Annotated in this window: 107 protein-coding genes, 1 tRNA gene and 1 pseudogene (2 of these 109 running past the window's edge); 48 read left to right on the top strand and 61 right to left on the bottom strand. The window is 56.5% G+C overall.

Going from position 1 to position 114767, the window contains the following annotated elements:
• The 3 genes from der to ACQZ51_RS07365 all read right to left on the bottom strand — a co-directional run.
• Positions 1-1331, bottom strand: the 5' portion of a protein-coding gene (gene der, locus ACQZ51_RS07375; protein WP_448776225.1) for a ribosome biogenesis GTPase Der. 109 nt of this gene lie to the left of the window's left edge; only the first 1331 of its 1440 coding nucleotides appear in the window; it begins with the start codon at positions 1329-1331; the stop codon falls past the left edge of the window.
• Between the two features lie 33 nt (positions 1332-1364).
• Positions 1365-2036, bottom strand: a complete 672-nt coding sequence (locus ACQZ51_RS07370) for a tetratricopeptide repeat protein (protein ID WP_448776224.1) — start codon at positions 2034-2036, stop codon at positions 1365-1367.
• 156 nt (positions 2037-2192) lie between these two features.
• Positions 2193-2777: an NnrU family protein gene (locus tag ACQZ51_RS07365; RefSeq protein WP_448776223.1), complete on the bottom strand. Its 585-nt coding sequence runs from the start codon at positions 2775-2777 to the stop codon at positions 2193-2195.
• Positions 2778-2973: 196 nt separating this feature from the next.
• Here ACQZ51_RS07365 and ACQZ51_RS07360 point away from each other — a divergent pair, with 196 nt between their 5' ends.
• A complete protein-coding gene (locus ACQZ51_RS07360) occupies positions 2974-3957 on the top strand; it encodes a polysaccharide deacetylase family protein (protein ID WP_448776222.1) in 984 nt (327 codons plus the stop codon).
• A 55-nt stretch (positions 3958-4012) separates the two neighbouring features.
• Here ACQZ51_RS07360 and bacA read toward each other — a convergent pair whose 3' ends face one another.
• The 4 genes from bacA to glpK all read right to left on the bottom strand — a co-directional run bounded on the left by bacA (position 4013) and on the right by glpK (position 8918).
• Entirely contained in the window at positions 4013-5290 is a 1278-nt protein-coding gene (gene bacA / locus ACQZ51_RS07355) for a bacteroid development protein BacA (protein ID WP_448776221.1), read from the bottom strand.
• A gap of 186 nt (positions 5291-5476) precedes the next feature.
• Positions 5477-6229: a type I methionyl aminopeptidase gene (gene map / locus ACQZ51_RS07350; protein WP_042617372.1), complete on the bottom strand. Its 753-nt coding sequence runs from the start codon at positions 6227-6229 to the stop codon at positions 5477-5479.
• Between the two features lie 17 nt (positions 6230-6246).
• Positions 6247-7308 (bottom strand): LLM class flavin-dependent oxidoreductase, encoded by a 1062-nt coding sequence (locus ACQZ51_RS07345; RefSeq protein ID WP_448776220.1) that lies wholly within the window; start codon positions 7306-7308, stop codon positions 6247-6249.
• A gap of 116 nt (positions 7309-7424) precedes the next feature.
• Entirely contained in the window at positions 7425-8918 is a 1494-nt protein-coding gene (gene glpK / locus ACQZ51_RS07340) for a glycerol kinase GlpK (RefSeq protein WP_448776219.1), read from the bottom strand.
• 157 nt (positions 8919-9075) lie between these two features.
• Between glpK and ACQZ51_RS07335 the strand changes: the two genes are divergently transcribed.
• The 10 genes from ACQZ51_RS07335 to ACQZ51_RS07290 all read left to right on the top strand — a co-directional run bounded on the left by ACQZ51_RS07335 (position 9076) and on the right by ACQZ51_RS07290 (position 23598).
• A complete protein-coding gene (locus ACQZ51_RS07335) occupies positions 9076-9852 on the top strand; it encodes a 3-hydroxybutyrate dehydrogenase (RefSeq protein ID WP_448776218.1) in 777 nt (258 codons plus the stop codon).
• Positions 9853-9875: 23 nt separating this feature from the next.
• Positions 9876-11345 (top strand): xanthine dehydrogenase small subunit, encoded by a 1470-nt coding sequence (gene xdhA, locus ACQZ51_RS07330; protein ID WP_448776217.1) that lies wholly within the window; start codon positions 9876-9878, stop codon positions 11343-11345.
• A 5-nt stretch (positions 11346-11350) separates the two neighbouring features.
• The gene (gene xdhB, locus ACQZ51_RS07325; RefSeq protein WP_448776216.1) at positions 11351-13690 is read left to right on the top strand and encodes a xanthine dehydrogenase molybdopterin binding subunit; all 2340 of its coding nucleotides are present in this window, start codon (positions 11351-11353) and stop codon (positions 13688-13690) included.
• Between the two features lie 15 nt (positions 13691-13705).
• The gene (gene xdhC / locus ACQZ51_RS07320) at positions 13706-14563 is read left to right on the top strand and encodes a xanthine dehydrogenase accessory protein XdhC (protein WP_448776215.1); all 858 of its coding nucleotides are present in this window, start codon (positions 13706-13708) and stop codon (positions 14561-14563) included.
• Between the two features lie 224 nt (positions 14564-14787).
• A complete protein-coding gene (locus ACQZ51_RS07315) occupies positions 14788-15678 on the top strand; it encodes a LysR substrate-binding domain-containing protein (protein WP_448776622.1) in 891 nt (296 codons plus the stop codon).
• A gap of 115 nt (positions 15679-15793) precedes the next feature.
• The gene (gene puuD, locus ACQZ51_RS07310) at positions 15794-17041 is read left to right on the top strand and encodes a urate hydroxylase PuuD (RefSeq protein WP_448776214.1); all 1248 of its coding nucleotides are present in this window, start codon (positions 15794-15796) and stop codon (positions 17039-17041) included.
• Entirely contained in the window at positions 17038-18345 is a 1308-nt protein-coding gene (gene guaD, locus ACQZ51_RS07305) for a guanine deaminase (RefSeq protein WP_448776213.1), read from the top strand. Before puuD ends, guaD begins: the two co-directional genes overlap by 4 nt.
• Positions 18346-18584: 239 nt before the next feature.
• The gene (locus ACQZ51_RS07300) at positions 18585-20540 is read left to right on the top strand and encodes a methyl-accepting chemotaxis protein (RefSeq protein ID WP_448776212.1); all 1956 of its coding nucleotides are present in this window, start codon (positions 18585-18587) and stop codon (positions 20538-20540) included.
• A gap of 185 nt (positions 20541-20725) precedes the next feature.
• Positions 20726-21862, top strand: coding sequence for an alpha-hydroxy acid oxidase (locus ACQZ51_RS07295; RefSeq protein WP_042617383.1), 1137 nt, complete (start codon positions 20726-20728; stop codon positions 21860-21862).
• 491 nt (positions 21863-22353) lie between these two features.
• Positions 22354-23598, top strand: a complete 1245-nt coding sequence (locus ACQZ51_RS07290; protein WP_448776620.1) for a D-alanyl-D-alanine carboxypeptidase — start codon at positions 22354-22356, stop codon at positions 23596-23598.
• Here the strand turns inward: ACQZ51_RS07290 and ACQZ51_RS07285 are convergent, their stop codons facing one another.
• The 7 genes from ACQZ51_RS07285 to ACQZ51_RS07255 all read right to left on the bottom strand — a co-directional run bounded on the left by ACQZ51_RS07285 (position 23599) and on the right by ACQZ51_RS07255 (position 28743).
• Positions 23599-24339 carry a metallophosphoesterase family protein gene (locus ACQZ51_RS07285; RefSeq protein WP_448776211.1) on the bottom strand — a complete coding sequence of 247 codons (741 nt, stop codon included), beginning with the start codon at positions 24337-24339 and terminating at the stop codon, positions 23599-23601.
• 5 nt (positions 24340-24344) lie between these two features.
• Positions 24345-24701: a hydroxyisourate hydrolase gene (uraH, locus tag ACQZ51_RS07280; RefSeq protein WP_448776210.1), complete on the bottom strand. Its 357-nt coding sequence runs from the start codon at positions 24699-24701 to the stop codon at positions 24345-24347.
• Positions 24698-25198: an ureidoglycolate lyase gene (locus ACQZ51_RS07275; protein ID WP_448776209.1), complete on the bottom strand. Its 501-nt coding sequence runs from the start codon at positions 25196-25198 to the stop codon at positions 24698-24700. The genes uraH and ACQZ51_RS07275 overlap by 4 nt, the downstream gene beginning before the upstream one ends.
• Positions 25199-25205: 7 nt before the next feature.
• Complete coding sequence (uraD, locus tag ACQZ51_RS07270; RefSeq protein ID WP_448776208.1) at positions 25206-25739, bottom strand: 2-oxo-4-hydroxy-4-carboxy-5-ureidoimidazoline decarboxylase; 534 nt, start codon at positions 25737-25739, stop codon at positions 25206-25208.
• Positions 25739-26662: an allantoinase PuuE gene (puuE, locus tag ACQZ51_RS07265; protein ID WP_448776207.1), complete on the bottom strand. Its 924-nt coding sequence runs from the start codon at positions 26660-26662 to the stop codon at positions 25739-25741. Before puuE ends, uraD begins: the two co-directional genes overlap by 1 nt.
• Before the next feature lie 75 nt (positions 26663-26737).
• Positions 26738-27445 carry a DUF1045 domain-containing protein gene (locus ACQZ51_RS07260; RefSeq protein ID WP_448776206.1) on the bottom strand — a complete coding sequence of 236 codons (708 nt, stop codon included), beginning with the start codon at positions 27443-27445 and terminating at the stop codon, positions 26738-26740.
• Between the two features lie 104 nt (positions 27446-27549).
• Entirely contained in the window at positions 27550-28743 is a 1194-nt protein-coding gene (locus ACQZ51_RS07255) for an NAD(P)/FAD-dependent oxidoreductase (protein ID WP_448776205.1), read from the bottom strand.
• On the opposite strand from ACQZ51_RS07255, the gene mnmD reads away from it, so the two are divergent.
• Positions 28742-29470: a tRNA (5-methylaminomethyl-2-thiouridine)(34)-methyltransferase MnmD gene (gene mnmD, locus ACQZ51_RS07250; protein ID WP_448776204.1), complete on the top strand. Its 729-nt coding sequence runs from the start codon at positions 28742-28744 to the stop codon at positions 29468-29470. The genes ACQZ51_RS07255 and mnmD overlap by 2 nt on opposite strands.
• A 49-nt stretch (positions 29471-29519) precedes the next feature.
• Here mnmD and ACQZ51_RS07245 read toward each other — a convergent pair whose 3' ends face one another.
• Positions 29520-31061, bottom strand: a complete 1542-nt coding sequence (locus ACQZ51_RS07245) for a DEAD/DEAH box helicase (protein ID WP_448776203.1) — start codon at positions 31059-31061, stop codon at positions 29520-29522.
• 466 nt (positions 31062-31527) lie between these two features.
• Here ACQZ51_RS07245 and ACQZ51_RS07240 point away from each other — a divergent pair, with 466 nt between their 5' ends.
• Complete coding sequence (locus ACQZ51_RS07240) at positions 31528-33321, top strand: response regulator (RefSeq protein WP_448776202.1); 1794 nt, start codon at positions 31528-31530, stop codon at positions 33319-33321.
• Between the two features lie 58 nt (positions 33322-33379).
• Here ACQZ51_RS07240 and ACQZ51_RS07235 read toward each other — a convergent pair whose 3' ends face one another.
• The 4 genes from ACQZ51_RS07235 to ACQZ51_RS07220 all read right to left on the bottom strand — a co-directional run bounded on the left by ACQZ51_RS07235 (position 33380) and on the right by ACQZ51_RS07220 (position 36660).
• Complete coding sequence (locus tag ACQZ51_RS07235; RefSeq protein WP_448776618.1) at positions 33380-33769, bottom strand: DoxX family protein; 390 nt, start codon at positions 33767-33769, stop codon at positions 33380-33382.
• A 168-nt stretch (positions 33770-33937) separates the two neighbouring features.
• Positions 33938-35146: an MFS transporter gene (locus ACQZ51_RS07230; RefSeq protein WP_448776201.1), complete on the bottom strand. Its 1209-nt coding sequence runs from the start codon at positions 35144-35146 to the stop codon at positions 33938-33940.
• 27 nt (positions 35147-35173) lie between these two features.
• Positions 35174-35971 carry a class II glutamine amidotransferase gene (locus tag ACQZ51_RS07225; protein WP_448776200.1) on the bottom strand — a complete coding sequence of 266 codons (798 nt, stop codon included), beginning with the start codon at positions 35969-35971 and terminating at the stop codon, positions 35174-35176.
• Between the two features lie 68 nt (positions 35972-36039).
• A complete protein-coding gene (locus tag ACQZ51_RS07220; protein ID WP_192064268.1) occupies positions 36040-36660 on the bottom strand; it encodes a L,D-transpeptidase in 621 nt (206 codons plus the stop codon).
• 371 nt (positions 36661-37031) lie between these two features.
• On the opposite strand from ACQZ51_RS07220, the gene ACQZ51_RS07215 reads away from it, so the two are divergent.
• From ACQZ51_RS07215 to ACQZ51_RS07200, 4 genes are all read left to right on the top strand, one after another.
• Positions 37032-38441, top strand: coding sequence for a circularly permuted type 2 ATP-grasp protein (locus ACQZ51_RS07215; protein WP_042617764.1), 1410 nt, complete (start codon positions 37032-37034; stop codon positions 38439-38441).
• Positions 38442-38444: 3 nt separating this feature from the next.
• Complete coding sequence (locus ACQZ51_RS07210) at positions 38445-39386, top strand: alpha-E domain-containing protein (RefSeq protein WP_448776199.1); 942 nt, start codon at positions 38445-38447, stop codon at positions 39384-39386.
• A gap of 24 nt (positions 39387-39410) precedes the next feature.
• Complete coding sequence (locus ACQZ51_RS07205; protein WP_448776198.1) at positions 39411-40226, top strand: transglutaminase family protein; 816 nt, start codon at positions 39411-39413, stop codon at positions 40224-40226.
• Between the two features lie 797 nt (positions 40227-41023).
• On the top strand, positions 41024-44863 hold the full coding sequence (locus ACQZ51_RS07200) for a beta strand repeat-containing protein (protein ID WP_448776197.1): 3840 nt from the start codon (positions 41024-41026) through the stop codon (positions 44861-44863).
• Positions 44864-45402: 539 nt separating this feature from the next.
• Here ACQZ51_RS07200 and araD1 read toward each other — a convergent pair.
• The 4 genes from araD1 to chvE form a co-directional block, all read right to left on the bottom strand.
• Positions 45403-46395, bottom strand: coding sequence for an AraD1 family protein (gene araD1 / locus ACQZ51_RS07195; protein ID WP_448776196.1), 993 nt, complete (start codon positions 46393-46395; stop codon positions 45403-45405).
• Between the two features lie 96 nt (positions 46396-46491).
• A complete protein-coding gene (gene mmsB, locus ACQZ51_RS07190; protein ID WP_448776195.1) occupies positions 46492-47688 on the bottom strand; it encodes a multiple monosaccharide ABC transporter permease in 1197 nt (398 codons plus the stop codon).
• A complete protein-coding gene (gene gguA / locus ACQZ51_RS07185) occupies positions 47688-49223 on the bottom strand; it encodes a sugar ABC transporter ATP-binding protein GguA (RefSeq protein WP_448776194.1) in 1536 nt (511 codons plus the stop codon). Before gguA ends, mmsB begins: the two co-directional genes overlap by 1 nt.
• An 85-nt stretch (positions 49224-49308) precedes the next feature.
• Positions 49309-50373, bottom strand: a complete 1065-nt coding sequence (gene chvE / locus ACQZ51_RS07180) for a multiple monosaccharide ABC transporter substrate-binding protein (protein WP_448776193.1) — start codon at positions 50371-50373, stop codon at positions 49309-49311.
• Between the two features lie 282 nt (positions 50374-50655).
• Between chvE and ACQZ51_RS07175 the strand changes: the two genes are divergently transcribed.
• Positions 50656-51633 carry a LysR family transcriptional regulator gene (locus ACQZ51_RS07175; RefSeq protein WP_448776192.1) on the top strand — a complete coding sequence of 326 codons (978 nt, stop codon included), beginning with the start codon at positions 50656-50658 and terminating at the stop codon, positions 51631-51633.
• 106 nt (positions 51634-51739) lie between these two features.
• Positions 51740-52192 carry a hypothetical protein gene (locus tag ACQZ51_RS07170; protein WP_448776191.1) on the top strand — a complete coding sequence of 151 codons (453 nt, stop codon included), beginning with the start codon at positions 51740-51742 and terminating at the stop codon, positions 52190-52192.
• 11 nt (positions 52193-52203) lie between these two features.
• Here the strand turns inward: ACQZ51_RS07170 and ACQZ51_RS07165 are convergent, their stop codons facing one another.
• The gene (locus ACQZ51_RS07165; protein WP_042617405.1) at positions 52204-52434 is read right to left on the bottom strand and encodes a hypothetical protein; all 231 of its coding nucleotides are present in this window, start codon (positions 52432-52434) and stop codon (positions 52204-52206) included.
• A gap of 32 nt (positions 52435-52466) precedes the next feature.
• Entirely contained in the window at positions 52467-53684 is a 1218-nt protein-coding gene (locus ACQZ51_RS07160; RefSeq protein WP_448776190.1) for an ROK family protein, read from the bottom strand.
• A gap of 227 nt (positions 53685-53911) precedes the next feature.
• Between ACQZ51_RS07160 and xylF the strand changes: the two genes are divergently transcribed.
• The 3 genes from xylF (at position 53912) to ACQZ51_RS07145 (ending at position 57205) form a co-directional block, all read left to right on the top strand.
• Positions 53912-54952 carry a D-xylose ABC transporter substrate-binding protein gene (gene xylF / locus ACQZ51_RS07155; protein ID WP_042617407.1) on the top strand — a complete coding sequence of 347 codons (1041 nt, stop codon included), beginning with the start codon at positions 53912-53914 and terminating at the stop codon, positions 54950-54952.
• 136 nt (positions 54953-55088) lie between these two features.
• Positions 55089-56402: a sugar ABC transporter permease gene (locus tag ACQZ51_RS07150; RefSeq protein WP_448776189.1), complete on the top strand. Its 1314-nt coding sequence runs from the start codon at positions 55089-55091 to the stop codon at positions 56400-56402.
• A gap of 20 nt (positions 56403-56422) precedes the next feature.
• Positions 56423-57205: an ATP-binding cassette domain-containing protein gene (locus ACQZ51_RS07145; protein WP_448776188.1), complete on the top strand. Its 783-nt coding sequence runs from the start codon at positions 56423-56425 to the stop codon at positions 57203-57205.
• Between the two features lie 71 nt (positions 57206-57276).
• On the opposite strand, the gene ACQZ51_RS07140 is transcribed toward ACQZ51_RS07145, so the two are convergent.
• On the bottom strand, positions 57277-57786 hold the full coding sequence (locus ACQZ51_RS07140) for a MarR family winged helix-turn-helix transcriptional regulator (RefSeq protein WP_448776187.1): 510 nt from the start codon (positions 57784-57786) through the stop codon (positions 57277-57279).
• Between the two features lie 413 nt (positions 57787-58199).
• Here ACQZ51_RS07140 and ACQZ51_RS07135 point away from each other — a divergent pair.
• Positions 58200-58276: transfer RNA gene (locus tag ACQZ51_RS07135), tRNA-Arg, on the top strand.
• A gap of 20 nt (positions 58277-58296) precedes the next feature.
• Here the strand turns inward: ACQZ51_RS07135 and ACQZ51_RS07130 are convergent.
• Together ACQZ51_RS07130 and ACQZ51_RS07125 are read right to left on the bottom strand one after the other, a co-directional pair.
• On the bottom strand, positions 58297-59010 hold the full coding sequence (locus tag ACQZ51_RS07130) for an anti-sigma factor (RefSeq protein WP_448776186.1): 714 nt from the start codon (positions 59008-59010) through the stop codon (positions 58297-58299).
• On the bottom strand, positions 59007-59549 hold the full coding sequence (locus ACQZ51_RS07125; RefSeq protein ID WP_448776185.1) for a sigma-70 family RNA polymerase sigma factor: 543 nt from the start codon (positions 59547-59549) through the stop codon (positions 59007-59009). The genes ACQZ51_RS07130 and ACQZ51_RS07125 overlap by 4 nt, the downstream gene beginning before the upstream one ends.
• 201 nt (positions 59550-59750) lie before the next feature.
• Here ACQZ51_RS07125 and ACQZ51_RS07120 point away from each other — a divergent pair, with 201 nt between their 5' ends.
• Positions 59751-60539 carry a DUF4394 domain-containing protein gene (locus ACQZ51_RS07120; RefSeq protein WP_448776184.1) on the top strand — a complete coding sequence of 263 codons (789 nt, stop codon included), beginning with the start codon at positions 59751-59753 and terminating at the stop codon, positions 60537-60539.
• A gap of 46 nt (positions 60540-60585) precedes the next feature.
• Here the strand turns inward: ACQZ51_RS07120 and ACQZ51_RS07115 are convergent, their stop codons facing one another.
• Genes ACQZ51_RS07115 through ACQZ51_RS07105 form a run of 3 tightly spaced genes read right to left on the bottom strand, consistent with a single transcriptional unit; the run spans position 60586 to position 62419 of the window.
• Complete coding sequence (locus ACQZ51_RS07115; RefSeq protein WP_448776183.1) at positions 60586-61602, bottom strand: alpha/beta fold hydrolase; 1017 nt, start codon at positions 61600-61602, stop codon at positions 60586-60588.
• 32 nt (positions 61603-61634) lie between these two features.
• Positions 61635-62051, bottom strand: a complete 417-nt coding sequence (locus ACQZ51_RS07110; RefSeq protein WP_448776182.1) for a DUF2177 family protein — start codon at positions 62049-62051, stop codon at positions 61635-61637.
• Positions 62052-62074: 23 nt separating this feature from the next.
• On the bottom strand, positions 62075-62419 hold the full coding sequence (locus tag ACQZ51_RS07105; RefSeq protein WP_448776616.1) for a DUF2147 domain-containing protein: 345 nt from the start codon (positions 62417-62419) through the stop codon (positions 62075-62077).
• Between the two features lie 207 nt (positions 62420-62626).
• On the opposite strand from ACQZ51_RS07105, the gene ACQZ51_RS07100 reads away from it, so the two are divergent.
• From ACQZ51_RS07100 to ACQZ51_RS07090, 3 genes are read left to right on the top strand one after another with little or no spacing between them, the layout of a single operon-like run.
• A complete protein-coding gene (locus ACQZ51_RS07100; protein WP_448776181.1) occupies positions 62627-63415 on the top strand; it encodes a DUF1295 domain-containing protein in 789 nt (262 codons plus the stop codon).
• 1 nt (position 63416) lies between these two features.
• Positions 63417-64448, top strand: a complete 1032-nt coding sequence (locus ACQZ51_RS07095) for an SAM-dependent methyltransferase (protein ID WP_448776180.1) — start codon at positions 63417-63419, stop codon at positions 64446-64448.
• Positions 64449-64451: 3 nt separating this feature from the next.
• The gene (locus ACQZ51_RS07090) at positions 64452-65000 is read left to right on the top strand and encodes a hypothetical protein (RefSeq protein ID WP_448776179.1); all 549 of its coding nucleotides are present in this window, start codon (positions 64452-64454) and stop codon (positions 64998-65000) included.
• Here the strand turns inward: ACQZ51_RS07090 and ACQZ51_RS07085 are convergent.
• The gene (locus ACQZ51_RS07085) at positions 64973-65182 is read right to left on the bottom strand and encodes a hypothetical protein (protein WP_042617770.1); all 210 of its coding nucleotides are present in this window, start codon (positions 65180-65182) and stop codon (positions 64973-64975) included. The two genes, ACQZ51_RS07090 and ACQZ51_RS07085, sit on opposite strands and share 28 nt — an antisense overlap.
• A gap of 210 nt (positions 65183-65392) precedes the next feature.
• Here ACQZ51_RS07085 and ACQZ51_RS07080 point away from each other — a divergent pair, with 210 nt between their 5' ends.
• The 3 genes from ACQZ51_RS07080 (at position 65393) to ACQZ51_RS07070 (ending at position 67676) form a co-directional block, all read left to right on the top strand.
• Complete coding sequence (locus tag ACQZ51_RS07080; protein ID WP_448776178.1) at positions 65393-66808, top strand: phosphomannomutase; 1416 nt, start codon at positions 65393-65395, stop codon at positions 66806-66808.
• 101 nt (positions 66809-66909) lie between these two features.
• A complete protein-coding gene (locus ACQZ51_RS07075) occupies positions 66910-67311 on the top strand; it encodes a group II truncated hemoglobin (RefSeq protein WP_448776177.1) in 402 nt (133 codons plus the stop codon).
• Positions 67308-67676, top strand: coding sequence for a DUF423 domain-containing protein (locus ACQZ51_RS07070; RefSeq protein WP_448776176.1), 369 nt, complete (start codon positions 67308-67310; stop codon positions 67674-67676). The genes ACQZ51_RS07075 and ACQZ51_RS07070 overlap by 4 nt, the downstream gene beginning before the upstream one ends.
• Before the next feature lie 3 nt (positions 67677-67679).
• Here the strand turns inward: ACQZ51_RS07070 and ACQZ51_RS07065 are convergent.
• A pseudogene (locus ACQZ51_RS07065) lies at positions 67680-67988 on the bottom strand (DUF2325 domain-containing protein); the annotation flags it as partial.
• Between the two features lie 182 nt (positions 67989-68170).
• Positions 68171-68848, bottom strand: coding sequence for a TetR family transcriptional regulator C-terminal domain-containing protein (locus ACQZ51_RS07060; RefSeq protein WP_448776175.1), 678 nt, complete (start codon positions 68846-68848; stop codon positions 68171-68173).
• A 263-nt stretch (positions 68849-69111) separates the two neighbouring features.
• Here ACQZ51_RS07060 and ACQZ51_RS07055 point away from each other — a divergent pair, with 263 nt between their 5' ends.
• From ACQZ51_RS07055 to ACQZ51_RS07015, 9 genes are all read left to right on the top strand, one after another.
• A complete protein-coding gene (locus tag ACQZ51_RS07055) occupies positions 69112-70365 on the top strand; it encodes a Zn-dependent hydrolase (RefSeq protein ID WP_448776615.1) in 1254 nt (417 codons plus the stop codon).
• Positions 70362-71816: a dihydropyrimidinase gene (gene hydA, locus ACQZ51_RS07050; RefSeq protein WP_448776174.1), complete on the top strand. Its 1455-nt coding sequence runs from the start codon at positions 70362-70364 to the stop codon at positions 71814-71816. Before ACQZ51_RS07055 ends, hydA begins: the two co-directional genes overlap by 4 nt.
• A gap of 1 nt (position 71817) precedes the next feature.
• Positions 71818-72612 carry an ABC transporter ATP-binding protein gene (locus ACQZ51_RS07045; protein ID WP_448776173.1) on the top strand — a complete coding sequence of 265 codons (795 nt, stop codon included), beginning with the start codon at positions 71818-71820 and terminating at the stop codon, positions 72610-72612.
• Positions 72602-73483, top strand: a complete 882-nt coding sequence (locus ACQZ51_RS07040) for an ABC transporter permease (RefSeq protein WP_448776172.1) — start codon at positions 72602-72604, stop codon at positions 73481-73483. Before ACQZ51_RS07045 ends, ACQZ51_RS07040 begins: the two co-directional genes overlap by 11 nt.
• Positions 73480-74352: an ABC transporter permease gene (locus ACQZ51_RS07035; RefSeq protein ID WP_448776171.1), complete on the top strand. Its 873-nt coding sequence runs from the start codon at positions 73480-73482 to the stop codon at positions 74350-74352. Before ACQZ51_RS07040 ends, ACQZ51_RS07035 begins: the two co-directional genes overlap by 4 nt.
• Before the next feature lie 24 nt (positions 74353-74376).
• A complete protein-coding gene (locus ACQZ51_RS07030; RefSeq protein WP_448776170.1) occupies positions 74377-75369 on the top strand; it encodes an ABC transporter substrate-binding protein in 993 nt (330 codons plus the stop codon).
• A gap of 393 nt (positions 75370-75762) precedes the next feature.
• Positions 75763-76878: an efflux RND transporter periplasmic adaptor subunit gene (locus ACQZ51_RS07025; RefSeq protein ID WP_448776613.1), complete on the top strand. Its 1116-nt coding sequence runs from the start codon at positions 75763-75765 to the stop codon at positions 76876-76878.
• Positions 76879-76891: 13 nt separating this feature from the next.
• Entirely contained in the window at positions 76892-80218 is a 3327-nt protein-coding gene (locus ACQZ51_RS07020; RefSeq protein WP_448776169.1) for an efflux RND transporter permease subunit, read from the top strand.
• 189 nt (positions 80219-80407) lie between these two features.
• The gene (locus tag ACQZ51_RS07015) at positions 80408-81145 is read left to right on the top strand and encodes a Crp/Fnr family transcriptional regulator (RefSeq protein ID WP_448776168.1); all 738 of its coding nucleotides are present in this window, start codon (positions 80408-80410) and stop codon (positions 81143-81145) included.
• A 24-nt stretch (positions 81146-81169) separates the two neighbouring features.
• Here ACQZ51_RS07015 and ureG read toward each other — a convergent pair whose 3' ends face one another.
• The 18 genes from ureG to ACQZ51_RS06925 all read right to left on the bottom strand — a co-directional run bounded on the left by ureG (position 81170) and on the right by ACQZ51_RS06925 (position 96488).
• Positions 81170-81781, bottom strand: a complete 612-nt coding sequence (gene ureG / locus ACQZ51_RS07010; RefSeq protein ID WP_243255204.1) for an urease accessory protein UreG — start codon at positions 81779-81781, stop codon at positions 81170-81172.
• A gap of 64 nt (positions 81782-81845) precedes the next feature.
• Positions 81846-82517 carry an urease accessory protein UreF gene (locus ACQZ51_RS07005; RefSeq protein ID WP_448776167.1) on the bottom strand — a complete coding sequence of 224 codons (672 nt, stop codon included), beginning with the start codon at positions 82515-82517 and terminating at the stop codon, positions 81846-81848.
• Positions 82517-82996, bottom strand: coding sequence for an urease accessory protein UreE (gene ureE, locus ACQZ51_RS07000; RefSeq protein WP_042617432.1), 480 nt, complete (start codon positions 82994-82996; stop codon positions 82517-82519). The genes ACQZ51_RS07005 and ureE overlap by 1 nt, the downstream gene beginning before the upstream one ends.
• Before the next feature lie 122 nt (positions 82997-83118).
• Positions 83119-83952 carry a GGDEF domain-containing protein gene (locus ACQZ51_RS06995; protein ID WP_448776166.1) on the bottom strand — a complete coding sequence of 278 codons (834 nt, stop codon included), beginning with the start codon at positions 83950-83952 and terminating at the stop codon, positions 83119-83121.
• Positions 83953-84390: 438 nt separating this feature from the next.
• The gene (ureC, locus tag ACQZ51_RS06990; protein WP_448776165.1) at positions 84391-86100 is read right to left on the bottom strand and encodes an urease subunit alpha; all 1710 of its coding nucleotides are present in this window, start codon (positions 86098-86100) and stop codon (positions 84391-84393) included.
• A 48-nt stretch (positions 86101-86148) separates the two neighbouring features.
• A complete protein-coding gene (locus ACQZ51_RS06985) occupies positions 86149-86571 on the bottom strand; it encodes a lysozyme inhibitor LprI family protein (RefSeq protein ID WP_448776164.1) in 423 nt (140 codons plus the stop codon).
• 17 nt (positions 86572-86588) lie between these two features.
• Complete coding sequence (locus tag ACQZ51_RS06980) at positions 86589-86894, bottom strand: urease subunit beta (RefSeq protein ID WP_448776163.1); 306 nt, start codon at positions 86892-86894, stop codon at positions 86589-86591.
• A 17-nt stretch (positions 86895-86911) separates the two neighbouring features.
• Positions 86912-87169: a DUF1272 domain-containing protein gene (locus ACQZ51_RS06975; protein ID WP_448776162.1), complete on the bottom strand. Its 258-nt coding sequence runs from the start codon at positions 87167-87169 to the stop codon at positions 86912-86914.
• Positions 87170-87181: 12 nt separating this feature from the next.
• A complete protein-coding gene (locus ACQZ51_RS06970) occupies positions 87182-87484 on the bottom strand; it encodes an urease subunit gamma (RefSeq protein ID WP_042617436.1) in 303 nt (100 codons plus the stop codon).
• Positions 87485-87560: 76 nt separating this feature from the next.
• Positions 87561-88388 carry an urease accessory protein UreD gene (locus ACQZ51_RS06965; RefSeq protein ID WP_448776161.1) on the bottom strand — a complete coding sequence of 276 codons (828 nt, stop codon included), beginning with the start codon at positions 88386-88388 and terminating at the stop codon, positions 87561-87563.
• A complete protein-coding gene (locus ACQZ51_RS06960) occupies positions 88319-89530 on the bottom strand; it encodes an alpha/beta hydrolase family esterase (protein WP_448776160.1) in 1212 nt (403 codons plus the stop codon). Before ACQZ51_RS06960 ends, ACQZ51_RS06965 begins: the two co-directional genes overlap by 70 nt.
• 241 nt (positions 89531-89771) lie before the next feature.
• Positions 89772-90467 (bottom strand): urea ABC transporter ATP-binding subunit UrtE, encoded by a 696-nt coding sequence (gene urtE, locus ACQZ51_RS06955; protein WP_448776159.1) that lies wholly within the window; start codon positions 90465-90467, stop codon positions 89772-89774.
• A 14-nt stretch (positions 90468-90481) separates the two neighbouring features.
• Positions 90482-91000, bottom strand: a complete 519-nt coding sequence (locus tag ACQZ51_RS06950; protein ID WP_448776158.1) for a hypothetical protein — start codon at positions 90998-91000, stop codon at positions 90482-90484.
• A 74-nt stretch (positions 91001-91074) separates the two neighbouring features.
• Positions 91075-91836, bottom strand: coding sequence for an urea ABC transporter ATP-binding protein UrtD (gene urtD / locus ACQZ51_RS06945; RefSeq protein WP_448776157.1), 762 nt, complete (start codon positions 91834-91836; stop codon positions 91075-91077).
• 5 nt (positions 91837-91841) lie between these two features.
• Positions 91842-93002: an urea ABC transporter permease subunit UrtC gene (gene urtC / locus ACQZ51_RS06940; RefSeq protein WP_448776156.1), complete on the bottom strand. Its 1161-nt coding sequence runs from the start codon at positions 93000-93002 to the stop codon at positions 91842-91844.
• On the bottom strand, positions 92999-94615 hold the full coding sequence (gene urtB, locus ACQZ51_RS06935) for an urea ABC transporter permease subunit UrtB (protein WP_448776155.1): 1617 nt from the start codon (positions 94613-94615) through the stop codon (positions 92999-93001). Before urtB ends, urtC begins: the two co-directional genes overlap by 4 nt.
• 197 nt (positions 94616-94812) lie before the next feature.
• Positions 94813-96102 (bottom strand): urea ABC transporter substrate-binding protein, encoded by a 1290-nt coding sequence (gene urtA / locus ACQZ51_RS06930; protein ID WP_192064310.1) that lies wholly within the window; start codon positions 96100-96102, stop codon positions 94813-94815.
• A gap of 188 nt (positions 96103-96290) precedes the next feature.
• Positions 96291-96488, bottom strand: a complete 198-nt coding sequence (locus ACQZ51_RS06925; protein WP_448776154.1) for a DUF2735 domain-containing protein — start codon at positions 96486-96488, stop codon at positions 96291-96293.
• A gap of 486 nt (positions 96489-96974) precedes the next feature.
• Here ACQZ51_RS06925 and ACQZ51_RS06920 point away from each other — a divergent pair, with 486 nt between their 5' ends.
• From ACQZ51_RS06920 to ACQZ51_RS06910, 3 genes are all read left to right on the top strand, one after another.
• Positions 96975-98009, top strand: coding sequence for a glutamine synthetase beta-grasp domain-containing protein (locus ACQZ51_RS06920; RefSeq protein WP_042617444.1), 1035 nt, complete (start codon positions 96975-96977; stop codon positions 98007-98009).
• 129 nt (positions 98010-98138) lie between these two features.
• The gene (locus ACQZ51_RS06915) at positions 98139-101531 is read left to right on the top strand and encodes a hybrid sensor histidine kinase/response regulator (protein ID WP_448776153.1); all 3393 of its coding nucleotides are present in this window, start codon (positions 98139-98141) and stop codon (positions 101529-101531) included.
• Positions 101528-102454: a response regulator gene (locus ACQZ51_RS06910; RefSeq protein ID WP_448776152.1), complete on the top strand. Its 927-nt coding sequence runs from the start codon at positions 101528-101530 to the stop codon at positions 102452-102454. The genes ACQZ51_RS06915 and ACQZ51_RS06910 overlap by 4 nt, the downstream gene beginning before the upstream one ends.
• Before the next feature lie 51 nt (positions 102455-102505).
• Here ACQZ51_RS06910 and ACQZ51_RS06905 read toward each other — a convergent pair whose 3' ends face one another.
• Complete coding sequence (locus tag ACQZ51_RS06905; protein ID WP_448776151.1) at positions 102506-102742, bottom strand: hypothetical protein; 237 nt, start codon at positions 102740-102742, stop codon at positions 102506-102508.
• A gap of 128 nt (positions 102743-102870) precedes the next feature.
• Here ACQZ51_RS06905 and ACQZ51_RS06900 point away from each other — a divergent pair, with 128 nt between their 5' ends.
• The gene (locus tag ACQZ51_RS06900; RefSeq protein ID WP_448776150.1) at positions 102871-103407 is read left to right on the top strand and encodes an AAA family ATPase; all 537 of its coding nucleotides are present in this window, start codon (positions 102871-102873) and stop codon (positions 103405-103407) included.
• 367 nt (positions 103408-103774) lie between these two features.
• On the opposite strand, the gene ACQZ51_RS06895 is transcribed toward ACQZ51_RS06900, so the two are convergent.
• The 6 genes from ACQZ51_RS06895 to ACQZ51_RS06870 form a co-directional block, all read right to left on the bottom strand.
• A complete protein-coding gene (locus ACQZ51_RS06895; protein WP_448776149.1) occupies positions 103775-104893 on the bottom strand; it encodes a branched-chain amino acid ABC transporter substrate-binding protein in 1119 nt (372 codons plus the stop codon).
• 115 nt (positions 104894-105008) lie between these two features.
• Positions 105009-105362, bottom strand: a complete 354-nt coding sequence (locus ACQZ51_RS06890) for a DUF6867 family protein (RefSeq protein WP_448776148.1) — start codon at positions 105360-105362, stop codon at positions 105009-105011.
• 136 nt (positions 105363-105498) lie between these two features.
• Positions 105499-106227, bottom strand: coding sequence for an ABC transporter ATP-binding protein (locus tag ACQZ51_RS06885; protein ID WP_042617451.1), 729 nt, complete (start codon positions 106225-106227; stop codon positions 105499-105501).
• Positions 106227-107093, bottom strand: coding sequence for an ABC transporter ATP-binding protein (locus tag ACQZ51_RS06880; protein WP_448776147.1), 867 nt, complete (start codon positions 107091-107093; stop codon positions 106227-106229). Before ACQZ51_RS06880 ends, ACQZ51_RS06885 begins: the two co-directional genes overlap by 1 nt.
• On the bottom strand, positions 107093-108490 hold the full coding sequence (livM, locus tag ACQZ51_RS06875; RefSeq protein ID WP_448776146.1) for a high-affinity branched-chain amino acid ABC transporter permease LivM: 1398 nt from the start codon (positions 108488-108490) through the stop codon (positions 107093-107095). The genes ACQZ51_RS06880 and livM overlap by 1 nt, the downstream gene beginning before the upstream one ends.
• 4 nt (positions 108491-108494) lie before the next feature.
• Complete coding sequence (locus ACQZ51_RS06870; protein ID WP_448776145.1) at positions 108495-109397, bottom strand: branched-chain amino acid ABC transporter permease; 903 nt, start codon at positions 109395-109397, stop codon at positions 108495-108497.
• A 353-nt stretch (positions 109398-109750) separates the two neighbouring features.
• On the opposite strand from ACQZ51_RS06870, the gene cysQ reads away from it, so the two are divergent.
• The 3 genes from cysQ (at position 109751) to sciP (ending at position 112269) form a co-directional block, all read left to right on the top strand.
• Positions 109751-110524 carry a 3'(2'),5'-bisphosphate nucleotidase CysQ gene (gene cysQ / locus ACQZ51_RS06865; protein WP_448776144.1) on the top strand — a complete coding sequence of 258 codons (774 nt, stop codon included), beginning with the start codon at positions 109751-109753 and terminating at the stop codon, positions 110522-110524.
• 99 nt (positions 110525-110623) lie between these two features.
• Positions 110624-111664 carry a DUF2793 domain-containing protein gene (locus ACQZ51_RS06860; RefSeq protein WP_448776143.1) on the top strand — a complete coding sequence of 347 codons (1041 nt, stop codon included), beginning with the start codon at positions 110624-110626 and terminating at the stop codon, positions 111662-111664.
• Positions 111665-111993: 329 nt separating this feature from the next.
• The gene (gene sciP / locus ACQZ51_RS06855; protein WP_027675777.1) at positions 111994-112269 is read left to right on the top strand and encodes a CtrA inhibitor SciP; all 276 of its coding nucleotides are present in this window, start codon (positions 111994-111996) and stop codon (positions 112267-112269) included.
• Positions 112270-112422: 153 nt separating this feature from the next.
• Here sciP and ACQZ51_RS06850 read toward each other — a convergent pair whose 3' ends face one another.
• Positions 112423-112842, bottom strand: coding sequence for a GFA family protein (locus tag ACQZ51_RS06850; protein ID WP_448776142.1), 420 nt, complete (start codon positions 112840-112842; stop codon positions 112423-112425).
• Positions 112843-113083: 241 nt separating this feature from the next.
• Positions 113084-113434 (bottom strand): hypothetical protein, encoded by a 351-nt coding sequence (locus ACQZ51_RS06845; RefSeq protein WP_042617458.1) that lies wholly within the window; start codon positions 113432-113434, stop codon positions 113084-113086.
• A gap of 444 nt (positions 113435-113878) precedes the next feature.
• Here ACQZ51_RS06845 and ctrA point away from each other — a divergent pair, with 444 nt between their 5' ends.
• A complete protein-coding gene (ctrA, locus tag ACQZ51_RS06840; protein ID WP_042617459.1) occupies positions 113879-114583 on the top strand; it encodes a response regulator transcription factor CtrA in 705 nt (234 codons plus the stop codon).
• A 99-nt stretch (positions 114584-114682) separates the two neighbouring features.
• Positions 114683-114767 carry the 5' portion of an N-acetyltransferase family protein gene (locus ACQZ51_RS06835; protein ID WP_448776141.1) on the top strand. It continues 431 nt past the right edge of the window, so the window shows 85 of its 516 coding nt (coding positions 1-85); the start codon lies at positions 114683-114685; the stop codon falls past the right edge of the window.

Genomic DNA, 114767 nt, shown 5'->3' with positions numbered 1-114767 from the left:
CGGGTATAGGACTCCGGAATGGCTTCCGGGCGCGTGCAGGAAATCATGAAGGCCGGTGGGCGGGCCTTGACCTGCGTCATGTATTTGAGGCGCAGACGACGGCCTGAAACTGCCGGTGGCGGATGCTGGGTCACCTGCGCATCAAGCCATTTGTTCAGCTTGGCGGTGGAAACGCGACGGTTCCAGATCTTGTCAGTATCGATGATGTTCTGCATCAAGCGGTCAAGGCCATAGCCCGACTGGCCAGACATGGGCACAGCGCGAATGCCGCGTGCCTGCGGCAGCAGGCGTTCAGTTTTTTCGCGCAGGTCTGCCAGAAACGCCTGGGGGTCTTCGACCAGATCCCACTTGTTGAAAGCCAACACAGCGGCGCGGCCTTCGCGGATGACCAGATCGACGAGTTGCAAGTCCTGCTTCTCGAAGGGAATGGTGGAATCAAACACGATGACCACGGTTTCCGCAAAGCGGATAGAGCGCAGCGAATCCGCTACCGAAAGCTTTTCCAGCTTCTCGGTAACACGTGCCTTGCGGCGCATGCCCGCGGTATCGAACATCTTGATGGTGCGGCCGCGCCAATCCCACTCAACCGAAATACTGTCACGGGTAATTCCCGCTTCAGGTCCTGTCAGAAGACGGTCTTCGCCGAGATAACGGTTGATGAGGGTGGATTTGCCAGCATTTGGACGACCGATGATCGCTACGCGCAGCGGCTTGGTCTCGTCATAAACGGGCTCTTCTTCCTCGTCGTCGTCGTCCTCGTCCTCGCCAGGTTCGCCACGGGGCAGGACGACATCCGTCTCAGCCTCGTCAAAATCGTCCTTCGGAAACGCCACGTCTTCGCCAATGGCAGCGACGATGGCATCGCGCAGGTCGATCATGCCCTGCCCGTGCTCGGCAGAAATCGGGCATGGCTCACCGAGACCCAAAGTGTAGGCATCGTAAAAGCCGCCATCGGAGCCGCGTGCTTCAGACTTGTTGGCAACCAGAACCACAGGCTTACCGCCACGACGCAGCATTTCAGCCAGCGTCTTGTCGGCCGGTGTCAGGCCGAACTTGGCGTCTACGACAAACAGCGTCAGGTCGGCCTCATCGATGGCCTCCTCAGTCTGCGCCCACATGCGGCCCTGAAGTGTTTCAGGACCGGACTGCTCCAGACCGGCGGTATCGATGATGGTGAAGCGCAAGTCGATGAGCTTCGCATCGCCGGGGCGGCGGTCGCGGGTCACGCCCGGCGTATCATCCACAAGCGCGAGTTTTTTGCCAACCAGACGGTTGAACAGTGTGGACTTGCCGACGTTGGGACGCCCTACGATGGCGACGGTGAAACTCATGGGGAAACCCTAACTTGAAACTATGGCGCGAACTTACGCTGCCTTGCCGGATGCGGCAATATTATCGAGCATGATACGTGCGCGGCTCGTGACGTTGCGCGGGGCCTGGGCATCAGACATAATCTGCTCAAACCACTGCTTGGCCTTCACGAAATCGCCAGCCTTGTATGCCGCAAGACCAAGCGCCTCGCGTGCGGAATTGCGCATGGCCTGACCTTCGCTGGCCAGCACTTCCGCCTGCGCGGAAACCTGTTCGTAACTGCCGGTATCCACCAGCAGCCACGCGGCGCGAACCTTGGCCGTATCACGGAAAACCTGTGGCGCGGATGTATCGTTGCCAATAGCGGTAAAGGCCGTGATTGCGCCTGCTGTATCGCCTTTCTGGGCCAGAAGCGTTGCAGAGCGGAACTTTGCCAGCACTGGATAAGAGCCGTGACCGGCTGTTTCCAGATCGGCCAGAGCCTTCAGCGCCTCGTCATTCTTGCCTTCAGATGCAAGTTTCAGCGCGCTTGCAAACTGATCGCCGGAGGCCGATGCGCGGTTGCTGTTCCAGTATTCATAAATGCCGGTTCCGGCGGCTCCGGCAACGACAAGCACGGCAGCAGCCACGACAACAATGCCATAGCGTCCCCAGAAATTGCTCATCTGCTCAGCGCGGATCTGCTCGTTTACTTCGCGGACGAATGTATCATTCTCGTTTGCCATCGAATTCTCCATTACCCGCACCGGATCCGTCACCGTTCATCTGGTCTGCGGACATGCCAAAGCCCTTGGCCGAGGCCAGCGCAAAAAGCCAACCACGGTCATTGCTCGGCCTTCTAGCCTATTTTCCCTTATATGTAAGGGGAAAACTCGTTTTTCTTACATCGCGAGCGGTTGAACGCCGATCAACCATTCGTGCAGCTTCCAGATGAAAGCAGCCCACAGCACAATGCCCAGCACAACGGCAAGGATGTCATAGCGTGCAGAGACGAACGGGCGGGTAACCACCTCGCCTGCCCTTGCGCGACGTTTCAGCGAAATGCGCATCACCACGCCCCAGGCCAGAACAGCAACGAAGAGCAGCACGGAAGACGTCTCTCCATTGGCAAGAAGATGCGCCAGCGCCCAGATCTTGACCGCAAGAACCAGCGGATGCTTCATCTTCGTTGCGATATGGCCAGCCGGAATAAGGCCGGCCACAAGACAGATCATCGAAAACAGCATCAGGGTCAGCGCGATATGGCTGGTCCAGATGGGTGGGGAATAGAGAATGCCGGTGACCTGCCGCGCCTGCCCAAAGGCATTGGCGACGAAGGCGACGGCCAGAATGGAAACGACGGAATAGGCGCCTTTCCATGGCCCCTCACCCATCTGCGCGATCATTTTATTGCGAAAGCCCGGCGCGAATATCCGAACCGAATGCGTGCCCAGAAGAACGATGAGAGATATAACAAGCAATAGCATGGAGAGCCCTTTGAATATGTCGCGCAAAGCGTATGGGGCCTATGCTTAAAACAATGCTGCGAAAGCGCCAGCCTTAATCTGCTACCGCTATCCGCTCGCCCCGCAAACGGCCGCAATTTAACGAAATTTGCAAACAAATCAAAGCTTCGCCTTATTGCATGGTCATGAAGCACCACCTTTTGCAGATGTGGTCATAATGTTACGTTCTATTGCTCTTCTTTCCCTATCCGTCGCCTTTGCCGCGCCCGTCAGCGCACAGACGATGGAAAAGCCAAAACAATTGCTCATGGTTTCCTTCGATGGCGCTGGCGATAATTCGCTGTGGGAGCGAAGCCGCGCAACGGCCAAGGAAGTGGGCGCGCATTTCACTTATTTCCTTGCCTGCACATTGGTGATGGACCGCAAGACCAGCGCCAAGAGCTATCAGGGACCGGGCATGAAAGCTGGCCGCTCCAATGTCGGCTTCGGCCAGTCGGTTGAAGAGGTCGAGACACGCCTTCAAAATATCTGGTCAGCCAGGCAGGAAGGCCACGAGATTGCCAACCACACCTGCGGCCATTTTGACGGTGGCAACTGGAGTGAAGAGCAATGGGATGCGGAATTCACCAACTTTACCAGCACCATGGAAAATGCCTGGCAGATGATTGGCAAGAAGGATGAAGAGCCGCAGGGCTGGCGGGATTTCGTTCACGGCATCAACGGCTTCCGTGCGCCCTATCTATCGCAAAGCGATGCACTCACCGCCGCCCAGAAGAAACACGGCTTCGTCTATGACGCCACCAGCATTACAAAAGGCCCGGCCTGGCCGACCATGAAAAACGGCATCCAGCATTTCGGTCTGCCGCTCATTGCCGAAGGCCCCAGCAACCGGCCCATCATCGCCATGGACTACAATCTGTTCGTGCGCCATTCCATGGCCATCGAAAACAGAGAAAAGTCAGCCGAATTCGAGGAACGCGCCTATCAGGCCTTCCGTGCCGCCTTCGACAGGCAATATGACGGGGAGCGCGTGCCGCTCCAGCTCGGATTTCACTTCGTCAGAATGAATGGCGGCGCCTATTGGAATGCGTTGGAGCGCCTGCTGCGGGAGGTCTGCAACAGGCAGGATGTCGCCTGCGTGACTTACGCGCAGGCCATGCCGATGATCGAGGCACGGCGAACGCAGAAATCGCAGGGCTGAAAACCGCAGCGGTTTGAAAATGAAAAAGGGTGGCACATGGCCACCCTTTCCTGTGTCAGGTCGGCCTGTTCGCAGCCAACTCGCCATCCTCAGCTTCACGCTTGAGGTAACGCTGATCGATCTCCGGCAGCGGCTTATCGTCGATTGCCGCTTCGAAGGCTTTCAGGCGCTTGTAGATGGACAGAAGCTCAACAATCGTCGTCCAGGAATCGATGAGATACTGGAACGAGCCACGCACCTGATCGAACACGTTACCGATCTGCGTAAACACACCCAGCGTGATCTTCCCAGCCGCAATCGATGGAATGAGCACGATAAGGCTGTAGAGATTATCGGCCTGAAGATAGAAAATACGAGCGACGTTGAAGTACAGATAGTGGAAATAAAGACGGAAATAGTTTTTCCGGACGTTCGAAAAGAGCTCCGCCACGGTAGCAGGGCGGGCGCGGTCTTCGTGGTCCTCGCCATAAACAAGTTCTTTTCTGTAAGCCGCCTCAACGCGCTGATTTCGGAACTCCAGACCCGGAAGCTTGATCCCGACGAGAGCGAGGAAACCAGTGCCGAACAGTGACCAAACAATTGCGGCCCATACTAGAGCGTGGGGAATTTCACCGATGATCGGCAGTTCCGTGATTGTCTCGGAGAAGGTGAAGAGAACAGGCAGAAATGCGATCAGCGTCATGATGGCCCGCACCAGACCGACGCCCAAACCTTCGACGGTGCTGGAGAAGCGCATCGTGTCTTCCTGAACACGCTGCGAAGCGCCTTCAATGTGGCGCAGACGATCCCAGTTGGCCATATAAAATTCGTTCATCGCGGTGCGCCAACGGAAGATATAATGGCTGACGAAAAACAGATTGAGCACGCCAACTGTGATGGCGAAGAACAGAATACCGGTAACGCCGACAAGCCCCATATAGAGCTGCTCTGCCGTAACAGGCGCCGTCTTGGCCAGAGCCTGCTGGACGAGGTCGTAATAGGGACCGTACCACGCGTTCATTGCTACGCTGACCTGTACCGAGAAATAGGTCGCGAAAATGATCAGCGCCGAGCCCAGAATTGACCAGTTCTGCCAGCGGTGCGGGCTATATACGAACCAGAAAGCCGCAAACACCGCGACGGCCGCTGTGTAATAGAGATAGAACCACAGAAATGGGGTCGACCAGAAAACGGAAACGCCGGTAGCAGGCGGCTGGCCCGCAGGCAGGTCAGGCAGCCCAATTGCATTGCCCCACCCTCGTGCACCAGCGTACCAAAGCCCAATCAAAAGAAGCGACCAGACGACGGCAGAGGTGAAAAACAGTTTGGGTTTTGGGAAGAAGGAATGAAACACGTTTTGAACTCTCGCGAGCTTTGAGGTCAGCCATTATTGGCGAAGCAGTTTTGCGGGAAACTAGGGCAGAAATCCGTGTGCAGCAATCCAACAAACGCTAACTTACGAAGATGTAAGGTAGATGCGCGCTGCCAAAACCGCACATGACGAAGCCCTTAAACAAGGCATGCGTTCAGCTATCAGGCTTTACTCTGCAAGCGTCAGGATCAACGGACCATTCTTGGTTGCAACAACCGTATGCTCAAACTGCACCGTTGGTGCGCTGGGGTCGCTGAACAGCGTCCATGGGTCATCGTCGCCATCTTCGGCCCAATAGGCGCCCATGGAGAGGAAAGGTTCGACGGTAAACACCATGCCTTCGGTCATGATGCGGGTCTCATCCTTGTCCGGCCATGTGGCAAGCTCGGTCGGCTCTTCGTGCAGAGAGCGGCCAATGCCGTGGCTGGCGAGATTGGTGATCAGCGTGTAGCGGTTTTTCTTCGCGAAGGCGCCGATGGCATTGCCGATATCCGCCAGCGGGCGGCCTGACTTGATCTGCTGCAAGCCGGTCCACATGGCGCGCTTGCCATCCCGGCACAGCCGCTCGATCTCTTTTTTTACAGGCGGAACGGCAAAGGACGCGCCGGTATCCCCGAAGAAGCCATCCTTCACCGCTGACACGTCAATATTGACGAGATCGCCCGCCTTGATGATGCGGGGGCCGGGAATTCCGTGGGCCACTTCTTCATTGACGCTGATGCAGGTCGCACCCGGAAACTGATAGCAGAATTCCGGGGCAGATTGCGCGCCATTGTCTTCCAGCACCTTGCGACCGATGGCATCCATTTCCAGCGTCGTCATGCCCGGCTCCATCGCATCGGCCATGGTCTGCATCGCAAACCCGCAAATGCGGCCGATCTCTTTCAGCTTCGCCAGTTCTTCTTCGGAGGAAATAACCATTGTCGTCCCGTTGTTTTTCAGGCCGTGGCTTTCGCGCTATCGCTCCTGCCAGTCAATTCTTTTCTCACAATCGGGGCGACTTTGGTGCCGTAAAGCTCGATACCGCGCATGATCTGGTCATGCGGCATGAGGCCGATGGCCATCTGCAGCAGAAAACGATCGTTCTTGAAGACGCCATGGGCCTTGATGATTTTTTCCGCGACCAGCTCGGGGTCACCGAGGAACAGATTGCCCTCCGGTCCGCGTGCGACGTCATATTGCGCACGGTTGGTCGGACCCCAGCCACGTTCACGGCCAATGCGGTTCATGACCTCTGCCTGTGGCCCGTAGAACTGGTCGGCAGCCTTTTCGGTCGTATCGGCAATGAAGCCATGCACATTGATGCTGGTTTTCTGCTTGGCTGCATCTTGCCCGGCGCGACGTGCGGCCTCACGGTAAAGATCAAACAGCGGCGCGTAACGGCGGTATTCGCCGCCAATAATCGCCAGCGCCACAGGCAAGCCCATGGCCCCTGCCCGTGCCACGGACTGCGGAGTGCCGCCAACGGCAATCCATATCGGCAGATGGTCCTGGAAGGGGCGCGGGTAAACACCGCGTCCGTTGATGGGCGGATGCTTCGACCCGGACCACGTCACGATTTCCTTCTCGCGAAGCGTCAGAAGCAAATCCAGCTTTTCGCTGAACAGTTCGTCGTAGTCTTCAAGATTATATCCAAACAGCGGATAAGACTCGATGAAAGAGCCGCGGCCCGCCATGATTTCGGCGCGGCCATTGGACAGGAGATCGACCGTTGCAAATTGCTGGAACACCCGGATCGGATCATCCGAGCTCAGCACGGAAACAGCACTCGTCAACCGGATGTTCTTGGTTTTGACGGCGGCTGCGGCCAACACTGTGGATGGCGAGGAAACCGCATAATCCGGGCGGTGATGTTCGCCCAGACCAAACACATCCAGCCCCACCTGATCGGCAAGCTCGATTTCTTCCAGAAGGTCTTTCAACCTGCGCGCACCCTCGGCACCTTTGCCGCCAGGCGCGTTCGGATCGACATCCGCAAATGTGTAGAGACCCAATTCCATGTCTAACCCTCAATGATGTTTGTTGAGAGATAGGGATAGAACGAGGGCGAGGCAAACCCAAAAAGCCGAAAGGACCTATCGAGAGATTCGATAGGCCAGACGATGGCGCTTCGGTTCTAGATTGAACTCAGGGTGCGCCGCACGGCGTTTCGCCACCCCTTGATCTTGCGCTCGCGGGTCTCGTCATCCATTTGCGGCTCAAACCTGTTGTCGCGCGACCAGGCTTCAGAAAACGCCCTCATATCCGGCCACACGCCCGCCTTGCTGCCTGCAAGCCAGGCGGCCCCAAGCGCGGTCGTTTCAAGGATGACAGGGCGATCAACCGGTGCATCGATGAGGTCGGACAGGCGCTGCATCGTCCAGTCAGAGGCCACCATGCCACCATCGACACGCAGCACCGTATCGCCATTGGCGTTTTTCCAGTCCTTATGCATGGCATCCAGCAAATCGCCGGTCTGGTAGCAGACGGCTTCCAATGCAGCCCGCGCAAACTCTGCCGGGCCTGTGCCGCGCGTCAGCCCGAACATTGCGCCACGCGCATCCGCATCCCACCAGGGTGCGCCGAGACCAACGAAAGCAGGCACCAGATAAACGTCCTGCGATGGGTCCGCCTTTTCGGCAAGAGCGCCGGTTTCGGATGCGGAACCAATAACCTTCATCCCATCGCGCAGCCATTGAACGGCAGCACCGGCAACGAAGATGGAGCCTTCCAGCGCATAGGTCGTCTTGCCATCCAGACGGTAGGCAATGGTCGTTAGCAGCCGGTTCTTGGAGCGAACCATGTCTTTGCCAGTATTCAGAAGAGCAAAGCAGCCGGTGCCATAGGTGGATTTCAGCATGCCCGGCTCAAAGCAGGCCTGCCCGATGACAGCCGCATGCTGGTCACCAGCCACACCAAGAATAGGGATCGGCGCGCCGAACAGCTCGGCATCCGCCACGCCAAATTCGGCAGCGCAATCCAGAACCTCAGGCAGAACGGATGCTGGCACATCCAAAATTTCCAGAAGCTGCTTGTCCCAGGCATTCTTTTCGATGTTGAACATCAGCGTGCGTGACGCATTGGTCGCATCCGTCACGAAGGACTTGCCGCCGGTCAGCCGCCAGATGAGAAATGTGTCGACCGTGCCGAAGCAAAGCTCACCCTTCTCGGCGCGTTTGCGTGCACCCTTAACCTTCGATAGCAGCCAGGACAGCTTTGTGCCGGAAAAATACGGGTCCAGCAGCAGACCGGTCTTCTTGGCGAACACCTTTTCGTGCCCGTCCTTCTTCAGCTTTTCGCACAGCTTGGCGGTGCGCCGGTCCTGCCAGACAATGGCATTGTGCAGCGGCTTGCCGGTGTCGCGTTCCCATAAAAGCGTGGTTTCGCGCTGATTGGTAATGCCGATGGCGGCGATGTCAGACGCCTTCAGACTGGCCTTTTCCAAAGCCTGTTTGATGGACCAGACGACGCTTTCCCAGATCTCTTCCGGATCATGTTCCACCCAGCCGGAATCAGGGAAAATCTGGCGGAACTCTTTTTGCCCCGTCCCTGCCACCCGCATCGAACCATCAAAAACGATGGCGCGTGTCGATGTCGTGCCTTGGTCGATGGCGAGAATATAACCGCCCATGCATGCCTCCCGGAATAAAGTTTGGCGCAAGACAATATGCGCGGCTCACAATGTCAAGCCACGGCATGCGCATCACATGTCAAATATGATTGCCAGTTCCCCTGCTTTAAGCATAACCTGCCAGCGAGCGTTGCAACGTTGGGCAAAGGGAAACGCCATGCACCGAACCGTAATCGTGACAGGCTCAACCAGCGGCATTGGTCTGGCCATAGCGCAGGCCTTTGCCAATGATGGCTGCAACGTGATGCTGAATGGCCTCGGCAATGAGAGCGAGATTGAAGATACCCGCCTGCTGATGGAAGCAGAAAGTGGCACCCGCGTTCTCTACCATCCGGCAGATATGACCAAGCCCGACGAGATTGCCGATCTGGTCAAAACCGCCCATGACAAGCTTGGCTCGGTCGATATTCTGGTCAACAATGCGGGCGTGCAGCACGTGGCGCCGGTGGAAGACTTCCCGCCGGAAAAATGGGACCAGATCATAGCCATCAACCTGACCAGCGCGTTTCACACCATGCGCGCCGCTATTCCACTTATGAAAGCCGCAGGTAAAGGTCGCATCATCAACATTGCCTCAGCCCATGGCCTCGTTGCCTCGCCCTATAAATCTGCCTATGTGGCGGCAAAACATGGTATCATCGGGCTTACGAAATCCGCAGCGCTGGAACTTGCCGAGACAGGCATTACCGTCAACGCCATATGCCCGGGCTATGTGCTGACATCGCTGGTGGAAAAGCAGATACCCGATACGGCCAAGGCACGCGGCATCAGCGAGGATGAGGTGAAGAACGACGTTCTCTTGCGACTGCAGGCGACGAAAGAATTCGTGAAGGTCGAGGATGTGGCAGCAACTGCCATTTTCCTGGCCAGCGATGCCGCAAAACAGATCACAGGCACGCATATTTCCATCGATGGCGGCTGGACCGCCCAATAATCATACGCAGACGAAGGCACGGCATGAAAGACGCAATCAGCTTCATCCTCAACAACGAGACCGTTTCTCTCAAGGACTTCGGCCCCACGGAAACGCTGCTCGATTATCTGAGGCTGCAGAAAAGACTGACCGGGACGAAAGAGGGTTGCGCTGAAGGCGATTGCGGAGCTTGCACCGTGCTGGTCGGTCGTCTTCTGGATGGGTCGCTACGCTATGAGACCGTCAATGCCTGCATCCGGTTCATCGGTTCGCTGCACGGTGCGCATATCGTCACCATAGAGCATCTGGCGGGCAAGAATGGCGTGCTACACCCAGTGCAACAGGCCATGGTAGACTTTCATGGCTCACAATGCGGTTTTTGCACGCCCGGCTTCGTCATGTCGCTTTACGGTCTTTGGCTGACCAGCACCAAGCCATCGCGTGCCGATATTGAAAAGGCGTTGCAGGGCAATCTCTGTCGCTGCACCGGCTATGAGCCGATCATTCGCGCCGCCGAAAGCGTGACGGCTGCCAAACCCAGCACCCTGTTCGACCCCATCGAGCGGGACCGCGCCAGCATCATGTCACGCCTCTGGGCAATCCAGCAGAACGAAACGATCGTCGTTACCAAGGATGACTGTCGCACGATCATACCCTCAAACATTTCCGAATTCGCCTCCGCCTATGCGGCGGAGCCCAAGGCTACAATCGTCGCTGGCTCCACCGATGTCGGCCTATGGGTGACAAAGCAGATGCGGACGCTGACCTCCGTCATCTTCATCAATCACTTGAGCGAGCTTCAGTCCATCTCGATAAAAGATGGCGGCATTTCGATAGGCGCTGGCGTGACTTACGCCCATGCTTTCACACTCTTGGCAAAGCATATTCCCTCCCTTGGCCGCCTCATTGACCGCATCGGCGGCCAGCAGGTTCGCAACATGGGAACGATTGGCGGCAACATCGCCAATGGCTCGCCCATCGGCGACACACCCCCGGCATTGATCGCGCTTGGGGCGACGCTGACGCTCCGCTCATCGACCGGCAGCCGGACAATGCCGCTCGAAAACTATTTCATCGACTACGGCAAGCAGGACCGCCTCCCCGGCGAGTTCGTGGAGAAGCTTTTCGTGCCAATCCCCTCCACGGACACCCATTGCGCGATCTACAAGATTTCCAAGCGCCGCGATGAGGATATTTCGGCGCTGTGTGCCGCCTATCATCTTAAGCTGGATGGCGCAGGCGTGGTGGAAGACATACGCGTTGCCTTTGGCGGAATGGCGGCAACGCCCAAGCGCGCCGTGGCACTGGAAGCGGCACTCAAGGGCAAAGCATGGACCATTGAAACCATTCAAGCGGTTCGTGATGTGATCGAGGCAGATTTTCAGCCGCTGACCGACTGGCGCGCCACAGCAGAATACCGACTGCTGACCGCGAAAAACCTGCTGACCCGCTTTTTCCTGGAAACCACAGGTGAGGCCCAAGAGTTGCAGCGCTTTGCGCTGGCGGAGGCGTGAAAGCCATGGATACCAACACATTCGAGCGCAAGAGGACGGCGGTAAACGGCGAGCTTCATGGTTCTATTCGCCATGATTCAGCGCACAAGCATGTCACCGGAAGTGCTGAATATATCGACGATATTCCTGAACCCGCTGGTCTGATCCACGGCGCGCTGGGCATGTCGGATCGAGCGCACGCGGAAATCGTCTCGATGGATTTGTCGCAGGTGGAAGCAACCCCGGGCGTTCTCTGGGTGATGACCGGAAAGGATGTTCCGGGAGAAAACGACGTCTCCTCCGGCGGGCGTCACGATGAGCCCTTGCTGGCGGAAAAGATCGTGCAGTTTCACGGCCAGCCGATCTTCGCCGTCTTCGCAGAGACGCGCGACATTGCCCGCAAGGCAGCGCGCAAAGCAAAGATCACCTACAATGACCTTCCACACTGGAGCGATATCGACAGCGCTATCGAAAACGGTGAGCCGCTGGTGACCCCCGGTATGGTGCTGCAACGCGGCGATGCCGAGGTCGAGATGGATGTCGCGCCGCGCCGACTGACCGGCACCATGCGCATCGGTGGGCAGGAGCATTTCTATCTGGAAGGCCATATTGCCATGGCTGTTCCCGGTGAGGATGATGAGGTCACGGTGTGGAGTTCCACGCAGCACCCAAGCGAAATCCAGCACATCGTCAGCCATATCCTGCAAGTACCATCCAACGCCGTCACGGTGCAGGTGCGGCGCATGGGCGGCGGTTTTGGCGGCAAGGAAACGCAGGGCAACCAGTTCGCTGCACTCTGCGCCATTGCAGCCAAGAAACTGAACCGCGCCGTGAAATTTCGCCCAGACCGCGACGAAGACATGATGGCGACGGGCAAGCGCCATGATTTCCGTGTCGATTATGAGCTGGGCTTTGATGATGAAGGCCGCATCCATGCGGTTGACGCGACCTATGCGGCACGCTGCGGATTTTCCTCAGACCTATCAGGCCCGGTCACAGACCGTGCGCTTTTCCATGCGGATTCAAGCTATTTCTATCCGCATGTAAAACTTGCATCCAAGCCACTGAAAACGCACACGGTTTCCAATACCGCGTTTCGAGGTTTTGGCGGGCCACAGGGCATGCTGGGCGCAGAACGCTTCATCGAGGAAATCGCCTATGCTGTCGGCAAGGACCCGCTGGAAGTCCGCAAACTGAATTTCTACGGCCAGACCGGCTCAGGCCGCACGACCACGCCCTACCATCAGGAGGTCGAAGACAACGTTATTGCCCGCATCGTGGAAGAGCTGGAAACGTCAAGCGATTATCAGGCACGGCGCAAGGCCATCATCGACTTCAACCGGACGAGCCCTGTCATCCGAAAAGGGATTGCCCTGACACCGGTCAAGTTCGGCATATCCTTCACCATGACCGCCTTCAATCAGGCAGGCGCACTGATCCACGTCTATAATGACGGCTCCATTCACCTGAACCATGGCGGCACGGAAATGGGCCAGGGCCTCTATACCAAGGTGGCTCAGGTGGTTGCCGATGCGTTTCAGGTGGATATTGACCGGGTCAAGATCACCGCCACCACCACCGGCAAAGTGCCGAACACATCCGCCACCGCCGCCTCATCCGGCACTGACCTTAACGGCATGGCGGCCTATGATGCGGCACGACAGATCAAGGAACGCCTTGTTCAGTTTGCAATGGAAAAATGGAATGTGCGCGCAGATGAGGTCGCGTTTCTGCCCAACCGTATTCGCGTAGGAACGGAAGAAATCGCCTTTAACGACTTCATCAAGCAGGCATATTTCGCCCGCGTGCAACTGTCTGCCGCAGGCTTTTACAAGACGCCCAAAATCCACTGGGATAGGGCTGCCGGCAAAGGCACACCGTTCTATTACTTTGCCTATGGTGCTGCCTGCTCCGAAGTCTCCATCGATACGCTGACCGGTGAATATATAATGGAGCGCACCGATATTCTTCACGACGTCGGAAAATCCCTGAACCCAGCCATCGATATCGGTCAGGTAGAAGGCGCATTCGTGCAGGGCATGGGCTGGCTGACGACCGAGGAATTGTGGTGGGATGACAAGGGGCGGCTGCGCACGCACGCACCCTCGACCTACAAGATTCCCCTCGCCTCCGACCGCCCGAAGATTTTCGACGTCAAGCTGGCTGAATGGTCACAGAATGCGGAGCCGACCATTGGCCGCTCCAAAGCCGTGGGTGAGCCACCCTTCATGCTGGCCATCTCGGTTCTGGAAGCCCTGTCCATGGCGGTCGCAAGCGTTGCGGATTACAAGGTCTGCCCGCGGCTGGATGCACCCGCAACACCTGAAAGGGTGCTGATGGCGGTGGAACGGCTGAGGAAGGTTTGACCGGAGCCCGCGCCCATGGCTGATACCCCTATCTCCTTCTTTCTGGACGGCGAAAATCCCAGCATTCTCATAGAGATCGAGACTGTCAAAGGCTCGGCCCCTCGCGAGGCTGGTACCTTCATGCTGGTTTCAAAAGATCTGATCTGGCAGACGATTGGTGGTGGGCAGTTCGAATATATGGCGATTGACCACGCCCGGGCGATGCTGGCCGGGAAGACTGATGTCGATAGCATGGACATTCCGTTGGGCCCGGAAATCGGCCAGTGCTGCGGTGGGCGGACCCTGCTTCGGTTTACGCCGGTTTCCGCGCAGATCGCGGACGCTGTAAAAGCCCGGCTGATGCGAGAGGATCAGTCTCAACCGGCTGTATTCATCTTCGGCGCGGGCCATGTGGGCAAGGCACTGGCGCAAGCGCTGTCGCTGCTGCCGGTGTCCGTAACCGTCATCGAAACACGCGCTGACGAGTTGGAAGGCCTGCCCGGCACCGTTTCATCGAAGCTGACAGCAATGCCAGAAGGCTTCGTGAAGGATATTCCGGCAGGCGGCGCGGTCATCATCGTCACCCATGACCATGCCCTCGATTTCCTCATTGCAAAGGAAGCGCTTGCCCGCAACGACCTTACCTATGTCGGCATGATTGGCTCCAAGACCAAGCGGGCAACCTTCGCGCACTGGCTGGAGCGCGAGGGTGCGCCCAGGTCCGCACTGGAGCGGCTTGTTCTGCCCATTGGAGGACAGGCAGTCAAAGACAAACGCCCCGCCGTCATAGCGGCCTTGGTAGCAGCGCAAGTGCTTCACGCATTGCATCGCTCTGCAGTCCCCGCCCCGGACCAACCCCTTCCCTTCCATCCAGAAGCCCAAGATCACGCTTGAGGCAATCAGGCAATTCTTCTTCTGGGCAATCCCGACGCACTGGCACGTGACGCGGAAATTTCATCCCAGTCCATAGGCGCGCCAATAGCCGTGGCCAGACGCTAAGTGCGGCTGTACGCATTGTATTTCTCCTGAGCTCTTTTGATGCTATGGGAGATGAATGCTACTGTTTTCATGGAATAACCAATGAAACTTCTGACCTTATGGATAAAGAGAACTTATCCATGAAACTGTCCCGCAATTTTCCGTTGAACGCACTGCGTGTTTTCGACAGCGCCGCCCGGCATCTGAGCTTCACCAAAGCTGGCGAGGAGTTGGGCATGACGCAGACGGCGGTTAGCTACCAGATCAAGCTGCTGGAGGATTTCGTCGGCTCCTCACTTTTTGAGCGTAAGCCCCGGCAGCTTCAATTGACGGAGAACGGAAAGCGGCTGGCACCCCGCGTGAAAGATGGCTTGGAAACGCTCGTGGAAGCGGTCGCTGACCTGAAGCAAAGCACGGGGGGAACGCTGTTCATCCATACGACGCCGACATTTGCGGCGCGCTGGCTCTCTCGCTACCTTGTATCGTTCCAGATCGAAAATCCCGATCTTGCCGTCAGGCTGGAAACCTCTCAGGACTTCGTGGACTTTAGCGGACTAAATGTTGATCTCGCAATCCGATCGGGCCCAGGGAATTGGCCAGGATTGAAGTCGCATTTGTTGATGCGTGGCGGCTTTACTCCCATGCTCAGCCCCTCGCTGGCAGACAGCATCGGAGGCGTGAAGACTCCTGAAGACCTGTTAAAGCTTCGAATCATCGATCCAACCGACCCATGGTGGACGCTCTGGTTTAAGGCCGCAGGCATAGACGATCCGTCGTTACAGCGAACGGGCAGCCGCATGGGCGCACAGACCTTCGAAGCGGCAGCGGCCATTGCCGGACAGGGCGTCGCCATTCTCACACCAGAATTCTATACCGACGAGATCGCCCTGGGGCGATTGATCCAGCCTTTCGATATCTTAAGCTATGAGGCCGCGAACTATTGGCTGGTTTATCCGGAAAACCGCAGCCGATCGCGCAAGATCGCCCTGTTCTGCGATTGGATTTTTAGCCTTGTCCCACAGGCCGAGTAAGCATCGATCCATTCAGCATCAAAAAACAGACGGACAACGGGCGGCGAGACAACGGTTCCCTCTTTTCTAACGTGGGATTTTCTCGCACAGTGCGGTGCAACGTCAGGGGAACATAATGTACGAATATGCCATTGCGTGGGAATGGATGGCTTTTGCCGTCCGCTGGCTGCACGTGATCACCGCTATTGCCTGGATTGGCTCATCCTTTTATTTCATCGCGCTCGATCTGGGACTGGTCAAGCGCGCCCATCTGCCTGTCGGCGCTTATGGCGAAGAGTGGCAGGTCCATGGTGGCGGCTTCTATCATATCCAGAAATATCTGGTGGCGCCCGCGCAGATGCCGGAACATCTCACCTGGTTCAAATGGGAGAGCTATGCCACATGGCTTTCCGGCTTTGCGATGCTGTGCATCGTCTATTACGGCGGCGCAGATCTGTTTCTCATCGATCATTCCGTGCTGGAACTCACGCAGTTTCAGGCCATCTGTCTGTCGCTCGCATCGCTGGCCGTAGGCTGGCTGTTTTATGATTTCCTCTGCAAATCTCCGCTGGGCAACAACACCTGGGGCCTGATGGTCGTGCTCTATGTTGCACTGGTGGGCATGGCATGGGGCTATACGCAGGTCTTTACCGGCCGAGCCGCCTTCCTGCATCTGGGCGCGTTTACCGCCACCATCATGTCGGCCAACGTCTTCATGATTATCATTCCAAACCAGAAGATCGTGGTCGCAGACCTCATCGCAGGGCGCACGCCGGACCCGAAATATGGCCGCATTGCCAAGCAGCGCTCGCTGCACAACAACTACCTGACGCTGCCCGTCATTTTCTTCATGTTGTCGAACCACTATCCGCTGGCATTTGCGACGCAGTTCAACTGGATCATCGCCGCGCTGGTGTTCCTGATGGGCGTGACCATCCGCCACTGGTTCAACACCACCCATGCCCGCAAGGGTCGCCCGACATGGACATGGCTGGTCACTCTGCTGATCTTTATCCTCATCATGTGGCTATCCACCGTGCCGAAGATACTGACAGGCGAGCAGGAAGAAAAAGCAGCCACGCTTTCCCCCACCCAGCAGCGTTTTGCCAGTGATATGCATTTTGCATCCGCGCGGGATGTGGTGCAGGGCCGCTGTTCCATGTGCCATGCGGCAGAACCCGTCTGGGAAGGCGTTCCCTTCACACCGAAGGGAGTAAAACTGGAAACCGATGCACAGATTGCAGCCCATGCGCGGGAAATCTATTTACAGGCAGGCCGCAGCCATGCCATGCCCCCCGGCAATATAACGGCGATAACGCCGCAAGAACGCAAGGTGCTGACCGCCTGGTATGAAAGCGCCGTGTCTCAAGGAAAAACACAATGAGCCTGCTCCTGCTGCGCGGACGTCTTTTCAGCTTCAATCGCGCACCGCTTTCCATCGATGATACGGCCAGCTATCTCTATATCGAAGATGGCGGGTTGTTGATTGAAAACGGCAAGATCAGCGCTATCGGAGACTATGCCGACATCCGCGCGCAGGCACCTGACGACGTCCTCGAAAAGGATCACCGCCCTCACCTCATCGTGCCGGGCCTCATCGACATGCATGTGCACTTTCCGCAAATGCAGGTCATTGGTTCCTATGCGGCCAATCTGCTGGAATGGCTGAACACATACACCTTCCCGGAAGAATGCCGTTTTGTGGAAAGCGCGCACGCGCAACGCATCGCCACGCATTTTTACGATGAGCTGATCCGCCACGGCACCACCACGGCGGTTGCCTATTGCTCTGTCCACAGAACCTCCGCCGATGCATTCTTTGCCGAGGCCATGAAGCGCAACATGCTGATGGTGGGCGGCAAGGTCATGATGGACCGCAATGCCCCGCAGGGTCTGCTCGATACGCCTGAACAGGGCTATGATGAGACACGCCAGGTGATTGCGGACTGGCACGGCAAAGGCCGCAACCACGTCGCCATCACACCACGCTTTGCCATAACCTCAACACCAAAGCAGATGGAAGCAGCGCAAGCACTGGCGCAGGAGTTTCCAAATCTCTTCATCCAGACGCATTTGTCGGAAAACCTGGACGAGATCAAATACACCTGCGAACTTTATCCAGAGGCTATCGACTACACGGATATCTATGTTCGTTACGGATTGATGGGCAACAAGACCCTGCTCGGCCACGCCATTCACCTGTCAGATCGGGAAGCGGATGTCTTGTCAGAGACAGGCGCGGTCGCCGTGCACTGCCCAACCTCAAACCTGTTCATCGGCTCCGGCCTGTTCCCGATGAGAAAGTTGCAGCGGCGCGAAAAGCCCGTGCGCATCGCGGTTGCCACCGATATTGGCGGCGGCTCCAGCTATTCCATGTTGCGCACCATGGACGAAGCCTACAAGATACAGCAGCTTCTGGGTGAGCGCCTCAACCCGCTCGAAAGCTGGCACATGATGACGCGGGGTAATGCCGAGGCTTTGTCGATGGTTGATCGCATCGGTACGCTGGACGTGGGCACGGATGCAGATATCACCGTTCTCAACGCATCGTCCACACCGGCAATGGCACTGAAAATGGAAGTGGTCCAGAACCTGACGGAAGAGCTTTTCCTGATGCTGACCATGGGCGATGATAGAACGGTCACAGAGACCTACATTGCCGGTATTGCGTCAAAGCATTTTCCTTAAATGGATAGGTTACTGCCAGAAGTTGCAGTGCTAATAACCACAATTCATATTTAATTATATTTAAACTATAACTTTCTAGTGGTGAATTTGACAGACATTTCACCCCGGTCGCCATGACGGCATACCTCACTGTCATGCAGCAAAAAGCCCCGAACTACGGCTGCTTTGAACGGAACGGCTCCCACGTTTCGGTTCGCAGATCCGCAGTGTTCGCACTCTATCGTCAATCGTGAGGGAAGATGTCATTTCTTAAAAATGCGAGCATTCGCACCAAAATCCTGTCCTTGATCATTCCACTCTGCATTGTAGGAATGGGTGGCGCGGCTTACGTATCGATGCAATTGAAGGCAACTGACAACGCTTACAGCGACTTCATTAACAACGACACTGAGGCAACTCTCTCATTGTCGCGGGCCAATCGCAATCTGACCGCGACCGCTTACGCCGCCTACCAGACGCTGGTGTACGACAAGAACAGTCCGAGCCTTCAGGCGGCCGTTACTCTTTACAATAACAGCAAAACGAAGCTTTTCGAACGACTTGATGCCGCTAAAGCAATGGCGCCTCATAAAAGTCCAGTGCTGGATTCGATTGCATCAAAAGCGAAAGAAATCATCGTTATCACGGACCAGGCCGTCAAGCTGGGTCAGGCAGACCAGAACACGGAAGCCGCAGCGGCTTTGGCCAAGGCAGACCCCCTGATTCTGGCGTTGACGGTAGACACTGCCGCAGCTATGGACGATTTTACGAAAACGGTCGCCACCAAAAGTGCCAACTTGAGCGACCAAACCACCTCGACGATCCTGACGAGCCTCACACTGGTCGGCAGCGCGTTCGCTCTGGGCATTCTGGCTGCGCTCGTCGTTGCCGCCAAGGGCATCACCACCCCGATAGTAGCACTGCGTGAACGCATGAAGACGCTTGCTCAAGGTATAACGGATGCCCCTGTCGATGGACAGGATCGCAAGGATGAAGTCGGGGAGATGGCAAAGGCAGTTTCCGTTTTCCGCGAAAATGCACTGGAGCGCGCACGCCTGGAGACAGAAGCAGCCGCAAGCCGCACCCTTTCAGAAAAGGAGCGTCTTGAGCGAGAAGCGCAGAAAGCGCAGGAAGCAGCCGATACGCAGCTTGCCGTCGATGAATTGGCCAAGGGTCTTGGCCGTCTTTCTGACGGCGACGTTGGTTACCGCATCGACACACCATTCGCTGCACATCTCGACACGCTTCGTTCCAATTTCAACAATTCCGTGGGCAACCTGAACGAGGCTCTGCGTGCAGTTGGCCAGAACGCTCGCGGCATTGATGCTGGTGCAAACGAAATCCGCTCCGCCGCTGATGATCTTTCCAAGCGCACCGAGCAGCAGGCGGCCTCCGTCGAAGAAACGGCAGCGGCACTGGAAGAGATCACCACGACGGTGAAAGATAGCAGCAATCGTGCCGAAGAAGTTGGGCAACTCGTTGCCAAGGCCCGCCAAGGTGCGGAAAAGTCCGGCGACGTCGTACGTCAGGCCGTGACAGCCATGAACGAGATCGAACGGTCCTCGGGCGAAATCACCAACATCATCAGCGTTATCGATGAGATCGCGTTCCAGACCAACCTCCTTGCCCTGAATGCTGGCGTCGAAGCCGCGCGTGCCGGTGAAGCGGGCAAGGGCTTTGCGGTTGTTGCACAGGAAGTGCGCGAACTGGCGCAGCGTTCTGCCAAGGCAGCGAAAGAAATCAAGGCGCTGATCACCACATCCGGCGAGCATGTCCGTTCTGGCGTCAACCTTGTTGGCGAAACTGGACGTGCTCTTGAGGTGATTGTCACAGAAGTTCAGGAAATCAACCGCCACATCACCGCGATTGTCGAATCCTCGCGTGAACAGTCTGTTGGCCTTCAGGAAATCAACACTGCCGTCAACACGATGGATCAGGGTACGCAGCAGAACGCGGCCATGGTCGAGCAGTCGACAGCGGCGAGCCATAGCCTTGCCAAGGAAGCCGCATCTCTCAACCAGTTGCTGTCACGCTTCAATCTCGGCGCGTCCGATGGCGCAAGCCGTTCAATGCCGACACAGGCACCGGTCAGAGCCGCGTCGAATGTATCCAGACCAGCCCCGTCTCCAGCACGTGCGCTTGGCCGCAAGATCGCAGGCGCATTCGGCGGTGGTTCCGCAGCGGCCGCTGCTCAGAGCAATTGGGAAGAGTTCTGAGATTGATCAGAAACTCACAGAATGGGCGGCTTTTGCCGCCCATTTTTTTGCTCTGCTGAAAGCACTCTGCTTTTACGACAGGTCGATTTTGCATCGTTTCAGATCGGGCTGGCCAACATTTTCAATGTTACAAATCCCGCGCCCGTGGTAGGTGAAGAAGACATTCAAATTTGAAGGCTTCATCCATGAGCAAAGCACTGACGATTTCTGACTTGAAGAAACAGGCTCAACGCCGCGTGCCGAAGATGTTCTTTGATTATGCGGACAGTGGCGCATGGACCGAAAGCACCTACCGCGCAAATGAAGATGATTTCGCCAAAATCAAGCTTCGCCAGCGCGTACTCGTAGACATGACCAACCGGTCGCTGGCGACCGAAATGATCGGCGAAAAAGTGTCGATGCCAGTGGCGCTTTCCCCCACAGGCTTGACCGGCATGCAGCACGCTGACGGAGAAATGCTGGCCGCCAAGGCAGCCGAGGAGTTCGGCGTTCCTTTCACATTGTCGACCATGAGCATCTGCTCCATCGAAGACGTGGCCTCCGTCACCTCCCGCCCCTTCTGGTTCCAGCTTTACGTGATGCGGGACCGCGATTTCGTCAACAACCTCATCGACCGCGCCAAGGCCGCCAAGTGCTCGGCGCTGGTCCTGACGCTCGACCTGCAAATCCTCGGCCAACGCCACAAGGATCTGCGCAACGGACTGTCTGCTCCGCCGAAATTCACGCCCAAGCACATCTGGCAAATGGCAACGCGCCCGCAATGGTGCCTTGATATGGCCCGCACGAAACGCCGCACCTTCGGCAACATCGTCGGCCATGCCAAAAATGTTGCCGACCTGTCATCACTGTCTTCCTGGACTGCGGAACAGTTCGACCCACGCCTGTCCTGGAAGGATGTCGAATGGATCAAGGAGCGCTGGGGCGGCAAGCTGATCCTCAAGGGTATTCTGGATGAGGAAGACGCCCGCGCCGCAGCCGATACGGGAGCCGATGCCATCATCGTTTCCAATCATGGCGGGCGGCAACTGGATGGCGCGCTGTCGTCCATCGAGATATTACCGAGGATTGTCGATGCCGTTGGCGACAGGATCGAGGTCCATATGGATGGCGGTATTCGTTCTGGTCAGGACGTGCTGAAGGCCATCGCAATCGGCGCCAAGGGCACCTATATCGGCCGTCCTTTTCTTTATGGCCTTGGCGCTGCTGGCAAGCAGGGCGTAACCACCGCTCTGGAAATCATCCGCAAGGAAATGGACGTGACCATGGCTCTGTGCGGCAAGCGCCTGCTGACCGATGTGGATCGCAGCATTCTCGTTCGTTAAAGGGCAGCCTGCGCTCTCAAAAGAGAGCGCAGGCAGTTTCGAGGCGACCGCGGTCGTCACGATCCCGTGAGGCAATTTCTTCAATTTACCCAGAAAAATGGCCGGGACGATTAACATCCACGGCTGCCTTCCAGACTGGAACAGCCCACGCTCCGTCTCGTGAGTGGCACGACCGCCCGCATGCGTAGAGCCCCGCAAAATCCCTAATATACAGCGCGTTTAGGCGCCCCGTTGGCCAGATGACTGCGCGAACCCAACGGCTTTTCCTCATCTCGCTCCGAGCCAGATTTTGAGCGGAAACGTCTCTGGCGGCGGTCATCCTCCAAGAAAATAACCCGCCACCAATAGGGGTCGATTTTCATACTTAATTAGGGATGAAAGCGATCTTTAAAGTTTGAGCGGTTTCGTTGCCTCAATCTATCGGTAGGCTCGGGACCAGAAGACATGGACGAACAAGGGGTGAATTGATGCTGGGAACGATCAAACAAGGAATGGCTGGAGCATGGATCTTTGCATTGGCGTTCCTCAGTATGGTCTTCGCGTTACAGGCATCTGAGGCACATGCGGGCTACGCGCATTTCGTTATGGATGCCAAGACGGGCAAAGTGCTGGCGTCCCAAAATGGCGATACGGTCAATTACCCGGCCTCCCTCACCAAGATGATGACGCTCTACATGGTGTTCGAAGCCTTGAACGAGGGACGGCTGCGGTGGGATCAGAAAATCACCATGTCCAGACACGCAGCCTCCGTGATCCCCTCGAAACTCTGGGTCAAGGCAGGCACGACATTCACGGTGCGAGAAGCGGTCTATGGCATGATCGTCAAGTCTGCCAATGATATGGCGGAAGGTATGGGCGATCACATCGGTGGCTCCGAAGCGAAATTTGCGCAGATGATGACGCGCAAGGCGCGCCAGCTTGGCATGACGAAAACCACCTTCCGCAACGCATCCGGCCTGCCCAACAAGTCGCAAGTCACCACGGCACGTGACATGGCCAAGCTCGGCCTTGCGCTTCAGCGCGATTTTCCGAGAGAATACAAGCTCTTCGCCACGCAGTCCTTCAAATTTCGTGGCAAGACCATACGCGGCCACAACCGCCTGATGGCGCGCTATACCGGCGTCGATGGCATCAAGACCGGCTATACCAATGCCTCCGGTTTCAATCTGGTCAGCGCGGTCAACCACAATGGTCGCAGTGTCGTGGGCGTCGTTCTGGGCGGCAAGACCGCCCGGGGCCGCGATGCCCGGATGGCGTCTCTTCTGGACCAGACCGTGCCGAAGGCATCCAGATCCGGTGTCAATCAGCAGCTGGTTGCCAGTGCCAGCACAAGCCGCACCTTCGATGTTGCGATGGCCACCGTGCCATTGCCGATGTTCCGGGAACGACGGACAGACCCTGTTGCCATGCAGATCGCTACAGCCAGCAATGCCATGGCCATGGTCGATACGTCATCGGCCCATCCCCTGGCAGATCCTCAGCGCAGCGACTGGGAAGTTCAGATCGCGGCAGCGGATACTCAAGCTGCGGCCATGTCGCTGCTGCGCAGTGCCCGCCCAACCATCGTCTCTGGATACACAGGAATTGCGCCCTACACCGAAGCAGTACGCAGTGGGGCAACGACGCTCTATCGCGCGCGGTTTACCGGCTTCGATAGCCAAGCGGCAGCCCTGTCCGCCTGCAAGGATTTGAAGGCGCAGTCATATTCCTGTGTCGTGATGGCTAATGAGGGATAATCAGCCGAGCCAGCCGGTGGCGATGGCAGCACCCAGAGCGGGCATGCCATTGGCGCGTGCAAGCTCTGCCGCTGTCGCACTGTCATAACGCACCTGCCGGAAATAGACCTGCCAGCCCTGCGCCGTTTCTTCCAGCACCGCGTAGCTGGCAAGCGGATGCCCAGCCTCAACCTGATGGTAAAAAGGCTCGGTATCCTTCCAGCCGGGGCAGCCGACACTGCCTGGGTTGACGATCAGCCGACTATGCGAAAGCTGGACCGTGCGGGCGATGTGGGTGTGGCCGCACAGCATGATCGGTTGCTTGATGCCATCGGCCAGAGCCTCAATCTCAGCCAGCGCGCGCTGATGGAGAAACCCTTCCGGCGCCAGTTGCTCCAGCCAATAGCCCAAATCATCCACCGGTGAGCCGTGACAGCAATAGGCCACATCCTTGAAAACGAGGTCGAAAGGCAACGCCTCCAGCCAGGCGATATGGGCTGGCGAAAGCTGCTGATATGCAGGCTTTTCCCAATCGCCCATCTCTTCAAACGGGCGGTCGATCAAGGCACGATCATGGTTGCCACGCACCGTGGGTATCGCTTGCCCCACCAGAATATCAGCCGTGCGGCCAGCATCGAGCGGGCCGCTGAAGCAATCACCCAGATTGACGATATCGGTGATGCCAAGCCTCTCGATATCGCGGAGAACGGCCTCCAGAGCAGCGCAATTTCCATGGATATCAGCGATGGCGGCAAAGATCATGGTGCTTAACTTCCCCGGTAGGTCGAGTAGCTGTAGGGCGAAAGCAGCAGTGGCACGTGATAGTGCCCGCTTTCATCCGCGATGCCGAAACGAATGGGAATGATGTCGAGAAAGGCGGGCTCCGGCAGAACAAGACCTTTTGTTCGCAGGTAATCGCCTGCATGAAACACAAGCTCATATTGCCCGGCGCGGAATGTTTCCCCGATCAACAAGGGGCCGCCATCCACACGCCCATCGCTATTGGTTTCAACGGTTTTCAGCTTCTCGCGGCTTTCGCCATTCAGACGGTAAAGGTCAATCTTCAATCCCTGTGCTGGCGTGCCGTGGGCTGCGTCAAGAACATGTGTCGTAAGGCCGGTCATGGCTGAGGCTCCGCAATGAAATAGGGTCGATCGAAAAAGGATTCTTCCAGATTGTTGCCCGGCCCATCGCGATCGACAACCAGAAAATCGCTGGTCGAACCCAGCGTCATCAAAGGATGGTGCCAGACGTTGCGATGATAGTTCACGCCCTGGCTTGCCCGCGCCAGAAACACGTGAGGTTTACCGGGTCTGCCCTCATCATCCTGCGCCACAACCACCAAAAACGGATTGCCGCTCATGGGCGTAAAGCTCTGGCTCCCCAGCGGATGCCGCTCCATCATGTCGATGGTATAGGGAAACTGGCGTGGCTTTCCGCGAAAAATATTCAAGACGATCCGCGCACCCTCACCCGTTACATCTGCTGCTGCCAGCGCATGGTGCCGTTCGGTGTTGCCACCATTGATGAGCCTGATAGTGGCGGAGTCTGCCTCGATTACATCGCCAAAGGGCGCGAATGCCGCCTTGGTCAGAGGCGTGATATCCAAAAAGTCAGTCAAGGTACATTCACCTCTGGTCCGCGCGCGCCTGATCGGAACCCTGCGCGTTCTCCGGCAGCAGGGCAGACAATCGCAGCAGTGCGATCTTCTCGACCTGTTCCGTGGCGGTCGCAAACTCGTTTTGCGCATTGTTATTGATGCGCGTTTCGAAAGCGCGCAGAATGTCGTCCTTCGTCAAGCCTTTGACGGCAATGATGAACGGGAAGCCATTTTTCTCGACATAGGCTGCATTGAGTTGCGTGAAGCGTGCATGTTCACTTGGCGAAAGACGGTCGAGACCTGCCCCGGCCTGCTCGTTGCGACTGTCTTCGGTCAAGCCACCCGCTATCGCCAGCTTTCCGGCAAGATCAGGGTGGGCGCGCAACACGCCAAGGCGTTCCTCGTCACTCGCCGCCCGAAACTGCTTGGCTAACGCCGCATGGACAGTCCCTGCCGTCAGCGGTTCGTGAATGTCCCCGGCATCAAAAGCGCGTTCTGCGATGAAGGGCGAATGCTCGAACACGCCACCGAAACGGCTGATAAACGCAACACGGTCCACCATTACAGAGCCTCCGGTCTATGATGCTCATGCCAGTGCCGAGCGATTTCGACCCGCTGCGGTATCCACACCTTTTCATGGCCAAGCACATATTCGATGAAGCGGCGCAGCGCAGCAGCGCGGCCGGGGCGGCCAACCAGACGGCAGTGAAGGCCGATGCTCATCATCTTGGCGGCACCGTCTGCCCCTTCCTGATAAAGCACATCGAACGTGTCCTTCAGATAGGCGAAGAACTGATCGCCGGAATTGAAGCCCTGCGGCGTTGCAAAGCGCATGTCATTGGCGTCGAGCGTGTAGGGAATGATGAGGAACGGATCGTCTTTCAGACCCTTGACCCAAAACGGCAGATCATCCGCATAGCTATCGGACGAATAGAGGAAGCCCCCTTCTTCCATGACAAGCCGCAGCGTGTTGTCGGATGGCTTGCCCTGATACATGCCGTAGGGGCGTTCGCCCGTCAGCTCCTTGTGCAGGCGCACCGCTTCGAGAATATGCTTACGCTCGTCTTCCTCGGAAAAGTCCTTATATTCCAGCCAGCGATAACCGTGGCTGGCAATTTCCCATCCGGCTTCCTTCATCGCGGCAACCGCTTGGCGGTTGCGCGCCATGGCAGAGGTAACGCCATAGACCGTTGCCGTGACACCCAGATCGGTAAACATGCGCCACAGCCGCCAGAAACCAGCGCGTGATCCATATTCATAGATCGATTCCATGTTGAGGTTGCGCTGCCCCGGCCAGGGTTGTGCTCCGACAATTTCCGACAGAAGCGATTCAGAAGCCTTATCGCTATCGAGAATGCAGCTTTCGCCACCTTCTTCGTAATTGATCACGAATTGCACCGCAATTCTTGCATCACCAGGCCATTTCGGATCAGGGGTGTGGCGGCCGTAACCAATGAGATTACGGGGATAGTCAGCGGAAATCATCAAATCACCTTCACGCAAATTTCGTGAACGGTAACATTGCGGGCCGGAAAGTCGAGAGCATTTTCGAAAGCGGCGTCATGCACTCTTGCGGGCAGACACACGCCCCATGGGATGCAGCGAATGAACCCTGAAAGGTGCACCGGGCTCATCCTCGACAAACAGTGCGAGATTGGAAAACTCGATCTGCCGTTCAAGCGCTGGCGCAAAGACGCTGCGCACTGCCCGCTCCACGCGGGCGCAATCTGCGGGCGCCACGCCACCGGTCAACGTCATCTGGAAGCGAAACTCATCCATGACATAGGGGTGGCCCCAGCGATGCAGGTTGGTGAGCTGCGTTGCCGAAAGACGATCCGGGTCAGCGCGATCAATATCGGCATCGGACAAGGGTGCGCGGTAGTGATCAAACTCCTGAACGACGCTGGCGGCGAGGAAAGTCAGCATTTCACATGGATAGGATGGCACCAGCCCATAGACATTGCCCAGTTTTGCAACTTCCAGCGGTGGCAGTGAAAAGGGTTGATGGGTACCGGCAAAATGCATCAGTCCCCGCAAAAGGGAGGCCTCGCTGACATCATTCATCAGCCGAAACGGCGCCTTGATCGTGCCGTGAAAGCCATAACGACGCGGCAGGGCAGTGTGATAGGAGATTTCCTGCATGCCAAGGCTCGAAACCGCAGGCGGCTCCACTGCCTGGCCGGAATAGACGTCGCGCCCGAGCCAGGCGGCTGCAACATGGGTCAGCGGATCATTTGGGGATGGCGTAAAATGAATTGCGTATCGCATGCGTGGTCACCTCGCCGTCCGAAACGGTTTTCATCAGCTATATTGCATGAACCAAGCTGTTAGGTGATTTGCGTGACAGATTGACGACGTGGACCGCCCAAAATTCACATCTTTGCGTTGAAAACGTTGATATGCTCATCAAGCGTAAAACTGACCGGCACATCCAGAGGCTTTTCCATCAAAGCGTTCAGCGCGGCGTCTGCAAGACGATGCGCCAGCCCGAAACTAACCTTGAAACCGCCTGTCAGCGCGATAATTTTCGGATGATCCGGAAGGCATCCCACCATCGGCTCCCGCCCGATAGCCTTGGGGCGCAAACCCGCCCAACGCTCGATGATTTTGGCGCCTGAAAGTTGTGGAACAATCTGCTGCGCCTGCAAAATCAACGCATCCAGTTTTCCATCCGTGGCATTGGCATCGTCGAACTCTTCCTCGCTGGTGCTGCCAATGGCAACCGTGCCATCTTCATGCGGCACGACATAGAGACCATTGAGAAACACCACGGGCATTGCGGGATCAACACCGACGTCCAACAAGGCCGCCTGCCCCTTGACGGGCTGACCGAGCCTTGGCGTTGCGGGCAGGCCCAGCACATGAGTGAGCATCGGGAATGAATGGTGTCCCGCCGATACGATGGCATGACCAAAATGGATTTGATGACCGTTCGAAAGGGTCGCGGTGCCGCTAGGGTCGAGGTCTGAAACACCGCATTGCTCCAGCACACGCACATGTCTGGCCTGGCGCAGAGAGTGTTCCAGCACAGCCATCAACGCTCGCGGCGAAACCTTGGCGGCAAACGTGTCGTGAACAAAACCGGCATCACCCGCTTCGGCCCCCACCCAGCCATCGACAGGCGGTGCATCCAGAAGATGCCAGTGAAACTGCCGCCCGTCCTTGTTCCAGTTGGTCAGTGCATCCTGCTGGTGTCGCTCAGCGATGTCGACCAGATGCGGCTTGGGAAGCGGAATGATGCGCCCGCACCGGCGATAACCTGCCGAAAGGCCCGTTTCGGCTTCAACCTGCGCAATCTCGGCCTCAAGGCTCAGCAAGGCATCGAACTGAAACTGCTTCTTGTCCGACCACCGGTCCGGCATATGCGGCATCAGCGCACCCAGGAGACCACCGCTTGCCCCACTGCCAATCCTGTCTGCATCGACCAGCAATGTGTCGATCCCTAGCCGCTCCGCCTTGACCGCCGCCCACAGCCCCATAATGCCACCGCCGATGATGAGCAACGGGATGCTGGAGGGCAAAGGTGATTGACCTGTTTGCCGGGGAAGACTATCGGCTTGAACCATGACACATCCCGACGAAAACATGCCGGCACGAGCCGGCTCAAATATGCTGGATTGGCGAGAGGGCGATATGCCCTATTCCCTGGCCTTTGGCGACCATTTTTATTGCCAGACCGATGGTCGGCAGGAATGCAGCCACGTATCGCTGGCTGGAAACGGCCTGCCGGAACGCTGGGAAACAGCGGAAGGAACCTTCCGAATCGGCGAACTCGGCTTCGGCACGGCGCTTAATCTGTGCGAAACATGGCGGCAGTGGAAACTCCACCGCCCCGCCAACGCGACGCTGCATTTCGTGTCCTTCGAGCTTTATCCAATGAGCCCAAGCGAGTTGAACCGCGCCCTTTCCCACTGGCCGCAGCTGGACGCCGAGCGCAAGGCCTTTGTTGCGCAGTGGCCCCAAAACCCGGAAGGGTGGATCGATATCACGCTGGACGAGCAGACACGTCTCACCGTTTTCTGTGGAGATGCCATGCAGGGCATCATCGAGAGCACTGATATGTTCGATGCCTGGTATCTCGATGGCTTCGCGCCTTCAAAAAACCCGGACATGTGGTCCCTGGAGATCATGTCGGCGCTGTTTGCAAAGACAGCACCCGGCGGAACATTCGCCACCTTTGCCGCCGCCGGTTTCGTGCGGCGCAATCTAGGTGCAGCTGGCTTTACCGTCGAGCGTCGGCCCGGATTTGCAGGCAAACGGGAAATGCTCTGTGGCGTAAAGCCCGCGCAATAAAAACGCCCGGACAGAGATCCGGGCGTTTCCATATTCAGATCAGATCTGATCAGCCGCGCTTGCGGCCGCGACCCGCGTTACCGGCAGGACGACCCTGACCGGCTGGCGCAAACGAGCCAGCCTTGCGGGCTGGACGGCCCTGGCCACCACGGTGGTTGCGGCTTGCAGCTGGCTTTCCAGCACCACCTTCAACGGCTGGACGCTTGAAATCCGATGTGCTTTCAAGATCGTTGTCACGGTCAACAGGTGCGAATTCACCAGCGCGCTGGCCACGGAATTCACCGTTGCGACGACCGGCATCACGCGGAGCACCATCACGGGGGCCGCGCTGCGGGCGGTCACCATGGGCGCGTTCGCCACGTTCTCCGCCCTGACGGCGAGGACCGTTGGCGTTTGCGTTGCCACGGTTGCCAGCACCACGGTTGTTGTTGCCCCCACGCGACGGGCTGACCAGACCAGCTGGACGCTCGCCCGACAGCACAGGAATTTCGATCTTCATCAGCTTTTCGATATCATGCAGCAGACGGGTTTCGTCCGGTGCACAAAACGCGATTGCGATGCCATCGAGACCGGCGCGTGCTGTACGACCGATACGGTGCACGTAAGCGTCAGCCACTTCAGGCAGATCGTAGTTGAAGACGTGCGTCACGGCTGGAATATCGATACCGCGGGCAGCAACGTCTGTAGCAACCAGAACCTTGAATTCGCCGTCCTTGAAGCCCTTGAGAGCGCGTTCGCGCTGACCCTGGCTCTTGTTGCCGTGGATGGAGGCAACCTTGAAGCCGATGTGCTCCAGATACTTGGACAGCTTTTCAGCGCCATGCTTGGTGCGAAGGAACACGATGGCGCGGCCATCGGGGTTCTCTGTCAGAGACTTCTTGAGAAGCTCGGTCTTGTCGTTCTTGCCTGCAACGAAGTGAACATACTGCTCAACCTTGTCGGCGGCCTTGCCCGGAGGCGTAACCTGAACGGTAACCGGGTTTTTCAGATAGCTGCCGGCCAGATCTGCAATCGAAGCAGGCATAGTGGCCGAAAACAGCAAAGTCTGACGCTCGGCAGGAACCATGCGGGAAATCTTGCGCAGATCATGGATAAAGCCAAGGTCCAGCATCTGGTCGGCTTCGTCAAGCACAAGGAAAGTCACCTTGGACAGGGAAATCGCGTTGCGCGAAATCAGATCGAGCAGGCGACCGGGCGTGGCAACCAGAATATCTGTGCCTTTTTCCAGCTGCATCTGCTGCTTATTGATGGACGCGCCACCAACGACCTGATTGATCTTCAGATGCGTCTTGCGCACGAAGCCGCGAAGGCTCTCGCCAATCTGGTTCACCAGCTCGCGTGTCGGAGCGAGAATAAGCGTGCGGGTCGTTCTGTTTGCAGGACGATCAGGCTGCTTCAAGAGCATTTCGATGAGCGGCAGGCCGAAAGCAGCCGTCTTGCCTGTGCCGGTCTGTGCAAGACCGATAACGTCACGACCCTGAAGAAGAAGCGGGATCGCTTTTTCCTGGATCGGCGTAGGTGTGGTGTAACCGAGCTGGGTGACGCCGGCCACGATTTTTTCGGAGAGGCCGAGTTCGCTAAAACTGGTCAATAGTATACCTTTCGGGGCGCCAAAACGCTTGAACCCGGATCAGCCCTGCTGGTCCGGTTGTCTTGGCGTCAAGAACCCCGCGTGAATTGGGAACTTGTGGGTTGGAATGACTTTCTGCGCTTCAGTGCGGCGGTTTCGCCGGCTCCTGCATTAATGCGCTTTTCCTTCATGCATCATATCGTTTGTTCGACGCTGCGGCTCACGCGGCCGCCTAAAGGGGAAAGCTTGAGGGGGATTTGGTCTTTTTAGCTCGGAAAGTCAAGTGAATGTTTTGATTGTTGCGCAAGCCACAGGTGCTGTAGCCAGAGTAGAGAGTGAATAATTGGTTAAAAATGACGGTTAAAAAGACCTCAATGCGACTGAGGCCGGATGGCCAATGTCACTATTCTACAATAGTTTATACAGTGAACGACATTGCACGTTAAAGCTGATTCCATTGCAAGCCGCAGAATAGACGGAGACTGACTTGATAGCTGCTGGTGGATTGCTTGAGAAAGCGCGGGACGGCGTCATGACGCTGGATCTGCCCGCCTGCATCAAGGATAGCCAGCTTCGATATGTCTGCGTTAACGATGCCTATGCGCGATTTGCCGCGCGATCCCGCCAGGATTTTATCGGCAAGACATCCAGCCAATTGCACGGTATGGCCGATGAGTGGGACCGGGACGATAAGGAACGGCGATGCCTCGTCTTTGCAACCGACGAAACGCTGAAATGCGCAGGCTTTAGTCCGGGCCAAGCCCCGGCCATAAAATGCGAACGGTTTGAAACCGAAGATGGCAGCCTGTTTCTATTTGAGGTTTTCGAGGCGATGCCTCCGGCCCGGCACAATGAAGAGACTTCCACATCTCCGAAGCCCGATGTTCTGCCCATCCCCCTCGCCCAAGCCAGTGCCACCGAAAACCCGCAACCGGACGCTCAATCCATTCTGGACTCTCTGCCCGTCGGCATCATGCTTGTGGGGCCGGACCTGACAATCGAATATGCCAACGGGTGTTTTCACACGCTGTGGGATATCAGTGAAAAGATCGACCTATCAGGCCAGCCTTACCGTGCTTATCTGGAGAATACCTTTGAAAGCTCCGACTTCGGCAATCTGCGCATTGAAGAGGGCGTCGAGCATCTCAAGCTGATAGACGGCACCGCATCGAGACAGATCGAGAGCAAGTCCGGGCGGTCGATCATCCTGTTCGAGCAACGAATTGGCGGTGACAAAATCCTCATCACCGCCTTCGACTGCACCGACATTATCGCGCGTGAACGCGAGAACAACGCGGCTTCGCAGGAGCACGAGCCTGTTGGCGAAGACAAGCAGGCCGAAACGCACGTCATGAAGGAAGAACCGGCGCTTGCCCAATACGTCACGTTGAGTGTGCTGGTCGTTGAAGACGCCGCTGCTCAAAGCAACCTCAACGAGCAATTGAAAGGCTGGGGCGTTGACACCTGCGCCGCGGACAGCACCGCGACTGCGCTTGCAATTTTAAAGGAAGCAGCCAGTATCGGCTTTGCCATCGATGCCATCATTCTGAACCAGTCTGTGCCGGTTCTGGATGGCATGGAGTTGGCCCGCACGATGAGACAAGACCCGCGCCTCAGCGACACGGCGATCATCGCACTGACCTCAATGGACATGGCCAGTGCAGACCATGATGCACTCGATGGTCAATTCATAAAATCGGTAGGGGCAGACCGGCTGAGAAAAACACTGACGGAACTCGTTGATAGAAGCCGTGCGAGACGTTCAGCAACCCAGGGAACGCCCAAAAGCACTGTCACTGAGACCCATCCCCCGCTCAACATGACGCAAGCGCCAACAGATCGCGGCCATGCTACGCCCCCGGCACCGAATAGGACCACCAGTTCGCTGGATGTGCTGATTGCCGAAGACAATGACGTCAACCAGATCGTTTTCAACCAGATCCTTCAGCAGACCGGCCTCAAATACCGGATTGTCGACGATGGCGAACAGGCCGTCCAGATATGGCGAGCGGCTCGTCCATCGATCATCCTGATGGATATCTCCATGCCCATCATGAACGGATATCGTGCGACACAGACCATTCGCGCGGAAGAAGACCGCATGTTGAATGCGAGCCGGGTTCCGATCATCGGTGTCATGGCACATGCGCATGAAAGCGACCGCGATCTCTGTCTCGCCGCCGGTATGGATGATTATCTGTCAAAACCAATCAGCCCGGAACTGCTCAATGCCAAGATCCAGACATGGCTGATGAAGTCGCTGGCAAGGCTGGCGAACTGAAAACAAAAACGCCGCTTGATGCGGGCTCAAGCGGCGTTGATGTCAGATCGGCAATGGATTAGCGGCGGTTTGCATCAACCGACAGCGCGCCGGCGCCTGCAAACACCAGGTAGAGAAAGACAAAGCAGAACAGGATGGCGGCATCGCCACTATTCAATGCCGGGAAAATGCTTTTCGGTGCGTGGGCGATGAAATAGGCAAATGCCATCAAGCCGGACAGCACAAATGCAGTCGGGCGCGTGAAAAGCCCCACGAGAATGAGCAATCCGCCAACAAGCTCCAGAAGGGCCGCAACCAGCAACATGGGCGGCAGCGCGCCTTCCATCTGCGATGCGGGGAAGCCGAACAGCTTTTGTGTGCCATGCTCAATGAACAAAAGCGCTGTGATGATTCGCAGCGCAGCCAGAGCGTAGGGCTGATAGCGCGACAGTTTTTCAAAAAATACCATAGATGTGTCCTCAAGGCGGAAATGCGAACTGTTGAAAGTAAACATGACTAATACAGGCAGCATTTGAAATACACGTTTCAAGCCCAATAACAACATGGCTTCCGACCTCTTCTCCGCCTGGGCAATCACATATTGGAGAGCACCGCAAGCAGGGCGCGACGACCCTCCTTACCGCCTACGCGCATGGCGTGTTACAGGTAGTAAAACTGCGCAGATGAGGATGCAGTAGGCGCCCATGACAATGATTTGAGATGTGAAGGAAACGCCGGAATCGATCAGAATACCGCCAAGACCGGGGCCAAGCGATGAGGCAAAAACCATGATGGCGACAATGACGGCGCGAATGGCGCCAAGAAATTTGACGCCGTAGACTTCCGGCCAGAGGCTTCCGAAAAGCGTTAGCGAGAAGCCGTCGGATATTCCGTAAAGAACCATGAAGGCGAAGACGACCCAGGGTGCATCGACGGTGCCAAGCAGCACGCAACCGCAACCGAATGGTAAAAGGTAGAATGGCAGCAAGCGAAGCGCTGAAAACCGGTCGACGAGATAACCTGAAAGCAACGAGTTCAAAACAGCCATGACAGCATAGAGCAGAAAGGCTGAGGCAAAGGTTTCGACCGCCCATCCCTTGGATTGCGACAGGTGAACCTGGTGAAAGAAAATGGTATTGCTGATGAAGGCAGGCGGCAGCATGCCGAGAAGCAGCAGGTAGAAATACGGATCGCGTAACACCTGGCCTCGCGTCCAACTGCGGGAAACGACCGCGTTTTGCGATGATGCCGCAACGACCGGGACACGTTCGATTTTCGTGAATGCGAGGAGAAAAGGCAGCACCAAAAACACGATGAATGCGGCAACGATAACCCACAGATTTCGCCAGCCGAACCCGGCAATAGCGGCCACCGAAAGCCACGGCAAAACCGCCTGCCCAACATTCAGGCCCAGCGCTGAAATAGACACGGCCCGCCCGCGCTCGGCCGCAAACCAGCGGCCGATTGTGGTGTAGGCTATGTGCACCATCATTCCCTGCCCGAACAGACGCAGGAGAAACAGACCAAAAATCAACAAAGCCAGCGATGTGGCATAGGCCAGGCTGACCGCTCCCAGTGCCAGCGCAATTGCTGCGATGGCAACAACGAAGCGCGGCGTTTTCACATCCAGAAGTTTGCCGAGCCAGACAAGACAAGCGGCGGATGCCAGGGTGACACCCATATAGAGAAGGCCGAACTCTCCATCGCTCAAGCCAAGGTCCTGTCGTATCTCACCTCCAGAGAGCGAGATGAAGAAGGTTTGACCGAAGGACGACGCAAAGAGCATTGCAAAACCGGCGCTTAGCCACCGAAGGTTTTCGCGCAGGAAAGTAAACAACTGGAGCATCCGATTTCATGAGATGTGCTCTGCCGTTCAGGCAGACATCACCATTCTGGGCTGTTCAACGGGGTTGAACGGTTCAAAACTAATATCCGTGCCAACAATCGTCGCGACGGTGTTGGCCGGGATGATGTCCCACCTCTCCACGCCGGTTCCGAAAGGTTCGGACGCGACGGCTATCCCCGCGCCGATATTGCGCCAGTAGAGCGTGGGTGGACGATCGTCACTGGACCATCGAAATGCGTGCAGCTTCTCGCCATCCGCATGGATGGCGCTAAACCTGACCGGCTGATCAAGATCGGCGCGAACCACCACATCCAGACATATCTGCAGGGTCTTCTTCAAAGCATCGACAGGATCACTATCCAGCCCCAGACCCGCTGCAATCAGGAAAATCGCCTCGCTATCGCCATTCCCCGCGCGCGAACAATAAACCTCATCCTGAATATGCGCCTCGATGGCACGCTTGACCTTCTCGTAGCCACCGATCTGGCCGTTATGCATGAAAAGGTGGCGACCAAAGCCGAAGGGATGGCAGTTGGCCATGGATACGCCGCCCGTGGTGGCTGAGCGCACATGTGCCAGAAACATGCTGGAGCGCAATTGGTGGCAAAGCGAGGTGAGATTACGATCCGACCACGCAGGCAAGATGCCGCGATAGATACCCGGTTCTCCCCTTTCACCATACCAGCCAATGCCGCACCCATCGCCATTGACCACCGTTTTCGCCTCTCTCGCCGCAAGCGACTGTGTGATGAGCGAGCTTTCCGGCTCGATCAGGAGACTGTCGAGCCAGACGGGAGAGCCGGTATAGGCGAGAAAACGACACATGATGGTACCGTTACAATGGAGGGGTGATCCAGCTTTCAAACTGCTGGATCAAGGCAATTGTTGGGTGATCAGGCCTGCAAGACAACAATGCGAGCACCCACAGGTACGCGCTCGTAGAGATCCACAATGTCATGGTTCAGCATGCGGATGCAGCCGCTGGACATGGCATGGCCGATTGACTGCGGCTGGTTGGTTCCATGCAGACGGAACATCGTGTCGTTGCCACCGCGGTAGAGATAGATGGCGCGCGCGCCCAGAGGATTGTTCGGACCGCCCGGCATGCCGCCCGCATACTTCCGGTTCCGTTCCGGTTCGCGGCGGATCATATTGGCTGTCGGTGTCCAGCTCGGCCACTCGGCCTTGCGGCCCACATAGGCATCACCCTTGAGGGCAAGACCCTGGCGTCCAACACCAACGCCGTAGCGCATCGCCCGGCCGTTGCCCATAATATAATAGAGGCGCCGAGCAGGCGTATCCACGACGACTGTTCCTGCCGGATGCGTGGTCACATAGGCGACTTCCTGGCGGCGAAGTTCAGGGCTGATCTTGTCCAGCGGCATGGCACCCATTGGGAACTTTTCGTTCGGCAAGGCGGCATAATTGGTCTTCTGTTGAACGAAGTTGGTGCTCGCGCAACCCGCAAGAAGAAGTGGCAGCCCGAACAGGACCCCCCGACGCGAAATAGACATATTACCCCCGGCTCATAGATCTTTCGATTAACAAGGAGTATGGTTTTATGGTTAACAAACCCCTAATCGCAGGCTCTAACACTTAACGAGCCACCACCTCGACCCGTTACTGTTGACGGAGCGAGCAGAAAAAAATGGCGGGAAATTAAGCAGGAGCATGCCTGCAACCCTAAAGACATGTGAGCAAATCGTATTTTACGATGAAACCAATTCACCCTCTGCCGCATTTTCGTGCAGCAACTATCAAAACTGCTTATTTTTTGTGTGCTTAGCACCGGTTTATGTTGAAAAAATTCTGAAGCGAGATCACGCTGGGTTCTTGCATTGCGAGCGTGCTTGTAATCAAATGGACAAAAATGGGGAACCTAAAGTTGGCATTTGACGAAATGATAAATGCGGACTCAACGCCGCGCAGCCCGTATGAAAAATACAATGAATGGTACAGCAGGCAGGACAGATCACACCTGATCCAGAAATCCCGCGATGCTGAAAACATATTCCGAAAGACCGGCATTACGTTCGCCGTCTACGGGCATGCAGACAGCGCTGAAAAGCTGATTCCGTTCGACATTATTCCCCGCATCATTTCCGGCCGCGAATGGCGCAAGCTGGCTCAAGGCATTGAACAGCGCGTTCTGGCGCTCAATGCTTTTCTGGACGATATCTACCACAAGCAGGAAATCATCCGCGCCGGACGCATCCCGCGAGAGCTCATTGAACGCAACGAGGCTTTTCTGCCTGAAATGATCGGGTTCAAGCCACCGGGCGGCGTCTATACGCACATTGTCGGCACCGATATCGTGCGAACCGGCGAAGACCAGTTCTATGTTCTCGAAGACAATGCCCGCACGCCTTCCGGTGTCAGCTACATGCTGGAAAACCGCGAAACAATGATGCAGATGTTTCCCGAGCTGTTTCACGAGAACAAAGTTCAGCGCGTCGAGGATTATCCGTATCAACTGCGCCACTCGTTGGCTTCGCTGGCGCCTCCCGGCTGCAAGGGAAAACCGCGCGTTGCCGTTCTCACCCCCGGCATCCATAACTCGGCCTATTACGAACATTCGTTCCTTGCCGACATGATGGGCGTCGAGCTTGTTGAAGGTTCGGATCTGCGCGTCATGGATGGCAAGGTCAAGATGCGCACGACGCGTGGATATGAGGCCATCGATGTGCTGTACCGGCGCGTCGATGACGATTTCCTTGATCCCCTCACCTTCCGTCCGGATTCCGCTCTCGGCATTCCAGGCATTATGGATGTCTACCGGGCTGGTAATATTACCATCGCCAATGCACCCGGCACTGGCATATCCGACGACAAGGCGATCTATTCCTACATGCCTGAAATCGTTGAGTTCTACACCGGCCGCAAGCCGCTTCTGGAAAACGTGCCGACATGGCGCTGTTCCGAGCCGGACAGCCTGAAATATGTTCTCGACAATCTGGCTGACCTCGTCGTGAAGGAAGTCCATGGCTCCGGCGGCTACGGCATGTTGGTTGGCCCGACGGCGTCGAAAAAAGAGCGCGCACTTTTTGCGGACAAGCTCCGCGCCCGGCCATCAAACTACATCGCACAACCCACGCTTTCGCTTTCCACAGTGCCAATCATGGTGAAAAACGGCATCGCTCCACGTCACGTTGACCTTCGACCCTATGTTCTGGTGTCCGACAAGGTGAAGATCATTCCGGGCGGACTGACGCGCGTCGCGCTCAAGCAGGGATCACTCGTGGTGAATTCCAGCCAGGGCGGCGGCACCAAAGATACGTGGGTACTGGAGGACTAAGCCATGCTGGGAAGAACGGCCAACGGACTCTACTGGATGTTCCGCTACATTGAGCGCGCCGAAAACATTGCGCGGCTGGTTGATGCTGGAATGCGTGTCTCCCTCACCCGCAGCGGCAGTACCGATGAGGATTGGGACGGCGTGCTGCAAAGTGCTGGTGCACGCGAAGAATTTCTCCAGCATCATGACAAGGTCACGACCGCTGACGCCATCGACTATATGTTGCGCGACAAGGCCAACCCTTCGAGCGTTATGTCGTGCATCGAGTTTGGCAGAAACAACGCCCGCATGGTGCGCACCGCGCTGACGCGCGAAACATGGGAAGCGACGAACGAATTCTGGATCGAACTCAAGACCCTGCTGGCGCGCAAGGTCAAAGCGGCGGAGTTGCCGCAGGTCATTGATGTCATCAAGCATCGCGCTGGTCTTGTCCGAGGTGCATTTCACGGGTCCATGCTGCGCAACGACCAGTATAACTTCTCGAGAATTGGCACGTTCATCGAACGAGCAGACAACACAGCCCGTATTCTAGACGTGAAATACTATGTTCTCTTGCCTGCGGCAGCCCAGGTCGGCTCCTCGCTGGATAACGCGCAATGGGAATCGATCCTGCGTTCGGTTTCTGCGCATCGTTCCTATGGGTGGGTTTATGATGCTGAGTACAAACCATCCAACATTGCCGACTTTTTGATCCTGAACGGACGAATGCCACGTTCTCTCGCCTATTGTTACGAGAAGATCGTCAGCAACCTTGGCCATCTTGGCGAAGAATACGGCGAAAAGCACGCAGCCCATGACACGGCTGCAACCATTCTGGCAACGCTACAGAAAACAACAATAAGCCGGGTGATGGACCAGGGATTGCACGAGTTTCTCGAGCTTTTCGTCAACAAGAACGCCCAGTTGGGCCAGGAAATCACGGACGGCTACCGCTTCTACCAGTAAGCGGACGTGAGGCGGGGATAAGACATGCGCTTGAAGATCAACCATACGACCGAGTATCTCTATGATGAGCCGGTCCCTTATTCTTTGCAGCGACTGCGACTGACGCCCGCAACCGGGCCAACGCAGACCGTTATCGACTGGAAAGTAACCGTCGACGGCGCCACATTGGAAGTGCGTTACGACGATCATTTTGGCAACCGTGTTGAACTGGTCGAGACAGAAGGCCCACGCAAGGCCGTCAAGGTCATCGCCTGCGGCGAGGTTGACACGCATGATAAGGCGGGCGTCTTCGGTAACCACATCGGTAACGCGCCCCTTTGGCTTTTCATGCGCGAAACGCCGCTGACAAAGCCTGGCAAGCTGATCAGAGAACTCGTGCGGCAATCAACGGGCGATACGCCACTGGAAAGACTTCACGAGTTGATGGCGCTCGTGCATCTCGAAGTGGCCTACGAGACAGGATCAACAGGCACCGAGACAACCGCGGAACAGGCTCTGGAAGCCGGCAAGGGCGTCTGCCAGGACCACAGCCACATCTTCATCTCCGCCGCGCGTCACATGGGCCTGCCAGCCCGCTACATCTCCGGTTATCTGATGATGGAAGACGTGGCAGAGCAGATCGCGACCCACGCCTGGGCGGAAGCCCATGTTCCCGGCCTCGGCTGGGTCGGCTTCGATGCAGCGAACAAGGTCTGCCCGGATGAACGCTACGTGCGTATTGCCAGCGGCCTCTCCTACCGCGATTGCGCACCGGTCTCTGGCATGCGCGTAGGGTTCTCTGACGAAAGCCTGACGGTATCAGTAAAGGTGGAGCACGCGCAGAGCCAGTCGCAGAGCTGATCCCCACTCAGAGGCTATCATACCCAACAGAAACCCACCGCCCATATCCGGCCGGTGGGTTTTTATATGGCAGAGATGTTTTCAAAGCCGTCGCGAAAAGCAGTTTTCATGGAATTGAATTTCGATAACCTACAATATTACTTTAGAATATACTGTAGTTTTAGCTGATGCTTTTTTTTGAGATATCTAATCCATCATTGTATTTCACCATCGCAACTAAATTTTCATTGCTTGAAACCACTAAAAACCCTCGAAAACCAAAAAAAGTCGTGATTTTGACGAACCAGGTCCGTTTTTATTTTATCCATAACTAAATAGCGACATTACTATTATGCCTGCTGAAACTGGATTTAGATTTCGGAATAGCACGAGCAGCATATGTCGCATTTTAAGACTATATGCCTCGTTTAGACTCGAAGAAGACTACAACAACACATGAGTCACACTCCCGCGTTAACTAATATTTTACGTATTATGGTAGATAGTGGCATCGTTCATATGAGGTGGTTGTGATCGCACGTCCTTGAGTGCGAGCTGGACATCGAAAGCTTTCATTAAAAAAGCTCTAGTGGATGATGGCGGAGGGACCAGAACTCTATGCGAGTTCTGAACGCATGATGCCCCCCGATGCGCCGGCTCAAACGAGCCATGTTCTGCTTAACATGCTATTGTCCAAATGGACGCTCACTCGACCGACGTTATCGTCGAGCGTTTGAGACGCTCTGTCAATTCGCGCATCGCGCAGGATTGGTTCGGCGGGTGGCGCTTTGGTCAGTTATCAACGGGGGCACGCGTCCATGACTTCTATTATTTCTTCGCTTTCCATAAAACAGATTTCCTCACTTTCAACCGCAACGGTCGCAGGTCTGAGAACAGATGACGTTGCGGCTCTCAGCACCAGCCAGATCGCCGCTCTTTCTTCGGCGCAGATCAATGCGATCACCACTGAAGCCATCACGGCTCTCAGCAGCTCCTCGATCAGCGCTATTTCCGCCAAGGCAATCGTTGGCTTGAATGTCGACCAGCTTACCGCGATCGGAACAGATCAGATTACAGGCCTTTCGACAGGCCAGATCGTTGCTATGTACACCAGCCAGTTGGACAATTTTTCGTCTGACAACATTGCGGCTCTGACAAGCACACAGGTCCGCGCGCTGACCGCCGCGCAGGTTGGAACACTCGATGCGAGTGAGCTCAACAGCTTTACGACAGATGAAATTGCTGCTCTCAGCGCCAAAGCGATTACAGGCCTGACGACGACCGCACTTGCGGGAATGAGCACGGATAACGTCACCGCTCTCTCTTCTACACAAGTTGCAACTCTGAGCACCGCACAGGTCGGCTCTATCACGTCCGATCAGCTTGGCGTACTCACCACAAGCCAGCTTGCATCTCTGACCGCCAAACAGATTGCTGCAGTCTCGACTGCCGCTCTTGCCGGGCTTCAGTCTGCACAGGTTGCGTCTCTGGGCACCAAGCAGCTTATCGCACTTTCAACGGCACAGCTTGCCGCTTTCAACTCCGACAACATCGCAGCCTTGACCAGCACCCAGGTCGGCTCTTTGAGCGCAACACAGGTTGCAACACTCGACGCTGCCGAGCTCAACAGCTTCTCGACCGCCGAGATTGCCGCACTCAGCGTCACATCGCTCGCAGGCGTTGGCACCGCGGTTCTGGCTGCACTCAGCACAGACAACGTTGTCGCACTGACATCCACGCAGATTTCCAAGCTTGGAACAGCTCAGATCGCCTCGCTGACATCCGATCAGGTCGGTGTTCTCACCACGGGTCAATTTGGCGGAATGTCCGCAGCACAGATCAAGACCCTGACCACAGATTCTCTCGCTGGTCTGCAGACAGCACAGGTTGCAGCTCTGACGACAATACAGCTCGCAGCTCTCACCACAACTCAGCTTGCTGCCTTCAGCTCGGATAATATCGCAGCACTGGGCAATACACAGGTTGCAGCACTTAGCTCTGCTCAGGTCGCAACACTGGACGCTTCTGAACTCAACAGCTTCACCACCGGCGAAATCGCATCCTTGAGTGTCAAGGCGCTGTCCGGTATTACAACAGCAGTCTTGGCAGCCCTCAGCACTGATAACGTGGTCGCCTTCTCTTCCACGCAAGTGGCGAACCTGAGCACTGCGCAGATCGGTTCGATCAGCTCTGATCAGCTCGGAGTTCTCACCACTGGCCAGATCGCGGCTCTGACAGCCAAGCAAGTCGCTGCAGTCACAACTGACGCACTCGCTGGTCTCGTGTCTGCTCAAGTTGCTGCTCTGAGCACCAAGCAGCTTCAGGCTATCACAACAACACAGCTTTCCGCCTTCACCTCTGACAACATCGCTGCATTGACCAGCACTCAGGTTGGCGCTTTGAGCTCTGGCCAGATGGCGACTCTCGACGCTTCTGAGTTGAACAGCTTCTCGACAGATGAAATTGCTTCCCTCAGCGTTGCCTCTCTCTCTGGCATCACGACAACTGCCCTGGCTGGATTGAGCACGGACAACGTTGTGGCCTTCACATCCACACAGATCGCCAAGCTTGGTACGGCTCAGATCGCATCCCTGACATCTGATCAGGTAGGCGTTCTCACCACAGGTCAAGTGGTTGGATTGTCTGCCACGCAGGTCAAAGCCTTGACAACCGACTCGCTGGCAGGGTTGCAGACCGCACAGGTTGGAGCACTCGGCACAGCCCAGCTCACGGCACTCACCACGGCCCAGCTGGCCGCCTTCAACTCAGACAACATCGCAGCACTTGGTACAACGCAGGTTGCCGCACTCAGCGCCGCTCAGGTTGCAACACTGGATGCAGACGAACTCAACAGCTTCACCACGGATGAAATTGCGTCTCTCAGCATCAAAGCCCTTCCAGGTTTGACAACAACCGCGTTGTCAACTCTGAACACGGACAAGCTGGTCGCTCTGACGTCCTCACAGGTCGCAACTTTGAGCACTGCACAGATCGGATCCATCACTTCCGAACAGCTGGGTGTCCTCACCACAGTCCAGATCGCATCGCTGACTGCCAACCAGTTGGGCGCTTTGACAACCGACATGCTGGCTGGCCTCCAGTCCGTACAGGTCGCAGCTCTTAGCAACAAACAGCTGACTGCACTCAGCACTGCCCAGCTCCAGGCATTTACATCCGACAACATCACGGCTCTGACCAGCTCACAGGTTGTCGCCTTGACCTCCGCACAGGTAGCAACTCTCGACGCTGCCGAACTGAACAGCTTCTCAACCGACGAGATCGCGGCTCTCAGCCTGACATCGCTGGCTGGCATTTCGACAACGGCGCTGGCTGGCCTCAGCACAGACAACGTCACAGCGTTGACATCCACGCAGCTTTCCAAGCTTGGTACCTCTCAGATTGCATCGCTGACATCGGATCAGTTGAATGTTTTCTCGACAGACCAGATCGCCGGATTGTCTGCTGTACAGGTCAAAGCCTTGTCGACCGCGTCCTTGGCTGGATTGCAATCCACACAGGTTCCAACACTGGGCACAGCGCAGCTCGCTGCACTCACGACGGATCAGTTGGCAGTATTCACTTCTGACAACATTGCAGCGCTGACAACCACGCAGGTTGCAGTCCTCAGCTCCGCTCAGATGGGAACAATCGACGCGACTGAACTTGGAAGCTTCTCGACCGACGAGATTGCCGCACTGACAACCAAGTCGCTTGTGGGCCTGACCACAGCCACGCTGGCTGGCCTGAGCACCGATAACCTCGTTGCTCTGTCTTCCTCGCAGGTTGCAAGCCTGAGCACCGCACAGATCGGATCGATCACTTCGGATCAACTGGCCGTCCTGACCACTGGCCAGATTGCTTCGCTAACGTCCAACCAGATCGGCGCGCTCACGACGACAGTCCTCGCTGGTCTCCAGTCCACACAGGTTGCGGCTCTCGGCACAAAACAGCTGGCAGCGCTGAGCACTGCACAACTGGAAGCCTTCAGCTCTGACAACATCGTCGCTCTGACAAGCGCACAGGTTGGGGCACTGACGTCCGCACAGGTCGCAACTCTCGACGCTACGGAGCTTAGCAGCTTCTCAACCGACGAGATTGCAGCACTCAGCGTTGCATCTCTGGCAGGTGTCACCACAACAGCACTGGCTGGCCTCAGCACAGCCAACCTCGTTGCACTCTCATCCGCACAGGTTGCCAAGCTGGGTACAGCACAGGTTGGATCCTTGACATCGGAGCAGGTCGGTGTTCTGACAACAGGTCAGATCGCTGGTTTGACGGCATCGCAGATGAGTGCTTTGTCAACCGACTCTCTGGCAGGATTGCAGACAGTACAGGTTGCCTCCCTTGGCACTGTGCAGCTTGCAGCTCTCACGACGGCTCAGTTGGCTACATTCAACTCCGATAACATCGCAGCCCTCACCTCCGTGCAGGTTGCCGCACTTAGCTCCGCTCAGGTGGGCACACTCGATGCAGATGAACTCAACAGCTTCACAACTGATGAAATCGCTGCGTTGAGCACGAAGGGCCTTGCTGGCCTGACAACAGCTGCAATCGCTACCCTCACGGATACGACGATTGAGGCCCTGACCTCTGCGCAGATGCAGTCTTTGAACAGCACACAGGTCGATGCCATCGTCGCAGCCTACACGTCTGTCTGATCACGGACTGGCCTAGACAATTAAAAAAGAACGGCGCGACATATGTCGCGCCGTTTTGCTGTATCACCGACCTGCAACCTCCCCTGCTTTGCATTCCACAAGGGGACAATTCAGGCCTCTTCACGCCGCACACGAATGCCGAGGTTTTTTGGCTGCCTTCGCAATTCTGATGCGGATGAATGTTTCGCGTCGATCATGACGCAAGGCTGGGCTTGACCGTGCTGTATTCGAACAAGCGCTGGTCAATGCTTGCGGAGGTGAACTACGCTCTGCCTGATGTAGCCCGCCGCAAATGACGACCGGCAACTCTCTCGTGCATCGCAACGCAATTTACCAACTTTACCCTCAGTATCTTCAGGACCATCGATCAGGCTGCAAACTCAGCATCCATAAGCCACCGCGACTTTTGCGAACGTCAGGTTTTCATCGTCACTCCCCTGCCATCCGATGGCGTCAGATAGAGCTTGCACAGGGGGGGCGGACAACAAAAAAGCCCCGAACCATAGGTTCGAGGCTTTTAGACAGAATTCAGAATCTGCTCAGAGCTGCTGGATCGATACCGTTTCTTCCATCTCGACCCGCAGCGCGTTGCGCAGCGGAAGCCCGAAACCTGCGGCTTCGATTTCGAATACATCGCCAGCTTCCGGCTTCACGCCATCAGCGAATGAGAGCGTCGCCGTTCCGAACATATGAACGTGAACCTCGCCTGGAGCGCGGAAAAGACCGTATTTAAAATGGTGATATTCAAGGTTCGCGAAGGTGTGGGACATGTTGTCTTCGCCAGACAAGAACGGCTTTTCGAAGATAACCTTGCCATCTCGCAATATGCGCGATGTTCCGCGAATATCCGATGGCGCAGCGCCAACGCGGATTTCCGGGCCGAAGCTTGCAGGACGAAGCTTGGAGTGCGCCAGATACAGATAGTTCATCCGCTCTGTCACGTGGTCCGAGAACTCGTTGGAGACGGCAAAGCCGATGCGAAACGCCTGGCCGTTATCAGCGATGACATAGATGCCAGCCATCTCAGGCTCTTCACCACCATCGAGAGCGAATGATGGCGACACAAGAGCAGCGCCGGGTGCTGTGGCCACATGACCATTGCCCTTATAGAACCACTCAGGCTGAACGCCCTTTTCACCAGCCTTCGGCTTGCCATTCTCAAGGCCCATCTTGAACATCTTCATGGAGTCCGTGAGGCTCTCTTCAGACGATTCACTGGTCTTCTTGTGCATGCTGTCGCGCGTGGCGGCCGACCCAAGATGAGTAAGCCCAGTCCCCGTCAGGTGCAGGTGCGCTGGATCGGGATGCGTGATCGGCGGCAGGAACTTGCCTTCCGCATAGGCTTCTTCAAGGTCCACGACCTCGCCATAGCCGCGCGCTTCTATGACTTGCGCCAACGTCTTGCCATTATTGGCCGCCTCTAGCGCTAGTTCATAAACGGAACCGGCATTGTTGACAGCACGCGCTTGGCCGCCATCTTCACGAACAGCGACTATGATACCGCTTGCATTCTTGATCTGAGAAATCAGCACGATATTTCCTTTCAAAGACGTTTGACGCCTACATCTCATGAAAGTGGCCGGAAACCGGCCACTTTAGTCAATCCAAATAGATGAGCCGAACGAAGGTCAGCCCTTGTTCTTGTTGTAGACGTCGAAGAACACAGCAGCCAGAAGCACCAGGCCCTTGACCATTTGCTGGAAGTCGATGCCGAGACCGACAATCGACATGCCGTTGTTCATAACGCCCATGATGAAGGCACCAATGACCGCACCAGTGATCTTGCCAACGCCGCCGGATGCCGATGCGCCGCCAATGAAGCATGCTGCGATAACGTCCAGCTCGAAGCCCGCGCCCGCCTTTGGCGTTGCAGAGTTCAAACGTGTTGCGATGATCATGCCAGCCAATCCAGCGAGCACACCCATGTTGACGAAAGTCAGGAAGCTCAAACGCTCGGTGTTGATACCGGAAAGCTTCGTGGCCTTCTCGTTTCCGCCCATTGCATAGATCCGGCGACCAATCGTCGTGCGGCGCGTGACAAAGCTGTAAAGCGCGATCAGCAGAAGCATCACGATTAGCACGTTTGGCAAACCGCGATAGGTCGACAGCTGATATCCGAGGAACAGGATAGCACCAGAGATCAGGAGGTGCTGCACCATGAAGAAGCCGAATGGCTCAACGCTGATGCCGTGACGCACATTGACCTGACGACGGCGCAGCGCAAGCACGAACAGGACAGCTGTAATGGCCAGTGTCAGCACCATGGACGTGGTGTTGAAACCTTCAATTCCGCCAAAGTCAGGCAAGAAGCCAGTGCTGACCACCTGGAAGTCAACCGGGAATGGACCGATATTCTTGCCGCCAAGCACGAACAGCGTCAGACCACGGAAAACAAGCATGCCTGCCAGCGTGACGATGAACGACGGAATTCGGTGATAGGCAATCCAGTAGCCTTGCGCTGCGCCGATCAAGCCGCCGACGCCAAGGCAGATCAGAGCTGCCAAAAGCGGGTTCATTCCCCATTGTACCGTCAAAATGGCCGCGACCGCTCCGACGAAAGCGACGATGGAACCAACCGAAAGGTCGATATGTCCGGCGACGATGACCAGCAGCATGCCGAGCGACATGATGACGATGAAGGAATTCTGCAGAATCAGGTTCGTCAGGTTAACCGGGCGAAACAGGATGCCGCCGGTATAAAACTGGAAGAAAACCATGATGGCGACGAGCGCAATCAGCATGCCGTATTCACGGATATTGGACCGGATATACGAGCCGACTGAAACGACGTTGCTCTCTTCGGTGGATGTGTTGGCCGAACTCATCAGTTCTTCTCCCCTGAGCGCATGATAGCGCGCATGATGCTTTCCTGGCTCGCCTCTCCCTTCGGCAATTCGGCGACAATCCGTCCTTCGTTCATAACGTAGATGCGGTCGCAATTGCCAAGCAGTTCGGGCATTTCCGATGAGATCATCAGAACGCCTTTTCCTTCGGCGGCGAGCTGGTTGATAATAGTGTAGATTTCGTATTTTGCGCCAACGTCGATACCACGCGTCGGCTCGTCCAGAATGAGGACGTCAGGATTGGAGAACAACCATTTCGACAAGACAACCTTTTGCTGGTTACCGCCGGAAAGGTTGACCGTTTCCTGGAAAATGCCCGACGACCGAATGCGCAGACGCTTGCGGAAGTCATTTGCGACAGACATTTCCTTGATGTCGTCAATGACGCTGGCAGACGAAACACCGGCCAGGTTAGCAAGCGTAGTGTTGTGCAAAATATTGTCGTTGAGCACGAGGCCCAAATGCTTGCGGTCTTCTGTCACGTAAGCGAGGCCTGCATCGATGGCCTTGCGGACAGTGCTGACGTCAACGGGCTTGCCATGGATCAGAACGTCACCGCTGATCTTGTGTCCGTAGGACTTGCCGAACACGCTCATTGCAAATTCGGTGCGTCCAGCGCCCATCAGGCCCGCAATGCCGACAACCTCACCCTTGCGGACGTTGACGTTGATATCGTGGAGAACCTGACGATCTCTGTGCTGCTGGTGGAACGCGTTCCAGTTCTTCACTTCCAGAATCGTTTCACCAATCGGAACATCGCGCGGCGGATAGCGGTCTTCGAGATCGCGGCCGACCATGTTGCGGATAATCACGTCTTCGCTGATCTCTTCATTATGACAGTCCAGCGTCTTGACCGTCATACCGTCACGCAGAACAGTGATCTGGTCAGCGACCTTGCGCACTTCATTCAGCTTGTGCGTGATGATGATGGAGGTCAGGCCCTGCTTGCGGAACTCGATCAACAGGTTGAGCAGAGCTTCCGAATCGCTTTCGTTCAGCGATGCCGTGGGCTCGTCGAGAATGAGAAGCTTCACGCTCTTGGACAACGCCTTGGCAATTTCCACGAGCTGCTGCTTGCCCACACCAATGTCGGTGATCAGCGTTTCAGGCGATTCCTTGAGGCCAACCTTCTTCAACAGTTCGCGCGTGCGGTTGAACGTCTCTTGCCAACCGATCACGCCATTCTTGGCGATTTCGTTTCCGAGAAAAATGTTTTCGGCAATCGAGAGAAGCGGAACGAGCGCCAATTCCTGGTGAATGATGATGATGCCAATTTCTTCACTGTCATTGATCGCGCGGAAATTTCGCAGCTGACCTTCATAGTGAATTTCGCCATCATAGGTGCCGGCAGGGTAAACACCCGAAAGGACCTTCATCAGGGTCGACTTTCCAGCGCCGTTTTCGCCGACAAGTGCGTGTATCTCACCTTGGCGAACCTTCAGGTTCACATTCTCCAGAGCTTTCACGCCCGGGAATGTCTTGGTGATATTCCGCATTTCGAGAAGGGTATTATCCATATCGCAATCCAGCGCCGTACAATCCGGCGTTCTTATTTGAAGAAGCGGGGATGGACGAATGCCCATCCCCGCCGCGATCATAGGCTTATTTCAGCTGGTCTGCTGTGTAGTAACCACCGTCAACGAGAACCTGCTTGTAGTTCTCCTTGGTGACTGCAACTGGCTTCAAGAGGTAGGAAGGAACAACCTTGACGCCATTTTCATAGGTCTTCGTGTCGTTAACTTCAGGCTCTTTGCCCTGCATTGCAGCGTTGACCATGCCAACAGTAACCTTCGCGAGTTCGCGAGTGTCCTTGAAGACTGTGGAATACTGTTCCCCAGCGATGATCGACTTCACGGAAGGAACTTCAGCGTCCTGACCGGAGACGATTGGCAGTGGCTGGTCCTTGGAGCCATAACCAACGCCCTTGAGCGAGGAAATGATGCCGATGGAGATACCATCATAAGGAGACAGAACAGCATCAACCTTTGCGTCTGTGTAGAAGGCAGACAGGAGGTTATCCATGCGAGCCTGCGCAGTTGCAGGATCCCAACGCAGCGTACCAACCTTGTCCATGCCAGTCTGGCCGGACTTCACGACGAGCTTGCCGCTGTCGATGTATGGCTGAAGAACAGACATTGCGCCGTCATAGAAGAAGAACGCGTTGTTATCGTCTGGCGAACCACCGAACAGCTCGATGTTGAATGGACCCTTGCCATCCTTCAGGCCAAGCTTGTCGGCAATCGAAGTTGCCTGCAAAACGCCAACCTGGAAATTGTCGAAGGTTGCGTAGTAGCTGACGTCGCCGCTGTTGCGGATCAGGCGGTCATAAGCGATGACCTTGATGCCCTGCTGGCCAGCCTGCTTGAGAACGTCCGACAGCGTCGTGCCGTCGATCGATGCGATAACCAGGACCTTAACGCCCTTGGTGACCATGTTCTCGATCTGGGAAAGCTGATTCGGAATATCGTCATCTGCGTACTGCAGATCGGTCGCGTAGCCAGCTGCCTCGAGCTGCTTGACGATGTTGTTGCCATCATCGATCCAGCGGGCAGACGACTTTGTCGGCATGGCAATGCCAACAGTTCCCTTGTCCTGCGCCCATACAGGTGCAGCAAATGATGCAGCGCCGATGGCACAGGCAGCAAACATCGAAATAATGGATTTCATTAACTCTCTCCCTTGGAACCCTCTTTCAGGCGTTGTTTCGTACAATCGCCCGTAAATTCACGCCCGAGCATTAGAAGTTTAGCTTACTCGATCGGACTGCGCAGACGCAATCCAAACTTTTGGCACTCCTCCCCGGCACAGGCGCAAACTGTTCTGAATCCATATAACTGTCAAATAGAATATATTGCCAGAACTATATCATTTTTGATATATTAAATCGATATAATTGCGCGGCACGGTTTTTTGGCGCGAAGTGGAGTGATTGCAATGGAACGAAATGGAATGAATTCGTTCGAATTTCAGTCCCTGACGGAAGACAACCCCCTGTTGCGAGCCGGGTTGAAAATGGCGCATTTGCGGATGCTCGTGACGATAGAGGAACACGGACAGGTCAGTGCGGCTGCGGCAGCGCTGAACATGACGCAGCCCGCCGCATCGCGAATGCTTGCGGAGATGGAGGCAATCGTCAAGAACCCGCTGTGTCAACGCGCATCCCGCGGGGTGGTGCTGACCCGTTTCGGCGAGGCTCTGGCGAAGCGCGCGAAGAAGATTCTTCTTGAACTTCGCGAAGCTGGCCGGGAATTGGCCCAGATGAAATCGGGTAGCGGCGGCTCTGTGTTCATTGGCTCGGTCACCGCTCCGGCCATCAGCCTCGTTGTTCCCGCACTCCGCAAGGCAATGGATACCTATCCCGGCATAGAGGTGAATGTGCAGGTCGAGACGAGCAATGTGCTGGCGCGAGAATTGCTGGCGGCTCGGCACGACTTCATCATCGGACGTATTCCCGATGATATCGACCCGGCTTTGTTTAACGCCCATGAAATCGGGATCGAACGGGCCTGCCTTCTCGTGCGCAAGGATCATCCGCTTCTAGAGAGCCCTCAGGTGAGGCTCGAAGATCTGTCCCAATATGACTGGGTTTTTCAGCCACCTGGCGCCCTGCTGCGGCGAAGCATGGAAGATTTGTTTCTTTCCCAAGGCGTGGCCCTGCCCCGCAACGTTATCAACACGCCTTCGGTTGTACTCACTCTGGCCATCGTAACGCAAACAAATGCCATTGCGCCACTGGCATATGAAATGGCGGAGTTCGTCTCAGGGCAGCATTCGCCGATGGGCGACATCCGGATTCTTCCCACAGATTTCGAACTCAGCGTGAAGCCCTACAGCCTCATCATTACCAAGGACCGGGTGCTACCACCCAGCGCCCAGCTGCTTTATGACCTCGTATTGGAAGAAAGTCAGAATCTGACCGGGAGCTAATGGGCTAATCCTTGGCGGGAAGAAGAAATCCGCCGATATCAAAGACAACGCAAGCCAGACGCCACATTCATATGGTTATTGTCGCCAACCAACCGGGAAAATTCCTATGCTGTTCGGACAGTCCGTTTTTCAGTCAGTGGTGGAGCGCCTTGATCGCGAAGCGGAGGACGAACCACCCGTCAAGGAAATGCCGCCCGGCGTTCGCGCGTTCAATTCCAGTGTGGTTTTTGAGACAGTCACGCACGGGCCATCGTCCGCCAATGTGCCGCTTGATTCCTATCTGGGATTTCTGGAGGATGAGCCAGCCGTCGTCGAACCCCTGCCCGAGCCGAAGACAATGCCGCCCCATCTTGCGCGCACATCCTTGTCCGATGTGTCAGATGAACTGGCAATTTCCGACATCGACACGGTTGAGACGCTGAGCGAAAAGCGGCGCAGTTTTGCCAAGCTGAACCATCCCGATACGACAGATGCGGAGTTTCGCGAAAATGCCGCCTTGCGAATGACCGCCGCCAATCTTCTGATCGATCAGGCGATTCGTTTTCTGGGACGACAATAAACGCTTAGACCCTAAGCTTCGTCGGAAGGTTCTGGTGCCTTCTCTTCGACTTTATCAGGTGCGGGCTTGAAAGCGTATAGCAGGACATAGGCCGAGTAGGCAGCGATGCCGCCGACCACCGTTGCCCAGAAAATTTCGTGGTTGATGAACTCGATGACAGCCCAAGCGGTGGTAAAGCCAACAATCAACAGCCTCGCCCAGAGAGGCCGGTAGATGGGGTGGCTTGTGTCGATGTTCAGCATAGCGTCTCCTTGGGCGGTGCAGGCGCGCGCGGTCAGGTCACCTGCGCAGCCGTGCCAGACATCAGGATATCTCCATCCAGACGAGACAATGCAAGCCCCATATGGCCATCAAAAACCAAACGCTGCTCATCTGGCTCAATTGTGATGAGCGGCATTCCGCCGATGCGAACGGCATTCGTCTGCATCATGCCCTCACGCATACTGGCTTCAAGCAGATCAAAAAACCGCGTTCCTGGACCTGTCACGAAGACCCGCATGGGGCTGTGCAGGCTGAACAGGCGCGAAAGCCCGTTGCCAAGCGCAAGCCCGGCCTGGCGGAAGGCGAATGCAGCCATGCGATTTCCCGAGCGCGCCGATGCGGCGATCTTTTCCACCTCGCCGAGAGGTACGAATTTGGCCGGGATCGTATTGGTCGGAACCTCGAATGCGGTGCGCAGAATGCCGTAAAAGCCGCAATAGGCTTCGACGCAGCCTTTCGCACCGCATCGACAAAGCGCACCGTCAGGCATATGCAGCATATGGCCGAAATTCGGGGCCTCGACATTGGCGCGGCCTTCGCCCATATCGCGGGCAACGCCCAGCCCGATACTGTGCCCCAGCGAAAGCGCCGCCAAAGCGCCGAGCGGTGGCGTCGCCGCTCTTTCCCGCATCCACAATGCTTCGGCAACCAGCAGGGTCTCGTTATAGAGATAGATCCGCGCGCGAAAATGTCCCGATAGCGTCTCGCGAAAATCGACCTGCCCCTCACCCAGAACCGGTGACCAGACGAGTATAGCGCTCGGCGGATCGACCAACCCCTTGCTGCTGATCGATATGTGCAAGACAGCACTCGCGGCGATCTTGGAGCGGGCAACGAGGCGGAGCAGCCCTGCCAGGACAGATTGCGCAAAGTCTGAGGCTTTACCCGTGGTGCGGCTTTCACCGAAACGGTCCATCAGCTTGCCAGTAAAATCCACGAGTGAATATTGAACGGCATCCGATGAGATGACCACCACCGCCACGTAGCCATACCGTCTGTTGGGCTGGAACAGAACACGCGGGCGGCCCCTGCCCGACGCCGCCTGCTGCTCGGTCCGCTCGATGAGGGAAAAACGTTCAAGGTCTGCGGTGATGACGGAAACGGTGGCCGAGGCAAGGCCGGTCAATGCAGCAAGGTCGGTGTGTGCAACATTACCGTGCCGCCGCAAGGCGCTGAGAACACGCAAACTGTTTTGCTGCCGGACCAGCTCTGTGCTCGCTATGCCCGGCATTTCAAATCTGTTCCTTCGCCTGTTTTCACCGCCATAAACCCTGTGAAGCCTCGCTGCAACCAAGACCGCAAAAAGCGGCTTCAAGTTCTGTTGACAGCCCTCGGATTCTCTGACATTTAATTTCTCGACTGTCGAGAAAAAATGCTTTTTTTAGTTTTCGGCAGATTTTCAGGCGTTCGTAGAGGCATGGAGGTGCCTCGCGTTTCGTCGTTACCCGGGAGGACATCATGAATTCATTTGCCAAGCTATTGGCGGGTACAGCCGTACTCGTTTCCTTGCACACGGTTGCCGTCGCTGCCGAACTTGTCGTCGGCGTGTCCTGGTCCAACTTCCAGGAAGAACGCTGGAAGACCGACGAAGCCGCCATCAAGGACGCACTGAAAGCGTCTGGCGCTAAATACATCTCTGCCGATGCGCAGACCTCGGCTGCAAAACAGCTGACAGACATTGAAAGCCTGATTGCCCAGGGCGCAAACGCCCTCATCGTTCTCGCGCAGGACAGCAGCGCCATTGGCCCAGCCATCGAAAAGGCTGCCGCTGAAGGTATTCCGGTCGTGGGTTATGACCGACTGATCGAAAATCCAAGCACCTACTACATCACTTTCGACAACAAGGAAGTTGGCCGCCTGCAGGCCAAGGAAGTCTTCAAGATCAAGCCAACAGGCAACTACGTCTTCATCAAGGGCGGCTCGACCGATCCGAATGCAGACTTCGTATTCTCTGGCCAGATGGAAGTGCTGAAAGACGCAATGGCATCCGGCAAGGTCAAGAATGTCGGCGAAGCCTATACGGACGGCTGGAAGCCGGAAATTGCCCAGAAGAACATGGAGCAGTTCCTGACCGCCAACAACAACAAGGTCGATGCCGTGGTTTCGTCCAATGACGGCATGGCAGGTGGCGTTGTCGCAGCACTCGAAGCGCAGGGCCTTGCCGGCTCCGTTCCAGTATCCGGACAGGATGGCGACAAGGCCGCGCTGAACCGCGTTGCTCTCGGCACCCAGACCGTTTCCGTCTGGAAAGACAGCCGCAAGCTGGGCAAGAAGGCCGGCGAAGTGGCGGTTGCTCTGGCCAAGGGCACCAAGATGGACAAGCTGGAAGGCACAATCAAGTTCAAGGGCGGCACCAAGGGTGTGGAAATGAGCTCGTACTTCCTTGAGCCGCAGGCCATCACCAAGGACAATCTGAACGTTGTTCTGGATGCAAAGTGGATCACTAAAAGTGAACTTTGCCAGGGCGTGAAGGGCGGCACTGTCGCCGCTTGCAAATAAGCCAACATCAGGCTGAGCATGATTCTCGAGGTTTAGGCCTCGAGTTTCGCCAGTCTACCCGGCACCGCCGCAGGGGCAACCTTGCGGCGCACCGGCGTGATGGGCGGCATGAAATATTTCAGGGAGAACAGCAGATATGGCGGACCAAACCGTTGTCGCATCGCAACCCGCGGCCCGGGCAGAACGGGGAAACCCGTTGCGACGTTTCTTGAACGCGACGGAAATCGATACCCGCCTTCTGGGCATGGTCGTGGCACTTTTGGTTATCTGGATTGGGTTTGACATCCTTTCCGGCGGCCTCTTCCTCACATCGCGAAACCTGTGGAACCTCTCGGTTCAGGCCGCGTCCGTATCCGTCATGGCAACCGGCATGGTTCTGGTTATCGTGACGCGCAACATTGATCTTTCGGTTGGCTCCATTCTCGGCTTCGTGGGCATGATCATGGCGGTAACGCAAACTCGCTTTCTGCCCGGTTGGTTGGGCTATGACCATCAGATGTCGTGGATTGTGGCGCTCACCGTCGGTATCACACTGGGCGCTGCCATCGGCACGTTTCAGGGTGTCATCATCGCATTCATGAATGTGCCATCCTTCATCGTGACGCTGGGCGGCCTTCTGGTCTGGCGCGGCGCCGCATGGATGGTGACGAGCGGCGCAACGGTCGCGCCCATGGACACCCGCTTTCGCCTGATGGGCGGCGGTGCCGATGGCTCGATCGGCGCGACTGCAAGCTGGGTGGTCGGCATCATAGCCTGTGTCCTGATTGTTCTCTCCATCGTCAATTCGCGCAGACAAAGAAAACGCTTCGGCTTTCCACTCAAGCCCACCTGGGCTGAGTATTTTGTGGGCCTAGTGGGCTGCGGCATCGTGCTGAGCTCGGTCAAGGTTCTCAACAGCTATTACATGCCGGTCAATCTGGCGCGCAAATACGCCGAAGCAAACAACATGGCATGGCCCGACACGGGTCTCGAAATTTCACTCGGTGTGGCCATACCTGTGCTGATTGCACTTGGCATCGCCATCGTCATGAATTTCATCACCAACCGTACCCGTTTCGGTCGCTATGTCTTTGCCATTGGTGGCAACCCGGAAGCCGCCGTTCTCGCCGGTATCAAGACACGGTGGGTCACGGTGCGCATTTTCGCACTGATGGGGATACTCTGCGCTATTGCCGCGGCCATCTCAACCGCGCGCCTCAATGCTGCAACCAATGCACAGGGCACTCTGGATGAGCTTTATACCATCGCCGCAGCCGTCATCGGCGGCACCTCTCTCGCGGGCGGTGCCGGAACCATCGCCGGTGCCATACTGGGTGCCGTGGTCATGCAATCTCTAAACTCCGGCATGGTGCTGCTTGGCATGGATACCCCATTGCAAAGCATCGTCATCGGAATGGTGCTCGTTCTGGCCGTCTGGCTGGATACGGTTTACCGCGCCAGAGCCAAGTAAGAATAAGAGGAGTTTCCGATATGACGGACCAAACCACTCCGCTTGTGGAAATGCGCAATATTTCCATCTCCTTCGGCGGCATCCACGCGGTGGAAAACGCCTCGGTCGATCTCCATCGCGGCGAAGTCGTGGCACTGCTGGGCCATAATGGTGCAGGCAAATCGACCCTGATCAAGATCCTCTCAGGCGCCTATCGTCGTGATGGCGGAGACATTCTGATCAATGGTGAAGATGTCGATATTCGCAACCCGCGCGATGCCAAGAAGTTCGGCATCGAAACCATCTATCAGACGCTTGCCGTCGCAGATAATGTCGATGCCGCGGCCAATCTCTATCTCGGCCGTGAACTGCGCACTCCCTGGGGCACGCTGGATGATGTTGCCATGGAAGCCTCTGCCCGCGAGGTGATGGGCCGCCTCAACCCCAACTTCAAGCGCTTCAAGGAGCCGGTTAAGGCACTCTCCGGCGGCCAGCGGCAATCGGTTGCCATCGCCCGCGCCATTCTGTTCGATGCCCGTATTCTCATCATGGATGAGCCGACGGCTGCACTCGGGCCGCAGGAAACCGCGCAGGTCGGTGACCTCGTCAAGGAACTGAAGAAGGAAGGGATCGGCATTTTCCTCATTAGCCATGACATTCACGACGTCTTCGATCTTGCCGACCGCGTCTTCGTGATGAAAAACGGCAAGGTGGTCGGCCATGCCAGAACGCAGGATGTCACCAAGGATGAAGTCTTGGGCATGATCATTCTTGGAAAAGTGCCTGCAGGCGCCACCCCCGGCCCCGGCGCGATGCGCTCTTGAATATCCAAAAGCAAAAACAGGTGCGGCCAAACCGCACCTGTTTTACTCTAAGGCATTATGGCGCTACGGCATCAGTCCTGAATGCAGCGTAACAGGCTCACCAACTGGTCACGGGCCGTCTCGCCACCAAGGCGATCAATCAGTCTGCCTTCATGCGCGCGCCACACCTGGGAAATTTCCTCCAGAACGGTTCTGCCTCTTTCCGTTATTTCCAGATAATGCACCCGGCGATCTGCTTCCGAGCGACGGCGTTGCAACAGTCCCTTGTCTTCCAGCGCATCGATGATGGCCACGAAGTTGGCACGCTGAATGCCAAGCGCCTCGGCAACATCGCTCTGCTTCAGGCTACAATTATTCGCGACGAGAACGAGGACCGGAAAATCGGTTGGCCTGAGCGAAAAAGTCAGAAGGCTTTCGTTGAAATCATTCACAACCGATAGCTGAGCACGCCGAAGACTATAGATGACTGCGTCTGACAATATTGAATAATTTACTTCTACCCTTGAGAGCAGAGATGGGACTTCAGGCTCCCTGGGGAACACCTTATCCATGCCCTGCTCAAGTCCGAGACTTGACATCATCTTTAGCCCCCTTTGATTCGCCCCCGCAGACTTCATAAACTAGCTAACCAACTTAATTAGAACAAGATTTATTAATGAATAATGCCTGACTTTAAACTTCCGTTTTATTTCCTGACGAATATCAAATACATGAAAAGACAGTCTCACGCTGCTCGGACGCAAAGAATCCGTCAGCCACGCAAATTCCGAGATGCAAATGCAACGGGAATAATCAAACGCCCAATAAGCAGCCAAATTTTCGCGCCGCCGCAATGCGATATGCAATTTCTAAGAGAATACTGATAAAGCCGCAGCGCAAATTCGGAAAAATCGTCCGAGCTCAACTTCATGAAGCAATTTTACACATTGAAGCGCAGGGCAAGCTAGGTTAAAGAACGAACCAATGCCAGATGCGACTCGTCGCACATACGGATGCACCCGTAGCTCAGCTGGATAGAGTGTTGGATTCCGATTCCAAAGGTCACAGGTTCGAATCCTGTCGGGTGCGCCACTTAACTTCCTAAGCTAACATCACCTGACAGCACTTGCGAGACCTTTCACAAGGATTGGCCCTGTCGGTCTTCCGGTTGGGGAGCCGCCGGTCTGTTCGAGGGTGATCTCGTAGAGCTGCTTGTCTGTTGGCTTCGGCAGCCGTGGCGTTTCGAGGCTCGCGGAGCGGTGCTCGTCGAGAAGACCGAGGGATATGGGGCCCATGTCGCGGTTCGGCAATGTCCAAACCTGCATGGTCTTTCCTTCCGGAACCGTGAAATCTGCAAGCAGGCGAATTCTGGCGTGCTCATTGCTGAAGTCTTCAACAATCGCCTGAGGCTCACCTGCTTCGTTCAGCAATATTGCGATGACGACCGGATCTGCGGTACGCATAAGCGACCAGCCCAGACCTGCCGTCAACAGCACAGATGCTGCGAGCGAAGCGATGGCTGTCCGCTTCCAGAGAGACCGGCTGTTGTCATTGGAAGCAGGTTGCCGCTGTCGAGGGTTTTCCTCCGACGGGGCATCGGCCAAGCGGCTGTCGATCCGCGACCAGAGATCAGCGCTGGGCACCACCGAATCCACCGAGATATCCAGCGGCAGAAACCGTTCCCGGCTTGATGCGATGGCAGCACGCAGTTCGGCGTTCTGATCGATCTGGTCCGTTACCCGCTGCTGGGTTTCCTCATCGAGAAGACCCAGCACATATTCATCTGCTGTTAGCGCAATGTCTTGAATGGGCTTGGGCTGGGTCATGCCATGCACTCCCGAAGCGAGGAAAGGCCGCGCCTGATCCACGATTTCGCGGTTCCGAGCGGTATTTGCAATCGCCCGGCAATTTCGCCATGGGTGTAGCCACCGACATAAGCCATGATGATGCCGCGGCGTCTGGTTTCATCCAGCGTGGAGAGACAGTCTCGTAGCCTGCTGTTCTGATCCAGCCTGTGCCAGGATGTCATGATGTGCTCGACGTGGCTGGCCTCTTGCAACGTGTCCAGATGATCGTCCGAAACCAGGTCTTCACGCTTGCCATCCCGCAGCATGTTGAGCGCGCGGTTGCGCACGATGGCATAGATCCAGCCTCTTGCAGACCCTCGTCCGGGCTCATATTGGTGCGCGCTTTTCCAAATGCGGATGAATGCTTCCTGTACAACTTCCTCAGCCAGATCGCGTCGTCTTACGATGCGTTCCGCCACTGCGATCAGTCGCCCAGCTTCTTTATCGAAAATAACCCGCAGGCCATTCCGGTCGCCCTTGGCGCAGGCGTTGAGTGCGATACCGAAATCATCTGCCATTGTCTGTCCGACGTCCAAAGAGCCTCTCCCGGCGCACATATTCGTTTCAACACATACACCCGGAATCAATGCCGAGATGCAAATCAAAAAAATATTTTGGCCGCTGCATCCAAACAGCCACCCCCATGTGTCTAACCTTTGAGAGCACTGACCGGCAAATTGCCAGGCACCTCTCGAAACGGATAGAAACGGGAGAAAGATATGACCATTCTTCGCACAGCAACGATTGCCTCCGCCCTGCTTGCCACAAGCGCCACCTTCGCCTTTGCCGCTCCGGTACTAGGATTGGCGGGAGACAAGACGCTCGTCATGTTCGATACCGATAAGCCAGCCGTGACCAAGACCATGGACGTAACTGGCGTCGAGAAGCTCGTCGGCATCGATTTTCGCCCCGGCACCAAGACAGTCGTCGGCGTAACAGCTGACAATACAATCGTCTCGATCAACCTCGAAACGGGTGCTGCGACAGAAGTGGCAAAAATGGATAAGCCGCTGACCATGACGCAGGCCCCTGTCGTTGTGGATTTCAACCCCATGGCAGACCGTCTCCGCTACATGACAGGAACCACGAACCACCGGGTTCACCCTGATACAGGTGCGGTGACAGTGGACGGCACATTGGCATTTGAAGATGCCGACATGCACAAGGGTGAAACGCCCAATATCGTTGCTGCCGCCTATACCAATTCCTACGGAAAGCCGGAAAAGACCGCGATGTACAACATCGATGCCACAATCGGCGCTCTCGTCCAGCAGACCAAGCCCAATGACGGAACCCTGAAGTCGATCGGCAAGCTGGGCATCGAAACCAAGCCTGCGACCTACGCCTTCGACATACAGACCACCGCCGATGGCAAGAACACGGCCATGCTTGTTGCAGGTACGGCGCTTTACACGGTCAATCTGGAAACAGGCAAAGCGACAAAGGCTGGCGACATCACGGGTGTGGAGCTACCGCTTCGCGACATCGCCATTCTGCCTGCCATGTAATTGCGATGAGCGACTGGCCGGGTAAAGCTGGCTAGTCGTCACTCAACTACTGACCGTCATTTGCAATCTTCGTTTCAAGCGTCCTGGCAATAGCCTTCAGATTGCGCGGCTTGCCCGCAATTTTTTCCATTGCAGCAATGGCGAGATCACTGGCCACATAATCCGACTTATGTCCAAGATTGTGCACGACGATCAGTTCCGCACCGCTGATATCGCGCGCGAGATGGCGTGAATGGATCTCGGTTGAGACCACCTTGTCGACATCACCCGCGATAATCACCGTTGGCGCCTTGATGGTTCGGAATTCGGGCGATGCCGTCTTCGCCCAGCCATTCAGCCCACCCACTTCCTGCGCATTATGGCGAAACGCGACCGGGCGCAGCGCCTGATAGGCACGCGTGCGGGAAATATAGTCTGACGGCATAGGATTGGGCGTAAACACGGATTTGACCGCCCCATCAATGGCAATAGCGCCGGCAGCCGGTGCAATGAGCGTGCTGAACAACACGCCGGTAACCGGGAAACGCGCCGCGTTATAATACCACGCAATGCCCCCCGGCCATGGGTAAAGCGCTGGCGACAGGAACACCAGGCCTTCAACCATCTCCTTGTGGCGAACCGCAAAGGCTGCGGTGATTGCGCCGCCGAAGGAATGCCCGACAATGATCGCTTTCTTGATCCCGCGCTTTTTCATGAGCGTGGCTATGGCATCGGCTTGCGCGTCCGGCAGGATATTAGCCTTGGGGCCGATATCGGAACGGCCATGTCCCGGCCTGTCCACAAACAGCAGGGTCGCCTTGCCCCCCAGCTTTTCCCGAAACGCATACATGGGGTCATAGAGACTGGTGCTAGCACCATGGATGAAAACGATGGGCGGCAGCGTTGCGCCCTTCTTCGCAGGCAGCAAAACGCTGTTGAGCTGAAAGCCCCCAACATCGATGCGTTTTTCATCAATATTGGCTTGGCTTGATGACTGAGCTTTGTCTGCTTTCTGCAAGGCCAACGCACTTTCTCCGAACATCAACGCAGCGAGAATACCAAACACCGGCACAAGATAAGTCATTCGAAGACCTTTGACATTTTGCGTCGGCACGATCAACGGGAAGCCCGTCCACACAGTTTTTCTGTGATCCAGTGCCCGGCGCATGAGGCAACGGCAGAGAGCGTCGAGCCCCAGATGAGGTCAGCGACGGTCAGCGTTGTGGACCAGTTTGCCAGAGTCGCCTGATTGGTCAGGTCGTAGGTGCCATAAGCCATCAACCCCAACAGGCCACCATAAACGAATGACGTGCGGAAACTCGACGCTGCCAGCCCTGCGCGAACCGCAAAAAACGTCAGACCAGCAGCATAAAGCAGATAGAAAATAACCGCTGGCGCCACACGGAATTCGGTGACAAGCATGTCTCCGAGCACGGGGCGGTAAAGCGCATTTGCCATCAGGCTCAGCCAGACGAAATCGATCGCCAGAAAGACGATCAGTGTTGAGATGAAGGCGATTGCGCTCTTTTTCATGGTCAGACCTTTGTGTTTCCAGATTATGATTTGATGCGAGACCAGTTCACGCCCTTGCAGAGAATACCCGCCAGCACACAGCCCTTTGTGGTCATGCTGTCGCCCTTGACGGAGACAGTCAGCTTGTAGGTCAGGTCGCGTTGCGGATCGAAAGCCGTGCCGGAATATTCGCCATCGGCTGTCGGCTTGATGCTCATCACCAGCTTGTCGCCAGCTTTTTCCTTTGGCGTGCCTGGCTTGATCCACGTATTTGTTGCGCAGATATCAGAGCCACAGGCGCTGACCGAAACCTTCGCATTGCCATCGCCGCGCGCCCATTCGCCATTGATATCATCAGCAGACGCGGCGCCTGCCGAAAGAGCGACCATGCAGATTGCGTATTTCAAACCAGAAGTCATGTCGATCTCCTCACCGAGACATTCACCCAGCCCGGTTGCAGACGGTTAAACGGCTGGAAGGTTGCGTTGGATCACAAAAAACGTCAGTTCGGCTTTTTTCTGCTCCAGATGAAACCAATCACCTCACCACGCCGTAGACTACCGCAAGCAGCAACAGTGCGGGTGAAGGTAACTGTGATGAATTATGGATTGTTGATCGGCATCGCCATTGGCCTGAGCCTCATCATGGTTTTGGCCTGGGCCATACAGCGCCGAACCGGAGCCAGCGGCTGGATCGATACGATCTGGTCCTTTTCCGTCGGTCTGGGTGGCATCGCAGCGATTATCTTCGCTGACGGATCCTTTGAACGGCGCTGCGCCGCCTTCATCATCATTTTGATATGGTCCATCAGGTTGGGCAGCCATATCGGCTCACGCACCAAGGGCGGCGGCGAAGACCCGCGCTATGCCAAGCTTGTCGAGGAGTGGGGCGAGAATGCCGGTCGTCGCCTCTTCCAGTTCCTGCAGATACAGGCGCTTGCCGCCTTCATTCTTGTTCTCGCCATTTATATTGCCGCATCGAACAGCACGCCTTTCCCGACCTTTGCCGACATTCTGGGCCTTGTCATAGCGGCGATTGCCTTGACTGGTGAGGCCATATCGGACCGCCAGCTCGCGGAGTTTCGCAAGACGCCGGAAGCCAAGACAGAGGTCTGCGAGGTCGGCCTTTGGCGATATTCGCGCCACCCCAATTATTTCTTCGAGTGGCTGTTCTGGTGCACATGGCCTCTGCTGGCGCTGACGGGCTCGCCATTCTGGCTTCTGGCCACCCTTTTAGCACCTGCAATGATGTACTGGCTGCTGGTCTACGCATCGGGAATTCCACCGCTTGAGGAGCATATGCTGCGCTCTCGCGGCGAAAAATTCCGATCCTTGCAGCGTCGCGTCAACGCATTTTTCCCCGGACCACGAAAAGAGGATGTCTAGGATGAACATGCTCGCTTTTGCGATCAATCAGGTAGAAAAAGCCCCCCTGTCTGACGGCGTTACGCTGGCGGGGATTGATTTTCTCTGCCGCAGGACGAAACGAAAGCTGGAGAAAGTGCCTCACGAGGATGAACTTGCTTTCGTCCGGGACATGGGGAACTTCCCCGTCGCCACGCACACGGATGAAGCCAACCGGCAGCATTACGAGGTGCCATCAGAGTTTTTCGCATTGGTTCTCGGCGCACAGCGAAAATATTCCTGCTGCTATTACCCAAGTGCTGCAACGACCCTGGATGCGGCAGAAACAGCAGCTCTTGCCGAAACTGTGAAACATGCCGGTATTGTCGATGGCATGAACATTCTGGAACTCGGCTGCGGCTGGGGTTCCCTGTCGCTCTATCTGGCTCGACAGTTTCCAAACGCCCGCATCACGTCAGTGTCGAATTCTGCCTCGCAACGCGCCTACATCATGGCGGAGGCGGAGCTTCAGGGTGTGCATAATCTGACGGTTATCACGGCTGACATGAACGACTTTGCGCCATCAGGCCAATATGACCGCATCGTGTCCATCGAGATGTTCGAGCATATGTCGAACTGGCGCGCCTTGTTTGAGCGCACGCGCAGCTGGCTGAAGGATGATGGCAAGCTTTTCATCCATGTCTTCACCCACAAGGACCGCTCCTATCGGTTCGATCCGAGCGACCCCGCCGACTGGATTGCCCACCACTTTTTCACAGGTGGCATCATGCCTTCCCGCGATCTGCCGCATCGCTTTGAAGATATCTACACGGTAGAAGCTGAGTGGCACTGGTCGGGAGACCACTACAAGCGTACCGCAATGGATTGGCTTGCCAATTTTGACCGTGAATCCGAACGTATCGAGCCCATATTGAAGGCGGTCTACGGCAAGGACGCCAATCTCTGGCGACGTCGCTGGCGGTTGTTCTTTCTCGCCACCGCTGGCCTGTTCGGACACGATAACGGCACCGTTTGGAGTGTCGGACACTATCTTTTGACGCCGAAAAGGCCCTGAACCATGGTGCAGGATGGAAAACACGATCCCCTGACAGCTGCGACGGTGACCATTGCCTGGGTTATCATCCTCAACAAACCCTTCTATCCCGCGACGATCTGGTGGCTTCTGGGAGACGGTTTTCAGGCATCCATGATCAGCTTCATCTCGATGCTGTTCTTCCTCGCCATCCCCTTCCTTGCGCGACGCTCGTCACTGGCAGCGCGCATCGCCCTGCCCCTGATCGGCACCGTCGACACGGTATTCGAGACAAAGCTTTTTGGGGTAGCGTCAGGCACGGAACTGTTTTTTGCAGCTTGCGTGATGCTGGTCGCGGTCTCATTCCGGCAAAGCGAAAGGCTGTGGCAAGTGGGAATGACCGGCGTGGTTTTTGCGGGATTTCTCTACACGCGCTATCTGCTCGGAGATGCGTGGCAGATGTGGAGTGCGCCTGACCTCGCAAAGCTGCTCAACCTCAACGCCTTTGCTGTCGCATGCCTGACGGCCTTTATCGCGTTAAGATATGCAGGCCTCCAGCGTGAGGGTCATTCCTCCGGCACAAGACCGTCGTAAACCTCAAGCAACGCGGCGGAAATCGCCGTTCCAAGATTGTTGGCTGCCTCGCGGATGGCGCTTTCGTCGCCATCCCGTGCGGCGATGGCAAGGTCTGAACCCTCAGCCGAAATAATGGCCTTTGCGCGCTCGATGGCCCAGAGGCCGAAGTCGCCGCGATTGTCGATCGATACAGTGTCCACGCTTGCTTCTCCAACCGTACCGCAGGCTGCGGTGTGGGCACGATATAGTCTTGCGCCGAGCATTCTGTCAAAACTTGAGAGATGTTTCCCGATCGGCTAACAACCACAGTCAGATCGCATCTGGATCAATGCACGGCCTGTTTGCGTTATGATTGCAGTCGTCGTGATCGGCGCAGCATGAAAAAAGCCAGAATAAAGGAAGCATCTCCCATGAGCCTGAAGTTTGGAACAAGCGGTCTTCGCGGACTTTCTCAGGATTTGAAAGGCAAGGCATCCGCCATTTACGCGACCGCCTTTGCGCGACACCTGCTCACTTCGGGCTTGGCAAAAAAGGGAGATCCGGTGCTGATCGGCCAGGATTTTCGCGATTCCAGCCCGGCCATCGCGCAAACCTGCATTGGCGCTCTGAAAGCAGCAGGGCTTACGCCTCTGGATTGCGGCGCCCTGCCAACGCCGGCACTGGCGCTTTACGGACTTTCGCTGAAGGCCGCAGCTCTCATGATCACAGGCTCCCATATCCCGGCAGATCGCAATGGCATCAAATTCTATCGCCCTGATGGCGAGATCGACAAGAAAGACGAGCTGGCAATTGCCGAGCTGGCAAAGCAGGTGGAAGCGGATGGTATGACCACGGATGCGTCCGAAGCAGAAGACCACTCCGCGCAAACTGCAGCCCTGTTTTTCCAGCGCAACGCCGCGATACTGCCTGAAAAGGCGCTTGTAGGCTTGAAAGTCGGCGTCTACCAGCACAGCACTGTCGCGCGCGATATGTTCGTGGATGTGCTGAAACATTATGGCGCAGAGGTCGTGGCTCTCGGCCGTTCCGAGACCTTCATTCCCGTCGATACCGAGGCTGTATCGCCTGACACGCTGAAAAAGCTCGAAGCCTGGGCCAGCGAGCATCATTTCGATGCGATCATTTCCGCTGATGGCGATGGCGACCGCCCTCTGCTGGCCGATGAAAAAGGCTTGCCCCTTCGCGGCGATCTTCTGGGTCTGATCACCGCAAACTTCCTCAAGGTGCAAGTGGTTGTCACGCCCGTTACCTCCAACTCCGGCATTGAAGCCAGCGGGAATTTTGATGTTGTGCGCACCAAAGTCGGCTCGCCTTTCGTCATTGCAGGCATGGATGAGGCGTTGGCCGCAGGCAAGCAAGGCGTCATCGGCTTTGAAGCCAATGGCGGCTTCCTCACGGCATCCCCCTTTGAACTCAATGGCCAAACCATCTCGCCGCTCCCGACACGCGACTGCTTCCTGCCGCTGCTGGCTGCCCTGAAGCTGACGGCGGACCAGAAAAAGCCGCTGTCTGACATCGCTGCCGCCTACAAGTTGCCGGTTGCCGCTGCTGACCGGTTGCAGGATTTCGCGCAGGAAAAGAGCGCCGCCCTGATGGAGCGTCTGCGCTCGTCACGTGCCAATCTGGAAAGCTTTCTGGCTCCTGTGGGAACAGTTCAGGATACAAGCGATATCGATGGCCTTCGCGTTACCCTTGCCGATGGCAGCACAATTCACTTCCGCCCCTCCGGCAATGCGCCGGAAATGCGCTGCTATGTGGAAGCCGAAAATGAAGAAGAGGCGGCAGAACTGCTGGAGAAGGGTCTAACCCTCATCCGCAATTTTGGCTGATAGCGTCTTCAGGTGCGGCGAAGCGAATTGCCGCACCTGCCCTTTGCAGTTGCGATTTCAGATCAAAAGCGGCAAAACGAGGGAAATGGAGACCGCATGAATTGGCAGACGAGACCATTACGCTATACGAGGCAATTGGCGGCGAACAGACCGTCCGCGGGCTGACGAAACGTTTCTATGTCTTGATGGACACCTTGCCGGAAGCGGCGCATTGCCGGGCCATTCATCCACCTGACCTTTCAGGCAGCGAAAGCAAGTTCACCGACTACCTTATAGGCTATCTCGGCGGCCCGCCGATATATGTGGAAAAACACGGCCACCCCATGCTGCGCAGGCGGCACTTTGTTGCACCGATCGGCTATGTCGAACGCGACGAGTGGCTGCTGTGTTTCCGCCGTGCGATGGATGAAACCATCGAGAACCCTAAGCTACGCGAGATCATCTGGGCGCCTGTCGAGCGATTGGCCTTCCACATGCAAAATCAGGACGAGGCAACGGCATGAGCAACACTTGGCTGCGGCCTTCAACTCTTTTCCTGTCCGGCGCGCTCGGTGCGGGCGGTGTGGCCCTTGCGGCAGCGGCAACACACACCGGGGCAACCCAACTGCTCGGCAACGCGTCAGCCATGTGCCTTGCCCATGCGCCCATTCTTCTCGGCATTCATGTCGGTTGGGAGCGCATCAAAACCGCTGCTCCCGCCGCAGTCCTGCTTGGGCTGGGAACGGTACTGTTTGCCGGAGACCTCGTCTCACGGCATTTTACTGAAACCAGCCTGTTTCCCATGGCTGCACCGGCGGGTGGTCTCGGCATGATCTTCGGTTGGCTGGTGCTGGCCAGCGCGGCATTTTTCAGCGCCGCGCGTCGATAGGCGTCAGTCTGCCGCCCTGCGGTCGCTCATCGTCTGAAGCGCACGCTCAAGGCTGGATTTGCTGCCATTGCGCAGCGGAATGAATGTCTTGCCGAATTTCTTGCAACCGGATTTGACCCGCAAGCAAGCATCATGGCTGATACAGTCGATGGGGCAAAACACGCAGTCCACCGATGGCAAAAGCGTATCTATGCGCGAAACGGCCTCTCTCAGACCGCCATCGTGATGGATGAGCTCGGCATCGAAGTTGCCTGCGATCTGGCGAAGATGCGCAACCTGACAGTCACGGCCGCCCACATAGAGAAAGCTTTTTGGCACAGAAGGCGCTGCTGGCCGGGAGGCGGATGATTCTGTCTGCTGCGAACGGTCGTCCCGCTTGCCGTGTTTATCCGCCTTCTTCTTCTCTTTGCGCGCCATGCCTCACCCTTACAGAAATTGCCGCCTGTTCGATCAGGCTCGCTGCACAATAGTAAAGATGAGTATTAGAGTAAAGATTAAAGTTGATCCTTTGCCTCATGTTTTTTGGATAAGGCAGGAATGATACCGAGACCGCCCATGAACAGCTGCTCCAGAAAGCGTGCCGCGTCTTCAAAACGCCCCTCGCCCGCATGGGCGGAACCAAGCACGGAGCGCACCTGCACATCGAAATCGGCGTAATGCTGGGTGGTTGCCCAGATGGAAAAAATCAGGTGATAGGGATCGCATGGCAGAATACGTCCCGCCTTCGCCCAGGCACGAATGACCTCCGCCTTCTCATCCACCAATTGCTTCAAGGGCCCTTTCAACTCGTCTTCCACATGCGGCGCACCCTGCAACACCTCATTGGCAAACAAGCGGCTTTCACGCGGGTAATCCCGCGCCATTTCCAGTTTTCGGCGCAGATAGGATTTGATTTCCGTCTCGGGATTGCCATCGGCATCAAACGCCCGCAGCGGATCCAGCCAGGTGTCCAGCACACGCTCGATTAAGGCCCTGTGCATGGCCTCCTTGGTGCGGAAATAATAGAGCACATTCGGCTTCGACATGCCCGCCACCTCGGCGATCTGGTCAATCGTCGTGCCGCGAAAGCCATTGACGGAAAAGACATCAAGCGCCGCTTCCAGAATGATCTCTTCTTTTTCTTCCTGAATCCGCGTTCGCTTCTGTGTTTTTGCCGCTCTGGGTATGGCCATGGATGGTCTCTGTTTGTTTTGGATGCAATTGACAGATCTGACTGGGCAAAAAATAATCTGTGGTGAAAAATCGAGCAGAAAACATCAGTTTCACACAGCGAAATTCCCCCTATTTCTTTTAGGCATCAAAGCCCGAAATCACAATGTTTACCAGCCGGTCAAATTAACTGGCCACCCCTTCTCCCGCACATTTTGCTCAACCCTTAGGGGAACGGCACGCCCCTTGCATGATGAACATCAAAACAGGTGAGGAAAAGACTGGCATGCTGGAAATACCCGGAAAAAACCTGACCATCGATGGCAATCGTCTGTGGGATAGCCTGATGGACATGGCGAAGATTGGCCCCGGCATTGCCGGTGGCAACAACCGCCAGACCCTGACCGATGACGACGCCAAAGGGCGCGATCTGTTCAGGAATTGGTGCGCGGCGGCAGGCATGAGCGTCGGTGTCGATGCCATGGGCACCATGTTCGCCACCCGCCCCGGTACAGACCCGGATGCTTTGCCCGTCTATATCGGCAGCCATCTCGACACCCAGCCGACCGGCGGCAAGTTCGATGGCGTTCTGGGCGTGCTGGCGGGACTGGAAGTGGTGCGCAGCCTTAACGATCTCGACATCCGGACAAAGCATCCGATTGTCGTTACCAACTGGGCGAATGAAGAAGGGGCGCGCTTCGCCCCGGCCATGTTGGCCTCTGGTGTTTTCGCTGGCATTCACGATCTCGACTACGCCTATAGCCGCACCGACACGGCGGGCAAAACCTATGGCAACGAACTGAAGCGGATCGGCTGGCTCGGAGATGAGGAGGTAGGCGCCCGCAAGATGCACGCCTATTTCGAGTATCACATCGAGCAGGGCCCGATACTTGAAGCGAACGACAAGCAGATCGGTGTCGTCACACATTGTCAGGGCCTTTGGTGGCTCGAAGTCACGCTCACGGGCAAAGAGGCGCATACCGGGTCAACCCCGATGGCCATGCGCGTCAATGCAGGCCTGGCCGCAGCACGCATCATAGAAAGGGTGCAAGAGGTGGCGATGGCACATCAGCCCGATGCGGTGGCTGGCGTGGGCCAGATGATCTTTTCGCCCAACTCCCGCAATGTCCTGCCCGGCAAGGTGGTCTTCACCATCGACCTGCGCACGCCCTCGCAGGAAAAGCTCAATTCCATGCGGGCCATTTTTGAGCGTGAAGTGCCTGCGATTGCAGACGAACTCGGCGTCGGCTGCGCCATTGAAGCCATCGGCCATTTCGACCCCGTCACCTTCGATTCCATCCTCACGGGCCGCGTGCGGGATGCAGCGGAAAAGCTGGGCTACAGCCATATGGATATCATCTCGGGTGCGGGTCATGACGCCTGCTGGACGGCCCGGGTCGCACCCTCAACGATGATTTTCTGCCCCTGCGTGGACGGCCTCTCCCACAATGAAGCCGAAGACATTTCCCCTGAATGGGCGGCGGCCGGCTGCAACGTGTTGCTGCATGCCGTGCTCGAAACTGCGGAGATCGTGGAATGACCACCATCATCAAGAACGGCACCATTATCACCGCCGACCTGACCTACAAGGCAGATATCAGAATCGAAGGCGGCGTCATTGTCGAGATCGGGCCTGACCTCTCCGGCGGCACCGTTCTGGATGCGACGGGCTGCTACGTCATGCCCGGCGGCATCGATCCCCATGTCCATCTGGAAATGCCCTTCATGGGCACCTATTCGGCAGATGATTTCGAAAGTGGAACCCGCGCAGCCTTGAGCGGCGGCACGACGATGGTGGTGGATTTCTGCCTGCCGGAGCCGGGTCAATCGCTGCTGGATGCGTTGAGCCGCTGGGATAACAAGGCAACACGCGCGACCTGCGACTATTCATTTCATATGGCCGTGACGTGGTGGGGCGAGCAGGTCTTCGACGACATGAAGACTGTGGTGCAGCAAAAGGGCATCAACAGTTTCAAGCACTTCATGGCCTATAAGGGCGCGCTGATGGTGAATGACGACGAGATGTTTGCCTCCTTTTCGCGTTGCGCGGAGCTTGGCGCACTGCCTATGGTGCATGCCGAGAACGGCGATATCGTTGCCCAGATGCAGGCGAAGCTTCTGGCGCAGGGCAATAATGGGCCGGAAGCGCACGCCTATTCCCGCCCCGCTTCCGTAGAAGGCGAAGCCACCAACCGCGCCATCATCATTGCGGATATGGCGGGCGCGCCCCTCTATGTCGTTCACACCTCCTGCGAACAGGCGCATGAGGCTATCCGCCGGGCGCGCCAGAACGGCATGCGGGTTTATGGCGAACCGCTGATCCAGCATCTGATACTCGACGAGCGCGAATATGCGAATGCCGATTGGGACCACGCCGCCCGCCGTGTCATGTCACCACCTTTTCGCAACAAACAGCATCAGGACAGCCTCTGGGCGGGCCTCGCCGCTGGTTCCCTGCAATGCGTGGCAACAGACCATTGCGCCTTCACCACTGAGCAGAAACGCAACGGCATCGGTGATTTCACCAAAATCCCCAACGGCACCGGCGGCCTTGAAGACCGCCTTCCGCTTCTGTGGACGCGCGGCGTTGCCACGGGTCGCCTGACGATGAACGAATTCGTCGCCGTCACATCCACAAACATCGCCAAGATCCTGAACATCTACCCCAGAAAGGGTGCGATTCTGGTCGGCAGCGATGCCGATATCGTCGTCTGGGACCCTGAGCTTGAAAAGACGATCAGCGCGAAGACCCAGCAATCCGCTATCGATTACAACGTCTTCGAAGGCCAGACCGTCAAGGGCCTGCCACGCTTCACCCTGTCACGCGGTGTCGTCGCCATTGAGGAAAGCACGGTGAAAACCGTGGAGGGTCATGGGCAATTTGTGGCGCGGCAGCCTTACCCCGCTGTCTCCAAGGCGCTGTCCACGTGGAAAGAACTCGTCGCACCCCGCAAGGTGGAACGCACAGGCATACCGGCGAGCGGAGTGTGAGATGACAGTAAAAACCTCCTATTCCGTCGTATCAGCCAAAAACCTCGGCCTGACATTCGAGACCGGGGACGGCCCGGTTCACGCCCTCGCCAATGTCGATCTTGAGGTGAAGAAGGGCGATTTCGTATCCTTCATAGGCCCTTCCGGCTGCGGCAAAACCACGTTTCTGCGCGTCATCGCCGATCTGGAAAAGCACACATCGGGTGAGATCAGCGTCAACGGCACAACGCCAGAGAATGCCCGTAAGGACAGATCCTATGGCTATGTTTTTCAGGCAGCCGCACTTTACCCATGGCGCACCATTGAAAAGAACATCGCGCTACCGCTTGAAATTATGGGCTACACCAAAGCCGAGCAGCAGGCGCGTATCAAACGCACGCTCGATCTCGTCAATCTCGGTGGCTTTGCGAAGAAGTTCCCGTGGCAACTCTCCGGCGGCATGCAGCAGCGCGCCTCCATCGCCCGGGCGCTCGCTTTCGATGCCGACCTGCTTTTGATGGACGAACCCTTCGGCGCACTGGACGAAATCGTTCGCGACCACCTCAATGAGCAGCTTCTGAAGCTGTGGGACGCGACCGGCAAAACCATATGCTTCGTGACCCACTCCATTCCCGAAGCCGTCTACCTCTCCACCAAGATCGTCGTCATGTCTCCCCGCCCCGGCCGGGTAACCGACATCATCGAATCCACCCTGCCGCGTGAGCGCCCGTTCGAAATTCGTGAAACGCCGGAGTTTCTGGAGATTGCCCAGCGGGTCCGTGAAGGCCTGAAGGCGGGGCACAGCTATGACGGGTGACATGTTGCGCCAACGCATTCTCCCCGTCCTCACCATCGTCATCGCCATTCTCGTCATCTGGCATGTCGCAGTCATCTACCTCAACATGCCCTTCGCACGAGATCAGGCAGCAAGAGCGGGCGAGCAACCCAGTTTCGCAGAACTACTACCGCAGACCTTTGCGCAGGAGCGTCCGGTGTTGCCGGCGCCCCACCAGATCATCGCAGAGCTTTGGGATACGACCGTCAACAAGGCCGTCACCTCCAAACGCAGCCTGATCTACCATACGGGCATCACGCTTTCGGCGACGCTTCTGGGTTTCGCGATTGGAACCGCACTCGGCATTCTCATCGCGGTCGCCATTGTTCATAACCGTGCTCTGGATCGTTCGGTCATGCCGTGGATCATCGCCAGCCAGACGATCCCCATCATCGCGGTCGCACCGATGATTATCGTCGTCTTGAATTCCATCGGCATCTCAGGCCTCTTACCCAAGGCGCTGATATCAACCTATCTCAGTTTCTTCCCCATCGTGGTGGGCATGGTGAAGGGCTTGCGAAGCCCTGAAGGCATCCATCTGGATTTGATGCGCACCTATTACGCGGCACCTTCACAAATCTTCTGGAAGCTGCGCTGGCCATCGGCCCTGCCCTATCTCTTCACCTCGCTGAAAATCGCCATCGCCATTTCGCTGGTCGGCGCCATCGTCGGTGAGTTGCCAACGGGGGCCGTTGCGGGCCTTGGTGCCAGACTGCTGTCCGGCTCCTATTACGGCCAAACCGTACAGATATGGGCCGCTCTCTTCATGGCGGCGGCACTGGCAGCGATCCTCGTCTCCATCATCGGCCTTGCCCATGGTGCCGTGTTGAAACGAATGGGAGAAAGGCCATGACCAATCCCGGCTGGGTTATCGGCGCAATTCTGTTTTGGCTTGCGGCATGGGCTTTGAACGAGTGGCTAGTGCGCCATCGCTTCAAAGTCTCAGCCGCAAGACGCGCCAGCGACATCGCTGTCCCCCTGATCTTCGGTGCGGCTCTCATCATGCTGTGGGAAGGCATGGTGCGCGGCTTTTCCGTGCCTTCCATTCTGTTGCCCGCCCCCAGCGCAATCTTCCTGCGTCTCATCAGCTCACTGCCGATCCTCTGGGCAGACTTCCGGCAGACATTCCTGAAATCGGTGCTGACGGGTTATGTGCTGGGTTGCGGCCTCGGCTTCTGCGTTGCCATTCTCATTGATCGTTCACCGTTTCTGCAACGCGGCCTGCTGCCCATCGGCAATTTCGTGTCCGCACTGCCTGTGGTCGGCATAGCACCCATCATGGTCATGTGGTTCGGCTTTGATTGGCAGTCCAAGGTGGCCGTGGTCGTCATCATGACTTTCTTCCCGATGCTCGTGAACACGGTGCAGGGCCTGTCCGCCTCCAGCCACATCGAGCGGGATTTGATGCACACCTATGCTGCGGGCTGGTGGCAAACGCTGGTCAAGCTTCGCCTTCCCGCTGCATGGCCGTTTATTTTCAATGCCTTGAAGATCAATTCGACGCTGGCTCTGATCGGAGCAATCGTCGCGGAGTTCTTCGGCACGCCCATTGTGGGCATGGGCTTTCGCATCTCGGCTGAAATGGGCCGGAGCAATGTGGATATGGTCTGGGCCGAGATTGCCGTCGCGGCAATTGCGGGCTCCGGCTTTTATGGTTTGGTGGCGCTGGCAGAGCGCGCCGTCACCTTCTGGCATCCGTCCGTCCGCAGTGGACGAACGTAAACAAAGAAAAAAAAGGGAACAGCGATGAAAAACAGACTTGCATCCATGCTTCTTGCCGGAGCAACGCTGATGACAGCGTTTAACGCACACGCCGCAGAGAAGGTCACGCTCCAGCTGAAATGGGTCACGCAGGCCCAGTTCGCCGGTTATTATGTGGCCAAGGACGAGGGCTTTTACGAAGCCGAAGGCCTCGACGTGGAGATCAGGCCCGGCGGACCCGATATCGCACCCGCGCAGGTTCTGGCTGGTGGCGGTGCAGATGTCGTCGTCGATTGGCTGCCTTCAGCCCTTGCCACGCGCGAAAAAGGCGTGCCGCTGGTCAACATCGCCCAGCCGTTCAAGAAATCCGGCATGATGCTGACGTGCCTGAAAGAAACCGGCATCACGAAGCCTGAGGATTTCAAGGGCAAGACCCTTGGCGTCTGGTTCTTCGGCAATGAATATCCATTCCTGTCGTGGATGGCGCATCTGAAAATCCCGACAACTGGCGGCGCCGATGGCGTGACGGTGTTGAAGCAGGGCTTTAACGTCGATCCGCTGTTGCAAAAGCAGGCAGCGTGCATTTCCACCATGACCTACAATGAATATTTGCAGGTGCTGGAAGCAGGCGTGAAGGCCAGCGACCTCGTTACCTTCAAATATGAAGATGAGGGCGTCGCCACGCTGGAAGATGGTCTCTATGTGCTGGAAGACAAGCTGAAGGACGCCAAGTTCAAGGAGAACATGGTTAAGTTCGTGCGCGCCTCCATGAAGGGATGGAAGTGGGCGGAAGAGAACCCCAACGATGCCGCCGACATCATTCTGGAAAATGACGCCTCCGGCGCACAGACCGAAGCGCACCAGAAAGGCATGATGACGGAAGTTGCCAAGCTGACGGCAGGCTCGACCGGCACGCTCGACAAGGCCGACTATGACCGCACGGTCAAAACCCTGCTGGGCGGCGGCTCCGATCCTGTCATCACCAAAGAGCCGACAGGCGCATTCACCACAGAAATCACGGATGCCGCTCTGAAATAGAGTTGCTGAAACGAGGTGCGCAGTTCAGCGCACCTCGGGCTGCCTACAATTTTTCTTTACTTACATTCAAATCTATATGTCACCCATTCGTTCCTTGGATTGAATTCAACCAGGCTACGACTTACATTCCGCAACGACAGACTCGAATATTTACCTCGCGCCAGACAGGGCCAGTCCAAGGGTCAGATTCTCGCCGATGAAGCAGTGTTCTGCGAGGTGAATGCAACGGATTGTCATTAGATTTTCTTGCATTCATTGTCGCATGACTTTCCAAGGGCACAGCATGTGCGTGGTGGACGTGCGATCCGCACCTTGGAACGGACAGACATGCACCGCAACACACTCGCAACACGGCTCCTGCTTCTCACGGCCTCGGCTTTGTTTGTGCCCGCAATGGCAAGCGCGCAGGGCGGTGCAGACCGCCAGAGCCTGCCCTCCATCGTGGTCAGCGAAGCCAAAACCCGTGATCTCGTAGATCGCGTCGTGGCGACGGGAACGCTTATGGCGGTGGATGAAATTTATATTCAGCCGCTCGTGGACGGCCTGTCTGTCGATCGGTTGAATGTCGATATCGGTGACAGGGTCGAGGCTGGCGCATCGCTTGCCGAACTTTCGAAGGACAGCCTAATTCTGCAAAAGAGCCAGCTTGAGGCCAACAGGGCAAAGGCTGAAGCGGGCGTGGCACAGAGCAAGGCACAGGTTATCGAGGCGCAGGCCAATTACGACGATGCGGTCCGCCAGCGTGACCGTGCCGGCCGTCTTGGCGAATCCGGTTCAGGCTCGGTCTCGAAGGTGGAACAAACCGCCTCAGCCGCAGATGTGGCGCAGGCACGCCTTCAAGCCGCCAGACAATCCGTGACGGTGGGTGAAGCCGACATAAAGGTCGTTGACGCTCAGATCGCCGACATCGATCTCAAACTCTCGCGCACAAGCGTGAAAACGCCGGTTGCCGGTATCGTCTCCGCCAAGAATGCCCGTGTTGGTGCCATTGCCAGCGGCAGCGGCAATCCGCTCTTTACCGTCATCAAGGATAACGCCATCGAACTCGTGGCCGATCTTTCGGAAACCGATATTCAGAAGGTTAAGGCTGGGCAAAAAGCCATCATCGCGGTTGCAGGCGGCAGCGACAGGATCGAAGGCAAGGTACGGCTTGTCTCGCCGACCGTGGATGCGACCACCCGCCTTGGCTCCGTGCATATTCTTCTGCCCGCAGACAGCCCCGCCCGTGCCGGCATGTATGGCAGCGCCGAAGTCGTCATTTCATCCGCCAATGCGCTCGCCTTGCCGCTATCCGCAGTCACTTCAGGCCGCAAGGGATCAAGCACCCGGCGGGTGGAAAATGGCGTGGTCAAGCAGGTTGCAGTGGAAATCGGCATTCAGGACAGTGGCTTCGTCGAGATCAAAAGCGGAATCTCCGCAGGCGACGTCGTCGTTGAAAAAGCAGGCGCATTCGTGCGCGATGGTGACAAGATCAACCCGGTTCCGGCTGACGCCGCAGCCTCGAACTGATTGAGAGAAAACCATGAACTTCTCTGCATGGTCCATCCGCAACCCGATTGCGCCAATGCTTTGCTTTGCACTTCTGCTGTTTCTCGGCGTCAAGGCATTTTACGATCTGCCCATCACCCGCTTCCCGAACATCGATGTTCCCGTTGTTGCGATCAGCGTTACGCAGAGCGGAGCCTCGCCATCGGAACTGGAAGCGCAGGTCACCAAGGAGGTGGAAGACGCGGTCGCCTCCATCAGCGGCATTGATGAAGTCCAGTCCACGGTGACGGACGGCCAATCCTTGACCACCGTGCTTTTTCGTATCGAAAAGCCGACAGAAGAGGCCGTTCAGGACACCAAGGACGCGATAGATAAGATCCGCAGCGAGTTGCCCGCGGATATTGAAGAACCTGTTGTCAGCAAGATCGACGTCGAGGGACAAGCGATCCAGACCTTCGCAGTCTCTTCGCCCAACATGACGCTGGAAGAACTGTCCTGGTTCGTTGATGATACGATCAAGCGCTCGCTTCAGGGTCAGTCCGGCGTTGGCAAGATAGACCGTTATGGCGGCGCGGATCGCGAAGTGCGCGTATCCCTCAACCCTGCCAAGCTGGATGCCTATGGCATCACGGCAGCCGACGTGAACCAGCACTTACGCGGCACCAACGTCGATCTGGGGTCCGGTCGCGGCCAGGTGGCGGGCAACGAACAAACCATCCGCACACTGGGTGATGCCCGCAATGTGGCCGAGCTTTCCAACACCACCATTGCGCTTTCCAGCGGCCGCTTCGTGAAGTTGTCGGAGCTTGGCACCATCACCGATACCTATGAAGAGCCGAAGTCGTTTTCACGCTTCAACGGCAATCCAGGCGTGACCTTCGCGGTGTTCCGCTCCAAGGGCGCGAGCGAAGTTTCCGTGGCGGAAACGGTGGCGGAAAATCTGGACAAGGTTCGCGCAGCGCACCCTAATGTCTCGATCGAGATGGTCGATGATGCCGTCTACTTCACCTATGGCAACTATACGGCCGCACTCCACACGCTGGTTGAAGGCTCGATCCTTGCCGTTATCGTGGTGCTTCTGTTCCTGCGAAACTGGCGCGCGACGCTGATCGCCGCTGTTGCCCTGCCCTTATCGGCCATTCCGACCTTCTGGGTCATGGATGTGCTAGGCTTCTCGCTCAACCTTGTCAGCTTCCTCGCCTTGACGCTGGCGACGGGTATTCTGGTGGATGACGCCATTGTGGAGGTGGAAAACATCTCCCGCCACATAAAGATGGGCAAATCGCCCTATCGCGCGTCTCTGGAAGCGGCCGACGAGATTGGGCTCGCGGTCATTGCGACGAGTTTCACCATCATCGCCGTCTTCGTGCCGGTCTCCTTCATGCCCGGCGTACCGGGCCAGTACTTCATTCAGTTCGGCCTGACCGTCGCCTTCTCGGTGTTCTTCTCACTCATGGTTGCGCGCCTCATCACACCGTTGATGGCCGCTTATCTGATGCGTCCCGACGATGCTGTCGACGACCATCACGACAATGATGGCTGGCTGATGAAGTCCTATACGAGCATGGTCACGGCAACCACCCGCAAATGGTGGGCCCGTTACCTGACGCTTCTCGGCGCCATCGGTTTCCTCGTCGGTTCGATCATCCTGCTCAGCGGCGTACCCGGCAGCTTCCTGCCGCCGGATGACGCCTCACGCGTCGTCCTGTCCATCGAGCTTCCACCCAATGCCACGCTTGAAGAAACCGACGCGACCACTGCCAAGATCAATGAAGCGATCCGTGACATCAACGGTGTTGAAAGCGTGTTCATTCTCGGCGGCGCATCGCCAAAGGGTGATCTCGAACTGCGCCGCGCAACAGTCCGCGTCATTCTCCAGCACATCGACCACTCGCTTTTGAAAACCTTGGTCAATAAGGGGCTTGGCTCAATTCCTCTCATCGGCCCTCATCTTCCAAAGGTTGAGGACACGGGCAGAACACGGCCGCAATGGGATGTGGAGCGGGATATTTTTGCCAAGGTAAACACCATCCCCGATGTGCGCATCATCAAGTTGAATGACCGCGCCGAACGGGAACTGAGTTTCAACTTCCTGTCGTCGAGCGAAGAAGATCTGCAGAATGCCGTCGGCATGCTGGAATCGCGGCTTCGTGCATCCCCCATCCTCGCCAATGTCAGCTCCGAAGGTGCATTGCCGCGCCCGGAACTGCAAATTCGCCCGCGCAAGGATGAGATCGCTCGCCTTGGCATCACGCCACAGCAAATCTCGCAGACCGTGCGCGTTGCCACCATTGGCGATATTGATGCGCTCCTGACGAAGATTTCGCTGGATGATCGACAGATTCCGATCCGTGTTCAGGCCTCGCTGGATGTCCGCCGGGATCTGGCCGCCATCCGTGCGTTGAAAATCAAGACCGCGACCGGTGCCACCGTTCCGCTGTCCAGCGTGGCCGATATCGACTATTCGGAAGGCCCAAGCTCCATCAAGCGCAATGATCGCAACCGGGTGGTCTCCATTGGCTCCGATGTTCCCTTCGGAACGGCACTCGACACATCATCGGCGGAATTCCGGCGCATCGTGGCGGAAACGAATTTACCGCCGACAGTGCGTCTCGCCGAAAGCGGTGATGCCAAGGTGCAAGGCGAAATGCAGACAGGCTTCACCAATGCCATGCTGCTTGGCCTGTTGCTGGTTCTGGTCGTCCTCATCCTTCTTTTCAAGGATGTGATCCAGCCCTTCACCATTCTGTTTTCTCTGCCGCTGGCCATCGGTGGCGTCGCGGTGGCTCTCATCCTTACCAACAATGCACTCTCCATGCCCGTTCTCATCGGCATTCTGATGCTGATGGGTATCGTGACGAAGAACGCTATTCTGCTGGTGGATTTTGCCATTGAGATGCGTCGCCACGGCATGGAGCGGGTTCACGCCATGGTGGAGGCAGGCCGCAAGCGCGCACGCCCCATCATTATGACCTCTATCGCCATGTCGGCGGGCATGCTGCCCTCGGCGCTGGGCGTTGGCGAAGGTGGGTCGTTCCGCTCGCCCATGGCCATCGCGGTCATTGGCGGCATCATTGTCTCCACGGTCCTGTCTCTTATCGTCGTCCCGGCCTTCTTCCTCATCATGGATGACCTGTCGCGGCTTCTCTCTCATCTCTTCGGCCGTTTCATTGGCAAGAAGGAAGAGGAGCATCCGGTTCTGTCAAACGAGGAACTGTCGGAAACGGCGCGGAACAATCAGGATGCATTGTCGGGCCTGGAAGAGCGCGTGGCGAACATTGAACAAAAAACCGGAACAGGCCAGAAAACCGGCGGAAATTCCAATAACGTGCTCCGCCTGCCGCCGCTAGCAGCCGAGTGAAAACACAAAATCTACATTGAAAAACGCCGGGCACTCCCCGGCGTTTTCACATTGCGGGCTCGCTTCGTTTTAAAGAGCAAAAAAATCTAGTGAATTGATTGAAATCAAGTTCAATGTGACAGGACCTGTTATCCTTTGCGTCATGGGAACATTGTCCTCAGACTGGAAACGTTCGCACCATGCGAAATCATGGTCGCACAGCGCATCCTCACTCTGACGGCTTTTCGCGGGGGCGCGACGGACGTGAACGATATGGTCAAGCTGAGCAGCAGAGAAAAGAGCGTTCTCCTCCAGATCCCCTTGGTGGGCGGCGGCGATAACGGGACACCGGGGAAACTCATGGAGGTTTCCACCATCCTCACCATAGCGGCCCGCCAAATGCTTTTTTGCGAAGGCGAAGTTGCAGAGCACCTGTTTTGTGTTTTGAGCGGCTATGTCCGCCTTTATCGCACGAGCAAGGATGGCCGCGAAGCCGATATCAGAATTTGCGGCCCTGGCGATACGTTCAATGAGTGTCTCATTTTCGGCTCGAACCACTATCAGTCCAGCGCACAGGTAGCGGAGAACTGCACGCTGGCACGCATAGACCTCAGCCGCATCAGATCATTAATCGAGGAAGATCCGACGGTGGCAAAGGCTGTCGTGCGGTGCCTGTCCAAGAGCCTGCTGACCACGATGGATTGCGTGGCGAATGATCGCCTACAAACCGCACCTCAGCGCGTTGCAAATTACCTCATCATGCAAGGGCCAGGCGATTCGACGTCCTATTCCCTGCGATTGCCGTTCCAGAAAAGCGTTTTGGCAGGCAAGCTGGGGCTGGCACCCGAAGCGCTTTCCCGCGCCTTCTCCAGCCTTCGCGATGCTGGCGTGATCGTGAGGGGACGCACCATTCAGGTGAATGACGTCGGCACGCTGAAACAGTTTTAGAACTGCTTCAGCGTTAGCCGCCTATCACAATCCGCCGTGCTGCTTCAGAAAGCCAACAATCGTGTCCACGCCGTCCCCGCGTTTCATGTCTGTAAACACGAAGGGCATCTCCTTGCGCATACGGGTTGCGTCGGTGTCCATAACGCCGAGATCGGCCCCGACATAGGGTGCCAAGTCCTTTTTGTTGATGACCAGCAGGTCAGAGCGGGTAATGCCCGGTCCACCCTTGCGCGGAATTTCCTCACCTTGGCACACGGAGATCACATAGATGGTGATGTCGGCCAAGTCAGGCGAAAAGGTCGCGGCCAGATTGTCGCCACCGGATTCGATGAAGACGATGTCGAGATCAGGGAACCGCTCGTTGAGACCTGCAATCGCCTGGAGATTGATCGTCGCATCTTCGCGGATCGCCGTGTGCGGACATCCGCCCGTTTCCACACCCACAATACGCTCAGACGGCAACGCCTGCATGCGCACCAGCGCTTCGGCATCTTCCTTGGTGTAGATATCGTTGGTGACCACGGCAACCGAGTAGTCTGCGCTCATGGCCTTGCAGAGTTTTTCCGTAAGCGCCGTCTTGCCGGAGCCAACAGGCCCACCGATGCCGACCCGAAGCGGGCCATTTCCCGATTTCATACGCGTTTTCCTTCCAAACAAGATCGTTCTGACATTAGCGATTTCCACCGGGCGCATTCAACGGCTAAGAGCGGAAAAGCCGGGTTTCCTGAATTTCATGCCGCATGGAGGCCGTATCGGCGAGAATGGTTGCCGACCCCAGCTCAGCCAGCGTCGACGCTGCTGCACGCTCGGCAACATCAGCAATTTCAGTTTCCAGATTGGCAAGGATCGTCACGCCATCCTTCTGCCCACTGATACCGAGACGTATGCCCGCCGACACGAATTGCGAAACACCGGAATGCAGATAGGCAGCAAGCGTGTCCTCAAGCCCGATCCCATGCGCTGAGGCAACCGCACCCACCGCAATCGGATAGGGCGTTTCCTTCGACAAGCGGTTCAACACCTCCTGCGGCCAAGCGGTTGCAGCGGCTAAGAAGGCGTCACCGAGCAACACCGTTTCACGATAGCGTTCCGCAGAGCCAGCCAAAGCTCGCCCCAGTTCGCAGAGTTCGGCCAGCTCCTCACCATCCGCCTGGCATCGCCACGCTTGCGCCAGCAGCACGGCATCGTTCCACAGCGCCCCGCGCCGCAACAGCAGTGAAATCCAGTCGTGCAGCTCATTGGCGCGGGAAAGACGTCGGTCATTGACCGCACTTTCCAGCCCGCCAGAATAGGAAAAAGCGCCAACAGGAAAGGCCGGCGACATCCACGCAAGCAGCTTCAGCAAGGCATCGACGTTACGGGTCACCGACATCAATCGTGGCTGTGGGAATGGTGGTCGTGTCCATGGCTATGGCCGCCATGGGCATGGTAGGCGCCACGCGCTGGCTGGAACGGCTCCTCTACATCGCGCACCGTTGCACCCAGGCCCTCAAGCATGGCGCGAATCACGTGATCGCGAAGGATCAGAATACGGCCTTCCTCGATCTGCGCCGCAAGGTGGCGGTTGCCCAGATGCCAGGCGAGTTCGATGAGGTGGAGCGTGTTTCTGGCCTTTATTTCAAACAGCTTTTCGTCGGCTGCGCGGACCTCCACAAGGTCACCATTTTCCACAACCAGCAAATCGCCATGGGCAAACAGCACAGCTTCCTTGAGGTCCAGCATCACCATCTCGTCATTCTGCAGGTGCAGAAGCTTGCGGCGCAGGTGCCTCTGGTCATGGGCGAGAGTGACGTAACCCGAGGGTTCGTCACCGGGTGTACCAGCGGGGAGGTAGGATTGTACGCGCAGCATCGGGCTATCCAGAATTTGGTTTCAATCAGCGTTGAAACCTGAAGGATGCCGCCCGTGAATGCAAGCCGCTTGTGATGAAAAGACGGTAGGATAAAGACAAATAATCGTCTGCAATCAACAAACTAGGAAGCGGCGAGCAATGTTGCTTTGAGATCGCCGACCGCTTGCGCAATAGCCAGGTCACTCTCGTGGCGCACGCAATTTCGTCCAGATGCCTTGGCCAGATAAAGCGCCTTGTCAGCCGCCGCAAATGTATCATGTTTGGAGCGAGACGGATCAATATCGGCAACGCCCACGGACACAGTCGTCTGAACCCGATGCGAGTCGAACGTGATCGTCAGGCACGAGACACGAATCCGCGCGAGTTCTATCAGGATCAGCCGATCTTTCAGCGGACCACCGCGAACGATCACGGCGAACTCCTCGCCACCCAGTCTGGCCACACAATGAAACTCGCCGAACACATCCGCAATTGCCGCGGCGGCTTTCTTGATGACGACATCGCCCGCAGCGTGGCCATAGCTGTCATTGATCCCCTTGAAGCGATCCAGATCGAATATCGCCAGCGATGCATCATCCAGCACGTCTTCAAAGCACTGATTGAAAGCCCGCCTGTTGGCGAGGCCAGACAGCGTATCAGTCTTGCTCAACCGCTCGAACTCGGCATGGGAATCATGGAGCTTACGAAGCGCTTTGGACAGAATGCTGCACAACATGCCGGTCACGAGACCGCCTACGATCCAGGCCATCACGACGCTATAGGCAAGTGCCTCATACAGCGGCAGCGGCAGAAGATTGAAAAAATCGCCGACCGCAATGGCCGCACAACTCACCAGGACCGATAGAATGATGGAGGCAAATACCATCTTGGCTGCAAAGCTACGCGTATTTTGCTTTTCACCAGCATCATTCAAACTCATTTCCAGCGAAATAAATTTCTTTAAACGCTTAGTCATCACACCTCACCTTGCATGACTTTACCGATAACCCTCATAGATTGGCTGTCAGTAAAGCGAATGTCTAAATTTTTAGCTACTTAAGGTATATTTGTGGATTATTGCAAAGAGTGATTTTCTGACACATCGCATCGCCTCAAAAACCCGCATCCCCTTTAAAAGGCAGGCAAGGCGATGTTGGGGCGGCACAGAAACAAATGATATCAGGCACCATTTCTGAGGATAAAAATAACGTGATACAGGCTTGCAACCCGCAGCAATCATTAACGATTTAGCTTTGCCTGTTCAAAGGAAGGCGGGGCGTTCGTTTCCGGGATACAGTTGCGAATCGGCAAAGAACTAAAAACAAAAGAGCTGCGATCGTCAGACGATTCGCAGCTCTTGTGATGGGACAGCGTCAATCAGAAATAGAAAGGCACAAAAAAAGTCGTCTTTTTATCAAAATAGGAAATAGCGTTGCGCCATCGGCAAAACTGTCGCTGGCTCACAGGTCAGCAACTCGCCATCTGCGCGGACCTCATAGGTTTCAGGGTCAACCTCTATATGCGGCGTCAGAGAGTTGTGGATCATGGACGCCTTGGAGATGCCACCACGCACATTGCGTACCGCAAGAAGCTTCTTCGCCACGCCAAGGCGCTGAACAATTCCACCGTCCAGCGAAGCTTGAGACACGAATGTTACCGAGGAATTGGTGCGCAGCTTGCCGTAAGCGGCAAACATGGGCCGGTAGTGCATCGGCTGCGGTGTGGGGATCGAGGCGTTCGGATCGCCCATCGGTGCGGCAGCGATGGAGCCGCCCAGCAAAACCATTTCCGGCTTCACGCCGAAAAAGGCCGGGCTCCACAGTACCAGATCGGCTCGCTTGCCAACCTCGACAGAGCCAATTTCATGAGAAATGCCGTGCGCAATAGCGGGGTTGATGGTGTATTTGGCGATGTAGCGACGAACGCGGAAATTGTCGTTCTCGCCCACCTCTTCCTTCAAGCGGCCGCGCTGGCGCTTCATCTTGTCTGCCGTCTGCCAGGTGCGTATGGCAACCTCGCCCACGCGCCCCATGGCCTGGCTGTCGGAGGAAATGATAGAGAAAGCGCCGATATCGTGCAGAATGTCTTCCGCAGCAATAGTTTCCTTGCGAATGCGGCTTTCCGCAAATGCGATGTCTTCCGGGATCGAAGGCGACAGGTGGTGGCAGACCATCAGCATATCCAGATGCTCTGCCAGCGTGTTGACCGTATAGGGCCGTGTCGGGTTGGTCGAAGACGGAATGACGTTGGGGTTTCCGCAAATCTTGATAATATCAGGTGCGTGACCACCGCCCGCCCCTTCTGTGTGGAAGGCATGGATGGTGCGGCCGTTAATGGCGGCAATGGTGTCCTCCACAAAGCCGCTTTCGTTCAGCGTATCGGTGTGGATCATCACCTGCACGTCAAACGCATCGGCAACAGACAGGCAATTGTCGATGGCGGCCGGTGTCGTGCCCCAGTCCTCATGTAGCTTCAGTGAGGATGCGCCAGCAAGGATCATTTCTTCCAGCGGTGCTGGCAGTGACGCATTGCCCTTGCCAGCGAGAGCAAGGTTCATCGGGAAAGCGTCGAAGCTCTCGATCATTCTTTCAATATGCCATGCGCCTGTGCAAGTGGTCGCCAGCGTGCCGTGGGCCGGGCCAGAGCCACCGCCAAGCATGGTGGTCACGCCGCTCATCAGTGCTTCTTCGATCTGCTGCGGGCAGATGAAATGGATATGGGCGTCCATGCCGCCCGCCGTTAGTATCTTGCCCTCACCTGCAATCGCTTCCGTCGAGGGGCCGACGATAATGGTCACACCCGGCTGCGTGTCCGGGTTCCCGGCCTTGCCGATGGCGTGAATGCGTCCATCTTTCAGGCCGATATCGGCCTTGTAGATGCCGCTGTGATCGACAATGACGACATTGGTAATGACGGTATCGACAGCGCCCTCAGCCCGCGTAGCCTGGCTTTGCCCCATTCCATCACGAATGACCTTGCCGCCTCCGAATTTCACCTCTTCACCATAAACGGTGAAGTCCTTTTCGATCTCGATGAACAGCTCCGTATCGGCAAGCCGTACATTGTCGCCCACCGTGGGTCCGAACATGCTGGCGTAAGCGGCGCGGGAAATCTTGTAAGGCATGGAAATCAGGCTCCTTGGGAAGCGGAGAAAATAAAGGCAGCGTCTGGATCAGTAACCGTCTGAAAGCTCGCGAAGCTCTGCGGCGCGCTTCGTGCTCATATCGGCAAGGCAGGAAGAAATAAGCATCGACTCCATCGTTCCGCCGCGTGCCTCAAAGCCAGCCACTTCGCAATTGGCATCACGAAAGGAAACCCAGGCACGTTGCGCGGCAACGAGAGCATCGACCGCACCCTTGCTCTCTTCGTCTGCAGACTTGTCCCAATTGCTCATTTTGCTGCGAAGCTGTTTGTAGGCCGCATTCAGATCCTTGTCCGCCTTGTCGTATTCAATATCCGCACAGGCGTTCAGATCTCTTTGCGTCACCGGCTCGGCGCAGTTTGGCTCTTCTTCTTGCGCCCGCGCATCCTGCGCGCCGGTCAAGAACGTCGCAGAAAGCACAAAAATGCCGCCGCAGATCAGTTTCTTAATCATCAGGCCATGCATCGCCATCACAGCTTACCCATCACGAGCTTGCGAAAGCCGTAGACTTCACGCTTGCCAGAAAGCGGTACCAGTGTCACTTCGCGCTTCTGGCCGGGCTCGAAGCGAACCGCCGTACCGGCTGGAATATCCAGACGCATGCCATGCGCCTTGTCACGAATGAAATCCAAAGCGGCATTGGTTTCAGAAAAGTGATAATGGCTGCCGACCTGAACAGGCCTGTCGCCAGTGTTGGAAACCTCAATAGTTATCGTCGGCTGTCCGGCATTGAGTTCGATCTCGCCGTCTGCTGGTATGACTTCGCCTGGAATCATGATCTTCCCCTTCATCGTCACGCCGCTTTCACGGGTGCGCATCCCTCAGCTTTCAATATTCGCTTGGTCGAGGCCGGGTTATTCACCAGCTTTTCCGCAGGGCGGATCGGACGCCGCACCAGCTCTCCCCCGCAATTGGGGCATTTGCCACTCAGGACAGACGTTGCGCAGTCGCTGCAAAACGTGCACTCGAACGAACACATCATCGCATCGAGACTATCGGGCGGCAGATCCTTGTCGCAGCATTCACAATTGGGGCGCAGCTCCAGGCTCATGGCGTCGCTCCCTCAGCGTATGGGTTCATGGACGGTGACCAGCTTGGTACCGTCAGGAAATGTCGCTTCGACCTGCACATCATGGATCATCTCGGCAATGCCATCCATCACCTGATCGCGGGTTATGACATGCGCACCGGCTTCCATCAGCTCGGAGACGGCGCGACCATCGCGCGCGCCTTCCACGACGAAATCGGTAATCAAGGCAATGGCTTCAGGATAATTGAGCTTGACGCCGCGCTCCAGACGCCGACGTGCAACCATGGCTGCCATGGAAATCAGAAGCTTGTCTTTTTCTCTGGGAGTGAGGTTCATTATCGTTCCGTTTCTAGAGCGCCATGCGCTTTCAAGAACGCATGGACGACGCTCGAACATGTGTTCAATTCATGCGTCAGAGATTCCAGACTTTCGGCACTGGCGCGCCGTTTCGCAAGAGCGAAATGATCGGAAACAGCATTTTTCTAAGGGAGAAACCATCAGATGCGGAAAGCCGCACGACGAGCTTTCCCTGCCATTCGCTTGCACCGCCGGAAAACCCGGCAATAGCCCGGATTTTAGGCAAAAGCGCCTCTACCAGAGGACCGATATAGAGAAGTGTTGCAAAGGCTACCTGCCCGCCAAGAACTGGGGCTGCTTGGGTCAATTCGCCCACACGTCCATCCAGAAGAAGCTCTTCCGCATGAACAAGCTTGCCGCCGTGGCGGATGCGCCATCTGTCTCGGAACAGCCCCTCTGTCATCGCCTCGCCCATGGCCTGACGACCGAGAAGGACCGCTTCAACTGCGATGAATTCGGCGGAAGCATCAAGGTCCGCTTCCAGCCTGCGCGTTAGCGAAGCGTGATCAAAAAGGATCGTTTCCTGGGGCAGCCAATGGAGCTTGGCGTCAGGCCCAGCAGAAATGCGGGCCGTGACGGTGGTCGTTCCGGATGCGGCCTTGTAGACCTTTTCGCATGCCTGCGTTGTTACGACGAGTGATGTGCCTGCGCCAGCAACCGCTTGCCACTCTATTTCATCTCCCCCGGTCAATCCGCCGGAGGAGTTGATCAGAATGGCTTCCATTTCATTAGAGAATGTATCGGGCAGCCGGATCTTGGCGCAACCTTCCTGAAACAATTCGTCCAGACGGCTGCGCCCATTGAGCGCCTTTGTTACAATGCGCCCTCGACCTCGGGCGCGCTGCGGGCGGGGTTGAGGGATGATTTGCTCGTCTGGCTGCACGTCGTCTCCGAAGCTTTTGCGGATGCAGAAGCGGGAACCGCTTTTACCGAGCAATCCGTCTTCGCCGTTGCGTCGACAACCATCTGCCCTTCCGTGTTCTGGAAGAAGTCCCACATTCTTTCGGCCGCATCAACCTGCCGCACGATTTCAGTCGGCATTTTCCGGTCTACAGCCTGCTGAACTTTACCTGCTGGCTCGCTGGAAGGCTTGCGGATGATGGCGGCGGCGGATGCGACCATCTCTGCCTTCATGGTGGCACGCGGCCAGGCGTGGTCCCAGGCATCGATGACATAGGAATGGATGCGCGCACCGCTCTTGCAAACATCATACGAATTCAAGGTAAAGCTTTCGGTGGACTTGCTTTTGACAGCACCCTTGCAGCCATCCATGTCCGCCCAGCGCTTCAATGCGACCTCACCGCTATACTGCCAATAAGGCTTACCGCCACCCTGATAAGGGTTGGCAGGATCTTTGAGGCCAGCAAAGGCGATGATTGACAATGGCTTGGCAGGCGTGCAGCTTGCTGCATCCGGCGACCATCTGCCCCTGTCTTCCATCGGATATCCGGCACGCAGCGAGGCGACAAAACCGGCGGCTGTAAAATCATTGCTCCCGCTGCAAAGATACTGCGACAGCATGCGACCACCACCGGAATAGCCGGAACCGTAAAAACGGGCCTCATCCACACACAGCTTGGATTTGATCATGGTGACAGCATCACGAATGAAACCGGACTCATTCAAGCCACCTTCACGCTTGGTCACACCGGGAACATTCCATGCGTTGGTACCAGGCAGTTCCCCGCCAAGGCTGCCCTGAAGCGCAACGACAATGATGCCTTCGCGCTCGCCCACCTTGTCCCAACCGCTGCGGTCAAGCTGTCCGTTTGGATTGCTGTTGCTGCCGTGAAAATCAAACACCACAGGCATTTTTTTGCGACCGTCATAAGACGATGGAACGAAATAGACACCGACGCGTTTAGAGCCATCAGACACCAGCGAAAACGCATGGCGTCCGGGTTGCGCGGTTTCTCCGCACGTCGATGCAAAAGCAGCCGAGCCCGTAGCAATGAGGACGGTAACGCCAGTGAGCGCAGGTCGGGCGAACCGGAGCATCCGGCCAGCAGCAGTCGTAAAATTCATCGGCACGCCTTTATTGGCACAGTTCCCCGGCAGTATGCCGGAAAATACGTGGAATGTAAGGGATCGACGGGGCAGCACGCAAATGGCCTAGCCATTGTGTCTTGCATGCAGCAGTTTCGTTGCCAATAACATACGTTTTTATTTAATGAAAAGCTAAAATTGCGCATGAATGCTATGCGCAGGCGCATAGCACTTCACTTTATTGAACGTGGCGCGCCAGTTGCGTGATCGGAAAATAGGGTCAAACCGTCAGGTGGCGCCGGGCTTCCGCCGTATCCAGCGTCTCGGCTTTGCCCTCGTGAACGATCTCTCCGCGATCCATGATATAGACGTAATCAGCAAGCTCGCGGCAGAAATCGAGATACTGCTCAACGAGCAAGATCGCCATGCCCGTTGAATCCCGCAGATATTTGATGGCCCGGCCAATGTCCTTGATAATGGATGGCTGAATACCCTCGGTCGGCTCATCCAGCACCAGAATTTTAGGACGCGTCACCAGCGCACGGCCAATCGCCAGTTGCTGCTGCTGCCCGCCGGAGAGATCGCCGCCACGCCGCGAGAGCATGGATTGCAGCACCGGAAACAGGCTGAAAATATCGTCTGGAATAAACCGATCCTTGCGCGGCAGCGGCGCGTAACCGGATTGCAGATTTTCCTGCACGGTCAAAAGCGGAAAGATTTCACGGCCCTGCGGCACGTAACCCACGCCACGCTTTGCACGCTGGTAGGGTGCGAGACCATTGAGGCTTTCACCCGCGAATGTGATGTTGCCGCCGCTTAACGCGTGCTGACCCGTAACCGCACGCAACAGCGAGCTTTTGCCGACCCCATTGCGACCCAGCACGCAGGTAATCTTGCCCATTTCCGCATTCAGCGAAATGCCCCGCAGAGCCTGTGCTGCGCCATAGTGAAGATTGATGTTGTCGACGCTTAGCATTCCATCCACCTGTTCTAATTTAACAAGGTTCGCCTCAAAGCCTGAAGCGCGGCCTCTTGCTCACCCGTTCTGTCACCACCCACTTGGGCCACTTCATCGGCGATATCGATCAATTCGCTACGCTCGCTCATGTCGAGTGCATTTGCCCAAAGATCGCGAAACCTGCGGATCGGGTCCTCGGGATTAACGACATTTTTGGACGCCCACTCCCCGAAAACGATAATCTCTTCCATGTCCTCGGGCGAAATGATGCCCTTCATCCTCTCCCGCACAACCGCTTTTGCAACATCAAGATGCATTGGCTTTTCATTGGCGAGGCACATGAAGAACGCAACGGCGGCAATTGCCGGATCGCGAATGGAGGCAATCGGCGCGACTTCAGCCTTTTTGCGGAAAGCTCGGCGTTTATACGCTCCCCGCATTTTCTCGACTGTGTCGATAATCTCGCTTCCCGCTTCCTTCATCATCTTGAGCCGCCAGTACCAGACCGCAGCCCCACCAACCATCATGACAAGAAGTCCAACAAAAGCCATTCAATCAACTCCAGATTTAACTTTTATCAATTAAACTGGTTCAGATTGCACATTCAAGCGTTTCTTATCCTTTCTCACCGTCCGAGATAATTCTCGATCACCTTCGGATCGCTCGAGACGAAATCAATCGACCCTTCGGCCAGCACAGACCCCTCAGCCAGACACGTGACCTTGACGCCGAGATCACGGATAAAACCCATGTCGTGTTCCACAACCACAACTGATCGGGTCTTGGCGATCTCCTTCAGCAGAACCGCTGTCTCGGCCGTCTCGGCATCGGTCATGCCCGCAACAGGCTCGTCCACCAGGAGCAATTTTGGTTCCTGGGCGAGCAACATGCCGATCTCCAGCCATTGCTTTTGCCCATGCGAAAGATTGGCGGCCAGATCATTGCGGCGATGGCCGAGGCGAACCGTGGAGAGAATCTCCTCGATGCGGACCTTGTCGTCTTGCGTGAGCGTGTAGAACAGCGTCGCGAAAACGCCGCGCTTTCGGTTCAGCGCCAGTTCCAGATTGTCCCAGACCGTATGGCTCTCGAACACCGTCGGCTTCTGGAATTTGCGGCCAATGCCCAGTTGGGCAATATCGGCCTCGTCCTTTTTGGTGAGGTCGATGCTGTCTTCAAACAGCACCGTGCCGCTATTGGGCCGCGTCTTACCGGTGATGATATCCATCATCGTGGTCTTGCCAGCGCCGTTAGGGCCAATAATGGCGCGCAACTCGCCCGGCTCCACCACAAACGACAGGGAGTTCAGCGCCTTGAAGCCATCGAAGGAAACCGAGACGCCATCCAGATAGAGCAGACTTTTTGTTCTCTTTTCAGAAATCGTGTTCATGGTGCCTACTCCGCAGCCTGTTGTATCGCTTGTGCCGCGTCATCGGCATGCTTCGCCGCCACCTGCTTCTTTTCACGACGACCCGCCAGATAATGCTGCACGCTGCCGACGATGCCTCTGGGGAAAAACAAGGTGACGGCAATGAAGAGCCCGCCCAGCGCAAACAGCCAGAATTCAGGAAACGCCCCGGTGAAGTAGCTTTTGCCGCCATTGACCATGATCGCACCGATAATCGGGCCGATCAGGGTTCCGCGTCCACCCACCGCCGTCCAGACCACGACTTCGATGGAGTTGGCGGGCGAAAACTCGCCCGGATTGATGATGCCCACCTGCGGCACAAACAATGCACCGGCAATCCCTGCCATCATGGCGGACACGACGAAGGTAAACAGCTTGATGTTTTCCACACGAAAGCCGAGGAACCGGACGCGGCTTTCAGAATCGCGCACACCCACCAGCACCTTGCCGAACTTGGAGTTGACGATACCGGATGCAATCAGCAGGCACAGCGCCAGCATGATGGCCGTCATGGCAAACAGCACCGCGCGCGTGCCATCAGACTGGACAGAAAATCCGAGGATGTCCTTGAAGTCCGTCAGGCCGTTATTGCCGCCAAAGCCCATATCGTTGCGGAAGAAAGCCAGCAGCAGCGCATAGGTCATGGCCTGGGTGATGATGGACAGATACACACCATTGACGCGGGAGCGGAAGGCGAGCCATCCGAACACAAAGGCCAGAACACCGGGCGCGACCAGCACCATCAGCATGGCAAACCAGAACATGTCGAAGCCATGCCAGAACCATGGCAGCTCTTTCCAGTTCAGAAACACCATGAAATCCGGCAGTACAGGATGACCATAGGTGCCCCGCGTGCCAATCTGCCGCATCAGATACATGCCCATGGCATAACCGCCGAGCGCAAAGAACGCGGCGTGGCCAAGCGAGAGAATGCCGCAATAGCCCCAGACAAGATCAAGCGCCAAGGCCAGAATGGCATAGGACAGATACTTGCCCAGCATCGACATGATGTAGGTCGGAATGCGGAACGCACTGTCTGCTGGCAAAAGCAGGTTCGATGCGGGAACGAGGAGCGCGATAGCCAAGATTATGCCGATGGCAATCGAGATACGGCGGTCGAGTGCGCGAAGGAGAAAGCCGGTAATCATGCTTCAATCGCCCTTCCCTTGAGTGCGAAGAGACCACGAGGCCGCTTCTGGATGAACAGGATGATGAGGACGAGGACGAGAATTTTTCCGAGCACCGCACCAACGGTCGGTTCGAGAAACTTGTTGAGAACACCGAGCGTTAGCGCGCCAACGAAGGTTCCCCAGAGATTGCCGACACCGCCAAACACCACCACCATGAAACTGTCGATGATGTAGGACTGGCCAAGGTTGGGCGATACGTTATCGATTTGCGAGAGCGCCACACCTGCCAGTCCGGCAACGCCGGAACCCAGCGCGAAGGTGAAGGCATCAACCCAGGGCGTGCGAATACCCATGGATGATGCCATGCGGCGGTTCTGCGTCACCGCCCGCATCTGCAGACCGAAAGCCGAACGCTTCAAAAGCAGCAGCAGCGCGAAGAATACCGAGAGCGAGAAACAGACGATCCAGACGCGGTTCCAGGTGAAGTTGAGATAGCCAACGCTGAACGATCCGGACATCCAGCTGGGATTGCCCACTTCGCGGTTCGTCGGCCCGAAAATGGAGCGCACACCCTGCTGCAACATCAGCGAAATACCCCATGTGGCCAGAAGGGTTTCGAGCGGCCGACCATAGAGGAAGCGGATGACACCGCGCTCCATCACCAGACCGACAGCCCCTGTGACCAGAAACGCAACGGGCAGCGCAATCGCCAGAGACCAATCGAACAGACCGGGATAATGGCTGCGGATCACCTCCTGCACCATGAAAGTGGAATAGGCACCGATCATCACCATCTCGCCATGGGCCATGTTGATGATGCCCATCACACCAAACGTGATGGCAAGGCCAATCGCCGCCAGCAGCAGCACGGAGCCGAGAGACAGGCCGTACCAGATGTTCTGGCCCGCATCCCAGAGCGCAAGCGTGCCTTCGATGTGCGCGATTGCCGCATCGATATCGGGCTTCAGGCTGGCATCGGTCACATTGGCGGCGGCCATCAGAATGCTGACCGCGCCACGCCCGCCAAGGCTCTTGATGGTATCGATGGCCGCGCGCTTTTCCTCGATGGAACGATCAGAAGCCAGCACGGAAACAGCCCGCGCCTCTTCCATCCGTGTGCGCACTTGGCTGTCGGTTTCCTTTGCGATTGCCGCTTCCAGCAATTGCAGATTCTCGGCACTCGGCGCTTTCAACACGGCGTCGGCGGCGGCAAGGCGAACGGCTTTATCGGGACTAAGCAACGTCAAGCCACCCAGAGCGGCGCGGATGACACGGCGAAGGTTGTTGTTGACGCGGATCTTCGTAACGGCGGCTTTCGAGGCCTCACCCGCACTCTCACCCGTCAAGGGATCGACGAGCGTGAAATTGGCACCGACTGTTTTTGTCATGAAAACGCGATTGTCGGATTTGCGAACATAGAGATCGCCTTCCGCAAAGGCTTCGAGCGCCGGAACCACACGCGGATCGCCGGAGGCTGCAATCTGGCCCGTCAACGTCTCGGCTTGCTTGAAATCCGCCGTGCCAAGGGCATCGATGAGCGCTTTGGGGTCGCTTTGCTGGGCGAAGGATGGAGCCGCGATGCCGAGCGCCAGCCACAGAAACATGGCTTGAAGAAGTAATCGGATCGTCATGTCAGCTCCTCTATGTCAGATATGTCAGTACGTGCTGGAGGCCTTTTGGCCCGCAAGCGACCTCCCTCTCTCGCTAACAAGCAGCGAAACGCGCCGGCAGCAGATACTCTGCTCAAGCCCGAGGATGACGGAGAGATTAGAAGGTCGGCGGGAATAAAAACCCCTCCCCGTTACGGAGAGGGGTCGAAGGGCTAGGATTACATGCCCTTGCCGCCGCATTTACCAGCGGTCACGTTGAAGTTGCCGCACTCCATCGGCTTGCGCCAATCGGAGATCAGGTCCTTGCTATCCGGCAGGTAGTCCGACCACTCATCGCCCACGACCTGCGCCGTCTGCTGCACGATTTCGAACTGGCCGTCGGACTGGATTTCGCCAATCAGAACCGGCTTGGTGATGTGGTGGTTCGGCATAACGGTGGCGTATCCGCCAGACAGGTTCGGCACGGAGACGCCGATAATGCTGTCGAGAACCTTGTCGGTTTCGGTCGTTCCAGCGGCTTCCACTGCCTTGACCCAGGCGTTGAAGCCAATATAGGCGGCTTCCATCGGGTCATTGGTCACGCGCTTGTCGTTCTTGGTAAACGCGTGCCATTCCTTGATGAACTCCGCATTGACGGGCGCATCGACGGACTGGAAGTAGTTCCATGCGGCAAGGTGGCCAACCAGCGGGCCCGTATCGAGACCGGCGAGTTCTTCTTCACCCACAGAGAAGGCAACGACGGGAATGTCTTCGGCCTTCACGCCCTGGTTTGCCAGTTCCTTGTAGAATGGCACATTGGCATCACCATTGATCGTGGAAACAACGGCTGTCTTCTTACCGGCAGAACCGAATTTCTTGATGTCGGAGACGATGGTCTGCCAGTCGGAATGACCGAATGGCGTGTAGTTGATCATGATGTCCTCTTCCTTGACGCCCTTCGACATCAGGTAGGCTTTCAGGATCTTGTTGGTTGTCTGCGGGTAGACATAGTCGGTGCCAGCCAGAACCCAGCGCTCGACGCCTTCCGTGCTGGCCAGATAATCAACAGCGGGAATGGCCTGCTGGTTGGGGGCTGCACCGGTGTAGAAGATGTTGCGTGAGGATTCTTCGCCTTCATACTGAACGGGATAGAAGAGGATGGAATTCAGCTCTTCAAAGACAGGCAGGACAGACTTGCGGGAAGACGAGGTCCAGCAACCGAAAACAGCCGCAACCTTATCCTGCGAAATCAGCTGACGCGCCTTTTCTGCGAACAGCGGCCAATCGGAAGCCGGATCGACAACAACGGCTTCGAGCTTCTTGCCCAGCACGCCGCCCTTCTTGTTCTGCTCCTCGATCAGCATCAACATGGCGTCTTTCAGAGTGGTCTCGGAAATAGCCATGGTGCCGGACAAGGAATGCAGGACGCCGACCTTGATCGTATCGTCAGCGGCAAACGCACCGTGGAAGGCAGTGGTAGACAAGATGGCACCGAGCAAAGCGCCAGAAAGCATTTTCTTGAAAGTCATCGGAAGGACCCCTCTCCTGTTCAGCCTCTATGGGCTCAGCGGTTATGTTACCGCTGCTGGAGGGGACTATCGGTCTCGCATTCGCAAAACCGTATACGTCAATTGACGTAGGTGGGGTGGCGAAACCGGAACGCCAGACCATTCGTTGCAGACTGCAGCCAATCGGCCAGACGACAGAGGTGCCGCAATCAGTTATGCGGCTTGTCTTTGTCGCTCTCCGCAATGGCTTGCTGGTGATACCAGCTGTCGAAATCAATATGCGTCTTGGGTGAGGTCATGGACGGAACTGTCGTGACGACTGCGTTGCGCATGCCCTTGAAGCCTGCACGGCCCCCGACGGGGAACTGATAGATCGTGGCACTTTCCAGATGCGGTTCACTTCTCATGACATCCACTCTTTCGTTGAACAGCCAGCGTTTTTGCCTCATCTCGAATATACTCTCAAAAACGCCGAAAAACACCCCTCCTGATTAAAAAAATATCACAAAGCCTATTTTTTAGGCGGCCCATGATCTCCATGGCGCAAAGAACAGTCTTTATGCAGATATCGAGCGAAATTTCGAAATTTTCTGATGAAAAATCCACTTCGCTAAAGAAACGGCATCATTTTTGACCAAAAATGGGCTCTGCCTTGCCAAAAGCATCGGAAATCACTGCGTTTTTCAAAAAAGCGAACTGCGCCGTTTCTAAGGTTTCTGACTCGAAATCACCCATTCGCACGAAAAAAAGACGACGCCCGATCGCGCACCCATCAAACTGGCACGGGGAATGCTTCTATAGGGACAGCACTTGAAAGCGAGGGCCGTCTGAAAGGCGGTTTGCTCGCGACGAGAATATCAAGGCTTCGCATCTTAACCTATGAGAGGTTCGCAATGACTAAGTTTAAACTCGAGTACATCTGGCTCGATGGTTACAAGCCGGTAGCAAACCTGCGTGGCAAGACGCAGATCAAGGAATTCGACGAATTCCCGACACTCGAGCAGCTTCCGCTCTGGGGCTTCGATGGCTCCTCCACCCAGCAGGCCGAAGGCCACAGCTCGGATTGCGTTTTGAAGCCCGTCGCTATCTATCCTGATCCAGCCCGCACAAATGGCGCGCTCGTCATGTGTGAAGTGATGATGCCGGATGGCGTTACGCCACATGCATCCAACAGCCGCGCGACCATTCTGGAAGACGAAAACGCCTGGTTCGGCTTCGAGCAGGAATACTTCTTCTACGAAGACGGTCGTCCGCTTGGCTTCCCTGAGCAGGGCTACCCAGCTCCGCAGGGCCCTTACTACACAGGCGTCGGCTACAAGAATGTCGGCTCCATCGCGCGTGAAATCGTTGAAGAGCATCTCGACCTCTGCCTCGAAGCAGGCATCAACCATGAAGGCATCAACGCCGAAGTGGCCAAGGGTCAGTGGGAATTCCAGGTTTTCGGCAAGGGCTCCAAGAGCGCTGCTGACCAGATCTGGATTGCTCGCTACCTGCTGCTTCGCCTCTGCGAAAAGTATGGCATCGACGTCGAATTCCATTGCAAGCCACTCGGTGATACCGACTGGAACGGCTCTGGCATGCACTGCAACTTCTCCACCAAGTTCATGCGTGAAGTTGGCGGCAAGGAGTATTTCGAAGCGCTCATGGCTGCATTCGAAAAGAACTGGAAAGAGCACATCGACGTTTACGGCCCAGACAACCATCTGCGTCTGACCGGCAAGCACGAAACAGCGCCTTGGAACAAGTTCTCCTACGGCATTGCTGACCGTGGCGCGTCCATCCGCGTTCCACACTCCTTCGTCAACAACGGCTACAAGGGCTATCTTGAAGACCGTCGTCCGAACAGCCAGGGCTGCCCTTACCAGATCGCTTCCGTCGTTCTGAAGACGATTGCAGAAGTGCCTCTCGCACAGTCCGCTGCTGCCTGATAATCTGAATATGGCGTCGCTCTCCGGGGCGGCGCCATTTTTCCATTCCGCCACAAGACCCCGCACCATCTACAGGACCATGGGTCTGGATGAGTGAAATGTCTCCCAAACAGGCGATGGAAACCCGGCATGGCCGCACGGCAACGTATCATCCCCATCAGACGCGAATATAATCGCTGGGTCGCCAACCAGACGCTGGAAGACTATGCGCTGCGTTTTACCGCAAAAAGCGCCCGGCAATTTTCATCCAGCCGCATCTCCCACACCGCCATCGGTGCGATTTCTTTTCTTGCGCTCGAAGCCATTGGCGGCGCAATCACACTCTCCTACGGCACCACAAACGCGTTCTTTGCCATTCTCGTCGCCGCAACAGTTATGCTTGTCGTGGGCGTGCCGATCAGCCGTTACGCGATCCGTCACGGTGTCGATATCGACCTTCTGACCCGCGGCGCAAGCTTCGGCTATATCGGCTCCACCATCACCTCGCTGATCTACGCCGCCTTCACCTTCATGCTGTTTGCCATCGAGGCATCCATCATGTCGGGCGCGCTGGATCTGGCGCTCGGCATACCCTTGTGGATTGGCTACATCATCTCCGCCGTCATGGTCATTCCGCTGGTCACTCACGGCGTGCGGCTCATCAGCCGGTTCCAGATCATCACGCAGCCATTCTGGATCATCCTCAACGTTCTGCCTTTCATCTTCATCGCATTTCTGGACTGGGAGAAATTCGATCTGTGGCGGGCCTTCGCCGGCATCCATCACGCCTCTGGTCCACCCGGCACCACAGCCGATTTCAACCTGATTGAGTTTGGGGCCGCCTCCGCCGTCATTCTGGCGCTGATGTCGCAGATCGGCGAACAGGTGGATTTCTTGCGGTTTCTGCCTGCGGAAGGCAAACTCAAGCTGCGCCACCGCTTCGCGGTGTTTCTGGCGGGCGCTGGCTGGGTTCTGGTGGGCGTGCCAAAACTGCTGGCGGGGTCTTTCCTTGTCGTGCTGACGTTCAGCTCCGGCGTCCCGGTGGATCGCGCGGCTGATCCCTCGCAAATGTATCTTACCGCCTTTGGCTACATGATCCCCAACGAGAACGCGGCCATGTTGCTGATGGTGGCCTTTGTGGTGGTGTCGCAGCTCAAGATCAACGTCATGAATGCCTATGCCGGGTCGCTGGCCTGGTCGAACTTCTTTTCCCGCCTCACCCACAGCCACCCCGGCCGGGTGGTCTGGCTGGTCTTCAACGTTCTGATCGCACTCTTGCTGATGGAACTCGGCATATACCGCCTGCTGGAAGAAACGCTGGGCATTTTCTCCATCATCGCCATGGCGTGGCTTTGCACCATCTCCGCTGATCTCTTCATCAACAAGCCCTTGGGCCTTGCCCCACCCGGCATAGAATTCAAGCGCGCCCATCTTTACGATATCAACCCGGTTGGTGTGGGCACCATGGCGCTGGCGGCCACGATTGCGCTTACCGCGCATTTTGGCCTGTTCGGCGGCATCGCAGCCTCCCTTGCACCCTACATGACCCTCGTCGTCGCCTTCACCGTGTCCCCCCTCATTGCCCGGGGCACCAAGGGAAAATTCTATCTGGCCCGCAAGCCGCGACAAAGCTGGGCGGAAGCAAGCAGCATTACCTGCTCCATCTGCGAACACCCATTCGAGCCTGAAGACATGGCCTGGTGCCCGGCCTATGCCGCGCCCATCTGTTCGCTGTGCTGTTCTCTCGACAGCCGCTGCCACGACATGTGCAAACCAAAGGCCAAACTGAATTATCAGGTTGCCAGCGTCGCACGCACCTTTCTGCCCCATGATCTGGTAGCCCGGCTCTCCAGCCGGTTGGGCCGCTATGCCATGTCGGCGGCACTTGCCATTGCGCTGCTGGGTGCGACGCTGGCGCTGATCGCTCATCAGGTGGGCACAGCCTCGCCCGCGACGGTTGATGTGGTCAATCGCACCATTCTGGCAGTCTTTTTCGTGTTCGCAGTCATTGCTGGCATCGTCTGCTGGTTTCTGGTTCTCGCCCATGACAGCCGTGTGGTGGCAGAGGAAGAATCCACACGCCAGAACACGCTTCTTCTGAAAGAAATTGCCGCACATAAAAAAACGGATGCGGCATTGCAGAACGCAAAAGATACGGCTGAAGCTGCCAACCGCGCAAAAAGCCGCTATGTCGTTGGCCTCAGCCACGAACTGCGCACGCCGCTAAACGCCGTGCTCGGCTACGCGCAGATTCTCGAGCGCGACGAGACCATTCCCCAACCGCGCCAATCCGCCATCAAGGTCATCAGGCGCTCGGCAGACCACCTGTCAGGCCTGATCGACGGCCTCCTCGATATTTCCAAGATCGAAGCGGGACGGTTGCAGGTCTATTCCAACGAAATCAACATTCAGGACTTTCTCGACCAGATCATCGATCTCTTCCGGCCACAGGCACAGGCAAAAGGGCTGGAGCTGAAACATGAGCGCGCCAAGGCTTTGCCCCAATATGTGCGCACCGACGAAAAACGACTGCGCCAGATCCTCGTCAACCTTCTGTCCAATGCCATCAAGTTCACGGATGCGGGCACGGTGGAATTCGACGTCGCCTATCGCAGCCAGGTTGCGACGTTTACGATCCGCGACACCGGGCGCGGTATTGCCGAGAAGGATTTGAGCCGGATCTACGAGCCGTTCCAGCGCGGCGAGGCTGAGAGCATTCGCCCCATGCCGGGCCTTGGTCTGGGGCTGACGATTACCCAGCTTTTGACCAACACGCTGGGCGGTGAGATTTCCGTCGTCAGCGAGAAGGACAAGGGGTCGACGTTCAAGGTTCGGCTCATGCTTTCCGCCGTCCACCGCCCCAACACCGCCCCGGCGCTGGAAAAGACAATCACCTCCTATTCCGGCCCACGCCGGACCATCGTCGTTGTCGATGACAATGAGGACCATCGTGAATTGATGCGGCAGGTGCTCGGGCCTCTGGATTTCGTGGTTCTGACTGCGCAAAGCGGCCCGGATTGCCTGACCCTCATCGAAGGCGTGCAGCCCGACCTTTTCCTGATCGATATTTCCATGCCGGGCATGAGCGGCTGGCAGCTCGTCTCCAAACTGCGCGAAGCAGGCCAGACAGCGCCACTCATCATGCTCTCGGCCAATATCGGCGATGGCTCCATTGCAGGCGCCGGTGAGGACAATCACAACGACACGATTGTCAAACCCGTCGATATCAGGCGGCTATGTGACAAGCTCGCCGTGCATCTGGGCCTCACCTGGCTTTATGAAACGGATAGCCCAGCGCCAGCAAAACCTGCCAAGGCCGAAATCATCTCCCCCGGAGCTGAGCATGTCAGGGATTTGCGCCAGTTGGGTGAAATCGGCTATATCAGAGGCATCGAGGCAAAGCTTGCCGATCTGGCCCGGACCGAGATCAATGTCGCCTTCACGCAAGAGTTGGCGACCTATGTCCAGGGTTTTGATATGGCCGGCTACGCCGCATTTCTCAGCCGTTTTGAAAATCCACCACCACAGGAGCGTAAGCCATGAGCGTATCGTCTGCCGCGCTTGCAAAGGATATCGTGCTTCTGGTGGATGACAGCCCGGATGCGCTGGGCTTTCTCACCGACGCGCTGGAACAATCCGGCTTTTCCGTGCTGATCGCAACGTCGGGACAGGCCGCGCTCAACATTGCCGAACGTATCACGCCCGATATCATCCTGCTGGACGCCGTCATGCCGTCGATGGATGGTTTCGAAACCTGTACGCGCCTGAAGGCCAACGCGGCTGTCACGCAGGTGCCGGTTATTTTCATGACCGGACTGACCGATACGGAGCATGTCGTGCGCGCGCTTGAAGCAGGTGGCGTCGATTATCTGACCAAGCCCATCAACATCGACGAGCTGCGCGCCCGCATTCGCGTCCACCTCTCAAATGCCCGCTCGGCACAGAGCGCGCGTGTGGCTCTGGATGCCGCAGGCCGCCATCTTCTGGCCGTGCGCGCCAATGGCGCGATCCATTGGTCGACACCACAGGCGACGCGGCTGATCAATGCTGCCACAGGCCGTGACGACGGGCTGGAGATCGTATCTCAACACATTGCAGAATGGCTGGCCAACCGCGCGACGGATGCCCTGCGGGACGCGCCCCTCACCATACAGCAGGCCGATCGCGCCACGTTGCAACTGACGTTTCTAGGGGCGATGGGGCCGGATGAGCATCTGTTTCGGCTGACTGCTGCCAGCGACAAATCCGCCGATGTGATGTTGCGCCAGCATTTTTCGCTGACTGTCAGGGAATCCGAAGTGCTGCTCTGGATTGCAAAGGGCAAATCCAACCGCGATATCGGTGATATTCTCGGCCTATCGGCCCGCACGGTCAACAAGCATCTGGAGCAGATTTACGTCAAACTCGGCGTTGAGAACCGCGCATCCGCCGCCGTCAAAGCGGCTCACATCCTGCACGATACATAGCAAAACGGGCGCAGATCATGCGCCCGTTTTTTGAAGAGGGTGAAGGCTCGCTTAGCGGCAGATGCGGGTCTTCTTCACCACAACACGACCGTGGTAGTTCGTGCGCACCTTTTTAACGAAGCAATCGCGCGAGGCGCGCTGCTGATGGCGCGGGCGGTATTCTTCACGCACGGGCTTGCGAATAACGCGCTCGGTCGTCGTTACCGTGACGGTTTCCGCGTAGGACGGCGCGACGAACGTAAAGATGGAAGAAACAGCGATCAAAGACGAGATGATAAGGGTTTTCATGATATGACCTTGTTGTTGGTGCCTATGAACGCTGGTTGACCCGTTCGGTTCCGCTTTTCTCTTTTATTACGGCGCATGGCGTCCGCGCCCGCACCATCATGGGGCAGCAGCAGCAGGACCATGTAGATATGAGAAGAAACTCAGATAATCTTATCGTCATTTCCGGCTGCTCCGGCGGCGGCAAATCCACCCTTTTGGCGGAACTGGCGCGGCGCGGTTACGCCACGATTGAGGAACCGGGTCGCCGCATCGTCAGACAGGAAACAAGCGGCCAGGGTTCAGCCCTACCCTGGGTCGACATTGAAGCCTTTGCCCGTCGCGCCGTGGCCATGTCCCTTGAGGATCGCGATAAAGCCCCGGCCACGGGCTGGGTGTTTTTTGACAGGGGTTTGATCGACGCCGCATCCGCCCTTCACGCAGTGTGCGCAGACGGGCTGCTTCATGACCTGAAGATCAACCACCGCTACAATCGCCTCGTCTTCCTGACGCCACCATGGCCTGAAATTTACGTGTCCGACGGCGAGCGGCAACATGATTTTGCGGCAGCTGTCGCCGAATACGACCGCCTCATCCACGACTATCGTGCGCTAGACTACGAAACCGTTATGCTTCCGAAAATCAGCGTCATTGAACGCGCCGATCTCGTTCTGGACATGCTCGGCTGAGGCGGTATCAACGCTCTTCCAGCAAGCGTGACAGGGTCACAAGCTCAAATCCCTTCTGGCGCAATCCTTCTGACAGACATGGAGTAATGGTTGTCAGTTTCAACCCGCGCAATGATGTCGCCGGACAGCTGCGAGCTGCGCGATTTGCTGTAGAGATGGATGCCCAGCAGACAGGCAGAGATGACAGCAGGAACAATCAGTCCAGCAGCATACCGAATGAATTCCAACGCCACCCTTGATTGCACAACCGTGATAGACAGTGTGTTGCGATCTTTGGCGACGGTATTGTGGCCTTTCCCGCAAAAGCGCGTCGGAAAACGAAAAAGCCCGGCATCGCTGCCGGGCTTCTGGATTGGTTTAGTAAGGCTTACATGCCCTGCTGGAAGTAGCTGTACTTGCCGTCTGGGCCCTTCTTCCACTCGTACATGACGTAGCCAGGCGCCTTAGGGTCGCCTTTTTCGTCGAAGGAGAGTTCGCCGAGAACGGTGGAGAACTTACCCTTCTTCATGGCAGCAGCAACGGCTTCTGCGTCGAGTGAGCCTGCATCCTTTGCAGCAGCAGCAATTGTCTGCAGCGCAGCATAGGAGTAGAGCGTGTAGGCTTCAGGGTTGAAGCCTGCAGCCTTGAACTTGGCAACCAGGTCCTTGTTGGCAGGGTTGATGGTTGGATCAGGACCGAACGTGTTCAGCGTGCCTTCAACAGCGTCACCAGCGATAGAGGCCAGTTCGTTGGACACAATGCCGTCGCCCGAAACGAGCTTCGCCTTCAGGCCCTGGTCAGCCGCCTGGCGGATGATGAGACCAGCTTCTGTGTGGAGACCACCCCAGTAGATCACCGAGACGCCAGCTTCCTTCATCTTGGCGATGAGTGCCGAGAAGTCCTTGTCGCCAACGTTCACGCCTTCGTAGATGGCTTCTTTTGCGCCAGTAGCGTTCAGCGTCTTGCGTGTTTCGTCGGCAAGGCCCTGACCGTAAGGGGTCTTGTCGTGAACGATCGCGATCTTGGCGTCCTTGAAGTTGTCAGCCAGATACTTGCCGGCAACGCCACCCTGCTGGTCGTCACGTCCGCAGGTGCGGAATGTGTTCCAGAGGCCGCGCTCGGTGAAAACAGGATTGGTCGCGGCAGGCGTGATTTCGAGGATGCCGTTCTCTGCGTAAACTTCAGACGCCGGAATGGAAACGCCGGAGTTGAAGTGACCGACAACGAACTTTACGCCATCAGCAACAAACTTGTTGGCAACCGAGATGCCCTGCTTCGGGTCGGAAACGTCGTCGCCAAGTACAATCTTGATCTTTTCGCCGTTAATTCCGCCAGCAGCATTGATGTCTGCCGCAGCCTGCTCAGCACCCTTCTGGAGCTGTGCACCAAAAGCCGCATTCGGGCCTGTCAGAGGGCCGCCAACGCCGACGAGAATGTCAGCATAGGCAGAACCACTGAAGGCGACCATTGCGGTCAGCGCAACTGCGGAAAGAAGAGACTTCTTCATTATATTACTCCCAGTTCCATGGTTGGGTTGATTATCCCTGCCTGCTCAGCACCCACCTTAACTGCGCAAGCTGTTCCACTCTCGCGAGTATTCTGAATTCAGAACAACACCGCTGTCAATCTTTCTTCTTATAAGAAAAGGATGAAGTTCGATCATACAGCCAGTAGTAGTTATTGACCATCTGGCTGGTGCGGCGCATGCGAAATCCAACCGTTGCAAAAGCCAGCAATACTGCGACATCTATCAGGTAATAGAAGCCGTTCAGCATCGGACCTGCAAACAGCGCATAGTGCATGAAACGCATGACGACGCCCAGCAGCAGCGTGTAAAGAACCACCCGCGGATAGTTCTCCCAGCTCTCCGCGACGGACTTTCCGGTGCGCCATGCCGTCCAGAACCCCAGAAGCACCACCAGCCCTCGCAAGATATAACGAACACCGCTGTCACTTTCGAAAAAAAGTCCCTGCATCTTTTTCCCCATCAGTAACCCTGCATCACCATGACAGGGCCTGTGTTTTTGTGGCGCCCGCCGTTTGCCGGCAGACTTTATCGTTATCTGTGATCTGTCCCTCGACCCTTGCGGGTCGAGAGCAAACAATCAGCGATCAGTGACGACCGCCCTCGAGATAGGCAGCGCGAACTTCCGGATTGGCGAGCAACTCGCGGCCAGAACCGCTCATCGTCACCTTGCCGTTGACCATGACATAGGCCCGGTCTGACAGCTTCAATGCGGCAAAAGCGTTCTGTTCCACGAGAAAGACGGTCAGACCCTCTTCCTTGTTGAGCGTCTTGATCGCTTCGAAAATGCTCTTGACGATCAAAGGAGCGAGGCCAAGCGATGGCTCATCCAGCAACAGGAGTTTGGGACGCGACATCAGCGCACGGCCGATGGAGAGCATCTGCTGCTCACCACCAGACAATGTGCCGCCGCGCTGGCTCTGACGTTCCTTCAAGCGCGGGAACATCGTGAAGATCTTTTCCACGTCTTCCTTGAAGTATTTCAGATTGTCCAGATTGGCGCCCATCTGGAGATTTTCCAGAACGGTCATGCGTGGAAATATGCGACGGCCCTCAGGAGATTGCGCAATACGACGACGCGCAATCATATGGGTCGGCACGTTGGTAATGTCTTCGCCATCGAAAATGACAGAGCCTGAGCGGGCCTGCGGACTGCCGCAGATCGTCATCATCAGCGTCGACTTGCCAGCGCCGTTTGCACCGATAAGGCTGACGATCTCGCCCTTGTTGACGTGCACATCCACACCGGCAAGGGCGCGGATATTCCCGTAATAGGTTTCGACGTTCTGGACTTTGAGAAGGGCTTCACCGGACATCAAACCGTTCCCCCATCAAGTTCTTCTGCAATCACTTCTTCCACTTCATCATCCTCGACACCCAGATAGGCGGCGATGACCTTTGGGTCGTTCTTCACATGGTCAGGCGTGCCGTCGGAAATCTTGCGGCCATATTCGAGAACCACGACATGGTCGGAAATCTCCATGACCACCGACATGTCATGCTCGATCAGAAGCAGGGACGTGCCTTCAGCCCGGATGCCACGCAACAGGTTGTTGAGCGCAAGCGATTCCTTCGGGTTGAGGCCAGCAGCTGGCTCGTCGAGGCAAAGAAGCTCAGGTTCGGTGCACATGGCGCGGGCAATCTCCAGACGGCGCTGCGCACCATAGGGAAGATCGCCAGCCGGATCATCGGCCCGGTCGGTCAGCTCGGCCTTATCGAGCCAATATTTGGCCTTCTCGATCGCACCTGCGGCTGCCTTCTTGTAAACCGGCATGCCAAGCAGACCGAGGAAGGTGTAGCCCGACGCTTTCATCAAGGCGTTGTGCTGCGCGACTAGCAGGTTTTCAAGAACCGTCAGGCCTGAAAACAGCCTGATGTTCTGGAAGGTACGCGCAACCTTGGCCTTTTTGGTGATTTCGAAATCCGGCAACCGCTCGAGAAGATGCTCCTCGCCCGTAATCCGGCGCATCGTTATCATGCCCATTGTCGGCTTGTAGAAGCCGGTAATGCAGTTGAAGACGGTCGTCTTGCCTGCACCGTTCGGACCGATCAAAGCGGTGATCTCGCCACGCTTCGCCTCGAAGGAGAAGTCGTTGATGGCCATCAGACCGCCGAAGCGCATGGATAGATGTTCGACTTTGAGAATCGTGTCTTGTGTCATGTCAATGTTCCCGGAAGCCATCAGCCGTGACCTTCCTTGGTGAAGCTGCCGGAGATGGACTTGCGCTCCTTCAGGAAGGCAGTGGGTTCGCGAGAACCAACAAAGCCGCGTGGTTTGAACAGCATGACGATAACCATCGCCAGACCGAACAGCAGCATACGGTAAAGTTCCGGCGTGAAATCAGGACCGAAGACGTGCTTGAGGAATTCCATCTCACGCAGCAACTCTGTGCCACCAACCATGACGACGGCCGCGATGGCGATACCTGTCAGCGACCCCATGCCGCCGAGAACGACGATGGCGAGGATGACAGCCGATTCCAGGAACACGAAACTCTCGGGCGATACGAAACCCTGACGAGCCGCGAAGAATGAACCAGCGAAACCACCGAACATCGCGCCTGTTGCAAAGGCTGTGAGCTTCGTCTTGACGGTATCGATACCGAGCGAGCGGCAAGCAATTTCGTCTTCGCGCAGAGCTTCCCACGCACGACCGATCGGCATACGGCGCAGCTTGATCGTCACATAGGCGGTCAGCATGCACAAAAGCAGGATCACGTAGAACAGGAAGATCTTGTAGTAAGACGACGACATCGGCAAGCCGAAGACCTTGGCGAAGTTGTTTGGTGCGCCGACATCAAAAGACCAGATGCCGAAAACGGATGCTTTCGCGATACCGGAAATACCGAATGTTCCCTTGGTGACTTCAGTCCAGTTCAGAAGCACAAGCCGGATGATTTCGCCGAAGGCGAGCGTCACGATGGCGAGATAATCGCCGCGCAGCCTCAAAACCGGGAAGCCAAGGATGATGCCCCAGAACGCGGCCAGAATACCAGCCATCGGAAGCAGAACCCAGAAGGACAAACCGAAATAGCTTGAGAGAAGCGCGTAAGAATAAGCACCGACCGCATAGAAGGCCACATAACCCAGATCGAGCAGACCGGCGAGACCAACGACGATGTTCAAGCCCCAGGCCAGCATCACATAGATGAGGATCTGGATGCCGAAGTTATCGACCAGCTTCAAAGATCCCTGAAAGCCGAACAGACCAACGGCAATGGCTGGGTAGACCAGCAGGAAGACCAGGGCGATCTTCAGGAAGTGCTTGTGGAAGAAGCCCTTGTCCTCAGAAACCTCAAGGACCCCAGCCTTGGCTTTGGAAAGCTTGCGGCGATCAAGGCTCGGACGCAGGAGGCCGACGACGAGGAAGCGACCGACCGCAGCGACGCCGACGAAGATGGCCAGAAGGCCCCAGCGCGTGCCCCAGATCAACTGGTTGTTGATATCCTGATAGGTCACGATACCGACGTAGAGAATGAACATTCCCAGCGAGACGAGACCTGCGAAGAAGCCTTCTTTCAAAGCCTGAGCCATCACGCTTGGACCAGGCGTTTCTTTTTCAGAAGCGATATTTGCCATGATCTTAAACCTTCTCGACTTCCGGACGGCCCAGAATACCGGTCGGCTTGAAAATCAGCACGAATGCGAGGATGGCGAATGCCGCAACATCCTTGTAGGCGATGGAGAAATACGCCGACCATAGGCTCTCAATAAGGCCGATCAACAAACCACCGAGCACAGCACCGGGCAGTGAACCAATGCCACCGAGAACAGCGGCGGTAAACGCCTTGACGCCAGGAATGAAGCCATCATTGAAGGACGCAACACCGTAATACATCAAGTACATGGAGCCTGCGACTGCGGCGAGTGCGGCACCCATGACGAAGGTGATGGAGATCGTACGGTCGACATCAACGCCCAGAAGTGCTGCCATCTTGCGGTCCTGCTCGGTTGCGCGCTGCGCACGGCCAAGAGGCGTCTTGTTGACGATATACCAGAAGGCAAGCAGCAGGACCGACGTGATCACAACAATCAACAGCTGCTTCAGCGAAATCGTGATGGCGCCGAAATGGTAGACATCCGTCACCAGCGTCGGGATCGGCTTGTTGCGCGGGCCCTGCGTGACCTGAATGAAGTTGGACAGTGCAATCGACATGCCGATGGCGGTAATCAACGGCGCAAGGCGGAATGAGCCGCGCAGCGGACGATAGGCCACGCGTTCAATCGCCCAGTTCCACAGGCCGGTCATCAGCATCGCGACGACCATCATGACAAGAAGAAGGATCGCGACCGGTATACCGGCAAAAAACGATGTGAGAACAAGGAAGACGATCAATGCAGCAAAGCCGCCAAGCATGAAGATATCGCCATGGGCGAAGTTGATCATGCCGATAATGCCATAAACCATCGTATAGCCGATAGCGATGAGGCCATAGATCGAGCCAAGAGTCAGCCCGTTTATGAGCTGCTGGACGAAGTACTCCATATCTTTCCCCCGGACCTATTCTCTGCGAAACAGGTCTCGTTATGTTGCTTCCGGGGGCTGCATTTTTTGTCCCCCTTGTCTAAAACCCATATCGCGTTCGAAAAAAATGTGAAGTCAAAAATCTGTAAAACAGCTTATTATTTGGAATTTCCCCAGTGATTGCCTGACGAAGCTCCACAACGGTCAGAATTTCAGCATGAGATGCCGCAAAAAACAGCTGACGCCCGTCAATTCCACGCAAAGCACCGCCATTTCCAAAAATGAACGGCACGTTCCTTGCGTTGTAAACTGGGCTCGAAAAGCTTATGTCCTCTCTGCTAGGGACAGCGTCTACGATTGTCTAGGGGACTCCAATGCTCGATATTTTGACCGCGGCCACCTTGATGGCTGGCAGAGAGATCATGGCGGTCCATGCCGCTGGTCCGCACGTCACCTACAAGAACGACTGCTCCCCCGTGACCGAAGCCGATCAACGAGCAGAAGACATTATCCTTGATGCGCTGGCACAGCACTTTCCCGATATTCCAGTTGTTGCCGAAGAGGCAGCGGCCCACGGCATTGTCCCGGAGACGCGAAACGAGTTTTTCCTTGTCGATCCGCTGGATGGCACCAAGGAGTTTATCTCCGGCAAGCAGGATTTTACCGTTAACATCGCACTGGTGCGTGACGGCACACCCGTTCTGGGCGTTGTATATGCACCGGCCCTCAAGGTCCTCTGGACAGGAGACGGTGGGACGGCCTGCAAGGTCCATGTCTCGGATGCGTTTGAAGAGATGGATGTGCGCAGGGTTCGCTGCCGCGCCAAGCCGACAATCCCCATTGCCGTCATCAGCCGTTCGCACTGCACGCCGAAAACCGAAGCCTTTGTGGCAGAGCATGGCTTGATCGACAGCATATCCATTGGCTCCTCGCTGAAATTCTGCATGCTGGCCGAGGGTGCGGCCGATGTGTATCCGCGCTTCAGCCGCACCATGATGTGGGATACAGCCGCTGGCGATGCCGTATTACGGGCTGCCGGTGGCATCACGCTGGATATGGCCGGTCATCCCTTGCGCTATGAGATCACCGACGGAACCGAAGACGGGCTTGCCAACCCGGATTTCATCGCATGGGGCGCAATGCCCTGAGGGCTGCGGCACGGTTCGTCTTCATCAAAAATATTTTCGTTTTTTTCTCAATGGCACCTTCCACGGCCGCACAATCTCTCGCGCAACGGAGATTGAGCCATGACAGAACAGACGACAAGACTTGAACTTCCTTATATCCTGCCTTCCCAGGCGCAGAAGCACGTCACCCACAACGAGGCCCTGCAAAGGCTCGATGCCATCACGCAACTGGTCATCCGCACCGAAGCCGCAGAACCGCCGTCAACGCCTGCGGAAGGCGACTGCTTTCTCATATCCCCCTCTCCCACAGGCGAATGGGCAGGCAAGGCAGGAAAGCTGGCTTTCCGGCAAGATGGTGCGTGGATCTATGTCACCCCGCAAGACGGTTGGCGCGCATGGTTTCTCGAAAGCATGCGCTTCAAGGCCTTGCAGAACGGTGCATGGCAGGCGATTGCGCTGCCGGGCGTTGCCAGCTTTGAGCAATTGGGCGTGAATGCCACCGCTGACGACACAAACCGGCTGGCCGTGGCCGCATCAGCCACGCTTTTCACCAATGCGTCGTCGGGCGGTGGGCACCAGATAAAGGTCAACAAGGCAACGGCGGCTGACACGGCTTCATTGCTGTTTCAGTCCAACTGGAGCGGCAGGGCCGAAATGGGACTGGCTGGCAATGACAGTTTCGCCATCAAAACCTCCGCAGATGGCGCAACATGGACAACCGCCATTTCCGTGTCTGGCGCTGGCCATGTTTCCATGCCCGCCAGACCGCTGGTGCGCGCCGGGCGAGCAAGCGGCAACATTTCCCATGCGGCAGGCTCAGTCTCGGGCTTCACAACCCTTGGCATCCAGCAGGGAGGCTTTGCACTCGGCAACGTCGTGGTGGATACGCTGAAAGAAGTTCGGGTTCCCGTCACCGGCATCTACGCCCTGACACTGTCACTCGCCGTCGTCTCCTCCTCTGGCCACACAGTCACCGTCAGGATCAACGGTACGGCAAGTTCTTTTGCGCTGAATGGGACGACCTCCGCCGCAGAAAGCCTGCAATCGGCCACCTTCCTCGTTTCACTCACCGTAAATGACCGCTTGTCGCTCGCTCACAGCGGCACGTGCCAACTGGCCTATGGGGTGGGAAAGACTGAAATGAGCTTGCTTATGCTCTGACGCATTTCCTAACACGTGTCGCTGGCTCAAGGTCGGCGGCAGGTGAACCTGCTCATGAACGTTGGATCCGCCCTTCCAAGACGCGACATCACGGGATTCACGCCAAAATACTTATATTATGAATTCCTCACGAAATGAGATTCATAAAAAATGGCAGAAAAAGCGACAAAATGAATTTTTCTTTTGGGCGCAAGAATCCAGCAAAGCTCGAACAAATCAGGCGAAACCATTCAAATTCTTAACAAATTCTCTCAAGCAGCTTAGGTAATTTTTAAAGGTACGGTCCTAAAGTACATCAAATATGGTCTTGAGTTTGTGTAGAGTGTCCAATGACCGAAATGATACGCCCACGAGTTAAATATGTCATCGGCCCCGATGGCAGCCCTTTGACGATTGCCGACTTGCCCCCCGCGGACACGCGCCGCTGGGTCATCAGGCGAAAAGCAGAGGTTGTCGCCGCGGTACGAGGAGGACTGTTAAGCCTCGAGGAAGCCTGCGAACGATATACGCTGACAGTAGAGGAGTTTCTCTCCTGGCAGTCATCCATCAGTGACCACGGCCTTGCAGGTCTGCGCACAACGCGCATCCAGCAATACCGCCACTAGCTAGCGCCGTCTTATTTTAGAGGGCGTCATCGACAGGATCAAGCGTCACCATTCCCCCAAATGAAAGGGAATGTGTGGCGCTGATTTGTCTTCAGATCATGCATAATTGAGAGCTATTCTCCCGCCCTATGCAGTGTCGGACTTAGACCGGCTTCAAAACCAGACGTCCGTCACAGTCCGACCATCAGACGGCAAATCCTCGTGACTTTGCAAGCCTTCGTACCGAACGATCGGGATATCTGCAACGTCAGCAGGGTCTGCCAGCCGCAAGTTCACCGCAACCCTGACGCGTCCGTCTTCCTCGGCTTTCGTTCTGCGCCAAGAGACCAGATTGCCGCACGTCTTACAGAATCTGAACGACAGAACATTCGATTCGCGCTGATACCCGACCAACCGATCCTGCGGATCTTCTATCGAAATTCCGTGACCGTCATAGTCATAAGCCCACAGAACGCCATAACGGCGACAAGCGGTACAGTTGCAGATCGTTGCATCCGAAATCTCGCCACGAAATTCCCAGTGCACACGCCCGCACAGACATGATCCACGGGTTATTTTTTGTGCGTTCGCCAATTCTGCTCCGTCTTTCGTTGGCTCCAATCCTCAAGTGTCAGCGTTTGTAACCGATCCCTGACGCTAGATCACGCGCATAAAAAAACCGCCCTCCGAGGGGCGGTCATTTTTCGTGTCTATAAAGACGATTAGCGCCGGACATCTGAGCGACGTTCCGACGACATCATGAGGCGTCAGCCATTGAAAGCAGCCTCCTGATCCACTGGCCACCGTCAATGAAGACGTTAATTTCGAAGCCCCCTCACGCGCGAGCGCGAATGGCAACGTCTCGTGTTTCAAGCGCTGTCGCCCGCTCGAATTCGGCCTGGACTTCTTCCAGAACGGCTTCGGCGGCTTCTTCCTGCATCTTCAGTTCGCGGATGGAAACCTGAAGATTATCTGCGCGCTGGCGTGCAGCCTTGGCAAAGGTCGGATAGGCGAAATGTGTCGGATCGGTGATTCCTGATTTGCTCTCCTCCAGAGAAATCTGATGGACCAATTCCTTGGCCATTCGTTCGAATTCGGACATCATCATCTGCAACTGCTGCAACTGACGACGTTTTTCGTTGACCTGAAATTCCTTCAGGCGAACTAGGCTGTCACGCGACTTCATACGCAATACTCCGTGGATAGCGAGACCCCGGTAAAAACTGGAACCGACCCTTCACCCAGGCATGTGCCGGAATGATTCTTAAAAGTTACCCAACGTTAATAAAAAATCGACGCTGTTAACCTTTCGTTTACGGGCATCGTTAATGATAAGGCAGATCATTTAAAGGTCGGTAAACGCCAAGCCCGAAAAAACACGGGAACGACAATGTAGGAGTCGATTGAGTCACTTAACGGGATCTGTTCACGTTATGATTCAATTTTGGTGATGCGGATTCGCGTTGAAAAACAGTAGTCTGGAACCAAATTTTAATAAATTCTTCGCACCTTGCCAAAGGTAATTAGAATTTGTTAACCATTTGGTGGCAGCCTGCAAATCAGGCAACGACTGGATCCGTATCGCGCAAAAGGCAATCATTTACCTTCCGCGGCGGCAAAGGGGATAATTATGCGGGTTCTACTAATCGAAGACGACAGCGCAACAGCTCAGAGCATTGAGCTGATGCTGAAGTCGGAAAGTTTCAACGTCTATACGACCGATCTTGGAGAGGAAGGTGTAGATCTTGGAAAACTCTACGATTACGACATCATTCTGCTCGACCTCAACCTGCCCGACATGTCTGGCTATGAGGTTCTGAGAACGCTTCGCCTGTCCAAGGTAAAGACCCCGATCCTGATTCTCTCAGGCATGGCGGGTATTGAAGACAAGGTTCGCGGCCTTGGCTTTGGCGCCGACGACTATATGACGAAGCCTTTCCACAAGGATGAGCTCGTCGCTCGCATTCACGCTATCGTTCGTCGCTCCAAGGGACATGCCCAGTCGGTCATCTCCACGGGCGAGCTGATCGTCAATCTGGATGCCAAGACTGTTGAAGTCGGCGGCCAGCGCGTTCACCTGACGGGCAAGGAATACCAGATGCTGGAGCTTCTTTCGCTTCGCAAGGGTACGACGCTCACCAAGGAAATGTTCCTCAACCACCTCTATGGCGGCATGGATGAGCCTGAACTGAAGATCATCGACGTTTTCATCTGCAAGCTGCGCAAGAAGCTGGCAAACGCTGCAGGCGGCGCGAACTACATCGAAACCGTCTGGGGCCGTGGATACGTTCTGCGCGAGCCGGATGGCGCGACGGAATATCTCGAAACCGCTTGATTACGCCCGCAGGCATGATCCCTGAAAACCGCCCTCAAAGGCGGTTTTTCTCGTTTTTGAAGTAAGCATTCAGCGCAATTACCTTCGGTGAGTGGAACGATGACTTTGAGAATCAGAGACGCCCTGCCGTCCGACGCTTCAAGCCTTGCCGCGATTTCACTGGAAGTCTGGATTGGCACCTATC

The sequence above is a fragment of the Agrobacterium sp. CG674 genome (assembly GCF_053521645.1).
The sequence above is the reverse complement of the archived record's forward strand: the minus strand, read 5'-3'. Positions and strand labels throughout refer to the sequence as shown.

Bases quoted from the DNA above. Each gene is read 5' to 3' on its own strand.
- ACQZ51_RS06910 (WP_448776152.1), top strand. From the start codon at position 101,528: ATGAGCGTATCGTCTGCCGCGCTTGCAAAGGATATCGTGCTTCTGGTG.
- puuD (WP_448776214.1), top strand. From the start codon at position 15,794: ATGTACGAATATGCCATTGCGTGGGAATGGATGGCTTTTGCCGTCCGC.
- ACQZ51_RS07035 (WP_448776171.1), top strand. From the start codon at position 73,480: ATGACCAATCCCGGCTGGGTTATCGGCGCAATTCTGTTTTGGCTTGCG.
- ACQZ51_RS07015 (WP_448776168.1), top strand. From the start codon at position 80,408: ATGGTCGCACAGCGCATCCTCACTCTGACGGCTTTTCGCGGGGGCGCG.
- ACQZ51_RS06925 (WP_448776154.1), bottom strand. From the start codon at position 96,488: ATGAGAAGTGAACCGCATCTGGAAAGTGCCACGATCTATCAGTTCCCC.
- ureG (WP_243255204.1), bottom strand. From the start codon at position 81,781: ATGAAATCGGGAAATGGCCCGCTTCGGGTCGGCATCGGTGGGCCTGTT.
- ACQZ51_RS07090 (WP_448776179.1), top strand. From the start codon at position 64,452: ATGGTGCAGGATGGAAAACACGATCCCCTGACAGCTGCGACGGTGACC.
- ureC (WP_448776165.1), bottom strand. From the start codon at position 86,100: ATGCCTTACAAGATTTCCCGCGCCGCTTACGCCAGCATGTTCGGACCC.
- ACQZ51_RS06975 (WP_448776162.1), bottom strand. From the start codon at position 87,169: ATGAGCCTGGAGCTGCGCCCCAATTGTGAATGCTGCGACAAGGATCTG.
- ACQZ51_RS07150 (WP_448776189.1), top strand. From the start codon at position 55,089: ATGGCGGACCAAACCGTTGTCGCATCGCAACCCGCGGCCCGGGCAGAA.
- ACQZ51_RS06900 (WP_448776150.1), top strand. From the start codon at position 102,871: ATGAGAAGAAACTCAGATAATCTTATCGTCATTTCCGGCTGCTCCGGC.
- ACQZ51_RS07370 (WP_448776224.1), bottom strand. From the start codon at position 2,036: ATGGCAAACGAGAATGATACATTCGTCCGCGAAGTAAACGAGCAGATC.
- ACQZ51_RS07005 (WP_448776167.1), bottom strand. From the start codon at position 82,517: ATGTCGGTGACCCGTAACGTCGATGCCTTGCTGAAGCTGCTTGCGTGG.
- ACQZ51_RS07235 (WP_448776618.1), bottom strand. From the start codon at position 33,769: ATGGTATTTTTTGAAAAACTGTCGCGCTATCAGCCCTACGCTCTGGCT.
- ACQZ51_RS07205 (WP_448776198.1), top strand. From the start codon at position 39,411: ATGCGCTTGAAGATCAACCATACGACCGAGTATCTCTATGATGAGCCG.
- ACQZ51_RS07230 (WP_448776201.1), bottom strand. From the start codon at position 35,146: ATGCTCCAGTTGTTTACTTTCCTGCGCGAAAACCTTCGGTGGCTAAGC.
- ctrA (WP_042617459.1), top strand. From the start codon at position 113,879: ATGCGGGTTCTACTAATCGAAGACGACAGCGCAACAGCTCAGAGCATT.
- uraD (WP_448776208.1), bottom strand. From the start codon at position 25,739: ATGGTGGACCGTGTTGCGTTTATCAGCCGTTTCGGTGGCGTGTTCGAG.
- ACQZ51_RS06845 (WP_042617458.1), bottom strand. From the start codon at position 113,434: ATGAAGTCGCGTGACAGCCTAGTTCGCCTGAAGGAATTTCAGGTCAAC.
- ACQZ51_RS07110 (WP_448776182.1), bottom strand. From the start codon at position 62,051: ATGAAAAAGAGCGCAATCGCCTTCATCTCAACACTGATCGTCTTTCTG.
- ACQZ51_RS07145 (WP_448776188.1), top strand. From the start codon at position 56,423: ATGACGGACCAAACCACTCCGCTTGTGGAAATGCGCAATATTTCCATC.
- ACQZ51_RS07070 (WP_448776176.1), top strand. From the start codon at position 67,308: ATGAGCAACACTTGGCTGCGGCCTTCAACTCTTTTCCTGTCCGGCGCG.
- ACQZ51_RS07200 (WP_448776197.1), top strand. From the start codon at position 41,024: ATGACTTCTATTATTTCTTCGCTTTCCATAAAACAGATTTCCTCACTT.
- ACQZ51_RS07055 (WP_448776615.1), top strand. From the start codon at position 69,112: ATGCTGGAAATACCCGGAAAAAACCTGACCATCGATGGCAATCGTCTG.
- sciP (WP_027675777.1), top strand. From the start codon at position 111,994: ATGACCGAAATGATACGCCCACGAGTTAAATATGTCATCGGCCCCGAT.
- ACQZ51_RS07140 (WP_448776187.1), bottom strand. From the start codon at position 57,786: ATGATGTCAAGTCTCGGACTTGAGCAGGGCATGGATAAGGTGTTCCCC.
- guaD (WP_448776213.1), top strand. From the start codon at position 17,038: ATGAGCCTGCTCCTGCTGCGCGGACGTCTTTTCAGCTTCAATCGCGCA.
- ACQZ51_RS06890 (WP_448776148.1), bottom strand. From the start codon at position 105,362: ATGCAGGGACTTTTTTTCGAAAGTGACAGCGGTGTTCGTTATATCTTG.
- ACQZ51_RS07020 (WP_448776169.1), top strand. From the start codon at position 76,892: ATGAACTTCTCTGCATGGTCCATCCGCAACCCGATTGCGCCAATGCTT.
- ACQZ51_RS07335 (WP_448776218.1), top strand. From the start codon at position 9,076: ATGCACCGAACCGTAATCGTGACAGGCTCAACCAGCGGCATTGGTCTG.
- ACQZ51_RS07095 (WP_448776180.1), top strand. From the start codon at position 63,417: ATGAACATGCTCGCTTTTGCGATCAATCAGGTAGAAAAAGCCCCCCTG.
- ACQZ51_RS06980 (WP_448776163.1), bottom strand. From the start codon at position 86,894: ATGATTCCAGGCGAAGTCATACCAGCAGACGGCGAGATCGAACTCAAT.
- mnmD (WP_448776204.1), top strand. From the start codon at position 28,742: ATGACACATCCCGACGAAAACATGCCGGCACGAGCCGGCTCAAATATG.
- ACQZ51_RS07115 (WP_448776183.1), bottom strand. From the start codon at position 61,602: ATGACTTATCTTGTGCCGGTGTTTGGTATTCTCGCTGCGTTGATGTTC.
- ACQZ51_RS07315 (WP_448776622.1), top strand. From the start codon at position 14,788: ATGAAACTGTCCCGCAATTTTCCGTTGAACGCACTGCGTGTTTTCGAC.
- urtC (WP_448776156.1), bottom strand. From the start codon at position 93,002: ATGATTACCGGCTTTCTCCTTCGCGCACTCGACCGCCGTATCTCGATT.
- ACQZ51_RS07045 (WP_448776173.1), top strand. From the start codon at position 71,818: ATGACAGTAAAAACCTCCTATTCCGTCGTATCAGCCAAAAACCTCGGC.
- ureE (WP_042617432.1), bottom strand. From the start codon at position 82,996: ATGCTGCGCGTACAATCCTACCTCCCCGCTGGTACACCCGGTGACGAA.
- ACQZ51_RS07125 (WP_448776185.1), bottom strand. From the start codon at position 59,549: ATGGCAGATGATTTCGGTATCGCACTCAACGCCTGCGCCAAGGGCGAC.
- uraH (WP_448776210.1), bottom strand. From the start codon at position 24,701: ATGACCGGCCTTACGACACATGTTCTTGACGCAGCCCACGGCACGCCA.
- ACQZ51_RS07120 (WP_448776184.1), top strand. From the start codon at position 59,751: ATGACCATTCTTCGCACAGCAACGATTGCCTCCGCCCTGCTTGCCACA.
- glpK (WP_448776219.1), bottom strand. From the start codon at position 8,918: ATGGGCGGTTATATTCTCGCCATCGACCAAGGCACGACATCGACACGC.
- urtD (WP_448776157.1), bottom strand. From the start codon at position 91,836: ATGAACACGATTTCTGAAAAGAGAACAAAAAGTCTGCTCTATCTGGAT.
- mmsB (WP_448776195.1), bottom strand. From the start codon at position 47,688: ATGAGTTCGGCCAACACATCCACCGAAGAGAGCAACGTCGTTTCAGTC.
- ACQZ51_RS07100 (WP_448776181.1), top strand. From the start codon at position 62,627: ATGAATTATGGATTGTTGATCGGCATCGCCATTGGCCTGAGCCTCATC.
- ACQZ51_RS07220 (WP_192064268.1), bottom strand. From the start codon at position 36,660: ATGTCTATTTCGCGTCGGGGGGTCCTGTTCGGGCTGCCACTTCTTCTT.
- chvE (WP_448776193.1), bottom strand. From the start codon at position 50,373: ATGAAATCCATTATTTCGATGTTTGCTGCCTGTGCCATCGGCGCTGCA.
- ACQZ51_RS07060 (WP_448776175.1), bottom strand. From the start codon at position 68,848: ATGGCCATACCCAGAGCGGCAAAAACACAGAAGCGAACGCGGATTCAG.
- ACQZ51_RS07300 (WP_448776212.1), top strand. From the start codon at position 18,585: ATGTCATTTCTTAAAAATGCGAGCATTCGCACCAAAATCCTGTCCTTG.
- gguA (WP_448776194.1), bottom strand. From the start codon at position 49,223: ATGGATAATACCCTTCTCGAAATGCGGAATATCACCAAGACATTCCCG.
- ACQZ51_RS06995 (WP_448776166.1), bottom strand. From the start codon at position 83,952: ATGACTAAGCGTTTAAAGAAATTTATTTCGCTGGAAATGAGTTTGAAT.
- ACQZ51_RS06905 (WP_448776151.1), bottom strand. From the start codon at position 102,742: ATGAAAACCCTTATCATCTCGTCTTTGATCGCTGTTTCTTCCATCTTT.
- cysQ (WP_448776144.1), top strand. From the start codon at position 109,751: ATGCTCGATATTTTGACCGCGGCCACCTTGATGGCTGGCAGAGAGATC.
- ACQZ51_RS07165 (WP_042617405.1), bottom strand. From the start codon at position 52,434: ATGCTGAACATCGACACAAGCCACCCCATCTACCGGCCTCTCTGGGCG.
- ACQZ51_RS07040 (WP_448776172.1), top strand. From the start codon at position 72,602: ATGACGGGTGACATGTTGCGCCAACGCATTCTCCCCGTCCTCACCATC.
- ACQZ51_RS06985 (WP_448776164.1), bottom strand. From the start codon at position 86,571: ATGATTAAGAAACTGATCTGCGGCGGCATTTTTGTGCTTTCTGCGACG.
- ACQZ51_RS07295 (WP_042617383.1), top strand. From the start codon at position 20,726: ATGAGCAAAGCACTGACGATTTCTGACTTGAAGAAACAGGCTCAACGC.
- ACQZ51_RS07260 (WP_448776206.1), bottom strand. From the start codon at position 27,445: ATGCGATACGCAATTCATTTTACGCCATCCCCAAATGATCCGCTGACC.
- xylF (WP_042617407.1), top strand. From the start codon at position 53,912: ATGAATTCATTTGCCAAGCTATTGGCGGGTACAGCCGTACTCGTTTCC.
- ACQZ51_RS07130 (WP_448776186.1), bottom strand. From the start codon at position 59,010: ATGACCCAGCCCAAGCCCATTCAAGACATTGCGCTAACAGCAGATGAA.
- ACQZ51_RS07255 (WP_448776205.1), bottom strand. From the start codon at position 28,743: ATGGTTCAAGCCGATAGTCTTCCCCGGCAAACAGGTCAATCACCTTTG.
- hydA (WP_448776174.1), top strand. From the start codon at position 70,362: ATGACCACCATCATCAAGAACGGCACCATTATCACCGCCGACCTGACC.
- ACQZ51_RS07025 (WP_448776613.1), top strand. From the start codon at position 75,763: ATGGCAAGCGCGCAGGGCGGTGCAGACCGCCAGAGCCTGCCCTCCATC.
- ACQZ51_RS07160 (WP_448776190.1), bottom strand. From the start codon at position 53,684: ATGCCGGGCATAGCGAGCACAGAGCTGGTCCGGCAGCAAAACAGTTTG.
- xdhC (WP_448776215.1), top strand. From the start codon at position 13,706: ATGGCTGATACCCCTATCTCCTTCTTTCTGGACGGCGAAAATCCCAGC.
- xdhB (WP_448776216.1), top strand. From the start codon at position 11,351: ATGGATACCAACACATTCGAGCGCAAGAGGACGGCGGTAAACGGCGAG.
- ACQZ51_RS06885 (WP_042617451.1), bottom strand. From the start codon at position 106,227: ATGTCCGGTGAAGCCCTTCTCAAAGTCCAGAACGTCGAAACCTATTAC.
- ACQZ51_RS07345 (WP_448776220.1), bottom strand. From the start codon at position 7,308: ATGGAATTGGGTCTCTACACATTTGCGGATGTCGATCCGAACGCGCCT.
- map (WP_042617372.1), bottom strand. From the start codon at position 6,229: ATGGTTATTTCCTCCGAAGAAGAACTGGCGAAGCTGAAAGAGATCGGC.
- ACQZ51_RS07080 (WP_448776178.1), top strand. From the start codon at position 65,393: ATGAGCCTGAAGTTTGGAACAAGCGGTCTTCGCGGACTTTCTCAGGAT.
- ACQZ51_RS06880 (WP_448776147.1), bottom strand. From the start codon at position 107,093: ATGGCTTCCGGGAACATTGACATGACACAAGACACGATTCTCAAAGTC.
- puuE (WP_448776207.1), bottom strand. From the start codon at position 26,662: ATGATTTCCGCTGACTATCCCCGTAATCTCATTGGTTACGGCCGCCAC.
- ACQZ51_RS07105 (WP_448776616.1), bottom strand. From the start codon at position 62,419: ATGGTCGCTCTTTCGGCAGGCGCCGCGTCTGCTGATGATATCAATGGC.
- ACQZ51_RS07225 (WP_448776200.1), bottom strand. From the start codon at position 35,971: ATGTGTCGTTTTCTCGCCTATACCGGCTCTCCCGTCTGGCTCGACAGT.
- ACQZ51_RS06960 (WP_448776160.1), bottom strand. From the start codon at position 89,530: ATGAATTTTACGACTGCTGCTGGCCGGATGCTCCGGTTCGCCCGACCT.
- ACQZ51_RS07360 (WP_448776222.1), top strand. From the start codon at position 2,974: ATGTTACGTTCTATTGCTCTTCTTTCCCTATCCGTCGCCTTTGCCGCG.
- urtA (WP_192064310.1), bottom strand. From the start codon at position 96,102: ATGACTTTCAAGAAAATGCTTTCTGGCGCTTTGCTCGGTGCCATCTTG.
- urtB (WP_448776155.1), bottom strand. From the start codon at position 94,615: ATGACGATCCGATTACTTCTTCAAGCCATGTTTCTGTGGCTGGCGCTC.
- urtE (WP_448776159.1), bottom strand. From the start codon at position 90,467: ATGCTAAGCGTCGACAACATCAATCTTCACTATGGCGCAGCACAGGCT.
- ACQZ51_RS06860 (WP_448776143.1), top strand. From the start codon at position 110,624: ATGACAGAACAGACGACAAGACTTGAACTTCCTTATATCCTGCCTTCC.
- ACQZ51_RS07175 (WP_448776192.1), top strand. From the start codon at position 50,656: ATGAATTCGTTCGAATTTCAGTCCCTGACGGAAGACAACCCCCTGTTG.
- livM (WP_448776146.1), bottom strand. From the start codon at position 108,490: ATGGCAAATATCGCTTCTGAAAAAGAAACGCCTGGTCCAAGCGTGATG.
- ACQZ51_RS07290 (WP_448776620.1), top strand. From the start codon at position 22,354: ATGGCTGGAGCATGGATCTTTGCATTGGCGTTCCTCAGTATGGTCTTC.
- ACQZ51_RS07285 (WP_448776211.1), bottom strand. From the start codon at position 24,339: ATGATCTTTGCCGCCATCGCTGATATCCATGGAAATTGCGCTGCTCTG.
- ACQZ51_RS06895 (WP_448776149.1), bottom strand. From the start codon at position 104,893: ATGAAGAAGTCTCTTCTTTCCGCAGTTGCGCTGACCGCAATGGTCGCC.
- ACQZ51_RS06970 (WP_042617436.1), bottom strand. From the start codon at position 87,484: ATGAACCTCACTCCCAGAGAAAAAGACAAGCTTCTGATTTCCATGGCA.
- ACQZ51_RS07170 (WP_448776191.1), top strand. From the start codon at position 51,740: ATGCTGTTCGGACAGTCCGTTTTTCAGTCAGTGGTGGAGCGCCTTGAT.
- ACQZ51_RS06870 (WP_448776145.1), bottom strand. From the start codon at position 109,397: ATGGAGTACTTCGTCCAGCAGCTCATAAACGGGCTGACTCTTGGCTCG.
- xdhA (WP_448776217.1), top strand. From the start codon at position 9,876: ATGAAAGACGCAATCAGCTTCATCCTCAACAACGAGACCGTTTCTCTC.
- ACQZ51_RS07210 (WP_448776199.1), top strand. From the start codon at position 38,445: ATGCTGGGAAGAACGGCCAACGGACTCTACTGGATGTTCCGCTACATT.
- ACQZ51_RS07365 (WP_448776223.1), bottom strand. From the start codon at position 2,777: ATGCTATTGCTTGTTATATCTCTCATCGTTCTTCTGGGCACGCATTCG.
- ACQZ51_RS06920 (WP_042617444.1), top strand. From the start codon at position 96,975: ATGACTAAGTTTAAACTCGAGTACATCTGGCTCGATGGTTACAAGCCG.
- ACQZ51_RS06915 (WP_448776153.1), top strand. From the start codon at position 98,139: ATGGCCGCACGGCAACGTATCATCCCCATCAGACGCGAATATAATCGC.
- ACQZ51_RS06950 (WP_448776158.1), bottom strand. From the start codon at position 91,000: ATGGCTTTTGTTGGACTTCTTGTCATGATGGTTGGTGGGGCTGCGGTC.
- ACQZ51_RS07030 (WP_448776170.1), top strand. From the start codon at position 74,377: ATGAAAAACAGACTTGCATCCATGCTTCTTGCCGGAGCAACGCTGATG.